Origin of the sequence: Congregibacter litoralis KT71, assembly GCF_000153125.2 — a bacterium.
Classification (GTDB): Bacteria; Pseudomonadota; Gammaproteobacteria; order Pseudomonadales; family Halieaceae; genus Congregibacter; species Congregibacter litoralis.
Genome location: NZ_CM002299.1, coordinates 1,098,296 through 1,213,638, shown reverse-complemented (window position 1 = coordinate 1,213,638; position 115,343 = coordinate 1,098,296). Strand labels below are relative to the sequence as shown.

Annotated in this window: 103 protein-coding genes and 1 other RNA gene (2 of these 104 running past the window's edge); 36 read left to right on the top strand and 68 right to left on the bottom strand. The window is 57.5% G+C overall.

Annotated features, from left to right (window positions below):
* The 12 genes from KT71_RS05645 to KT71_RS05590 form a co-directional block, all read right to left on the bottom strand.
* Positions 1-1,586, bottom strand: partial view of a long-chain-fatty-acid--CoA ligase gene (locus KT71_RS05645; RefSeq protein ID WP_008292391.1) — the 5' portion only. Its footprint begins 46 nt before the window's first position; 1,586 of the gene's 1,632 nt are visible here — the first part of the coding sequence; its start codon is at positions 1,584-1,586; the stop codon falls past the left edge of the window.
* Between the two features lie 121 nt (positions 1,587-1,707).
* Positions 1,708-2,532, bottom strand: coding sequence for an MBL fold metallo-hydrolase (locus tag KT71_RS05640; protein ID WP_008292392.1), 825 nt, complete (start codon positions 2,530-2,532; stop codon positions 1,708-1,710).
* Positions 2,533-2,534: 2 nt separating this feature from the next.
* The gene (gene fabV / locus KT71_RS05635; protein ID WP_008292393.1) at positions 2,535-3,725 is read right to left on the bottom strand and encodes an enoyl-ACP reductase FabV; all 1,191 of its coding nucleotides are present in this window, start codon (positions 3,723-3,725) and stop codon (positions 2,535-2,537) included.
* Between the two features lie 119 nt (positions 3,726-3,844).
* Positions 3,845-5,632 (bottom strand): sugar phosphorylase, encoded by a 1,788-nt coding sequence (locus KT71_RS05630; protein ID WP_008292394.1) that lies wholly within the window; start codon positions 5,630-5,632, stop codon positions 3,845-3,847.
* Entirely contained in the window at positions 5,619-6,845 is a 1,227-nt protein-coding gene (locus KT71_RS05625) for a glycosyltransferase family protein (RefSeq protein ID WP_008292395.1), read from the bottom strand. Before KT71_RS05625 ends, KT71_RS05630 begins: the two co-directional genes overlap by 14 nt.
* Before the next feature lie 2 nt (positions 6,846-6,847).
* A complete protein-coding gene (locus KT71_RS05620; protein ID WP_008292396.1) occupies positions 6,848-7,693 on the bottom strand; it encodes an HAD-IIB family hydrolase in 846 nt (281 codons plus the stop codon).
* Positions 7,690-8,583, bottom strand: a complete 894-nt coding sequence (locus KT71_RS05615; protein ID WP_008292397.1) for a hypothetical protein — start codon at positions 8,581-8,583, stop codon at positions 7,690-7,692. The genes KT71_RS05620 and KT71_RS05615 overlap by 4 nt, the downstream gene beginning before the upstream one ends.
* A 19-nt stretch (positions 8,584-8,602) precedes the next feature.
* Positions 8,603-10,357, bottom strand: a complete 1,755-nt coding sequence (gene aceF, locus KT71_RS05610) for a dihydrolipoyllysine-residue acetyltransferase (protein ID WP_023660016.1) — start codon at positions 10,355-10,357, stop codon at positions 8,603-8,605.
* 46 nt (positions 10,358-10,403) lie between these two features.
* Entirely contained in the window at positions 10,404-13,052 is a 2,649-nt protein-coding gene (gene aceE / locus KT71_RS05605) for a pyruvate dehydrogenase (acetyl-transferring), homodimeric type (protein WP_008292399.1), read from the bottom strand.
* A 363-nt stretch (positions 13,053-13,415) separates the two neighbouring features.
* Positions 13,416-16,310: an insulinase family protein gene (locus tag KT71_RS05600; protein WP_008292400.1), complete on the bottom strand. Its 2,895-nt coding sequence runs from the start codon at positions 16,308-16,310 to the stop codon at positions 13,416-13,418.
* A gap of 4 nt (positions 16,311-16,314) precedes the next feature.
* Complete coding sequence (locus tag KT71_RS05595; protein ID WP_008292401.1) at positions 16,315-17,403, bottom strand: AI-2E family transporter; 1,089 nt, start codon at positions 17,401-17,403, stop codon at positions 16,315-16,317.
* Between the two features lie 2 nt (positions 17,404-17,405).
* Positions 17,406-17,678 carry a sulfurtransferase TusA family protein gene (locus tag KT71_RS05590; protein WP_008292402.1) on the bottom strand — a complete coding sequence of 91 codons (273 nt, stop codon included), beginning with the start codon at positions 17,676-17,678 and terminating at the stop codon, positions 17,406-17,408.
* 180 nt (positions 17,679-17,858) lie between these two features.
* Between KT71_RS05590 and KT71_RS05585 the strand changes: the two genes are divergently transcribed.
* Positions 17,859-19,361: a M48 family metalloprotease gene (locus tag KT71_RS05585; protein WP_008292403.1), complete on the top strand. Its 1,503-nt coding sequence runs from the start codon at positions 17,859-17,861 to the stop codon at positions 19,359-19,361.
* A gap of 137 nt (positions 19,362-19,498) precedes the next feature.
* Here the strand turns inward: KT71_RS05585 and nadA are convergent, their stop codons facing one another.
* Positions 19,499-20,563 carry a quinolinate synthase NadA gene (gene nadA, locus KT71_RS05580; RefSeq protein ID WP_008292404.1) on the bottom strand — a complete coding sequence of 355 codons (1,065 nt, stop codon included), beginning with the start codon at positions 20,561-20,563 and terminating at the stop codon, positions 19,499-19,501.
* A gap of 158 nt (positions 20,564-20,721) precedes the next feature.
* On the opposite strand from nadA, the gene KT71_RS05575 reads away from it, so the two are divergent.
* From KT71_RS05575 to KT71_RS05560, 4 genes are all read left to right on the top strand, one after another.
* Positions 20,722-21,252, top strand: coding sequence for a GGDEF domain-containing response regulator (locus tag KT71_RS05575; protein ID WP_008292405.1), 531 nt, complete (start codon positions 20,722-20,724; stop codon positions 21,250-21,252).
* A 218-nt stretch (positions 21,253-21,470) separates the two neighbouring features.
* Entirely contained in the window at positions 21,471-22,532 is a 1,062-nt protein-coding gene (locus tag KT71_RS05570; RefSeq protein WP_008292406.1) for a putative bifunctional diguanylate cyclase/phosphodiesterase, read from the top strand.
* Between the two features lie 5 nt (positions 22,533-22,537).
* Positions 22,538-24,553, top strand: coding sequence for a S8 family peptidase (locus KT71_RS05565; protein WP_008292407.1), 2,016 nt, complete (start codon positions 22,538-22,540; stop codon positions 24,551-24,553).
* Between the two features lie 145 nt (positions 24,554-24,698).
* Positions 24,699-25,343: a hypothetical protein gene (locus KT71_RS05560; protein WP_008292408.1), complete on the top strand. Its 645-nt coding sequence runs from the start codon at positions 24,699-24,701 to the stop codon at positions 25,341-25,343.
* Positions 25,344-25,391: 48 nt separating this feature from the next.
* Here the strand turns inward: KT71_RS05560 and KT71_RS05555 are convergent.
* Positions 25,392-26,539, bottom strand: a protein-coding gene (locus KT71_RS05555) for an IS3-like element ISGpr2 family transposase (RefSeq protein ID WP_169729183.1) whose coding sequence is annotated in 2 segments (ribosomal slippage) — positions 25,392-26,302 and positions 26,302-26,539 — 1,149 coding nt in all. Because the reading frame shifts where the segments join, the coding sequence is not laid out codon by codon here.
* Between the two features lie 227 nt (positions 26,540-26,766).
* Between KT71_RS05555 and KT71_RS05545 the strand changes: the two genes are divergently transcribed.
* Together KT71_RS05545 and KT71_RS05540 are read left to right on the top strand one after the other, a co-directional pair.
* Complete coding sequence (locus tag KT71_RS05545; RefSeq protein ID WP_169729142.1) at positions 26,767-31,152, top strand: two-component regulator propeller domain-containing protein; 4,386 nt, start codon at positions 26,767-26,769, stop codon at positions 31,150-31,152.
* Positions 31,153-31,159: 7 nt separating this feature from the next.
* The gene (locus tag KT71_RS05540) at positions 31,160-34,225 is read left to right on the top strand and encodes a triple tyrosine motif-containing protein (protein ID WP_084566957.1); all 3,066 of its coding nucleotides are present in this window, start codon (positions 31,160-31,162) and stop codon (positions 34,223-34,225) included.
* Positions 34,226-34,228: 3 nt separating this feature from the next.
* Here KT71_RS05540 and KT71_RS05535 read toward each other — a convergent pair whose 3' ends face one another.
* Positions 34,229-34,987, bottom strand: coding sequence for an enoyl-CoA hydratase/isomerase family protein (locus tag KT71_RS05535; protein WP_008292413.1), 759 nt, complete (start codon positions 34,985-34,987; stop codon positions 34,229-34,231).
* Positions 34,988-35,065: 78 nt separating this feature from the next.
* Here KT71_RS05535 and KT71_RS05530 point away from each other — a divergent pair, with 78 nt between their 5' ends.
* The 3 genes from KT71_RS05530 to KT71_RS05520 all read left to right on the top strand — a co-directional run bounded on the left by KT71_RS05530 (position 35,066) and on the right by KT71_RS05520 (position 37,878).
* Positions 35,066-35,635 (top strand): DNA-3-methyladenine glycosylase I, encoded by a 570-nt coding sequence (locus tag KT71_RS05530; protein ID WP_008292414.1) that lies wholly within the window; start codon positions 35,066-35,068, stop codon positions 35,633-35,635.
* An 84-nt stretch (positions 35,636-35,719) separates the two neighbouring features.
* Complete coding sequence (locus tag KT71_RS05525; RefSeq protein ID WP_008292416.1) at positions 35,720-37,018, top strand: TetR/AcrR family transcriptional regulator; 1,299 nt, start codon at positions 35,720-35,722, stop codon at positions 37,016-37,018.
* Positions 37,018-37,878 (top strand): acyl-CoA thioesterase, encoded by an 861-nt coding sequence (locus KT71_RS05520; protein WP_008292417.1) that lies wholly within the window; start codon positions 37,018-37,020, stop codon positions 37,876-37,878. Before KT71_RS05525 ends, KT71_RS05520 begins: the two co-directional genes overlap by 1 nt.
* Before the next feature lie 79 nt (positions 37,879-37,957).
* Here KT71_RS05520 and KT71_RS05515 read toward each other — a convergent pair whose 3' ends face one another.
* The 12 genes from KT71_RS05515 to hrcA all read right to left on the bottom strand — a co-directional run bounded on the left by KT71_RS05515 (position 37,958) and on the right by hrcA (position 51,467).
* On the bottom strand, positions 37,958-38,554 hold the full coding sequence (locus KT71_RS05515) for a histidine phosphatase family protein (protein ID WP_008292419.1): 597 nt from the start codon (positions 38,552-38,554) through the stop codon (positions 37,958-37,960).
* Positions 38,551-39,258 carry a histidine phosphatase family protein gene (locus tag KT71_RS05510; RefSeq protein WP_008292421.1) on the bottom strand — a complete coding sequence of 236 codons (708 nt, stop codon included), beginning with the start codon at positions 39,256-39,258 and terminating at the stop codon, positions 38,551-38,553. Before KT71_RS05510 ends, KT71_RS05515 begins: the two co-directional genes overlap by 4 nt.
* Complete coding sequence (aceK, locus tag KT71_RS05505) at positions 39,258-41,009, bottom strand: bifunctional isocitrate dehydrogenase kinase/phosphatase (RefSeq protein WP_008292423.1); 1,752 nt, start codon at positions 41,007-41,009, stop codon at positions 39,258-39,260. The genes KT71_RS05510 and aceK overlap by 1 nt, the downstream gene beginning before the upstream one ends.
* 37 nt (positions 41,010-41,046) lie before the next feature.
* Positions 41,047-41,835 carry an SDR family oxidoreductase gene (locus tag KT71_RS05500; protein ID WP_008292424.1) on the bottom strand — a complete coding sequence of 263 codons (789 nt, stop codon included), beginning with the start codon at positions 41,833-41,835 and terminating at the stop codon, positions 41,047-41,049.
* A gap of 59 nt (positions 41,836-41,894) precedes the next feature.
* Entirely contained in the window at positions 41,895-43,073 is a 1,179-nt protein-coding gene (locus KT71_RS05495) for an acyl-CoA dehydrogenase family protein (RefSeq protein ID WP_023660011.1), read from the bottom strand.
* 39 nt (positions 43,074-43,112) lie between these two features.
* Complete coding sequence (locus tag KT71_RS05490) at positions 43,113-44,291, bottom strand: acyl-CoA dehydrogenase family protein (RefSeq protein WP_040362849.1); 1,179 nt, start codon at positions 44,289-44,291, stop codon at positions 43,113-43,115.
* A gap of 362 nt (positions 44,292-44,653) precedes the next feature.
* Positions 44,654-45,529 (bottom strand): thioredoxin, encoded by an 876-nt coding sequence (trxA, locus tag KT71_RS05485; protein WP_008292427.1) that lies wholly within the window; start codon positions 45,527-45,529, stop codon positions 44,654-44,656.
* A gap of 9 nt (positions 45,530-45,538) precedes the next feature.
* Entirely contained in the window at positions 45,539-46,327 is a 789-nt protein-coding gene (dapB, locus tag KT71_RS05480) for a 4-hydroxy-tetrahydrodipicolinate reductase (RefSeq protein WP_008292428.1), read from the bottom strand.
* The gene (dnaJ, locus tag KT71_RS05475; RefSeq protein WP_008292429.1) at positions 46,324-47,454 is read right to left on the bottom strand and encodes a molecular chaperone DnaJ; all 1,131 of its coding nucleotides are present in this window, start codon (positions 47,452-47,454) and stop codon (positions 46,324-46,326) included. Before dnaJ ends, dapB begins: the two co-directional genes overlap by 4 nt.
* Positions 47,455-47,580: 126 nt before the next feature.
* On the bottom strand, positions 47,581-49,515 hold the full coding sequence (gene dnaK / locus KT71_RS05470) for a molecular chaperone DnaK (protein WP_023660009.1): 1,935 nt from the start codon (positions 49,513-49,515) through the stop codon (positions 47,581-47,583).
* A 122-nt stretch (positions 49,516-49,637) separates the two neighbouring features.
* Positions 49,638-50,249: a nucleotide exchange factor GrpE gene (gene grpE, locus KT71_RS05465; RefSeq protein WP_008292431.1), complete on the bottom strand. Its 612-nt coding sequence runs from the start codon at positions 50,247-50,249 to the stop codon at positions 49,638-49,640.
* Positions 50,250-50,432: 183 nt separating this feature from the next.
* On the bottom strand, positions 50,433-51,467 hold the full coding sequence (gene hrcA, locus KT71_RS05460) for a heat-inducible transcriptional repressor HrcA (protein ID WP_008292432.1): 1,035 nt from the start codon (positions 51,465-51,467) through the stop codon (positions 50,433-50,435).
* A gap of 142 nt (positions 51,468-51,609) precedes the next feature.
* Here hrcA and recN point away from each other — a divergent pair, with 142 nt between their 5' ends.
* The gene (gene recN, locus KT71_RS05455) at positions 51,610-53,265 is read left to right on the top strand and encodes a DNA repair protein RecN (protein WP_008292433.1); all 1,656 of its coding nucleotides are present in this window, start codon (positions 51,610-51,612) and stop codon (positions 53,263-53,265) included.
* 20 nt (positions 53,266-53,285) lie between these two features.
* Here recN and fur read toward each other — a convergent pair whose 3' ends face one another.
* The gene (gene fur / locus KT71_RS05450; protein WP_008292434.1) at positions 53,286-53,705 is read right to left on the bottom strand and encodes a ferric iron uptake transcriptional regulator; all 420 of its coding nucleotides are present in this window, start codon (positions 53,703-53,705) and stop codon (positions 53,286-53,288) included.
* A 93-nt stretch (positions 53,706-53,798) separates the two neighbouring features.
* Between fur and KT71_RS20860 the strand changes: the two genes are divergently transcribed.
* A complete protein-coding gene (locus KT71_RS20860; protein ID WP_008292435.1) occupies positions 53,799-54,296 on the top strand; it encodes an outer membrane protein assembly factor BamE in 498 nt (165 codons plus the stop codon).
* Here the strand turns inward: KT71_RS20860 and KT71_RS05440 are convergent.
* The 3 genes from KT71_RS05440 to KT71_RS05430 form a co-directional block, all read right to left on the bottom strand.
* Positions 54,281-54,601 carry an RnfH family protein gene (locus tag KT71_RS05440; protein ID WP_008292436.1) on the bottom strand — a complete coding sequence of 107 codons (321 nt, stop codon included), beginning with the start codon at positions 54,599-54,601 and terminating at the stop codon, positions 54,281-54,283. The two genes, KT71_RS20860 and KT71_RS05440, sit on opposite strands and share 16 nt — an antisense overlap.
* Positions 54,598-55,032, bottom strand: coding sequence for a type II toxin-antitoxin system RatA family toxin (locus KT71_RS05435; RefSeq protein WP_023660007.1), 435 nt, complete (start codon positions 55,030-55,032; stop codon positions 54,598-54,600). Before KT71_RS05435 ends, KT71_RS05440 begins: the two co-directional genes overlap by 4 nt.
* 102 nt (positions 55,033-55,134) lie before the next feature.
* Positions 55,135-56,478 (bottom strand): sodium-dependent transporter, encoded by a 1,344-nt coding sequence (locus tag KT71_RS05430; protein WP_008292438.1) that lies wholly within the window; start codon positions 56,476-56,478, stop codon positions 55,135-55,137.
* Positions 56,479-56,582: 104 nt separating this feature from the next.
* Between KT71_RS05430 and smpB the strand changes: the two genes are divergently transcribed.
* On the top strand, positions 56,583-57,065 hold the full coding sequence (smpB, locus tag KT71_RS05425) for an SsrA-binding protein SmpB (protein WP_040362846.1): 483 nt from the start codon (positions 56,583-56,585) through the stop codon (positions 57,063-57,065).
* A 10-nt stretch (positions 57,066-57,075) separates the two neighbouring features.
* Here smpB and KT71_RS05420 read toward each other — a convergent pair whose 3' ends face one another.
* From KT71_RS05420 to KT71_RS05410, 3 genes are all read right to left on the bottom strand, one after another.
* Positions 57,076-57,843 carry a sulfite exporter TauE/SafE family protein gene (locus KT71_RS05420; protein ID WP_008292441.1) on the bottom strand — a complete coding sequence of 256 codons (768 nt, stop codon included), beginning with the start codon at positions 57,841-57,843 and terminating at the stop codon, positions 57,076-57,078.
* Between the two features lie 64 nt (positions 57,844-57,907).
* Complete coding sequence (locus tag KT71_RS05415) at positions 57,908-58,711, bottom strand: transporter substrate-binding domain-containing protein (RefSeq protein WP_008292442.1); 804 nt, start codon at positions 58,709-58,711, stop codon at positions 57,908-57,910.
* Between the two features lie 152 nt (positions 58,712-58,863).
* Positions 58,864-60,645, bottom strand: a complete 1,782-nt coding sequence (locus KT71_RS05410) for an N-acyl-D-amino-acid deacylase family protein (RefSeq protein ID WP_008292443.1) — start codon at positions 60,643-60,645, stop codon at positions 58,864-58,866.
* Positions 60,646-60,899: 254 nt separating this feature from the next.
* Between KT71_RS05410 and KT71_RS05405 the strand changes: the two genes are divergently transcribed.
* Together KT71_RS05405 and KT71_RS05400 are read left to right on the top strand one after the other, a co-directional pair.
* Positions 60,900-61,673, top strand: coding sequence for a ferredoxin--NADP reductase (locus tag KT71_RS05405; RefSeq protein ID WP_008292444.1), 774 nt, complete (start codon positions 60,900-60,902; stop codon positions 61,671-61,673).
* 34 nt (positions 61,674-61,707) lie between these two features.
* Positions 61,708-62,247 (top strand): DUF924 family protein, encoded by a 540-nt coding sequence (locus KT71_RS05400; protein WP_008292445.1) that lies wholly within the window; start codon positions 61,708-61,710, stop codon positions 62,245-62,247.
* A gap of 9 nt (positions 62,248-62,256) precedes the next feature.
* On the opposite strand, the gene KT71_RS05395 is transcribed toward KT71_RS05400, so the two are convergent.
* Positions 62,257-62,664, bottom strand: coding sequence for a DUF1761 domain-containing protein (locus tag KT71_RS05395; RefSeq protein ID WP_008292446.1), 408 nt, complete (start codon positions 62,662-62,664; stop codon positions 62,257-62,259).
* 130 nt (positions 62,665-62,794) lie between these two features.
* On the opposite strand from KT71_RS05395, the gene ssrA reads away from it, so the two are divergent.
* Positions 62,795-63,185: a transfer-messenger RNA gene (gene ssrA / locus KT71_RS20005) on the top strand.
* A gap of 143 nt (positions 63,186-63,328) precedes the next feature.
* Here ssrA and KT71_RS05390 read toward each other — a convergent pair.
* Complete coding sequence (locus tag KT71_RS05390; RefSeq protein WP_023660006.1) at positions 63,329-64,519, bottom strand: ISL3 family transposase; 1,191 nt, start codon at positions 64,517-64,519, stop codon at positions 63,329-63,331.
* A 147-nt stretch (positions 64,520-64,666) separates the two neighbouring features.
* Entirely contained in the window at positions 64,667-65,659 is a 993-nt protein-coding gene (locus KT71_RS05385; protein WP_008292449.1) for an integron integrase, read from the bottom strand.
* Between the two features lie 341 nt (positions 65,660-66,000).
* On the opposite strand from KT71_RS05385, the gene KT71_RS05380 reads away from it, so the two are divergent.
* The gene (locus tag KT71_RS05380) at positions 66,001-66,348 is read left to right on the top strand and encodes a DUF3024 domain-containing protein (RefSeq protein ID WP_008292450.1); all 348 of its coding nucleotides are present in this window, start codon (positions 66,001-66,003) and stop codon (positions 66,346-66,348) included.
* Between the two features lie 88 nt (positions 66,349-66,436).
* Positions 66,437-66,640, top strand: a complete 204-nt coding sequence (locus KT71_RS05375; protein WP_008292451.1) for a hypothetical protein — start codon at positions 66,437-66,439, stop codon at positions 66,638-66,640.
* Between the two features lie 83 nt (positions 66,641-66,723).
* On the opposite strand, the gene KT71_RS05370 is transcribed toward KT71_RS05375, so the two are convergent.
* Complete coding sequence (locus tag KT71_RS05370) at positions 66,724-67,428, bottom strand: anti-sigma factor (RefSeq protein ID WP_008292452.1); 705 nt, start codon at positions 67,426-67,428, stop codon at positions 66,724-66,726.
* Positions 67,425-67,970: a sigma-70 family RNA polymerase sigma factor gene (locus KT71_RS05365; RefSeq protein WP_008292453.1), complete on the bottom strand. Its 546-nt coding sequence runs from the start codon at positions 67,968-67,970 to the stop codon at positions 67,425-67,427. The genes KT71_RS05370 and KT71_RS05365 overlap by 4 nt, the downstream gene beginning before the upstream one ends.
* A gap of 142 nt (positions 67,971-68,112) precedes the next feature.
* Between KT71_RS05365 and KT71_RS05360 the strand changes: the two genes are divergently transcribed.
* The 3 genes from KT71_RS05360 to KT71_RS05350 are packed head-to-tail and all read left to right on the top strand — an operon-like array spanning position 68,113 to position 71,129.
* Positions 68,113-69,759 (top strand): DUF4331 domain-containing protein, encoded by a 1,647-nt coding sequence (locus KT71_RS05360; RefSeq protein WP_023660005.1) that lies wholly within the window; start codon positions 68,113-68,115, stop codon positions 69,757-69,759.
* Position 69,760: 1 nt separating this feature from the next.
* A complete protein-coding gene (locus KT71_RS05355) occupies positions 69,761-70,282 on the top strand; it encodes an Ig-like domain-containing protein (protein ID WP_008292455.1) in 522 nt (173 codons plus the stop codon).
* Positions 70,245-71,129, top strand: coding sequence for a tetratricopeptide repeat protein (locus KT71_RS05350; protein ID WP_023660004.1), 885 nt, complete (start codon positions 70,245-70,247; stop codon positions 71,127-71,129). Before KT71_RS05355 ends, KT71_RS05350 begins: the two co-directional genes overlap by 38 nt.
* A gap of 91 nt (positions 71,130-71,220) precedes the next feature.
* Here the strand turns inward: KT71_RS05350 and KT71_RS05345 are convergent, their stop codons facing one another.
* Both KT71_RS05345 and KT71_RS05340 read right to left on the bottom strand, forming a co-directional pair.
* On the bottom strand, positions 71,221-71,886 hold the full coding sequence (locus KT71_RS05345; protein WP_008292457.1) for a glutathione S-transferase family protein: 666 nt from the start codon (positions 71,884-71,886) through the stop codon (positions 71,221-71,223).
* Between the two features lie 86 nt (positions 71,887-71,972).
* On the bottom strand, positions 71,973-73,241 hold the full coding sequence (locus tag KT71_RS05340; RefSeq protein ID WP_008292458.1) for a Na/Pi symporter: 1,269 nt from the start codon (positions 73,239-73,241) through the stop codon (positions 71,973-71,975).
* Positions 73,242-73,370: 129 nt separating this feature from the next.
* Between KT71_RS05340 and KT71_RS05335 the strand changes: the two genes are divergently transcribed.
* A complete protein-coding gene (locus KT71_RS05335; protein WP_023660002.1) occupies positions 73,371-74,654 on the top strand; it encodes a metal-dependent hydrolase family protein in 1,284 nt (427 codons plus the stop codon).
* Positions 74,655-74,697: 43 nt separating this feature from the next.
* Positions 74,698-76,032 (top strand): serine hydrolase domain-containing protein, encoded by a 1,335-nt coding sequence (locus KT71_RS05330; RefSeq protein WP_023660001.1) that lies wholly within the window; start codon positions 74,698-74,700, stop codon positions 76,030-76,032.
* Positions 76,033-76,048: 16 nt separating this feature from the next.
* Here the strand turns inward: KT71_RS05330 and KT71_RS05325 are convergent, their stop codons facing one another.
* Entirely contained in the window at positions 76,049-77,863 is a 1,815-nt protein-coding gene (locus KT71_RS05325; protein ID WP_008292461.1) for a DEAD/DEAH box helicase, read from the bottom strand.
* A 99-nt stretch (positions 77,864-77,962) separates the two neighbouring features.
* Complete coding sequence (locus KT71_RS05320; RefSeq protein WP_008292462.1) at positions 77,963-78,862, bottom strand: PA4780 family RIO1-like protein kinase; 900 nt, start codon at positions 78,860-78,862, stop codon at positions 77,963-77,965.
* Positions 78,863-79,054: 192 nt separating this feature from the next.
* On the opposite strand from KT71_RS05320, the gene KT71_RS05315 reads away from it, so the two are divergent.
* From KT71_RS05315 to KT71_RS05295, 5 genes are read left to right on the top strand one after another with little or no spacing between them, the layout of a single operon-like run.
* Positions 79,055-80,071, top strand: a complete 1,017-nt coding sequence (locus KT71_RS05315; RefSeq protein WP_008292463.1) for an ABC transporter permease — start codon at positions 79,055-79,057, stop codon at positions 80,069-80,071.
* A 3-nt stretch (positions 80,072-80,074) separates the two neighbouring features.
* Positions 80,075-81,142 (top strand): ABC transporter permease, encoded by a 1,068-nt coding sequence (locus tag KT71_RS05310; protein WP_008292464.1) that lies wholly within the window; start codon positions 80,075-80,077, stop codon positions 81,140-81,142.
* Positions 81,143-81,163: 21 nt separating this feature from the next.
* Positions 81,164-83,128 carry an extracellular solute-binding protein gene (locus KT71_RS05305; protein ID WP_023660000.1) on the top strand — a complete coding sequence of 655 codons (1,965 nt, stop codon included), beginning with the start codon at positions 81,164-81,166 and terminating at the stop codon, positions 83,126-83,128.
* Positions 83,129-83,131: 3 nt separating this feature from the next.
* Positions 83,132-84,112 carry an ABC transporter ATP-binding protein gene (locus tag KT71_RS05300; RefSeq protein WP_023659999.1) on the top strand — a complete coding sequence of 327 codons (981 nt, stop codon included), beginning with the start codon at positions 83,132-83,134 and terminating at the stop codon, positions 84,110-84,112.
* Entirely contained in the window at positions 84,109-85,089 is a 981-nt protein-coding gene (locus tag KT71_RS05295; protein ID WP_008292467.1) for an ABC transporter ATP-binding protein, read from the top strand. Before KT71_RS05300 ends, KT71_RS05295 begins: the two co-directional genes overlap by 4 nt.
* A gap of 22 nt (positions 85,090-85,111) precedes the next feature.
* Here the strand turns inward: KT71_RS05295 and KT71_RS05290 are convergent, their stop codons facing one another.
* The 3 genes from KT71_RS05290 to KT71_RS05280 are packed head-to-tail and all read right to left on the bottom strand — an operon-like array spanning position 85,112 to position 88,033.
* Positions 85,112-86,650 carry an amidohydrolase family protein gene (locus KT71_RS05290; protein ID WP_008292468.1) on the bottom strand — a complete coding sequence of 513 codons (1,539 nt, stop codon included), beginning with the start codon at positions 86,648-86,650 and terminating at the stop codon, positions 85,112-85,114.
* Positions 86,651-86,655: 5 nt separating this feature from the next.
* Positions 86,656-87,258 (bottom strand): GNAT family N-acetyltransferase, encoded by a 603-nt coding sequence (locus KT71_RS05285; RefSeq protein WP_008292469.1) that lies wholly within the window; start codon positions 87,256-87,258, stop codon positions 86,656-86,658.
* Entirely contained in the window at positions 87,251-88,033 is a 783-nt protein-coding gene (locus KT71_RS05280; RefSeq protein WP_008292471.1) for an SDR family oxidoreductase, read from the bottom strand. The genes KT71_RS05285 and KT71_RS05280 overlap by 8 nt, the downstream gene beginning before the upstream one ends.
* 199 nt (positions 88,034-88,232) lie before the next feature.
* Between KT71_RS05280 and KT71_RS05275 the strand changes: the two genes are divergently transcribed.
* Positions 88,233-89,414, top strand: a complete 1,182-nt coding sequence (locus KT71_RS05275) for a class I SAM-dependent RNA methyltransferase (RefSeq protein ID WP_008292472.1) — start codon at positions 88,233-88,235, stop codon at positions 89,412-89,414.
* A gap of 41 nt (positions 89,415-89,455) precedes the next feature.
* Here KT71_RS05275 and KT71_RS05270 read toward each other — a convergent pair whose 3' ends face one another.
* From KT71_RS05270 to KT71_RS05250, 5 genes are all read right to left on the bottom strand, one after another.
* Entirely contained in the window at positions 89,456-89,767 is a 312-nt protein-coding gene (locus KT71_RS05270; RefSeq protein WP_008292473.1) for an AzlD domain-containing protein, read from the bottom strand.
* A complete protein-coding gene (locus KT71_RS05265; RefSeq protein ID WP_202962394.1) occupies positions 89,764-90,450 on the bottom strand; it encodes an AzlC family ABC transporter permease in 687 nt (228 codons plus the stop codon). Before KT71_RS05265 ends, KT71_RS05270 begins: the two co-directional genes overlap by 4 nt.
* Before the next feature lie 40 nt (positions 90,451-90,490).
* Positions 90,491-90,742 (bottom strand): YkoF family thiamine/hydroxymethylpyrimidine-binding protein, encoded by a 252-nt coding sequence (locus KT71_RS05260; RefSeq protein ID WP_008292475.1) that lies wholly within the window; start codon positions 90,740-90,742, stop codon positions 90,491-90,493.
* Between the two features lie 92 nt (positions 90,743-90,834).
* The gene (locus tag KT71_RS05255) at positions 90,835-91,410 is read right to left on the bottom strand and encodes an acyl carrier protein phosphodiesterase (RefSeq protein ID WP_008292476.1); all 576 of its coding nucleotides are present in this window, start codon (positions 91,408-91,410) and stop codon (positions 90,835-90,837) included.
* A 45-nt stretch (positions 91,411-91,455) separates the two neighbouring features.
* The gene (locus tag KT71_RS05250; protein WP_023659996.1) at positions 91,456-91,851 is read right to left on the bottom strand and encodes a hypothetical protein; all 396 of its coding nucleotides are present in this window, start codon (positions 91,849-91,851) and stop codon (positions 91,456-91,458) included.
* Positions 91,852-92,001: 150 nt separating this feature from the next.
* On the opposite strand from KT71_RS05250, the gene KT71_RS05245 reads away from it, so the two are divergent.
* Positions 92,002-92,544, top strand: coding sequence for a CIA30 family protein (locus tag KT71_RS05245; protein ID WP_008292478.1), 543 nt, complete (start codon positions 92,002-92,004; stop codon positions 92,542-92,544).
* A 25-nt stretch (positions 92,545-92,569) separates the two neighbouring features.
* Here the strand turns inward: KT71_RS05245 and KT71_RS05240 are convergent, their stop codons facing one another.
* The 4 genes from KT71_RS05240 to KT71_RS05225 form a co-directional block, all read right to left on the bottom strand.
* Entirely contained in the window at positions 92,570-93,607 is a 1,038-nt protein-coding gene (locus tag KT71_RS05240) for a DUF2955 domain-containing protein (RefSeq protein ID WP_008292479.1), read from the bottom strand.
* A gap of 72 nt (positions 93,608-93,679) precedes the next feature.
* On the bottom strand, positions 93,680-94,789 hold the full coding sequence (locus KT71_RS05235) for an HlyD family secretion protein (RefSeq protein WP_008292480.1): 1,110 nt from the start codon (positions 94,787-94,789) through the stop codon (positions 93,680-93,682).
* Entirely contained in the window at positions 94,786-96,327 is a 1,542-nt protein-coding gene (locus KT71_RS05230) for an efflux transporter outer membrane subunit (RefSeq protein ID WP_008292481.1), read from the bottom strand. The genes KT71_RS05235 and KT71_RS05230 overlap by 4 nt, the downstream gene beginning before the upstream one ends.
* 24 nt (positions 96,328-96,351) lie before the next feature.
* A complete protein-coding gene (locus KT71_RS05225) occupies positions 96,352-97,500 on the bottom strand; it encodes an AI-2E family transporter (protein ID WP_008292482.1) in 1,149 nt (382 codons plus the stop codon).
* Positions 97,501-97,671: 171 nt separating this feature from the next.
* Here KT71_RS05225 and KT71_RS05220 point away from each other — a divergent pair, with 171 nt between their 5' ends.
* The gene (locus tag KT71_RS05220; protein WP_008292483.1) at positions 97,672-98,874 is read left to right on the top strand and encodes an endonuclease/exonuclease/phosphatase family protein; all 1,203 of its coding nucleotides are present in this window, start codon (positions 97,672-97,674) and stop codon (positions 98,872-98,874) included.
* Positions 98,875-98,922: 48 nt separating this feature from the next.
* Here KT71_RS05220 and KT71_RS05215 read toward each other — a convergent pair whose 3' ends face one another.
* Positions 98,923-100,215, bottom strand: a complete 1,293-nt coding sequence (locus KT71_RS05215) for an NADH:flavin oxidoreductase/NADH oxidase family protein (protein ID WP_023659994.1) — start codon at positions 100,213-100,215, stop codon at positions 98,923-98,925.
* Between the two features lie 90 nt (positions 100,216-100,305).
* On the opposite strand from KT71_RS05215, the gene KT71_RS05210 reads away from it, so the two are divergent.
* Positions 100,306-100,776, top strand: a complete 471-nt coding sequence (locus KT71_RS05210; protein ID WP_008292485.1) for a Dps family protein — start codon at positions 100,306-100,308, stop codon at positions 100,774-100,776.
* 49 nt (positions 100,777-100,825) lie between these two features.
* Positions 100,826-101,251 (top strand): hypothetical protein, encoded by a 426-nt coding sequence (locus KT71_RS05205; RefSeq protein ID WP_008292487.1) that lies wholly within the window; start codon positions 100,826-100,828, stop codon positions 101,249-101,251.
* Between the two features lie 388 nt (positions 101,252-101,639).
* On the opposite strand, the gene KT71_RS05200 is transcribed toward KT71_RS05205, so the two are convergent.
* The 4 genes from KT71_RS05200 to KT71_RS05185 all read right to left on the bottom strand — a co-directional run bounded on the left by KT71_RS05200 (position 101,640) and on the right by KT71_RS05185 (position 106,065).
* Positions 101,640-102,983 (bottom strand): GGDEF domain-containing protein, encoded by a 1,344-nt coding sequence (locus KT71_RS05200; protein WP_008292488.1) that lies wholly within the window; start codon positions 102,981-102,983, stop codon positions 101,640-101,642.
* A gap of 35 nt (positions 102,984-103,018) precedes the next feature.
* Positions 103,019-104,530: a GGDEF domain-containing protein gene (locus tag KT71_RS05195; RefSeq protein WP_008292490.1), complete on the bottom strand. Its 1,512-nt coding sequence runs from the start codon at positions 104,528-104,530 to the stop codon at positions 103,019-103,021.
* Positions 104,531-104,608: 78 nt separating this feature from the next.
* Positions 104,609-104,911, bottom strand: a complete 303-nt coding sequence (locus KT71_RS05190) for an EscU/YscU/HrcU family type III secretion system export apparatus switch protein (RefSeq protein WP_008292491.1) — start codon at positions 104,909-104,911, stop codon at positions 104,609-104,611.
* Positions 104,908-106,065 carry a flagellar hook-length control protein FliK gene (locus KT71_RS05185; RefSeq protein ID WP_008292492.1) on the bottom strand — a complete coding sequence of 386 codons (1,158 nt, stop codon included), beginning with the start codon at positions 106,063-106,065 and terminating at the stop codon, positions 104,908-104,910. The genes KT71_RS05190 and KT71_RS05185 overlap by 4 nt, the downstream gene beginning before the upstream one ends.
* Positions 106,066-106,204: 139 nt before the next feature.
* Here KT71_RS05185 and pomA point away from each other — a divergent pair, with 139 nt between their 5' ends.
* Genes pomA through KT71_RS05170 form a run of 3 tightly spaced genes read left to right on the top strand, consistent with a single transcriptional unit; the run spans position 106,205 to position 108,496 of the window.
* Positions 106,205-106,963, top strand: coding sequence for a flagellar motor protein PomA (gene pomA, locus KT71_RS05180; protein ID WP_008292493.1), 759 nt, complete (start codon positions 106,205-106,207; stop codon positions 106,961-106,963).
* Between the two features lie 29 nt (positions 106,964-106,992).
* On the top strand, positions 106,993-107,892 hold the full coding sequence (locus tag KT71_RS05175) for a flagellar motor protein MotB (RefSeq protein ID WP_023659992.1): 900 nt from the start codon (positions 106,993-106,995) through the stop codon (positions 107,890-107,892).
* Between the two features lie 4 nt (positions 107,893-107,896).
* Positions 107,897-108,496 (top strand): PilZ domain-containing protein, encoded by a 600-nt coding sequence (locus KT71_RS05170; protein WP_008292495.1) that lies wholly within the window; start codon positions 107,897-107,899, stop codon positions 108,494-108,496.
* Here KT71_RS05170 and KT71_RS20415 read toward each other — a convergent pair.
* The 8 genes from KT71_RS20415 to flhB all read right to left on the bottom strand — a co-directional run.
* The gene (locus KT71_RS20415; protein WP_023659991.1) at positions 108,493-108,678 is read right to left on the bottom strand and encodes a hypothetical protein; all 186 of its coding nucleotides are present in this window, start codon (positions 108,676-108,678) and stop codon (positions 108,493-108,495) included. The two genes, KT71_RS05170 and KT71_RS20415, sit on opposite strands and share 4 nt — an antisense overlap.
* Positions 108,671-109,489, bottom strand: a complete 819-nt coding sequence (locus KT71_RS05165) for a flagellar motor protein MotB (protein ID WP_008292496.1) — start codon at positions 109,487-109,489, stop codon at positions 108,671-108,673. Before KT71_RS05165 ends, KT71_RS20415 begins: the two co-directional genes overlap by 8 nt.
* A gap of 2 nt (positions 109,490-109,491) precedes the next feature.
* Positions 109,492-110,295, bottom strand: a complete 804-nt coding sequence (locus KT71_RS05160; RefSeq protein ID WP_008292497.1) for a flagellar motor protein — start codon at positions 110,293-110,295, stop codon at positions 109,492-109,494.
* Between the two features lie 10 nt (positions 110,296-110,305).
* Positions 110,306-111,016, bottom strand: coding sequence for an RNA polymerase sigma factor FliA (locus KT71_RS05155; RefSeq protein WP_008292498.1), 711 nt, complete (start codon positions 111,014-111,016; stop codon positions 110,306-110,308).
* Between the two features lie 7 nt (positions 111,017-111,023).
* Positions 111,024-111,851, bottom strand: coding sequence for a MinD/ParA family protein (locus KT71_RS05150; protein WP_008292499.1), 828 nt, complete (start codon positions 111,849-111,851; stop codon positions 111,024-111,026).
* 86 nt (positions 111,852-111,937) lie between these two features.
* Complete coding sequence (gene flhF, locus KT71_RS05145) at positions 111,938-113,062, bottom strand: flagellar biosynthesis GTPase FlhF (RefSeq protein ID WP_023659990.1); 1,125 nt, start codon at positions 113,060-113,062, stop codon at positions 111,938-111,940.
* Between the two features lie 17 nt (positions 113,063-113,079).
* A complete protein-coding gene (flhA, locus tag KT71_RS05140) occupies positions 113,080-115,215 on the bottom strand; it encodes a flagellar biosynthesis protein FlhA (protein ID WP_023659989.1) in 2,136 nt (711 codons plus the stop codon).
* A protein-coding gene (flhB, locus tag KT71_RS05135) for a flagellar biosynthesis protein FlhB (RefSeq protein WP_008292503.1) crosses the window boundary here: on the bottom strand, positions 115,202-115,343 show its end. It continues 1,013 nt past the right edge of the window; 142 of the gene's 1,155 nt are visible here — the last part of the coding sequence; the start codon falls outside the window, past its right edge; it ends in the stop codon at positions 115,202-115,204. Before flhB ends, flhA begins: the two co-directional genes overlap by 14 nt.

Here is a 115,343-nt window from a genome sequence, read left to right as displayed (position 1 = left end):
TTGTGGATTTTTCCCGTAGCGCCGTGGGGCAACTCGTCCACAAACTCCACGGCATCGGGGGTCCACCACTTGGCGATCTTGCCATCGAACCAGGCCAGCATTTCCTCGGCGGTAAGATCCTGACCGTCCGTCGATTTGACGACAATCAGCAGGGGCCGTTCGGACCATTTCGGATGATAGCGACCAATCACCGCCGCTTCGGCAACCTTGGGGTGGTCCGTTGCAGCGTTTTCGACATCAATGGAGGATATCCACTCACCGCCGGACTTGATGACATCTTTGGTTCTATCGGTAATAGCCATGTATCCCGAGGGGTCGATGGTGGCAACGTCACCGGTCTCGAACCAGCCCTCCTCCGCATGGGCGCTGGAGTCCTCTCCCAACTCATAGTAATTGGAGCAAATCCACGGACCGCGAACCTTCAATGACCCGAAGGCCTCGCCGTCCCAGGGCAGCTCCTTGCCCTCGTCATCCACAATCTTCATTTCCACCCCAAAGATCGGTCGACCGGCTTTCAGACGTTGCTTGGCAAAGGCCTCTTCACTGTATTCATCCCGGGCAGCGGTGCACTCATTCACGGAGCCCAGGGGGCTCATCTCCGTCATACCCCAGCCCACGCGCGTCTCCACACCATAGCGGTCGAAGTCCTCCATCACCGACAGGGGGCAGGCGGCGCCGCCGACGATCACGCGGTCAAGGGTCTCAACCGTCTTGCCCGACTGCTTGAGATAAGCGAGGAGCCCGAGCCATACCGTGGGCACGCCCGCCGACATGGTCACACCCTCGTCATTGATCAGCGTTGCCAGGGTCTCACCATCGCCCATCTTGTTGCCGGGAAAGACGAGCTTGGCACCCACCATGGGACAGGCGTAAGGCGTGCCCCAGGCATTAACGTGAAACATGGGAACAATGGGCAGGATGGCATCGCGGGCCGATAAACCCATGGCATCGGGCATCAGCGTGGCATAGGCATGGAGCATGGTGGAGCGGTGGGAGTACAAAACGCCCTTGGGATTGCCCGTTGTACCGGAGGTATAGCACAGGGCGCAGGCTTCATTTTCCTCGAGGCTTGGCCAGTCAAAGGCGTCGGAATGGCTGTGCACCAGATCCTCGTAGCAGCTGACATTCTCAAGCTTACAGTCCGGCATATGCTCTTTGCTGGTCAGCACCACCCACTCACGCACCTTCGGACACTGTTCTGCGACCGCTTCCACCAGGGGAATAAAATCCGCGTCCACGAACACCACCTGATCTTCCGCGTGATTGATGATGTAGACGATCTGCTCGGGAAACAGCCGTGGATTGATGGTGTGACAGACGTAACCGCTGCAGGCGGCCGCATAGTAAGTCTCAAAATGGCGATAATCGTTCCATGCCAGGGTGGCGATGCGATCGCCCCGGGACAGACCCCAGGCCGCCATGCCGTTGGCGAGCTGGCGGGTGCGTTTAAAGGCATCTTTATAGGTGTAACGATGGCGGGGATTATCGCGGGTAACCGACACGATCTCCTGATTACCGTGGACCCGCTCGGCGTGGGCCATGATTGACGTAATCGTCAGTGAAGCATCCATCATCAAACCGTTCATTGAAAACTCCTTTCAAAAAGTCTGTTTTTAGGGTTATGGGGGTGTGGCTTATCGTGGCCTACGTGGCCTACGTGGCCTATGTGGTCTAGTTGGCTTAGGTGGCTCATTCGGCTTAGGCCGTTTAAGCGGCTTTCCACTGATCATCGCTCCGCAAGGCTCGTCCCTCGCGCTCAAGTTTAATCAAGTGTGCCTCCATGGAAAGCTTGGCCCAGGGGTGTAGCCCGGGATCAACGTCGTCGTATACGCGCTGCACAAGCACATCCAGATCGCAGGAACCGAGATCAACAAGGCCCTGCAAGACCTTTGCCTCGCGGGCCAGGCGATGTTTCACCAGGCCCTCAATCTCGGCACGGCTGTCTTGAATCACCTCACCGTGGCCGGGAGCGATGCATGCCACGGGGTACTCGAGGAGCATTTTCAGAGCCGCAATGTACGCCTGCATGTCGCCACCCGGCGGGATGATCACCACGGTGCTGCCGTTCATCACGTGGTCCCCGGCGAATAACATGCCCTCATCCTCGAGGAGAAAACAATAGTGATTGCTGACGTGCCCGGGGGTGTGCAGCGCCAGGAGCGATAGCTCAGGGGTTTTCAGACGATATTCGTGCTCGAGAGTAACATCGGGGGAGAAAGTCTCGTCCTGATGATCATCGCCTTCGGGAAGAGCACCGATCACCTGAGCACCGGTGGCTTCCGCCACCGCCTTCCATGCCGGGGAATGGTCGGGGTGGGTATGCGTACACACGATATAACGGATACGTCCATCACCGGCCGCCAGAATCGCGTCAATATGCGAATCGATGGCCGGACCGGGATCCAGGACAATCACGTCCTCGTCCCCCAGCAGATAAGTGTTGGTTCCCGGGCCGGTCATCGCGCCGGGATTGGGCGCCACGAGGCGGCGAACGCGGGGGCTGAGTCGCCAGGGTTTTCCATGCTCCAGCATTGTCAGACCAATTGCGCGATGGGAACCAGGGGATCAACATCGGCGTCATAATCAACACCGTCAACCTCGAAGCCAAAGAGCTGCAAAAACTCACGGCGGTAGCCCGCAAAGTCCGAGAGTTCGTGAAGGTTCTCCGTCGCCACCTGCTCCCAGAGCGCTCCCACCGCTGTCTGCACCGCCGGGTCGAGCTCCTTGCCGTCGGCACGCAAACGGCCTTCCTCATCAAGCTCGGGGCTTGCCCCATAGAGTGAATCGCGAAACAGCCCATCCACCTGCTCAATGCAGCCTTCATGGGTACCCTGCTCCTTCATCACCTTGAAAAGAATCGCCAGATAAATCGGCATGGCCGGAATCGCCGCGCTCGCCTGGGTGACGACGGCCTTGAGCACGGACACGCGAGCGTCACCGCCCTTTGCAGCAAGACGCTTCCGGATATCGATGACGCGACGATCGAGGTCTTTCTTGGCCGCACCGATGGTACCGTGCCAGTAAATGTCCCAGGTCAGTTTCTCGCCCACGTAGGTATAGGCCGTGGTCTTGGCGCCGTCGGCGAGAACCCCCGCCTCGTCGAGGGCCTCAATCCAGAACTGCCAGTCCTCGCCGCCCATGACCGCCACCGTGTTATCAATCTCATCCTGAGTGGCCGGCTCGAGGTGAAATTCCTGAATCTCGCCTTTGTCGGTGTTAATCCCCTTCTGCGTCGTCGCGCTGCCAATGGGCTTCAAGGTAGAGCTATGCACTTCCCCGGTGCGAGGATGGGTACGACGGGGAGAGGCAAGGCTGTAGACAACCAGATCCACCTGCCCCATGTGATTGCGAATCTCTTCTATGGTGCGCTGCTTTATTTCGTCGCTGAAGGCGTCACCGTTTATGCTCCTTGCATACAGACCAGCGTCTTCGGCCTCGGCATGGAAAGCGGCGGAGTTGTACCAGCCCGCCGTGCCGGGCTTCCGTTCCGTACCTTCTTTCTCAAAGAACACGCCAAGGGTTTCCGCTCCGCTACCGAAGGCGGCGACGATCCTGGAGGCAAGGCCGTAGCCCGTGGAGGACCCGATCACCAGCACTCTTTTAGGTCCGTCAGTAACGGAACCGTTGCTGCGCACGTAGGCAATCTGGCGGCGCACATTCTCCGCGCAACCGACGGGGTGTGTAGTAGTGCAAAGAAAGCCGCGTACGCGAGGCTTGATAACCATAAAGCGCTATCCCTGAAAATAGAGTTTCAACAGGGGCCCGCGACCGTGCCACCGGGGAACAACGTCGCAGCCCGAACGTCCTTGAAAGGGACAAAATTCTAGCACAGGGCGCTGCGCGTCTAGCGATGGTCCCGACGGTTGCTTATCCAGACCGTCTGGTAGGGCTCGAGGAGCATTTGCTGCTTGTTGCAGTCCTCCCCGGAAATAAGATCTGACCAATCCTGGGCTTCGATAAGATTGATATCACTGAGTTGCAGACTCTCGGCTTTATCACTCACGTTCGAAATACAGAAAATACTCTGCCGGCGATCCGAACTCTGGCGCCAGAAGCCGAACAGCGTCGATCCAAGGTGCAGCGTGAACTGCGTTGCGTTGGGATGAAATGCCGACTGGTTTTGCCGGATCGCCAGGAGTTCCTTGATCCCATGAAACACCTGAGCATGCTCTGAACCGGGATCCGCCAGTTGACGTTCCAACTCTTCGAGCTGCCACTGATGGCGATTAATGGCACGGTTCTGCCCCGTTGCCTCGAGACGCTCCAGGTCGTTTCGCGTACCGAGAAGACTGTGCACATAAATACCCGGAATTCCCTCCAGGCCCAGCATGATGGCATGGGCACAGATAAAGCGCTGCAGGCCGTACTCGTCGGGCCCCGCGACGGTGCCCTGGAGCGCATCCATCAACGCGATGTTGATCTCGTAGGGTTTGTTCTGCCCGTCCTCGAGGGCCCGGTAGGACACATGTCCGCCAAAACGACGCATGGTGCTGATGAGTGTCTGCAACTCCTCATCCGACAGAAGGCCCTCTGCAGGTCGTAAGCCGATGCCGTCGTGGGACGCAATAAAGTTGAAGTAGGCAGTGCCGTGCTGGGGCGGCGGCATACTCATCATCCACTGTTTCAGATAAAAGCAGTCGCCCGTCACCAGGGTGTTGAGGAGCAGGGGTGGCAGGGAGAAATTGTAGACGCAGTGCGCCTCGTTGCCGTTGCCGAAGTAGGACAGATTTTCCTGATTGGGAATATTGGTTTCCGTGATGATCATTGCATCACCCCGGGCATGCTCGATGAGGGTGCGCAGGAGGCGGACAATCTCGTGGGTTTTACGCAGATTGAGGGAACTGGTCCCCGGCTTCTTCCACAGGAACGCCACGGCATCGAGACGGAAGATGCGCACACCGTTATCGAGGTAGTGACGCACGATCTCCACCATGCGCTTGAGCACCTCGGGATTTCGGAAATTGAGATCCACCTGATCATGGCTGAAGGTGCACCACACATGGCGCGTGCCGTCGATGGCCTCCACTTCCCGAAGCAATGGCGACGTCCTCGGGCGCACCACCAGCGACAGGTCATCTTTGGGCGATGCGGTCGCAAAATAGTCCTTGCCCGGTTCTTCGTTGTTCAGAAAATTGGCGAACCACTGGCTTGCGCTGGAACAGTGGTTGATCACGAGGTCGCCCATGAGCGTGTATTTGGCGCCGATGGCCAGGATATCGTCCCAGTCACCGAGGGCTTCATTCACCTGCAGATAATCGATAACAGAAAAACCGTCATCGGAACTCCAGGGACAAAACGGCAGGATATGCACTCCGGTAATGCAACCATCCGCATGATGATCCAGCCAGTGCTTCAGGGTCTGAAGGGGAGCCTGACCTTCCTGCTGGATGCTGTCTCCATAGGTAATCATCAGGGCGTCACGCTGGTCCCAATGATTCAGGTAGGGGTTTGGCTGCGGCATATCGTCGTCAAGCCGCATGGCCTTGAGGAGATCCACCGCAAGGGCGTGCATCGCCGGCGTAAGCTCACCGCCGGCATAAATCACCGAGAGCTGCTGGGCAACCCGGTTCGCTAAACCATGGGGGGTTTCATCAAGGCCCTCGTTGGAGCCCGCATGCTCAACTGGGGGCATACTCCGCGGTGTCCTCTTCCACTGCCTGTAAAAGCCGGTCGCGTACCGTTGGCATGGCGCTGCTCACCCGAGACCAGCTCGGAATAAACGGCCGTTCCATAGGTCGGTCTAGGAACGCTTCACCCGCTTTCATAATGTTTTCAGCGAAAAGCTCCACCGCTCGCTCTTCACCATGGAGATCATATTCAAGACCGTTCATCACTGCATCATTGTGATAGGTCTCCACAAAATCCAGCGCCACCCGATAGTAGCTCGCCTTCAGGGTACGGAAGCTTTCGGAACTGAAGACCACCCCCCGCGTGGCAAGCTTTCGAAAAAGCGCCTTGCTGATATCGATGGACATTCGGGAAAGGCCCGCCGAGGCATCGTCCGCTGACAGTTTTTGATGTTTGTGATCGTAGTTATCAGCAATATCTACCTGACAGAGGCGGTTGTTGGCATAGTTCCTGTGCATCTCGGACAGAACGCCGATCTCCAGGCCCCAGTCACTGGGGATACGCAGGTCGTTGAGCACATCTCTGCGAAATGAGAATTCGCCGGCCAGGGGATAGCGAAAACTATCCATGTAATTGAGGTACTCCATGTCGCCCTGGGTCTTCTTCAGAGCACGCAGCAGCGGTGTCACCAGAAGGCGACTCACGCGACCATTGATTTTTCCATTGGCAACGCGCGCATAGAAACCCTTGCAGAACTCGTAATTGAAATTGGGGTTTGCCACGGGATAGATGAGTCGGGCCAGAAGCGAGCGATCGTAGGTAAGCACATCGCAATCATGGAGGGCGATGGATTCCACACGGTCCGCCGCCAACAGATAGCCCATGCAATACCAGACGTTGCGCCCCTTACCGAGCTCCCGGGGCGCCAGGTCCATCTGCCGAAGCTCTTCGTCTATCGCCTTGAGCCGCGGGCCGTCGTTCCACAGTACCCGATGAGGTTGAGGAAGACGGGAGAAAAATTTCAAGGCGTCCCGATACTGATCCTCCGTCGCCTGGTCCAGACCGATCACGATCTGCTCGAGATAGGGAACCTGGGTCAGGTGATCGAGGATACGGGGCATGGCCTCCCCCTCGAGCTCCGAATACAGGGAGGGCAGTAACAAGCCCATGGGACGAGCCTTGCTAAAGCCTACGAGCTCCGCTTCCAGATCCTCAACGGGTCTGTCGGCGAGATTATGTAGGGTGGTGATGATGCCGTTCTGATAAAAATCCGCCATGCCTAGCCTTCCTCCCGCGACTGATACAGGCCGCGCAACCACTCGCGAACCCCTCCTGACCAGGCCTGGGGGCCATAGCCCTTCCCGACAATCACGCCATCAACACGTTCAAGCTTCGGCAGCGCTCGGTCAGGCGCAGGAATCTGTAAAGCATGGCGGGCAACCTCGAGCATGGGGACATCGTTCTCACCATCCCCCACGGCTAGATCATAAACAGCCGCGGCCCCCGCCGCCAGAGCATATTCATTACGCAGCCACAGCAAGGCCTTTCCCTTATCGCAGTCGCCGGACACGCTATAAAAACGTCCCCCTTTGAGCACGGAAGCGCCCGCTGCACGCAAAGCCGATAAAAAGACAGCCAGCTGATCCTCGCTCCCGCGCCACTGCACAGGCTCACTGTACTCTCGCTCATTGGCGAGGGCCGCCTTCTTAGGGCTGAGCCCCGTCATCTCGACAATACCGTCGGTACCGGCGGTGGCAAAATCCATGAAACATCCGGGCATGGTGCTACGAAGCTCATTCAGAACACCACCCCACTGCTCCCGCGATGGCGCAAGCTCTCTCAGCCAGTAGCCGTCGCGAGACACCGTGCCCTCCGGCTGCTTCTGGAAATAACGCTCAGGAATACAGATCACGGCACCGTTCTCCGCAATAAACGGATGTTCGTTGTCGAGTTCCCTTCGCAGCTCGAGCATCTCCGCGCGGGTTTTACTGGAGGCTAGCACCACGGGAATCCGCATCTCCTCCAGCACCTGGAGCACCGGTTTTGCCGCCTCATAGTTGTAGTCATGATGATCCAGGAGGGAACCATCGAGATCCGTAACTACCAGATACACCGCTGCGCTCATTCCCCTGGCTCCAAACCGCGAACTGCCACGATACGACGGTCCTCATCCATTTTAAACAGCACATCGACCGAACCGGGGAGGTCGCGCAGGCACTGTCGTGTGCAACGCTCAAAGTGCTGAACAAAGCGCAGGAGCGCCCCATCGTCCATAAGCCCAGCCCCCTGCCCCCTCACGGCGTCACGAAGCTTCTGCTCCTGCTCGCTGCGCCATCGCAGCACCTGATCAAAGCCCGGCGCCTGCAACATCACCCAGAAATCCAGTTCGTCATAGAAGGGCTCATAAAAAATGCGGAGTTGCTCATTGGAGTAGTTACGCCAGAATCCCGAAGGATCCTCATCCCTCTCCAATGCATTCATGGGTTTTACGAGACGGGAAGACGCCTCACTGCGGGCGCCCAGACACCAGCCCTCCAGGATAATCACGTCTACCGGTGCCTGGCAGGTGGAATAGTCCTCGGGAAGCGCGCGATCGTCGGCAGACTTATCAAATCTGGGTATGCGCACGGGAAGCGCTGATGGCTGACCCAGGGTGTCCAGCGTGCGCCGCAGCAAATCCACATCGTGAGTTCCCGGCGCACCGCGGGTTTGCAACAAAGGATGGACGTTCTCGGCAAGGACAGCCCGCTCCGCACGGGTGAGATAGAAGTCATCAAGAGACAAGGCCACCGCAGACAGGCCGAAGTCTTCTTTGAGAATGGCGCAGAGATAATCGCCCAGGGTGCTCTTCCCCGACCCCTGACTGCCGTTTAAAGCGACTTTTAGTGAGGCGCCGCGCTGTGCCTGGCGATCGCCAAGCATCCTGGCCAGGGGATCAAAGTATCGCCGGGCCGTATCCAGATAGCTCGCCTGCAGACGGTGCGCCTCGAGGAACCTTTGCTGCCAGGACTTCACGCTCGCTACCTCGGGGCGCTTAGAGGAGAAGCTTACGGATATCCCCGAGGAGGCCGCAGAGCTCGGTCAGAAAGCGGCCGGCATCCCCGCCATTGACCACCCGGTGATCGTAAGAAAGCCCCAGGGGCAACTGCAGCCGGGGCTGAAAAGCCTGCCCATCCCAGACCGGCTGCGTCGCCGCCCGGCTCACGCCAAGAATTGCCACCTCCGGTGCGTTGACGATGGGTGTGAACCCGCGCCCCCCGATGGATCCCAGACTCGAAACGGTAAAACCGCCGCCCTGCATCTCCGCTGGTTTGAGCTTGCGATCCCGGGCCTTGCCAGCGAGCTCGATCACCTCGTCCGCAAGCTCCCAGAGGGTTTTCTGGTCCACATCCCGAATCACCGGCACGACGAGACCCGCCGGCGTATCCACGGCCATGCCGATATGGACATAGCGCTTGAGGGTCAGCGTGCTGCCCCCATCGCTGAGAGACGCATTAATCTTTTCATTATTCCTGAGTGCCACCGCGCAGGCTTTGAGAATAAACGGCAGGGGTGTCAGCCGCGTTCCGCGCTTTTCCGCCTCGCCCTTCAGGGATTTTCGAAACGCCTCCATCTCGGTGATATCGGCATCATCGAACTGCGTGACGTGGGGAACATTGAGCCAGCTGCGCTGCATATTGGCAGCCGTCACCTTGTCGATTTTGCTGCGCTCTACGACGTCTACGGGACCAAAAGATGCAAAATCCACGTCGGGAATGGGGGGTATCCCGGCGCCACCATTTTTGGATTCCGGTGCGGAAAGGGCTTGGCTCACGTACTGATGCAAGTCTTCCTTGAGGATACGCCCCCGGGGACCGCTGCTCTTGACCAACTCCAGGGGCACGCCGAACTCCCGCGCAAGGCGCCGGACCGCCGGTCCCGCATACACTTTTTTGCTATCGGAGCCAGCGCCGGGTTTACCCCCGGACGCATTGGCCATCGGCGCTTTTGGTTCTGCCGCAGCAGCTGCCTGTGCCGGCTTTTGCGCAGAGGCGTCTGCCGTCGCCTCACCGGACCCTTTGCTATCCGCCGCCGAATCTGACTGCGAGGGAGTATCTGAGCCCGAGCTCGAGGGCGAAGCAGTGGCCACCTCCAGGAGTAGCAGCACATCGCCCTGTTTCACTTGCTGCCCCTCATCAACGCGCAGCGCGGTGACCACACCCGCCGAAGGCGATGGAACCTCCATAGACGCCTTGTCCGTCTCCAACACAACCAGCGTGTCGCCTTCAGCGATACTGTCGCCGACGCTCACCGCTATTTCGATAAGATCGACGGCCTCATCGGTGCCAATATCCGGCACGGGAACCTCTTGCGATGCCTTGGCGTCGGCATTCTCCCCGGCACCCTCTTCCGATGCCCCCTGATCTTTGGACTCTGTGGGCTTTTCGGATTCGCCGGCGTTCGCCGGGGCAGCGCCATCGCCCGCCTCTTTTTCAGGATCAGCCGTGGTGACGCTGCTCTTTTCTCCATCTTCGGCGCTTTCGTCGGTACTTTCATCAGCGCTTTCATCGCCCGCGGTCTCAATCACCGCGACTTTGCCACCCTCCGCCAGCTCATCGCCTTCCCTGGTAAGCATTTCGACGACGGTGCCCGCAACGGTCGAGGGGATTTCCATGGACGCTTTATCGGACTCAAGCACGATGAGGCCCTGGTCGACTTCAATGCTATCGCCGACGCTCACCAACACCTCAACGACTTCAGCGGCATCTGAACCACCAATATCAGGGACTAGGACTGTTTCCTGTGCCACGGACTCTCTCCTTACTGCCTGCGACGGGCGCGGCATTGACTGCTTTTTATATCGTTGTGGGGTCTACTTTGTTCGGATCGATACCCAGGGCATCGCGTGCAGCGGCCACATCCTCGGCACTGAATTCACCCCGCGCAGCGAGGGCGCTCAGGGAAGCCAGTACAACAAACTCACGGCTCACTTCAAAGAAATGTCGCAGCCGGGCGCGGGTATCGCTGCGTCCGAAGCCATCGGTGCCCAGAACATACAGGGGCGCGGGACAGGCGGCGCGAAGCTGCTCGGCAAAACTCTTCATATAGTCCGTGGCAATCACCACGGGAGCGTCACTGCCCTGCAGCTGCTCGGTAAAGAACGCCGTTCGTGGCGCCTCACCGGGATGCAACATGTTCCAGCGGTCTACCTGCTTACTGTCGCGCTGCAGCTCGTTGATGCTCGGCAGGCTCCACACCTCCGCATCGACGCCATAGTCGCTGCGCAGTATCTCCGCGGCGGCTTCCACCTCTCTGAGAATACTTCCTGCGCCGCACAGCCGGAGACGGGGTGCATCACCGTCGGCGCTTTTGAGGCGATACATGCCTCGGACAATTCCCGCTTCAACACCGTCAGGCATCGCCGGCTGGGGATAGTTTTCGTTCATGGTGGTGATGTAATAAAAGCGGTTTTCACGCTCGGAATACATGCGTCGCATGCCATCCTGAATGATTACGGCGAGTTCATAGGCGTAGGTCGGGTCATAGCTCACGCAGTTGGGAATCGTTGCCGCCAGCAGGTGGCTGTGGCCATCCTGGTGCTGCAGACCCTCACCGTTGAGCGTAGTGCGACCGGATGTAGCACCGATGAGGAATCCCCGGGCCTGGCTATCGCCCGCGGCCCAGAGCAAATCGCCGATACGCTGAAATCCGAACATCGAGTAAAAAATATAGAAAGGCACCATGGGGTAATTACTGGTGCTGTAGGACGTTGCGGCGGCCAGCCAGGCTGAGCCCGCTCCCGCTTCGTTAATACCCTCCTCGAGAATCTGACCTTTGATGTCTTCCTTGTAAAACATGATCTGGTCGGCATCGTGGGGCGTGTAACGCTGGCCCACGGACGAGTAGATACCCAGCTGACGGAACATGCCCTCCATACCAAAGGTTCGCGCCTCATCGGGCACGATGGGGACAACGCGATGACCAATCGCCTTATCCTTGGCGAGGGTCGATAACATGCGCACAAAGGCCATGGTGGTAGATACCTGACGATCGCCGCTGCTTTTGGTCTGGGAAGAAAATGCATCCAGCCCCGGAACCGGCAGTACCTGGGCCTCGCTACGACGCGCGGGCACACAGCCACCGAGCTCCCGGCGACGCTCACGCATGTAGCGCATTTCCGGACTGTTCTCATCGGGCTTGTAGTAGGGAACCGATGCCAGATCGTCATCATCAATGGGAATAGCAAAGCGGTCGCGGAAGGATTTAAGCGCCTCCATATCCAGCTTTTTAAGAGAGTGTGTTTCGTTGCTCGCCTCCCCCGCCTCGCCGGTGCCGTAACCTTTTACCGTCATGGCGAGAATCACTGTGGGCCGCTCAAACTGCCCCGCCGCCTGGGCATAGGCCGCATACACTTTGTAAGGATCGTGACCACCCCGGTTCAGGTACATGATATCGTCATCAGAGAGATCCTTTACCAGCTCCAGGGACTCAGGGTATTTGCCAAAAAAGTGCTCCCGGGTGTAAGCCCCACCATTGTATTTGTAGTTTTGCAGCTCGCCGTCGCAGACCTCGTCCATGCGCTTTTGCAACATGCCGGACTCATCACGCTCCAGCAGGGGATCCCACTTACGCCCCCAGATGACCTTCAGACAATCCCAGCCGGCGCCCCGGAAAACGCCCTCAAGCTCCTGAATGATTTTGCCGTTACCCCGCACCGGGCCGTCGAGACGCTGGAGATTACAGTTCACAACAAAAATGAGGTTGCCGAGCCGCTCGCGACCCGCCAGCGAAATTGCCCCCAGGGATTCCGGCTCGTCACACTCTCCGTCGCCCATGAAGCACCAGACGTTTCGATCCTTTTGATCCAGAAGCCCCCGGTCACTCTGATACTTCATCACCCGGGCCTGATAAATCGCCTGAATAGGTCCCAGGCCCATGGATACCGTGGGGAACTGCCAGTAGTCGGGCATCAACCAGGGGTGGGGATAGGAGGACAGACCCTTGCCATCGACTTCGCGGCGGAAGTTGTCCAGTTGCTCCTCACTGAGACGCCCCTCGAGATAGGAGCGGGCATACATACCGGGTGCGCTATGCCCCTGATAGAACACCAGATCACCGGGATGGCCATCCTCGGTGCCGCGGAAAAAGTAGTTACAGCCGACGTCATAGAGAGTGGCTGAGGAGGAAAAACTGCTGATGTGACCGCCAAGGCCATCATCATTGTCATTAGCTCGCATGACCATCGCGAGCGCATTCCAGCGAACAAGGGAGCGAATGCGGCGCTCCATGAACAAATCACCCGGCATGGGCTTTTCGTCTTCAGGGCTGATGGTATTTCTAAACGGCGTGGTGATCGACGGAGGAAGCGGCACGCCGGTATCAACGGCGCGCTTGGCCAATTGCATCATCAGGTACCGGGCACGGCTATCGCCGCTCTCGCGCACTACGCTATCGAGGGAGTCCAGCCATTCCCGGGTTTCTGTGGGGTCGTTGTCGTCGATCATTGAAGAGTTCCCGTCCGCGCTGGCCAGAGACTGCTGATAAGCGCAGTCACATCAGAACGCCAGTTAGTTCTTTATTAGAATTTACTCGGGCGTAATGACAGCCCCGAGCCCGATGGGCGTCATCATACGGTGTCTAAATTTTGATCACAAGTGCACGAATCTCGCCACTTAGTTCTAATAAAGAACCCATTGTCTCGCGTTAGCGTTGTGAGGAAACCCCGATCTCTGGCTAAACCCGTGGACTTAAAAGCTCTCGCTTCATCCCATGGGTTGAGCCACTAGCGCACCGTCAGGCCTCACCTGCGGCTCGAACCCGGCGCACTGCTGTAGATGACTTATGCAGTCAGATTCCTGCAGCGGCGCCTACAGCGGAGACAAGTCGACGGTAATCCGGTCGCGGCCTTTTTTGAGGGCTTCCGGATTATCGAAGACCGCATTGCCCTCGATCTCTGGCGCCGCCTTTGCCCCGACGCTCAAAGCGAGTAAGGATCGTCGATTTTCCAGGAAGAGGTCGCGATAGGCTTCCTGCCATTCATCAAAGCTTAGAGACTCGACGGCGGCCGCCATCTGTTGAGGGGCGTCGAATGACCATTCCCGCGACGCAATAGACTGCCAGTAAAACTCAGCACGTTCGCCGAGATTCTCCTGGGGCTTCAGGGTCGCATTGATCAGTGCCTGCTTATGACGCTGAAACTGCTCCTCGGTGATATCCCTGAGCGTATCCGACAGAAACTGCTCCATGGCACCCACGACGTGGCCGGCGGAGTGCGAGGGAGATTGCACAAGGAGCATCAAGCCCGGCACGTCGTGCTGGGGCCAGTAAAAGCTCGAAACGATATAGCCCAACTGCTGTTCCGTGCGCAGCTGCTGAAAAAATCCGGACTCGGTAATCTGACCCGTGAGCGCAACGAGGGCCCGGTCGCGCCAGGCCTGACCGTCACCCTGGAGGTACCAGGCAACGACAGCGTCGTCATGCTCAATTGCTGCGTGCAATTCCAGCGGCTCGCCCTCGACCAACTGCAAGACCTCGGGCGCTAGCGCCGGTGCACCCTCACCCTCACCGAGCACGGCATCGAGAACCTCCGACATCTTCTGTACCTCAGGGGGCGCATAATTCCCGTAGAGCATTCCCTCCGCCTTCACCGACGCCCAGAACTCCTTGCGGTAGGCTTCCAGACCCTCCACGTCCATGGCCTCGAGGGCATCTATCAGCTCTTGCTCGTCATAGGCCCCATTGCCCAGGGCCCGGCGCAGATCATCCAATAACTGGGAAGTGGGCCGACGTGCGACGGTGTTCTGCAGTCCCAGCACCAGTTCGCGACGCAGACGCTCAAAGCGCGCAGGATCAAACGTCTGATCAGCGATTTTCGCCAGAAGATCTTCCAACAGGGCCAACTGCTTGTTGTTGTACCCACTCACACGCATGCTGATGCCTTGACCATGGGTATAAAAGTTAAAACCCAGTCCTGCCAGGAGCGCCGGATAGGTGTATTCGCGAACCGCGTCCTTCACCATGCGGGTATACAGGGCTGAAGCCGCTTTCTGCTCTGCGGTGGCCGCCACCAGGGGTGACCGGAAGCTGACGTACATCGCTCCCTTGGGCACCCGGAAATCTTCGCTTTGCTTGAACCAGAGACGCTTGCGCGGCTCCTCCACACGCAGGTCCGGGAGGCGCGGGTTGTCGTCTGTCAGGGCAACCAGCTCCACATTCTCGGCAATGAAGGGATTGGGCTCGGGAAGATGCAATCCCTCGATATCACTGCCCTCCCAGCGCGACAGCATGAGGGCCTCGGGTCCCAGCTTGCTGTAGGGAACCTCGTAAAAACGCGAGGTGCGGTCCGTGCTGACCTCCGGGGCGGTAAGCACCACCTGCGCCTTATCCGGCATCAACCACTGCAGGGCATCGCTGATCATCGCGGCATCAAAATCGCTCATGAGATAGGGCCCTTGAAGCACGTCAGGATCGTCGTAGTAATGCATGGCGTTGCTCAGGCGACTGACATAGCCCATGGGCGCCGAGGGCTCCCGAAAGCGAAACCCCAGGGCCGCCACCGCCGCTTGCTCCTGATACAGCCACTCCCTGGGCTCCTCCGAGCGCAGTAAGTCCAGATAGGCAAACACGTTTTGGAGGACACGTTCGTACTCCTCAACGCCCTTTTCCGTCAGGTTTATCGTCACGGACAAGAGCTCACCGCCGCGCCAACTCAGCCCCGTGCCTGAGGACAGGGCATCGGCAAGACCCTCGCGCTTGAGCAGCGACAACAAGCTGCCTTCGCCCTCATGCCCTATAAGGTTCGACACATAGGTCATGGGCTTGACGGTATAGTTTCCCCGGTAATCGGGGATCTGAAAATTGACTTCGAGTTGCCGCAGGGTGCCCTGGGGTTTGATTTTTACGAGCATGGGCAGCTGTGCATCAACGAACAGGGGCTCTTTGATGGTCTCCAGCTCTACGCCGCGGTTAGGCACGGCGGAGAACATCTTTGCGGCCATATCCTCAAGGGCATCCAGGGGCTCGCGACCGAGGATCACCAGGCGCATGATGTCGGCGGAGTAGTGATCGTCGTAAAACTGCAGCAGATCATCACGAACCTTCGCGTCCGGTCGGTCTGCAAGACTATCCAGGCTACCCACGGCAAACTGGCTGAGAGGGTGTGCGGGATTCATGGATGCCTGAAAAACATCAAGCCCCCGTCGGCCATCGCTTTTGAGCCCCATCTGATACTCGGCCTGGACGGCGTTTCGCTCACGATCCACGTAGGCGGTGTCAAAACTTGGCGAGATAAAGAACTGGGCAAAGCGATCCAGGGCCCCGGGCAGGTGATCGGCATCGATGTCAAAGAAGTAGTTGGTGTGCTCAAAGCTGGTGTAGGCATTTCGGCTGCCCCCGTGCTCCGTCACAAACTGCACGTACTCGGCCGCATCGGGGTACTTTTCCGTGCCCAAAAAGAGCATGTGCTCCAGAAAATGCGCCAACCCACCCCGACCATCGGGGTTGTCGCCGCTGCCCACCTGCACATCCAGGGAGGCCGCCGCTTTCGGGGTGTCGGGATTCGAAATGAGCAGGATCTTCAGCCCGTTATCCAGCGTTATCAAGCGGTAGGCAAAACGATCATTGGGACTTTGCACCGGTGCGTCGGGGGCCGGTTTTTTTGCCGATGGGGACGCCATGTCTGGATTTGCGCAAGCGACAAGAAGGCCAAACAGCGCATACAGACTTGCCTGCACCGCGCGTCGGGCGGTGATACGGATTTGCATAGTGTTACTCCGCGGAGTCAGATAGAGATTGAGTAGCGGTGACGGTTTCGCGCTTGGGCCAGGCGTTAATCACAGCCTTTATCAGGGTTGCGAGGGGGATCGCGAAGAACACACCCCACAAGCCCCAGATTCCACCAAAAAACAGTACCGCTACGATAATCGCGACGGGGTGAAGGTTAACGGCTTCAGAAAACAATAAGGGCACCAGGACGTTGCCGTCTAATATTTGTATAACAAGATAGACCGCCAACACCCAATAAAATTCCGGTGTCAGTCCCCACTGAAACAGCGCCACCGCTGCCACAGGGACCGTGATGAGAAATGCGCCGATGTAGGGAATGATGACCGATAAGCCCACGAGCAATCCCAAAAGCGCCGCATAGCGAAGCCCGAGTCCCGTAAAACTGACATAGCTGGCGGCACCCACAATGATGATTTCCACCATCTTGCCTCGGGCGTAATTCGAAAACTGCACGTTCATCTCCGCCCAGATCCGGCTGAGGAGTGGTCGGCGCTCGGGCAGAAAGGACGTCACCCACCGGGTAATCTGAGTCCTGTCCTTCAAAAGGAAAAACACGATGATGGGTACGAGAACGACGTAGACCAACAAAGTCATAAATCCGGGAATGCGCGCCAGGGTCACGGTCACGACTTTTTGACCCAGGCCAGCAATCTCGCCCTGCACCCCGGCCAGCAGCTGGTCGATCTGCGTCTGACTGAACACGTCGGGGTACCTTCCGGGAAGCACCTCCAAAAGATCCCGGCCCTGATCGATCATGCGCGGAATTTCAGTGATCAGCCCGATGGACTGGCGCCAGACCAGAGGTAGCAGTCCAAGGAGCACGGCAAAAAAAGCCCCCATAAAAGCCGTAAATGCGATAAAGAACCCCAGCCAGGGTGGTAACCCCAAACGGCAGAGAAGATTCACAACGCCCTGTACGAGGTAGGCGAGGACGATGGAAGCCAGAAGCGGTGCAAGAATGTCCCCGATGGTGGCCAACAGCACCAGAGACAGCAGTATAAGCACCAACAGGAGCACCGACTCCTCTTCAAAGAGGTAGCGCTCATACCATTTCTGTAAAATCTCAAGCATTTTTAGCTCTTGCGCAGTACAAAGTGAAACTCATCATCCACATCCAGGGTTTGGACTATCTCGTGACCACTTTGCCTGGCAAACACCTCAAAATCACGGCGGGAGCCGGCATCGGTGGATAGCAAATGTAGTGTTTGCCCGACTTCCAGTGCATTCAGACCCCGCTTCGCCATCAGTAAGGGCATGGGACAGCGAAGGCCCCGGGCGTCGACCCGGGCGTCCGCATCATGACCTATTCCCCCGTGAGATGCTTGCTCACTGCTCAACGTCGCCATCCTTATCGTAGAATTTGAAGTAAAACCTGTCGTGAAACTGCTGGCCCGTGGAAAGACATGTGTCGGCGCTTCTCTTTAACAACGGCGCGCTATCGGGAGAACTTCTACGCCCGATTGCCATCCAAAGGATTAATTCACCCGCGGCAAATCGATGACCACCCGACTCACGTAGAATACTGCATGCTGATGATCGCCACCAAACCAGTTCGCAGCCTCCTGGCGCCGCGCTTTTGGAACCGACTGCTTATCACCCTGATGTCGGTCCTGCTGCTGTGCGTCACGACGCCCTCCCAAGCCCAACGCACGGAAAAACTGAAGATTCCCAATCTGGGCGAATCAAGCACAAGCCTGTTTTCTGCGGAGTATGAGTACCAGTTGGGTCGCGCCTGGTTGCGGGTGTTCCGCAGTCAGGCGGCAACGGTCAACGACCCGCTGCTGTTCAGCTATCTCGAAGATCTGATTTTTAAACTCGCAGCAGAAAGTGAACTGGAAGATCGACGCCTTGAGCTGGTGGTGGTGGACAACCCCGCGATCAATGCTTTTGCAGTCCCCGGTGGCGTCATAGGGATTCACAACGGGCTGCTCCTCCATGCCCAAACGGAAGATGAGCTGGCCACGGTCATTGCCCACGAAATCGCCCACCTGAGTCAACGACACTTTTCCCGACGGGTGGAGTTTGCCAAAACCCAGCAGCCATTGACCCTGGCGGCGATGCTTGCGGGATTCGTGCTGATGGCCACGGCCGGGGGCGACGCGGGCATGGCGGCCCTGGCTGCGGCCCAGGCTGCGGCTCAGGACTCGGCACTGCGCTATTCCCGCAGCAACGAAGCAGAGGCAGACCGCGTTGCCATGCAGACCATCGTTAACGCAGGAATGGATCCCCACGCGGCGTCCTCAATGTTCGACCGCATGATGCAGGCCTCGCGCTATGCGACGGGCAGCCGAATCCCCGAATTCCTGCGTACCCATCCGTTGTCGGAGAACCGTATTGCCGATACCCGCAATCGCGCCCGCCAGTACCCCAAGCAGATCCGCCCGGCGAAGCTCGACTATCAGCTCATGCGCGCCCGCGTGCTCAACCAGCTCTCGGACACGCCGGAAGAGGCTGCCGCCAAGTTCCGAAAAGAGCTCGACGGCTCTCCCCGCTCCACCGCCGCCGCGCGTTATGGACTGGTACTTGCACTAACGGATGCTGGGCGCGGCGATGAGGCGGCCCTGGAGCTCGACTCCCTGTGGGCGGCGGAGCCGGACAGACTTGAATACGTGATCGCCGATGCGCGCATCGACATGGCGAAAAACGAGCCCCACCGCGCCGCGAAAAAGCTCGCCGACCGCCTGAAGTTAAATCCGCACAACCATGCGCTGACGATGACTTATGCGGAGGCGCTGATGCAGGACCAGCAGGCCCACGTGGCCGAAGAGGTGCTGCTGGAACAAAGCAAGCGCAAGGGCAATGACCCTTACCTCTGGTATCTTCTCGCGGAGGTTCAGGGCTTGTCTGGCAACATCATCGGCCTGCATCAGGCGCGGGCGGAATACTTTATCCTCAACGGCATTCTTGATCAGGCAGAAAAACAGCTTCGTTACGCCCTGGATCTTGTGCGCAACGATTACACCACGAGCGCCAAGATCAATCAGCGCATCAATGATGTGACCGAAATGAAAGCGATGCTGGAGTCCTGAAGGAAAGACTCGCCTCTACTTTCCAGCATGGCAGCGAGCAGTGAGAGCTGCGGTCACGGCTGAAAGCGCCGCTGCCGCCAGATCGACGAAACGACGAAACGACGAAACGACGAAACGACGAGAAGACCGGTAGCCTTTTAACGTCGCGACGCAGCCCGGCTGGCGGAGAACTCGAGCATGCGTCGCAGCGGGACCATCGCCCGCTCTCCCAGAGCGGCATCGACGAAGATCTCGTTATCCTGACGATCAAAAACGCTGGCAAGAGATTCTAGCTCATTCATGGCCATCCAGGGGCAGTTCGCGCAGCTGCGACAGGTTGCTCCGTTACCCGCAGTGGGCGCGATAATAAACTGCTTATCGGGCGCCTCCTGCTGAAGCTTGTAGAAAATCCCCTGATCGGTAGCCACGATGAATTGCTGATTATCCATCTCTTTTGCTGCATTGATGATCTGCGTCGTGGAGCCGACGCGGTCCGCAAGCTCCACGACGCTTTGGGGCGACTCCGGGTGCACCAATACCGCGGCATCGGGATAGACACGCTTGAGATCTACCAGGGCCCGAGCCTTGAACTCCTCATGCACTATGCAGGCGCCGTCCCACATCACGACGTCTGCGCCGGTCTCCCGACGCACGTAGCCTCCCAGGTGTTTATCGGGAGCCCAAAGGATCTTCTCGCCCTTCGCCGACAGATGCTCGGCTACATCCAGCGCTATGCTCGAGGTCACCACCCAGTCGGCTCGCGCCTTGACAGCCGCTGAGGTATTGGCATACACCACGACCTGGCGATCCGGATACTGGTCACAAAATGCCGAGAATTCGTCCGCAGGACAGCCAAGATCAAGGGAACAGGTAGCCTCCAGCGTAGGCATGAGCACCCGCTTGTCCGGAGTAAGAATCTTGGCAGTCTCCCCCATAAAACGGACACCCGCGACGATAAGCGTCTCTGCCGGGTGGTCATGGCCAAAACGCGCCATTTCCAGGGAGTCCGACACGCAGCCGCCGGTCTCTTCCGCCAGCGCCTGAATCTCGGGCGCCGTGTAATAGTGAGCCACTATCACGGCATTGTGTGCCGCAAGCTGCTCCTTGATTCTGGCAACGAGCACGCGCTGCTCATCGGGCGACAGTTGCTTAGCCGCATCTTTGTCGAGGTGATGTTGGACCTGCTCGCGAATCGCTTGCAGACGATCGGAGGCGATAGTCATGCTGAACCTATGGGGATACTAATCCAAAAAATGGTAGCACAGAGCCGAGTTAGCGCCGAGCCAATGCCAAGATAGCCATCGTGTCTTTGCGCAGGGAATGCTGGGCATTGGCACGGCACAATGATAGCCTTTCTTATCTTCTGTAACGACTCTAAGTTATGTCCAACGAGGTTTCCCAGCCGGGGCAACGTGCTACGATTCTTGTCGCTGACGACGACATGAACGTACGTTTGCTGAGCCGTCAATGCCTTGAGTCTGAGGGCATGATTGTGATTGAAGCCGCGGACGGTCACGAAGCACTGGAAGCTTTTGTCCGCGAGCGCCCGGACCTGGTGTTTCTCGATGTAGAAATGCCCGGCATGACGGGCCTGGAAGTGTGCCAGCGGATCCGCGCTATGCCCCAGGGGGAAAGCGTCCCCATCATGATTGTTACCGGCTCTGACGACCGGCAATCCATTGACGACGGCTTTGAAGCGGGCGCAACCCAGTACAAAACCAAGCCGGTAAACTGGTCCCTGCTGGGGCGCGATGTTCAGTACATGCTCCGCGCGAGCAACGCCTTTAACAGCCTCAAGCGCCAGGAGGATCGCCTCCGTTACCTCGCTTATTTTGATCCTCTCACCAGCCTACCCAATCGTCGCAGCTTTAACGAACAGCTCAATCGCATCCTCAGCGCTCCCAGCGTTTGAACACCTTCTCGGCCCTTCTGTTATCGATCTGGATACTTCAGCGCATTATGACTCCATCGGACACGTCGCGTGATCGCTGTTGGTGAATCTCCAAGCGGCTGATCAATGAGCTGAGAGAAGATGACGCCATCAGCTATTACACGGAATCCAGTGCCGAAGACGAGCAGGAGCACGACGGCAACACCGAAATAGCACGCCTGGGCGGCGATGAATTTACCGTGGTCCTTGCCGATGTGCAGCACACCGACGACGTTGAGCGTATTGCCCTGCGGATTATGAAGACGCTCTCCGAGCCCATTGCGCTGCAAACGCACAACCCCGTAGTCACGCCCAGTATCGGTATCGCCATGTATCCACAGGATGGCCTCGACGCCGACAGCCTGGTGCGCAACGCGGACACCGCCATGTACGCGGCAAAGGCCGATGGCCGGGCATGCTTCCGGTTCTACAACGAAGAAATGAACGCGCGCTCCGTGGAGCACCTCAAACTGGAGGAAGATCTCCGGGAGGCCATGCGCACGAATCAGCTCGAGCTGCGCTACCAGCCCCAGGTAGAAACTTTGACGGGAGCCGTAGTGAGCCTTGAGGCACTGGTCCGATGGAAACATCCTGAGCGCGGCATGATCTCGCCTGCGGACTTTATTCCCGTGGCTGAAAGCACGGGCCAGATTATCGAGCTCGGCGAGTGGGTACTCAAAGAGGTAGCGCGGCATTGCGTTTACTGGGACTCCATCGGATTGGCCAGCTTTCGCGTGTGCGTGAATATCTCACCCCTGCAGTTCAATCAGCCCGACCTCCTGCACTACGTTAAGGGTTTTCTGTCCCGCTCCGGGCTGGACCCTCAACGTCTGGAATTAGAGCTTACGGAGAGCGCCATCATGACCGATGGCGAGAGCAACATTCTGAAACTGTCGCAGTTGAAATCTCTCGGGCTGGATCTTGCGGTGGACGATTTTGGTACGGGTTACTCGTCCCTGAGCTACTTAAGACGATTTCCCATCAACACACTTAAAATAGATCAAAGCTTTGTCGCTGACATGAACAGCGCCGATGGCGCGGCCATCGTGGACGCAATCATTGCCCTGGCGAAAACGCTGAACATGCGCTCTATCGCTGAAGGCATCGAAACAGAAGAGCAGCTCGCCTATCTGGCGGAGCGCGGTGTTGATCTGATGCAGGGTTTTTACTTTGCCCGCCCCCTGTACCCCGAGGATGTGCCCAACGCCATTCGTCAGGATTATTCTGAGACGATTGCACGAGTGCGGAAGTCCAAGGAATAAGCCCCATGTGCCAAAGGTTTTATCAGAGCACCGCCCTGTTGTTCTGCACCGCGCTTATGGCCCTGCTGTTTCTTTCGCTGCTTGTTTCGCCTGGCGCTACAGGGATGGAGGCGCCAGACGAGCGAAGCGAAGACCTCCTCGTCATGATCCAGGGAACGGATCTTGACGCTATCGTGCAAAGCGCCGAACGCCACGGAGCGACGGTCACTCACCACTTACCTATTATCAATGCCGTGGGTGCACGGATGGATGCCGGCCAACTGTCCACCATCCTGGAAGAAACCCCGGGTATCACCCGCAGTATCGACGATCTGGCGTGGGAACCAGCGCCCGAGGCGCCCGATCTGGGCCAGTGCCCGCTTCGCGCGGCTATTGAACTGCGCTGGCAGGACCGCAGCGCATCCTGGCGACTGTTCAACAAATCGGATCGCCTCCTCACCGTAGGCCAGGGCAGCCTCTCATGGCCAGCGGAGCTGGGTTCGCTTCAATCAGCTTACTGGGATTCATCGAAGCTATCGATTAGAAAGAGTCCGGACAACGCACGGGATGTCGTTTGGCAGGGAGTGCACGAACTGACGCTAACAGCCGGCGAAATAGTGGAATTACGTTTTGAGTTTGAGAACCCGCCTGCGGCCAGCGATGCGCTGCAAAACCAGCTGACACTGCAGGCGCGAGTTGATGACGACTGTATCGCAGAGTTAGTACCGAGCTACTCACAGCCACTGCAGGACAGCTACTACCCCACTGTGAGCGGCGCGGCGCTGCTGCACAGTCACGGCATTACGGGACGTGATATTACCGTGGCAGTGCTCGACTCCGGGCTATGGGAAGCAAATGCTGAGCTGACCCTCGATACGCAGGGCAAAGAGCGGGTGCTGGCTCGCTACGACGCGATAGCCGGCGTCGAGATGGACGAGGCGTTTGACGCCAGCGGCCACGGAACTCATATGACAAGCGTTCTCGCCCGCAGCGGCGAGGTTACCCGCGACGGGACTGCCCGCCCCAGCTACCGGGGCATCGCGCCGGATGCGAAGCTAGTCGTGGTAAAGGCCTTTGATGAATCAGGCAAAGCGGGATTTCTGGACATCGTTCGGGGTGTACAGTGGGTTGTCGACAACCGGGAACGCTTGAATATTCGGGTGCTCAATCTTTCTTTCGCTGCAAGGCCCCGGTGGCCTTACTGGGAAGATCCGGTCAACCAGGCATTGATGCAAGCCTGGAAAGCTGGGATTTTTATCGCCGCCGCCGCAGGTAACGAAGGTCCCGAGCCGATGACCGTCGGGTCTCCGGGCAACCTCCCCTATTTACTGACCGTGGGCGCCGTCACGGACTCCTGGACAGAAGACATTCGCGACGACGACTACATACCGGACTTTTCGTCCCGGGGCCCCACACCTATGGGTCACATCAAGCCCGATCTTGTCGCCATGGGCGGGCACATCTCCGGCATCATCCGGCCCGGCTCAACGTTGAGTCAGCAACTGCCGGAGTATTTGCTCCAGAGCGGTGAGTTCGTGATGACCGGCACCTCCCAGGCCACGGCGCTGGTATCCGGGCTCGTGACGTTGATGCTGCAGATATCACCTGAACTCAATAACGATGAACTCAAATGCATGCTGCTCACAAGCGCCGAACCGGCGATTGAGGTAGATGGTCGCTACGCCTACTCTCCCTTCGCTCAGGGAAAGGGCATGATCAATATTCAGCGAGCACTAACGGTGGGCGCCGCACAATGCCAGCAGGCCTCCCTGGACCTCGACGCTGACATTGATGGCCGCCAGCACTTTCAGGGTCCCGCCGTCTTCTCCGATGGAGCCCCTCCGTCCCTGCCGGGACAATCCGATGTAATCAGCGAACGTGCCAGCGAAAAAGGACTCTCTGAGTCCCGACGCTGGGGGGTGGGCGCTCACCTCGAGCGGTTAAAGGAAAAGCCTCGTTCTGGTCCCATAGACTGGCTGGAGATTTATCGGACGGAACAGCAGCGCATCGAAGAGCTAGCGACAGACGAGCAGAAAAACTAAGTACCCCAAACGGGGTACGTACACACCTCCCGAAATAGAGCACGCACGCCTAAGTTAAGCACTGAGGACGTCGGAGACAGCTCCGACCTCACCGGAAACAGTTTCCGGGAATCAAATTCTTAACTACGAAGGCAGGCGTGGTGATATGAAAGCAACAATCAAAGCAGCTTTATCAATTGCGACATTCAGTCTCGCAACAGCGGTGGGAACAACAGCTGGTGCGGAAGAGTTTGTGAAGCATGGCGTAACCGTACAGCAAGTTGTTGCGAAACAGCTCGCGTCAACACAGGTCGTCAAGTCTGGATTCATATGGGATCAGGCTACTCCTTACACAAGCGCGAAAGTGGTGCGCGCATCAGAAGTAAACGCCCCTGGGTTTCGATGGGAAGCATCTCAAGCCGAATCGGCCATGGCATCGGTGGACTACTCGGGCTCTGCGGTGAGCGAGCCACAGGGCTACATTTGGGGCATCCGCAACGCCGCTGACCAGCAGGGCTACATTTGGGGCATCCGTAACGCCGCTGACCAGCAGGGCTACATTTGGGGCATCCGTAACGCAGCTGATCAGAAGGGCTACATCTGGGGCATCCGCAACGCCGCTGACCAGCAGGGCTACATCTGGGGGATCCGTAACGCCGCTGACCAGCAGGGCTACATTTGGGGCATCCGTAACGCAGCTGACCAGCAGGGCTACATCTGGGGGATCCGTAACGCCGCTGACCAGCAGGGCTACATTTGGGGCATCCGTAACGCAGCTGACCAAAAGGGTTACATCTGGGGCATTAGATAAACCTCTTAACTACTTTCGCGGCGGCCTGCCTGAATCGCCACCAGTTTGCTAGACACCTTTCAGCTGTTTTTCGTGATGCTGTTCGTAGTCTACAGGTGACAGCAGGCTGTTCGAGCCATGCCGGCGTCTGACGTTGTAGAACATCTCGATATAGTCAAAGATATCGGCCCGGGCATCCTGCCGGGTCGGATATATCTTGCGCTTCACGCGCTCGCGTTTCAGAAGCTGGAAGAAGCTTTCAGCGACTGCGTTGTCATGGCAGTTGCCGCGTCTGCTCATACTGCCCTCAAGGCCGTTTGCGCGTAGAAACGCGCTCCAGTCATAGCTTGTGTATTGACTGCCCTGGTCCGAATGAACAAGTACCTTGCTCACCGGCTTGCGACGCCACACCGACATCAACAAGGCATCTAGAACCAGATCGCTCGTGATCCGTGATTGCATCGACCAGCCAATCACCCGGCGCGAGAATAAGTCGATGACCACGGCCAGGTACAACCAGCCTTCGTGGGTCCGAATATGGGTGATGTCGGTCGCCCATCGCTCGTTCGGCGCAGCCGGATTAAACTGTCTCTGCAGTACGTTAGGCGTCACATCATGCGCTTTGCCAACCTTATGCCGTGGCTTGCGATATCCAACCTGCGCCCTGATTCCAGCGTCTTTCATGAGACGGTGGACACGGTTGGGGCCGCAACACTCGCCTATTTCATGCAAATCACGATGGATCTTCCGATAGCCATACACAGCACCGGACTCGAGCCAGAACTGCTTGATCAGGCCAGAGAGCCGCTTGTCCTCACAACCGCGAGCCGATAGCGGCTGTCGACGCCACGCATAGAAACCGCTGGGGTGAACGTTAAGCAAAGAACACAGATGCCGCACCGGCAACTGGTGGCGATGGGATTGAATAAAAGCGTACCTCACTCGGATTGGCTCGCGAAGTACGCCGCGGCTTTTTTTAGAATGTCACGCTCCTCCGTGACACGCTTAAGCTCTTTTTGTAGCCGACGAATCTCGGCCTGATCATCAGCCTCCACTCGATGTTGCTCAGCAGCCGGCCCGTACTTCTTCACCCAGGCATACAGACTGTGCGTCGTCACGCCCAGCCGACTGGCCACGTCCGCCACGCTGTAGCCGCGATCCGTGATCTGGCGAACGGCTTCTCTCTTGAATTCTTCGGGGTAACGCTTGTTGCTCATAAACACCTCTCTGATAGCCATTTTGTATGGCTGAAAGGTGTCTAGCAAACTGGTGGCGATTCAGCCAAAGCTCCGAAGCGTACGTAGACAAGGGCCAGCCTGTGCACAGCAGGCTGGCCCTTACTTTTTTTGCTTACTGATCACTGTAGAATGCGAGCGGAAGCATCAACAACAGTGTCTCAATGAAATCGATACTAACGGTCGTCACTTTGCTCACGTGTGTTTTGGTGAGCCTGAACGCTACGGCGTTTCGACAGGACGAGTACGCGATAGAGATTTCTCCAGCCTCTGAAAACCTCTCACAGAAGACAGTAGTCGACATATACCAAGATAGTAACGGTTTTATATGGCTGCTCACGCAAGAAGGTTTAAATAGATTCGATGGCCAAGAGGTCGTCGCATTCAAAACTGATCGCGCTGATCCGACCTCAATCAATAATCAGGCCACCACTACCATTGCCGAGGATGACCAGGGAAGGCTCTGGATAGGAACGCTCGGAGGCGGGCTCAGTAGGTTCAATGAAGCCGACCTTAGTTTTACTTCCTATGAGGCTTTACCGTCGATTAGCAGTGAAAACCCCGTCTCAAATATGGTCTCCAGCCTCTATAAAAGCGGAGACGGCTCTTTGTGGGTTGGTTATGCAAACGGTTCCGGGTTCAGCCGGTTTTATCCAAATGAAGAATCTTTCGTGCACTACTTTCTTCCAAATCAGATGCCTAGTGCTGGGATTGAGGGGTTTGTTGAAACAGAAAACGGCACCCTGTTTATTGCCGTTGATGGCAGTGGGGTGTACCGCATGGACACCGAAACGGGTGTTCTGGTAAGTCTGAACGGTGAAATTGTTGAAGGCGCGACTACTCTTCCCACTGACATCAGTGACATGGCGTTACTTGAATCTGGCGAACTCTTGGTCACATCAAAAACAAAAGGGGCATTTCTTTACGCGATCAAAAGAAAGAGTGTTTCAAGACATCCGCTTCATTTCGCAACACAAGCAGACACGGCAAACCAAATTCAGACCGTCATGGGAGATACTGACGGCAATCATTGGTTTGGTACTGAATCTGGGATAGTGGTTTATTCCAAAAGCGCAGGAGCGACATGGCTAACCTCAGTGAACACGCAATTGCCCAGTGCCGCTGTTTTATCTTTGATGCAGGGCAGATCAGGAATGCTGTGGATCGGGACTTTCAGTGGTTTAGCGCAAGGCACTCGATCTCTTTTTCAGAAGTTCACTGAAGAGGATGGACTCTCGTCGAGCCCTACATTCTCGATACTTACCGACGAAGAGAACAACTGGTGGATTGGGACGCAAAGGGGAATCAACTCATTGCAGGCCACAAAAAACTCGAGCGATGACTGGCAGTTGCAAAGACCCATCTTAAATCTGCTTGGGGACTATCAAATAATGAGCATCGAGAAACATGAATCGATGCTATACGCCGGAACGTATACCGCTGGCTTTTTTGAGATCGACCTTGCCTCAAAAACGATTACGCAATTCACCGCTGATGGCCATGACGGTTCATTGTCAGCAAACGGAGTCCCGGTGTTGGAAGCTTTGTCTGATGGTCGAATCCTAGTTGGCACCTATGGCGGCGGCTTAAACGTCTTCGATCAAAGTACAAAGACTTTTCAATCATTCACCACTCAAAGTGGGATTGACACAACTATAAGCGATGACCGGGTTATATCGATATTAATCGACTCGCGCGAGCAGATCTGGGTGGGCACGCAGGACGGGCTAAACCTATTTGACACAGAAACTGCCACTTTCCGGCGGTTCAAATCTGATCCCGACGACACTAGAACACTATCAAGTAACGTTGTCTTTTCCCTGGCAGAGGACAAGGAAAGCCGGCTCTGGATCGGAACTAGAGGCGACATAAACTACTTATCTTTGGACAGTGTTGAAGATGATTTTCCGCGATTTCAGCTACTTGCGCCGAGTGTTGGTGTGCCCACTTCCGACATTCTGGGTCTAGTTATCGACGAAGACGACAACCTTTGGGCCGCTCACAACTTAGGTCTTACAAAAATTGACAGCTCTCGACAGAAGTCAATTAGTTTCGACATCAGTGCAGGCCTGCAAGGTCGAGAGTTCAATCAAGGAAGTGCGCACGCTGGCGAAAACGGCACTCTGTTTTTTGGAGGTTTTGGAGGATTCAACGTTGTAGACTCAAACATCAACTACGAAGATAACTATGAACCGGAAATACAAATAACCAGCTTCAAATTACTCAACGAGCAAGTCTACTTCGAAACCCCATACTCTGATCTAAATGACATTTACCTCGACTATGACTATCAATTCGCATCAGTATCATTTTCAGCTCTGGACTATCGACAGCCCGGTACGATTGATTACCGGTATCGAATAGATGGCATACACAACGAGTGGATCAACCTAGGCCAAACACGCAGCGTATCAATATCTGGCTTAGGCTATGGCACATATAAGTTAAGACTTAGCTCGACAAACTCAAGTGGGATATGGAGTAACAACGACCGAGAACTCACGCTGCACATTGCGTCTCCATGGTGGCTAACCTGGTACGCGTTCGCCGCATATGCCGCGCTCATTGTCTACGTGATTCTATTTATATTTAGGCAGCAACAAGCCAAATCGAGGAGAGAACTTGCGAGACGACTAGAGCTTGAAGAAAGGGTAGAGGAGCGTACTCACGACTTGATGTTGGCTAGAAATGAAGCCGAAGCTGCCGCGAGAGCGAAGTCCGAATTCCTTGCGGCAATGAGCCACGAAATTCGTACTCCCATGCACGGCATGATCGGTATGACCGACCTGCTTATTCAGTCGGGACTTAGCGCGCAACAAAGGTCCTATGCAGAAACTGCACGAGATAGTGGCGAATCTTTACTCGCGATCATCAACTCGATTCTCGACTACTCCAAAATGGAGGCCAACAAGTTAGAACTTGATTTTTCCGAGTTTGACGTGATCTCTCTAATAGATAACGTTTGCACTCTCCTCATACAAAGTGCGTCCTCGCACGGTACTGAGGTATATATCGTCTGGGGTGATTGTCAACATAGAAAAGTCTATGGCGATGTAGGAAAAATTCGCCAAATACTGCTTAATTTGATTGGGAATGCGATTAAGTTTACGAAAGGCGGGAAGGTAGTAATACGGTGCTCAACTACTGCCGTTAGCGAAGACTCTAGTGAAAACACCGTGAGATATCAGGTCGCGGTCGAAGACAACGGGATTGGTATAGCGAAAGAAAAGTTGGACTCCGTTTTTGAGGTATTCACTCAAGCCGATACGAGCACCACTCGCCAATATGGAGGCACAGGTTTAGGGTTATCCATCTCCAAAGAACTCGCAGCATTGATGGATGGTTCGCTTTCAGTAACATCTGAGCTCAATGTCGGCTCGACTTTCACCTTCGAAACCAAGCTCCGTGCTATCGACGCGGAGCCCGAAAGACCTCAACGCGGTGAAGAGCAAACTATCTGCGTAACTGAAAACGAGCTAATTTTCAAATCAATAAGTTCTAAACTGTCTGCTATTGGGTATGCTGCAGAGCGGTTCGACTCTATTGAGAGCATTAGACACCAGCAACTAAAGCCCGAAAGGCTTTTAATAGATAGAAGACAATGGGAAAGTCTTACAAATTGTGATGGCCTTGCTGCACCAAAGCTTATCGTCCTTTGGTCCGACAATAAAACTCCCGAGCCAACGGGCAACACCTACTTCATCTCTCCACCGTTCACCGAGTCAGAACTACTCATAGCCACAGAGTCCTCGGGTGAGCGCACTATACAGATCGGAAACGATGAAGATAAAGCCAACGGCATTAAGACAAATATACTCGTTGTTGAAGACGTCGCGGTAAATCAGCAAATCGCAATGACAATGCTGCATTCCCTGGGGGCAAAAGTTCAGCTAGCAGGCAATGGCGAGGAGGCCGTTGATCTTTTTCAAAAAAGTAAATACGACCTAATCTTCATGGACTGCCAAATGCCAATACTTGATGGTTACGCGGCCACACAGAGAATTCGAAAAATTGAGCAAGAGAGAGGCTTGCCTAGAACAACCATCATTGCGTTAACAGCTGGAGGAGACCAAGGAGATAAGCAGCGAGCTCTTGATGCAGGGATGAATGGTTTGCTCACCAAACCATTCACAACACATGACCTCCGTAAAGCCCTTGAGAGCTTTGGAGTCCTGAGCGAAATGGAGGCTTCATCGACAACTTCAGCCCAAAAAAACATAGGTATCAACCAAGCACTTGTGACTCAAGATGAAGTTCTAGATACCGATGTTCTCACCAACTTTAAGCGCCTTTCTGTAGACTCAGAAGAACTCATACCAAAACTGATCGAAGGCTTTTCGTCTCAGTTCACTGAGAAACTCAAGGAGCTAGAAACCTGCATTCAAAACAAAGACAGGGAAAATCTACGAACAGTAGCGCACGCAATAAAATCGATGAGCGCAAACATGGGCGCCATAGAGATCCGCGCGGCAGCCGATGAATTGGAAAAGGGATACCTGCAATTCAGGTTTGAAGAAGACACCCAAGTCATACAAGACTTAAAGTCTCATTATTTGCGATACACCATAGAAGTGAACAGTTATCTGATGGGGTGAAAATTAATTGTTCGATTATCGCACCAGCCCGCTTAGTCTGTATCGTTGTTTGCTCCTCATGTGCGGTCTCATCACATGCAACCCATCTTTTTCTCTAGATTATGTTTTTGCTCCCACATCATTAGAAGCACTAGTTGAAGAAAACCCGGTTCGCTCATTTCTGAGCGACTCTAGTGGCCGCACTTGGATCGGGACGCAATCGGCTCTTTTTCTACTAGATGACTCGCTCGGAAAAAAACTGAACAGCGTTTCCAGCGGCATGCATCGAACGATCTCTGATGAAATAGTTAGTATGGTCGAGAACTCGGGAGGTACGTTGTTTGCTTTGTCAGACGGTGGAAAGATCTACATCCACTCTCAGAGCACGAATAAATTTGTAAGTATTTTAGCCAGCGGAAGACAAAGATCCGCAACTGGGCGTCAAATTCTTTTCACTCCAGATGGATCACTGGTGTTGCGGCTTGAAGATACTATTGAAGTGTATCGACACGCATCTCCGTCCAATGCGGGAACCGTAAAGCCACAAGTTGTAGATGTAGGGCTACGGACACAGATTGTAGCGACCAACAACACGGGCTTATGTGGAGGGACCAGTACAAGAATCCTCTGCAACCTTACCGAGGAGGCTGGCCAAAGAACATCAGTATTTTCGGCTCCGGAAGGAAAAACAATACTGGCGATCGCATACATTCAGTCGAAAGATCAGCTTTGTGTGTATCTGAGCGACAACCAACTTCGTGTGTTCAGTATTTCAGGTTTGGGGCAAACAAAATCGTTTTACTTCCCTAGGCTTCTTGGAAACAAACTCAGAACTTTAGAGTACGCTAATAACCACCTTTTTTTCGGAACAGACAGAGGGCTCTTTTTTTCTGATCTTCAAATGCCGACGGTAGAGCGCGTCGAAACAAACAAGTACTCTTCCGTGACCGGTCTCTCGATCACAACGCAAGGCCTGTGGGTTTTATCTGAAAGCGGCATGGGCTACCTGGCAGCCACCCAAGGGCGCACATGGCAAGGAATCAACTTATCTCAAGCCACCGAAGTGCTGGGCTTTGCGCAAGACGGACAACATGGGGTTTTTATTGCATCGTATGATGGAATTTTTTATTGGAATCGGGCCAAAGACTCGCACACTTTAGTTTGGCCAAAGCCTGACGTGTCCACACCAGACCCTCGCGTGACCGCGTTGGGTATCTTTGAAGACTCTTTGTTCGTCGGCACATTCTCGAGTGGAATGAAAGTCTTCCGGATTTCTGAAGACAGATCAATTACTGCAACAGCAACTGGACTATTGGCAAACGCTGGTGTGACCTCATTTTTGCCCCTAAGAGAGGGAATGCTGATTGGCACCTATAAGAGAGGATTGAAATACCTCAAGGATGGGGCCATTTTTGATGTAAAGATGCCTCTAGATTGGCGGCAGAACCCTTCTCCAGTTACTAGCATCACGAGTCTTGGCGGATTAGAAAAGGTCGTTTTTACGACTGAGGACCACGTGGTGCTTCTTTGTCTAGAGTCGCTGATCCCATACTCGTGCTCGTTACAACTGACTCGCTCAAGCTTTAAAAAACCGAGGATACTATCATCTGAGTTTGGAGAAGATGGGACCATTTGGTTGGGCACTTTAAACCATGGAATGATGAGGACCTCGGTTTCTGAGCTCACCGAAAGTCGGCCCTTATCCAATCAATCTGCTTTTGACACGAGCAACCTGTCGATTTACAGCTTAAATCAGGAGGATTCAGAAACACTCTGGGCTGCAACAAACAATGGCCTTTTATCGATCAATGTTCGTTCTGGCGCGAAAAAGAGGCTGGGTAAGATACATGGTCTTTCAAATCTCGATTTTAATCACGGGGCGAGCCTGAAAACCGAAATGGAAATCTTTTTTGGAGGGCATTTCGGTTACGACATGCTAGATCAAAGCCGATCAAAGGCCGCCGCTGAGAATTCCAATATCTGGCTGCGTGCAATAGCCATAGATGGTCAAATGTATCGATCAAATATCCTCCAGATTTCTAACACAAGGCTCTTTATCCAAGCCAACCAACACACCACAGATTTTCACCTAACAGTAAACGACTATAGGCGACCTCTCCTAAATCAATATGAACACAAACTCGAAGGCTTCGACAAAGAGTGGCAAAACACCGGCAGTGTTAACGTCGTCACTTATCAGAACCTTCCGCCTGGTGACTATGTGTTCAGAGCCAGGGGCGCTGATTCCGCCGGCGTTTGGAGTGACAACGAGATTTCACTGCCTATCAGCGTTCTCCCTCCCGTGTGGCGCACCTGGTGGGCCCTCGCTGCTTACCTCCTTTTGGCTGCCGTTCTTTTTAAATACCTCAAGGCCTGGAACGATCGAAACGTTGCACAAAGGGAACGGCTGAAGTTGGCGGAAGAAGGCAACGCAGCCTTTTCTCGATTGGAGGATGACTATCAGGCACAACGGGAGGCCAATGAAGTGCTGCTTTTACGGCGCACTTCATCAGCACAGCAGCTACTAGACGCCGTCGAGGCCGCGGTCAACGCAACCCTGCAAGATGCTGAGGAATATACGGCTACGGCCATCGCGAACAGGCTTTCGGTCCTGCGCAGCATTCAATTGTTTACAGACCGGACGACAACAACCGAACGCACAGATGTACACGCCCTCACCAACGAAATCACCGCGTCTCTGGCCCAGTCCAACGAAGTGGCAGCGCGAGCCATCATCACCAACGATGTATCTGAGAACCCCGTGCCCCTGGAGCATGCTTTGTACCTAGGCCTCGTTATCCAGGAAGCGCTGGAGCTTGCGATCATGGGTCGGCGTTACGATGGATCTCTCGACCCCCTAATCTACATCGCCATGGCTCCCCCCACTCGCGACGACAGGAGCGAGTTGCAGTATCAGCTGCGTGTTGAGGACAGTGGACTCAAGCACGACAGTGACGCAGAGCTTGAGCGTCACATGCCATTCACCCTGCATCTCATTGAATCGGGGGGCGGTAAAGTCGCTGACGATTATGACGCGGGTAACAGCCTGACGATCAGCCTAAGCTTTACTTTCAGCGACACCGCTCTTCAGTAAACCCTAGCTTCCGGAAAACTGCGGCATGCGCTTTTCTCTTTGCGCCGCAAACCCCTCCTGCAAATCATCAGACTCCTCGCACTGGCGCGCTAACTCCGTCGCTCGGGCGATGTCGATGGAACCCCGTCCCGCCTGGTCAACCAGCTCCTTCATAGCCTTTGTCGCGAGGGGTGCAAGCCCGGCAATATGCAAGGTCAACTCCTCAACACGTTCGTCAAGCTCATCTCTTGCAACCATGTAGTCGTAAAACCCAACGCGATGAGCCTCTCCTGCATCCATGGCTTCCGACGCCACGAGCATCCGTCGCGCGACGTTGACACCCAGTTTCTCAACAAACAGGGAGATACCCGCTGGCGGGTAACACAATCCAAATGCGGCTGCGGGAACACGAAGACGCGAACCTTTAACGCCAATTCTAAAATCGCAACTCAGAGCGAGTTCGGTACCTCCGCCAAACACATTACCGTTCACCCGCGCCAGGGTTGGGATAGACAGACTGGCAAGGCGATGCATGACACTTTGAAAAGCATCGGGTTTAAGTACACCGCTATTCAAGTCGTCCAGGGATGCCCCTGCGCAAAAAGTCTTGTCACCCGCTCCCGTTACGACCAGCACTCTGATCTCCGGATCCGTCTCAATGAGATCCAGTGCACTGGAAACACCTTCCAGCTCGGCCGCACCGAGGGAATTATGCTTCTCCGGCCGATTGATGCACAGCACTCCCACGCTGTCATTCACGGAGTATTGAATCGTCTGGCCCATGCTAAGCTCCTGTTTTTCTCATTCTTGCACAGCGTCTATTCGCCGTCATCGCCACGTAAGCAACAAAGGAGATTTCCCATGCAACGCTGTGATTGGTGTGGCGATGACCCCCTCTACGTGAGCTACCACGACAGCGAGTGGGGCACGCCTCTGAAAGATGAGCAGTTAATGTTCGAATTTCTAATACTCGAAGGCGCCCAGGCGGGATTGAGTTGGATCACCATCCTGAGAAAACGCGAGGGCTATCGTCAGTTGTTCGATAATTTTGATGTTCATAAGGTGGCGCGCTACAGCGATAAGGACCTCGACCAGAAACTTCTGGATGCTCGCATCATCCGCAACAAGCTCAAGGTTTACGGCGCGCGTAAAAACGCTGTAGCCACTTTGAAGCTTTATGAAGAAGGCACCACGCTTCTCGACTATTTTTGGAACTTTCTCGACGGCAAGCCCTTGCAAAACAGCTGGCGGAGTATGGCGGAGGTGCCTGCCTTTACACCCCTGTCAGAGACCATCAGCAAAGACATGAAGAAGCGAGGGTTCACCTTCGTGGGACCGACTATTGTCTACGCGCATATGCAGGCTACGGGGATGGTTAATGACCACCTGATCAGCTGCCCCCGCCACCGGGAGTGCGCCGAACTCGCCTGATAATCTCATAGACAGGGGCAGTAAAAATACTTAAAGTTGGAATTTCCAACCTTGTAGTATGCGACGAGAACAAGCGCCCCCTGAATGCCGCTAAACCGAAGCTCAAACAGCTCTTCTCCATTCAACCGAAAAGCGCAGCATGACGCCAAGCGTATAGCTATCCTCTCGGAGGCAGCCCGATTATTTAACGGCAAAGGCTCTCGCGCCACCACCCTTCAGGACGTAGCCCGAGGGCTCGGTCTCACAAAAACCAGTCTCTACTATTACGTTCGCACAAAGGAAGAGCTTATCTTCCAGTGTTACGAAGTCACGATGCAGCGACAGCATTCCATCATGGATGCTTTGGACAAGACCGCCCTCTCACCCCTCGAACGCGCCGGTGCATTCTTCAAAAGCCAGTTCGAGAGCTGGCTCAGCGCGCAAAAAGGGGATGATGTCCACATCGCCGCGCCCCTGGAGATCGCCTCCCTCAAACCGCATCACCGCAGCGCTATCGAGGCGGAGTACATACGCATGTTCAAGCGCCTCCGTGCCTATCTTCGCGAAGCGATGGATAGGGGAGAGGCTCGCAGGATTGAAAGCACTTCCGCGACGCGGGCCATCATTGGTGCCACGGATTGGGTTTTTCATTGGCTCCATCAACTGGAACGCGGAGAAGTTCTCGCTGCGGCGGACGCTGCCTGGGATATTTTGCTCCATGGTCTCTCCGCCGCTGAGGACGAGTATGTACCTGCCACACTGAGCATCAGCTTTGACAGCGATCGTCCTGCCCAGGGTTTCGATCGACAGGAGCAACATCGCCAGAAGCAAGAGGCCTTTTACAAAGCCGGGACCTGGTTTTTCAATCGCAAGGGCTTTAACGGCGCGTCCCTCGACCAAATCGCTGAACACCTCAACGTGTCCAAGGGCGCCTTCTACTATCACATACGCAACAAAGAAGACTTGCTCTTTGCCTGCTACCAACGGTCTATTGCCATCGTCCAGCGTATCGACGCGCTGGCAATGCGCACGGAGGGATCAGGTTTGCAAAAACTGGATGAAACAGCCCGCCGTGTTTTTCATGCTCAGAACTCCGACGCGGGCCCGCTCATTCGTTACAACACCATCACCGCGCTGCCGACGGATCGTCGAAAAGAAATTCTGTCGGCAACAGAAGAAGCCGACAGTCGCTTTGATACGCTCATTGCCGAGGGAAAACTCGATGGCAGTATTCGCGATGTAAACCCCCTCCTTGCCCGCCGATTGATGTCTGGCGCGATTAACGCCTCCATGGACATCAGCCTGTGGCGCGCCATTGATGACATCGATATAGCGGCCGTTGAGTATTTCGATATTTTCTATAACGGATTGTTACCCAGAGAACATTTACCGGAGAGCAACTGATGAATGCCCCTCTATCTGAGCTTCTGCGTCATCTGGAAGTGAAGCGCATCGACACCTATCTATTTACCGGAAGCAGCCCCGAGCGTCCCCGGCGTATTTTCGGGGGCCAGGTGCTTGCCCAGAGTCTCAATGCCGCGAACCGATCCATCGGCGATGGCCGGGTCGCTCACTCCATGCACGCGCACTTCCTTCGCCCGGGCAATCCTGCGAAACAGATTGTTTTCGAGGTAGACCCCACCCGGGATGGGCGCAGTTTTGCGACTCGTCGCGTTGTGGCCAAGCAGGATGGAAAGCCCATCTTCATCACCTCCGTGTCCTATCAGGAAATCGAGGACGGGCTGAATCACGAAGCACCCATGCCTGAGGTTGAGCCCCCCGAAGGTTTGCAAAACGACTTCGACTACTGGACAGAAATGGCGGCGAAACACCCTGACCGTTTCGATCCGCCGTTTTCCCAGGCGGTTGAGCGCAAGGTTATCAATCGCCGGGACTATGCATCTCCTCAGCCCGAGGAGCCCATTTCCCATACCTGGTTCCGAGTTCCCGGTGACATCGGTGACGATGCCAACCGTCACCAGACCCTCATCGCCTTCATTTCGGACTTTGCGCTCCTGGGCGCAGCCTTGCTACCGCACCCCTACACGGCTGCCAGCAAGAAAATTCAGGCGGCCAGTCTGGATCATGCTATTTGGTTTCATCGTCCCGGGCGCGCCGATGACTATCTGCTCTACAGCATGGATAGTCCTAACGCCGGGGGTGGTCGTGGATTCAGTCGCGGGCAGTTTTTCAGTCGTGACGGGCGGCTCATCGCCTCGACGGCGCAAGAATCACTGATACGTTTGCGGCCCAGCTCTCCTTAGATCAGACAACCCGGAAAAGGCGCGAATAGACTGTCCTGCTTTGCTGACGCTACGGACGCCGGTGGATAAAGGAAACTCCCTAGTTAACCACCGTGGACATCTGTTCCCCGAGAGACTGCACCGCAAGCGGTCCTGAGCTGTCATCAAGGAGCGTCACTGAGGCGTTATCGGGCCAGAAAACCAGCGTGTCCCTGTGTCCCCGATACCAGCCCACGAGCGCGTTGATCACGAGAAAATGCGTGAACACCACGGCGGTGCCGGACAATGCCTCCGTAGCCTCAACAATATTGTCACGCCACTGATGCAAGGCCGCATCCTGCTGAGGCCATTGCTGGCGCATAAAACTCCGCAGCCAATCCTGTCGTTGAGCCAGGGGTACCGGAGAAGGAATCTCGCGAAAGCGCTCCTCTAGCTGAACACTGAGACCGAAGGCGTCTGCAAGGGGCTCCGCGGTCTCCTGTGCCCGGAGCAGTGGACTGCTCAGCAAGGTAATCTCAGTCTTGGGTAACTCAGAAGCCGTGAGCTCCCCGTGCAACAGCTCTGCCGTTTGCTTGGCCTGCGCGTGTCCGAGCTCCGATAGGCCCGGATCCAGGCTTTCCTTCCAGCTCGCCGCTGCCTCGCCATGGCGGACCAGATACACGCGCTTCCTATCGCTCAGGTCGCTCAGGTCGCTCATCGATAGGTAACCAGCTTCTCGCCCCGAGACACCGAGAGCTCCCGCAAAAAGGAGCAGTCGTTAAAATAGGACAGTGATATACGATCGGCGCTGTAAAAGAGCTGCGTCACCGAGCAGTTAAATACCGGCTCGTAAAACTGGTAAGTCGCCGATCCGGGGAGTTTCAACACTGCCGCTGTAAGCGTTGCGATAGTGCCTCCCGAAGTGAATACCCCGACGGTTTTACCGCCGCCCTGATTGCGGACGATATCCTCAAGCATACTGTGTACGCCCTCGGAGTAGTCCTTCCAGCTCTGAATAGCAGGCTCATCGCAGTCCGGCGATACCCAATAGTTGAACACCGCCTCAATAACTTTTTGAAACCGTTTGCTTGAGTCCAGACCCTGATCAACGATGGCCTTGATGTCGGGCCGTGTTTCCAGGACTTTCGGAAGAAGATACTCCAGATGCTCGTCATTCCGCACTTCGTCCAAACGTGCATCTTCAATCACAGGTATCGGTGCCGCCTGCCCTTCCAGCGCCAGAGCTGCGGTATCTTTCTGTCGCTCCAGGGAGCCGCTATAGGCCGCATCAAAAACAACGCCCGTGCGCGCCAGATACTCCCCCGTCAGCTTGGCCTGAAGACGCCCCAGCGCGGATAACTCGTCGTAATTCTCTGCGCCAAAGGACGCCTGCCCATGACGAATAAGGTAAATGCTTGCCATTAAGTGTTTCCCAATAAAGAAGGTTCTTCCTCTCGGGGAAAACGCAGCTTTCTCCGATAAGGGTAAAAAGACTCTACGTAACCACTGCGAATCTGCTCCTGCAGGGACTGCCAGAACCGCGCCTCATAGATATCCGAGTGCTTTGCGTCAAAGGCTTTACGCGCTCGCTGGTTACCAGAGAAAAACAGCCGGAATTCCTCCGGAAAAATATCGTTGGGACCCACGGAGTACCAGGGCTGACTCGCCATTTCCTCCATTTCATTGCGCGGCTCGGGGATTATGCGAAAGTTACAGTCGGTGAGGGGCACAATTTCGTCGTAGTCGTAAAACACCACGCGCCCGTGGCGCGTCACGCCAAAATTTTTCAGCAGCATATCTCCGGGAAAGATATTCGCCGCGGCCAGCTGCTTGATGGAGTTTCCATACTCGTCCATCACCTCTTCCACTTCTAGATCCGTTGCATCCTGCAGATAAAGATTAAGCGGTGTCATGCGGCGCTCGACATAGAGATGACCGATGATCAGCGCTTTGCCATGTTCTTCAATTTGCGACGGCGCAACCTGCTTCAGCTCTTCGATGAGTTCATCGGAAAATCGATCCCGGGCAAAAGCGAGGTTGGTGAACTCCTGGGTATCCGCCATGCGTCCCGCCCGGTCCGCACGTTTAACAAGGCGATACTTGGCTTTTACCTCCTCGTGGGTAACTTCTTTGGGCGGAGTAAAACGATCCTTGATGATTTTGAACACAAACGGATAGGACGGCAGGGTAAACACGGTCATCACCATGCCCTTGATGCCCGGGGCAATCACAAACTTGTCCGTGGTGGATTCCATATGCCGCACCGCTGAGCGGTGGTAATAGGTTTTGCCGTGCTTGTTGTAGCCCATGGAGCTGTATATCTCGGAGATGGGCTTGGCAGGCATCAGCTTGGCTAAAAACAGCACGTACTGCGAGGGAATGGTGGCATCGACCATAAAATAGGTGCGGGTAAAGCTGAACACCACGCTCACCCGATTGGAACCAAACAGCACCGTGTCCACATACACACCGCCGTCCTCGTTGTGCAGCAGGGGCAGTACAAAGGGCATGCTGTCCTGCCCGGATAGGATCCGACCAACGATGTAGGCGCCCTTGTTGCGGTAGAAGTGATGGGACAGCACCTCCATACGCACGTCTTTTCGGTTGATGTCGAAGTCGCTCACCAGGACCAACTCCTCCTGAAAAGCCTCAAGGAGCCGGTCCACATCCCGAGACAGATCTTCGTAGGGAATGTTGAACCGATAATCGACGAGGAGCTTTTCGATGGTATCCCGGAGGGAGTTCTCCACAGCGTAGTAGCGCAGTACCGGGCTGCTGTCTGACAGGGGGATATCTCCCTGGGACGAAAAAACAAAGGCGTAGTCGTTGCGCACGTGCTCGTGCTCAAACACCGCGTTGTAGACGGAGTTATAGAAGGTTTCCGCAATCTCAAAGTTATTGTGGTTGCGGATCAGCCGCGCGTAAATCTTGCGGGTGTCGCGCCAGAAGGCGTAATTGCGCAGTTCTTCCCCCGCCACCAGTTCTACGGTGTCGAGAACAAAATTGACCTTGAGCTTATAGAGATCAATGCGCTGAATCGTCGCGGCATGGATCCCCAGCCAGTCGGCGTTTTCAAAACGGGACCGGGCTCCCAGGGTGATATTCTGAAAGTCTGCGAAATAGGACTCAAAGCCGTTGAGAATTATTCGCGCAAAGCGTTCCCGTCGTTCCACGCTACACCCTTCCTCCTACTCCCGAAATCCGCGGCGCCTAAACTTCCGGGTTGCCAAACTGACGACGCAGCTTCCGCATCCCGCCGATCCATCGATCGTAGTCCGCCGTTTTCCGTTCGCGGTACTTGGCTACCTCGGGGTGAGGAAGAATCAGAAACTGTTCCTCTTCCAGTCCACGCACGACGGCCTCTGCAACATCTGCCGGCGTCAGGATGCCGTCAACTCCTGCGGTCCCGCCCTCGGAATCGCCAATCATACGCGTAGCGACCGCCTGGGGGCAGAGACAGGATACCTTGATACCTGCATCACCGTGGGTGATTGCCAATGACTCGGCAAAGCCGACAGCGGCATGTTTGGTCGTTGAATAGGCCGCGTCACCCACCTGGCTCAAAAGCCCGGCTGCGGAGGCGGTGTTGAGAAAATATCCCTCGCCTCGTTCAATCATAGAAGGGAGACAGGCACGCGCTGCATAGACATGGCTCATCACGTGGATGTCCCACATGGCCTGCCAGGTCTCATTGGGCGCCGAAGTGGCATACCAGGGGGGGCCGTCCAAAGCGATAATGCCGGCGTTAGAGCAGAAGAGATCGATATGCCCAAACTTTGCGATGACGTCTTCCACCATCGTAGCGATTTGTGCCTCTTCCCGGACATTCACCTCATAGGCACTGCCACCGAGAGCGTCCGCCACGGCTTGAGCGGCATCCCGTTCAAGATCCACAACGACGACCTGTGCAGCACCGTCCGCAGAAAAACGCTCGCAAAGCGCTTTACCAATACCATTCCCACCGCCGGTAACAACGACCACCTTGCCTTCTACATTCATCCACTCATCTCCAGAAACAAAAAAGCCCCCAGTCGGGGGCCTGATAACAGCTTCAAACTTTAAGCCGCGTCGCTCATGCTGGCAAGATTGTCAGCGGTCTTCGAACCGTAGCTCAGGGCATTAAATTGCGTCTGGTGATGATCGCGATCCCCGAAGGTCGCGTTTATCATCATCAGCCGCTTGGCGTAATGTGCGATGTCCAACTCATCAGTCAGCCCCATTCCACCGTGGAGCTGAATGGCCTCTTCAAAGATGTGTTTGCCACACTTGTGCGTCATCACCTTCAGCGCATGCAATTCGCGACGCAAATCTTCATCGCCATTCTCCAGGGCGCAAACAGCCCGATAAAGCATGGACTTTGCCTGCTCGTAGGACATGAAGGTATCGACCATACGGTGCTGGAGCGCCTGGAAGTTGCTGATAGCGGTGCCGAACTGCTCGCGGGTCTTGGTGTACTCCAGCGTCTTGCTATTGAGTTGCCCCATGAGTCCCACGGCCTCGCTGCAAAGCGCAACGATGCCTTCCTGAATGACCTGGTCCATGGCACTGTAACCGCCATCAAGCTCTCCGAGAAGTGCGTCCGCACTCACGCTGACATCCTTGAAAGTGATATTGGCAACGTTCTGCCCATCCATGAGGCGGTAGCTCACACGCTCGACACCCGCGGCCTTCGCATCGACGATAAACAGGCTGATGCCCTGGCGATCAAACTGCTCGCCGGAGGTCCGCGCGGCGACGATCAGGGTATCCGCGTTCATGCCATTGCTGACAACCACCTTTTCACCGTTGAGCTTGTATCCATCATCGGCAGCGGTTGCCGTGGTGAGCATATCCGCAAGCTCATACCGGCTTTGACGCTCGAGGTAGGCGAAGGCGCCCAGGCGGCTGCCGTCGATGATGCCGGGAATGTATTCCCCTTTCTGACCATCGCTGCCGGCTGCGTTCAGCAAACCACCGAACAGTACGACGGTTGCAAAGTAAGGCTCAACGATGAGGCCCTTGCCAAACTCTTCCATCATCACCATGAGGTCCACGGGACCGCCGCCAAAGCCGCCATGCTCTTCGGCAAAGGGCACGCTCAGCCAGCCAAGCTCTGCAAAGGTCTGCCATACTTCACGGCTCATGCCCTCGTCGCTGGCAACGATGCCGCGCCGGGTGTCGAAATCGTAATCATCCTGAACAAAACGGGCGACACTGTCGCGCAGCATTGTCTGCTCTTCTGAAAAATCAAAATTCATAACTTATCTCCTGCCTTTTATCTGCGTGAGTCCGGCGCCTTACAGGCCCAGCACAGCCTTGGCAATAATGTTTTTCTGGATCTCGTTTGAGCCGCCATAAACCGTCGCCGCGCGACCGTACATATAGCTTTGACGCGCCGCACTGCCGAAATCATGTCCGATCACATTGCTGTCGAGTTCTGTGGGCAGCACGCCCTGGTAATGCGCTGCGACATCCATGCGCAGCTCCTGTACCTGCTGCTGGATCTCCGTACCCTTAATCTTCAGCAACGAAGACTCGGCACCGGGAGCGCCGCCCGCAGCCACGGACGCAAGGACGCGAAGGTCCGTGAACTCGAGGGCCATAAGCTCAATCTCGATATCCGACAAACGCTTCTGAAAGAGGGGATCGTCAATGAGCGCCTTGCCGCCATTTACCTCGGCCTCGGCCAGCTGACGTACCTCGCGCAGCGCACGCTTGGAATCAGCCACGCCCGCAATACCGGTGCGCTCATGGGCCAAAAGCGCCTTGGCGTACGTCCAGCCCTTGTCCTGCTCACCGATAAGATTCTCCACGGGAACGCGAACATTGTTGAATTCAACTTCATTCAGACTGTGATGATTGTCGATGGACTCAATGGGATTGACCTTGATGCCCTCGGACTTCATGTCGATGAGCAGGAAGCTGATGCCATGCTGCTTTTTGCCTTCGCTGCTTGTTCGAACGAGGCAGAAAATCCAGTCCGCATGCTGCGCGTAGGTCGTCCAGATCTTCGCGCCGTTTACTACGTAGTGATCGCCATCCAGCTCCGCCTTGGTTTTAAGCGACGCCAGATCAGATCCGGCGCCCGGCTCGGAGTAACCCTGGCACCACCAGTCGTCGCTGTTCAGGATACGTGGCAGAAAGCGCTGTTTTTGCTCTTCGTTACCAAAGGTGTAGATGACCGGAGCGACCATGCTCAAACCAAAGGGCACCACGTCGCGAATACCCCGCGCCGAGCGCTCGGACTCGTAGATGAACTTCTGTGTGGGCGTCCAGCCCGTACCGCCGTATTCCACGGGCCAACCCGGAGCAACCCAGCCCTTTTCATTCAGCTTCTTCTGCCACTCAACTATCGCTTCACGATACTGTTTGCTGTCACCCATGCGGGCACGCAAATCGTCGGTGTAAGCCTCATCAAAAAACGCCCGGACTTCATCGCGGAAGGCGAGTTCCTCGGCTGAAAAACTGGTATCCACAGTTTTGCTCTCCTGTTGCTTGGCCTTGCGGGGCCGGAATTGACTCACGGAAACCTGGGACATTCCCTGAATTTCCGTGGTTTTGAATTTGGAGTATGTTTTTCCTAGCGCCAGTACTCTAGCGTCCTTTAAGACGCGGTACAAGCTTGCAAAGTCATTTGATTAACGCCCCAAAAAACCGGCGCTCAGGGCTGCAAAATAAAACCAAGAGGGACTGAAGACGGGTGAGGAGGGGTAGAAGCGCGGAGCTTGCCGCGCCCGTGCCAGCGACTGGTGTCCAGGGGATCCCTGCTGACCAGGGCCCTTCGGCGCTGACGCAGTCGTTAAGATAGTCTTAAACGGCCGCTGAGACAGTCGCTGAATTAGTAAAGCAGACTGAACAACTTTCGCTGATACTCAGCCGCCAGGGGGTCACCCTTCCCTAGGGACGCAATGGTATCGAGGAGGGCTTTCTTGGTGGCGCCGTCCTTGTGATTGACGTCACTGCGAAGAATAAACAGCAGGCTCTCCAGCGCATCCCGAAACTGCCCCGCTGCGCTGTAGTGCACGGCGATCTGCTCCAATAAATCCAGATTTTCCGGGTCGGCATTGAGCTGCTCCTCCAAAGCCAACAGCTCCGGGGACCGTGAAGCTTCCCGGGCCAGATTCAGCTGAGCCAGTAATTGATCATAGAGGGGGTCCTGATCGACCATGGGAACGGCGTCAAGGAGCTCCTGGGCATCATCAAGACGCTTCGCCTCAATCAGAGCGTGCACCAGGCTCATGGCGATATCGTGGCGGCGTCCACTCTCGTCATAAACGCGGCGAAGCAGTGCTACGGCGCCGGGAGCATCGCCCGATTGAAGCAATGCGTTGGCCTCCTGAAGCGCCGCGTCATAGGGCGAGGGCAGATGCTTCTCCAGCATTTCTCGCACGGCCTGTTCGGATTGAGCGCCCGCAAAGCCGTCTACCGGCTGTCCGTCGCGCATCACCATCACCGTCGGGAGGCTGCGCACACCAAATTGCTGAGCGATCATCTGCTGATCATCGGCATTGACCTTGGCCAACAAAAACCCGCCGGCATACTCGGTTGCCAGCTTTTCCAGCAGGGGCATGAGCACTTTGCAGGGCTCACACCAATCGGCCCAGAAATCGATCACGACCGGTCGCTGACTGGACTCCTCAATGAGATAGCGTGCCGCGTTACTCTCATCGATATTGACAATGGTTTCCGGCGTATCAGGCATTGCCTCGATCATTAGCTTTTCCTATTCCCTCAGTTGCAGGACATCCTGCATATCGTAAAGTCCGGCACCTTTGCCAGCGAGCCAGACGGCCGCACGACAGGCACCGCGCGCAAAGGCCTGGCGGGTTCCGGCGCGATGAGTAATTTCCAGGCGCTCGCCCTCACTGGCAAACAGCGCCGTATGGTCGCCCACTATGTCACCGCCGCGAATAGTGGCAAAACCGATGGTGCCGTTAACACGCGCTCCGGTGATTCCTTCCCGACTCATCACCGCCTGCTCATCCAACTGCACATCGCGGCCCGCGGCCATCGCCTTGCCAATAGCAAGCGCGGTACCGGACGGCGCGTCGACCTTGTGACGATGGTGAGCCTCGATCACTTCCAGATCGGTATCGCTATCACTGGCCCGACTCGCGAGCTCTACCAGTCGCAGCATCAAATTGACGCCGGTACTGAAATTCGCTGACTGACAGATCGCAACCTTTTGCGCCGCCGCGGCGACAGCGGCCTGCTGAGCCTCATCGAGTCCCGTGGTCCCAAGGACCCAGCTGACGCCAGCAGAGGCACAGGCAGCGCCATGCTGGCCGGTGGTGGCCGGCGTCGTGAAGTCTACAAGCACATCCGCGGCCTCAAGGGCTGCATCGATATCATGGGTGTACAACGCCTCTGCGGCGGGTGAAGGTTGTGGCACGCTCTCTTCGGGAGCCAGGGTTACTGCCGTCAGAACAAGCTCATCGCTAGCCGCGATCAATTCGATCAGGGTGCGGCCCATGCGGCCATTCCCGCCCGCGATGGCAACGCGAATACTCACGGCTTGAGCTCATCAAAAAAGTTTTTCACCCCATCAAACCAGCTCTTTTGCCGGGGGCTGTGGGCGTGACCACCCTCTCCCATACTGGTCTGCAACTCCTCGAGAAGCTCTTTTTGACGCTTGTTCAAGTTAACCGGTGTTTCGATGACCGCCCGGCACAGCAGGTCGCCGACGCCGCCGCCGCGCACCGGTTGCACGCCCTTACCCCGGAGCCGGAAAAGCTTACCGGTTTGCGTCTCTGCCGGGATTTTCAGCTTGACCCGACCATCCAGAGTTGGCACCTCCAACTCCCCACCGAGGGCCGCATCCGCAAAGGTGATGGGAACCTCGCAGTAAAGATGCTTACCATCGCGTTCGAAGATGGGGTGCTGTTTCACGGACATCTGTACAAACAGGTCACCGGGAGGACCGCCCTCGGCACCCGCTTCGCCCTCGCCGCCGAGGCGAATACGATCACCCGTATCTACGCCCGGGGGGACTTTGACCGACAGTTTCTTGGTTTTCTCTACCCTGCCCTGTCCGCGGCAGGAGGTACAGGGGTCGGAAATTGTGCTCCCACGCCCGCGACAGGTGGGACAGGTTTGCTGTACCTGAAAAAAACCCTGCTGCATGCGCACCTGACCGGCACCCCCGCAGGTGCCACAGGTAGTGGGGCTGCTGCCCTTGCGGGCCCCGCTGCCATCACAGGTGGAACAGGCCGCGAGGGTCGGAACCCTGATTTGTACCGTCGTGCCCCGGACCGCATCTTCCAGAGAGATATCCAGGGTGTAGCGCAGATCGGAGCCGCGCTGAGCGCCACCGCGTCCGCGGCCGCCACCACCGCCAAAGATATCGCCGAAAACGTCGCCAAAAATATCAGAGAAATTACCGGCGCCCCCGCCAAAACCGCCGCCCATCTGGCCCTCGACGCCCGCGTGCCCATACTGATCATAAGCCGCTCGCTTCTGGCTATCGCTGAGAACTTCGTAAGCCTCTGAGGCTTCCTTGAACTTCTCATCGGCCTTGGGATCATCGGGATTACGATCCGGATGATATTTCATCGCGACCCGGCGATAGGCTTTCTTGATGTCCTTTTCGTCGTCGCTGCGGCTAACGCCGAGGACTTCATAGTAGTCGCGTTTTGACATAATACTCTGCGGTCAGGCCGCACCCCTTCCTAAATCGACAACGCGGGCTCTTACGTCCCGCGTCACATCTCAACAACAATCCGGCGCTACAAAAGATGACTCTTCTGCAGCGCCGGAGCGGCAAGTTTACTTCTTGTCGTCGCTGACTTCTTCAAATTCAGCGTCTACCGCGTCATCGGCACCGGAATCATTACCAGCGTCCGCAGCGCCATCAGCGCCACCCTCTGCCTGTGCTGCTTCCGCCTGCGCCGCGTACATCTTCTGTGCCACAGGGCCCGTTGCCTCGGTCAGCTTCGTCGCAGCAGCATCGATGGCGTCCTTATCGTCACCCTTGACCACTTCTTCCGCTTCGGAAATAGCCGCCTCGATGGCCGACTTCTCGTCGTCGCTGGCGTGCTCGCCCGCTTCCTCAAGCGTTTTCTTGGCCGCGTTTACCAGACCTTCGCAGGTGTTCCGCGCGGAGATCAGCTCCTCGAACTGCTTGTCAGCTTCGGCGTTAGCCTCGGCATCGGCCACCATAGCCTCGATCTCGTCATCCGACAGACCACCGGAGGCCGTAATGCGGATCGACTGCTCTTTGCCCGTGGCCTTGTCCTTCGCAGACACGTTGAGAATACCGTTCGCATCCAGATCAAAGGTCACTTCGATCTGCGGCATACCCCGCTGTGCCGGAGGAATGTCCGCAAGATCAAAACGTCCCAGAGACTTGTTCTGGGTCGCCTGCTTGCGCTCGCCCTGGACGACGTGAATGGTTACCGCAGTCTGGTTGTCTTCCGCCGTGGAGAAAATCTGCGATTTCTTCGTGGGAATCGTCGTGTTCTTCTCGATGAGCGGCGTCGCGACACCACCCATGGTCTCAATGCCCAGGGTCAGGGGCGTCACATCCAGGAGCAGCACGTCTTTCACATCACCGGCGAGAACGGCACCCTGGATAGAAGCGCCCATGGCTACGGCCTCGTCAGGGTTTACATCCCGACGGGGATCCTTGCCAAAGAACTCAGCGACTTTGCGCTGCACCAGCGGCATACGTGTCTGACCGCCCACGAGAATCACATCGTCGATTTCGCTGGGAGACAGGTCCGCATCCTTGAGCGCCATCTTCAGCGGCTCCATGGAGCGCGTAACCAGCTCTTCCACCAGAGACTCCAGCTTTGAACGGCTCAGCTTGACTACCAGGTGCTTGGGACCCGTTGCATCCGCTGTGATGTACGGCAGGTTAACTTCCGTCTGCTCGGAGTGCGACAGCTCGATCTTGGCTTTTTCCGCCGCTTCCTTCAGACGCTGGAGGGCGAGAGGATCGTTATGCAGATCAATGCCATTCTCGGACTTGAACTGGTCCGCGAGGTATTCGATGAGACGCATATCGAAGTCTTCACCGCCCAGGAAGGTGTCACCATTGGTGGACAGCACCTCAAACTGATGCTCACCGTCGACCTCGGCAATTTCGATAATGGAGATATCAAAGGTACCGCCGCCGAGGTCATAAACCGCAATGGTGTGATCGCCCTTTGCCTTGTCCATACCGTAAGCGAGGGCCGCCGCGGTGGGCTCATTGATGATGCGCTTAACATCCAGACCGGCGATCTTGCCCGCATCTTTTGTTGCCTGACGCTGGGAATCGTTGAAGTACGCCGGCACGGTAATCACCGCCTCGGTCACGGGCTCACCCAGGAACTCTTCGGCCGTCTTCTTCATCTTGCGCAGTACTTCGGCAGACACCTGCGGCGGTGCCATTTTCTCGCCCTTGGCCTCCACCCATGCGTCGCCGTTATCGGCGGCCACAATCTTGTAGGGGACCATGGAGATGTCTTTCTGGACGACATCATCAGTAAACTTGCGCCCGATGAGACGCTTCACGGCATACAGCGTGTTGTGTGGATTCGTGACGGCCTGGCGCTTCGCACTCTGGCCAACAAGAATTTCGCCATCGTCGGTGTAACTCACAATAGATGGCGTGGTGCGGTCGCCCTCAGCGTTTTCGATCACGCGAGGCTTACCGCCTTCAAGTACGGAAACGCACGAGTTCGTGGTTCCCAGGTCAATTCCGATTATCTTGCCCATGTCATTTCTCCTGGCTTGCCGGCATCTGCATGTCCGGATGCCGCCGTTGCAATAAATTCTGTTGTATATGTGGGTCCGCAGCGGTGTATTTCAAGAGCCCTGCGTGACATTTCCCGACCTGCCTATTCCGCTGCAGGCGCCTTGCTGACCATCACCATGGCCGGGCGCACCAGGCGCCCGTTGAGGGTGTAGCCTTTCTGCATCACGGTAAGAACCGTATTGGGCTCGGCGTCGGGGTTTTCGATCATGCTCATGGCCTGGTGAAGCTGGGGATCAAAGGGCTCTCCCGCGGGGTCCAGCTGCACGATCTGGAACTTGCCGAGGGCTCCCACGAAACTCTTGAGGGTCAGATCCACCCCTTCGGCGATGGAGCTCAGGGCCGGATCGTCACCGTTGATGGCGTCCAGCGCCCGCTCCAGGTTATCGACCACCGGTAAAAGCTCGCTGCAAAACCGCTCAAGGGCAAACTTACGCGCCTTCTCCACGTCCTGATCAGCACGACGCTGGGCGTTCTGTGCCTCGGCCTGGGCTCGCAGTGCCTGATCCCGGGCCAGGCCCACCTCCTCCTGAAGCTTTTCGAGCTGATCCTCCAAAGAGAGCTCGGCATCAGACCCACCGCCCTCGCTGACATCAGCAGCATCGTCGGTTTCTGTGGTTTCTGGCCCCTGATCGTCTGTCATCGACTCTTCCGCTGCATCCGCAAGCGGCTCCTCATCGCGTTTATCTTCCGCCACCGTGATCTCCTGGTGTTCTGATTGAAAAGGCGAGCATCCCCGCAAACTCGACGGCGATGGCTGTGTTTCAGCGGAGATGGGGGCAGAGCGCGAAATTACAAGGCGAGAGAGCCAAAAACTGCCTCGCGGATGCGGCCGGCGCAAATCGGGGGTCAGGTCGGGGGGGATTGCCCTCTGACCCGCCTATTGGCCCAGGGCGGCGCTCAACATCCTGGAGGTCACATCGACGATAGGAATCACCCGGTCATAGGCCATGCGTGTGGGCCCGATCACGCCCAGGACCCCCAGGGAACGCGCCCCATCGCCGTAGGGCGCGGTGATCAGGGAGTAATCACCGAAAATCTGCGAGCCCGCTTCCTCACCAATGAAGATTTTGACGCCATCGGCTTCCGAGCAGCGCTCCAGGAGATGGGACAGATCCCGTTTGCTCTCCAGGGTCGAAAACAGTTCCCGAAGACGCGCAAGCTCCTCGGGGCTTGCCCCCTCCAGCAGTCGGGATTCGCCCACGATCAGATAATCGGATGGGCGAGCCTCCTCCGCCAGCGCCTGCTGCGCCAGATCCAGGGTCGCTGAGAGATAATTGTCCAGCGAGTTTCGCGCCGACAGAAGCTCCTGCTCTACCCGTTCCTGCACATCTGCAAGAGCCTGGCCGGCATAGCGCTGATTGATTTGCGCCGCCGCGGCGCGAAGCTCCTCATCGGAAAACACACGCTGGGTGTGAATAATACGGTTCTGCACTTCCCGCTGATTGATTACCAGAATCACCAGCACGCGATCCCCCGACAGCGGTAAAAACTCCACCTGCCGCAGGGGTTGCTGTGTGGGCTTTGGCACGGTGACCACGCCGGCCTGGGAGGTGATTGAGGACAACATGGTAGATGCCGACTGCACCAGATCAGCGGTGTTGCGATCGGGATTGAGTTCTTTACGGATGGAATCAAAGGCGCTGGGATCCGGCTCATCCGTAACCTGCAGGAGGCTGTCCACAAAAAACCGGTAACCCTGGGCGGTGGGCACACGCCCGGCGGAGGTGTGGGGCGAGTGGAGGAAACCGCGCTCCTCAAGATCTGACATCACGTTGCGGACCGTGGCCGGGCTCACCGACAGACCGGCCTCTTCCCGCAGCGTCTGGGATCCCACGGGACTGCCATCGCGGATATGCATCGCAACCAGGGTTTTTAACAAGGTTTCTGATCGCTCTGTCAGCTCACGACCCAAACGCTCTCTCCTACGGTTTATCAGCCGAGGTTTTAGCACAGACCCGCGGGAACACAAAGCGCGGAGCCCGCTGGAGCAAATTTGCTGTTTATGCACTGTGGCGGATGGGTTATAACCCTCGGCTACACGGAATCGGACCGCCATGCTCAGCCAAATCACAATCAGCCAATTTACCGTCGTGGAGTACCTTGAGGTGGATTTTCGCGACGGGCTCACGGTAGTGACGGGCGAGACCGGCGCAGGGAAGTCGATCATGCTCGACGCCCTGGGTCTTTGCCTTGGCGACCGCGCAGATCCCAGCGCTATTCGCCCCGGTGAAGACCGGGCGGACATCAGCGCACGCTTTGAGATTGATAGCATGCCCGCCGCCCAGAAATGGCTCGAAGCCCATGATCTGGCCGCCGACGGCGACTGTCTTTTTCGACGGGTTATCACCCGGGAAGGACGATCCCGTGCCTACATCAACGGCCGCCCCAGCACGCTGCAGGATTGTGCCGCCCTCGGGGAATTACTGGTGGACATTCACGGTCAGCACGCCCATCAGTCACTGCTGCGCCGACCGCACCAACGCATGCTCCTCGATAGCTACGCAGGGCAGCTTTCCACCGCCCAGAAAGTGTCCAGTTCAGCCAGCGAGTGGCTGCGACTCCGCGACGAGCTGGATGCAGTGCGGAGCAATCAGCAGGAACAGGCGGATCGCGAGCAACTCCTGCGCTATCAGGTGGGAGAGCTCGACGAGCTTGCCCTGGGTGATACGGAACTACAGAGCCTGGAAGACGAGCAGCGCGTTTTGGAAAACGCCGACGCCATTCAACGTCAGGCAGCGGGCGCCATCGAGCTCTGTGACAGCAATGAAAGCGGTGTGCGTGCCGCGCTGGCTGCGCTGGACCAAGACCTGCACCAGGGCAAAACCATCACCAACGTACGCGAGATGCTCGATTCCGCCGCTATTCAATTGGCGGAAGCGCGGAGCGAGCTCCAGCAATATCTGGCGGGCACCGAAAACAATCCCCAGCGGCTTGCGGAGGTCGAAGCCCGCCTGGAGGCTATTTACGCGCTCGCGAGAAAACATCGCATCATGCCCGAGCAACTCAGCGCTCATCACCAGGCGCTGAGCGAAGAGCTTGCAACCCTGGACTCCAGTGATGAACGCATCGAGGCCATGGAAGCGGCCCTCGCTCAGCAGTTCGATGCTTACAAAAACCTGGCAGGCACACTCAGCGGCGCGCGGAAAAAAGCCGCGACAAAGCTCGAAAAAGAAGTGAGCAAGCTCCTGAAAAAGCTGTCCATGAGTAACTGCCAGTTCAAGATCGCCCTCGGCAAACGGGAGGGTCATGACCCTCATCTTCTGGGCGAAGAGGACATCGAGTTGCTCATCAGTACCAACCCGGGGGCAGCCCCCCAACCCCTGGGACGCATCGCATCCGGGGGTGAGCTGTCGCGCATCAGCCTGGCTATTCAGGTTGCGACCGCCGGGAACACCACGGTGCCGAGCATGGTTTTCGATGAGGTAGATGTGGGCATCGGTGGCGCTGTTGCCGAAGTGGTAGGTCGCCTTCTCGCTGACATGGGCAGGAATGCGCAGGTATTGTGCGTCACGCACCTGCCGCAGGTCGCGGCTCAGGGGCAACAGCACTTACAGGTCGAGAAGTCCGGCAAAGGCAAGCGACTGGCGTCGACCCTTCACGAACTCGACGAAAACGAGCGGGTGAACGAGATTGCACGGATGCTCGGTGGCCTGAAAATGACCGAGAACACCCTGGCCCACGCGCGGGAAATGCTGGAGAGCCGGGACTGAGTTCTTCAGTGAAAGCTGTACTAGCTGTCTGAGCGCTTGCGGACCTTGAGTACGAGGGAGTGGTCAACCAGCTCAAAACCGTGTTCCTCGGCGATTTTCTTTTGTCGCTCTTCAATCACCGGGTCCGTAAATTCGATCACCTGGCCCGTATCTTCACAGACCATGTGATCGTGGTGTTCGCCGTGATCCAGCTCGAAGACGGAGTGTCCCCCTTCAAAGTTGTGCCGGGTCACCAGCCCCGCGCCTTCAAACTGCGTGAGGACGCGATAAACCGTGGCCAGCCCGACGTCTTCCCCGGCATCGCGGAGAGCCTGATAAACATCCTCGGCGCTCATGTGCCGCTCGTGCTGCTCCGAGTCCTCCAGAATCTGCAGAATCTTGATGCGCGGAAGCGTGACTTTAAGGCCAACGCTGCGTAGATCTTGGTTACTAATTGGCATACGGGATGCACTTCTCTGAATGGACGCTCATCGGTATGATGCCACCCCTACCCCCCCAGTGGAAGTTAGTCCTTGAGCCCAACCCGGAACATTTTGCGAGTCACACTGCTCACCGCCGCCCTCCTGGGTCTCGGCGCCTGCGGATTTGTGGGCTTTCCCGGGGTCTACAAAATCGATATTGAACAGGGCAATCTCGTCACCCAGGACATGATCGAGCAGCTCCAGCCCGGCATGAGCCGACGCCAGGTTAGATTCATTATGGGCTCGCCCCTGGTCGAGGATACCTTTCAGCCGGACCGCTGGGACTATCCCTACGTCATCCGCAACGGTCAGGACATTATTCGCGAGGCGCAGGTGCGGATCTTTTTTGAGAGTGACAGGCTTGTGAACATCACCGGTGACTACCTGCCGGACTGGGCTAACCCTGACGCCGGTACTGACACGGACAGCGACACAGACACAGACACAGACACAGACACAGACACAGACACAGACACAGACACAGAGTCCAGTTTGGAAAGCGACCTGAAAGCAAGCGCTGAAGCAGACCCGACGATGGACGAAGCCGAGGGTGATCAGTCGGCGGACTGAGTCTCCCGCCGGGCTTTCGCACGCGCAGCGCGCTCTTTTCGCACTTCCTTAGGGTCCGCCAGCAAGGGTCTGTAGATTTCAACCCGATCCCCCTCGCGAAGCACCTGCGTATGGGCCACCCGATGGCCAAACACGCCGAGGTGCGTGTCTTCCCCAAGGCTCAGATCATCGAACTGTGCTTCTATACCGGATTGCTGCGCAGCCTCTATGGCCGTCGTACCCTCAGGCACCGACAGCCGCAATATAGACTGGCGATCCGGCAGTGCATAGACCACCTCTACCGCAATGCTGCTGTCATCACTCATACGCCGTAGACATCCTGAGCCCGGCGCACCACCGCATCCACGAGATTGCCCGTCACCCGATCAAACAGCTTCGCGGCCGCAGCACTCAGTAGCCCCCCTCGAAAACGGAATTCCAGATCCAGAGAGACCTTGCAGGCCTCCTCGGCCAGGGCATGAAAACGCCAGGCCCCGGAAAACTCCTCGAAGGGGCCATCCTTTAAGGTCAGACGGATTTCTTTGTAGGGCAGGAGCTCGTTCCGCGTGGTAAAGCTGTGAGAAATGCCGCCGCGAGCCAGATCGAGACGCGCCTCCATGTGCTCCGCGTCCGTGCGCAGGATCGATGCGCCCACGCAACCATCCATGTATTGAGGGTAGGCTTCCACATCATTGACCAGCGCGAACAACTGCTGATCCGACAAGGGCAACAAGGCGCTACGGTGGATAGATGTCATGGTGCTGAAGTCATCGTCTTTGGTTCATCTTTTGGGGTTCATCGTCTGGGGTTCATCGTCTGGGGTTCATCATTTTGGCCTCATAAAAGTTGCCATTTGCCGTCAGGGCACCAGCGATAACCAGAACCACGCGAAGGCGATCACGGGCACCGCGACAAAGCGGATGAGAAAATACCACAGGGAAAACAGGATGTCGGGCTCCCGCGCGAGCTCCTTGCGCAATAGGGCCCGGGGCATGCGCCACCCGACGAAGACCGCCAGGAGCAGCACCGCGGCGGGAATGAGCCACTCGGCGGTCACCCCGTCCAGCCACTGTAAAAAGTCCTCTCCACGGTCACCGGCACCAAGATCCACCAGTGCGTAGGCCGAGAGCATAAAGGCGATGGCGGTCATGGCGACCGCGGCGTGCACACGGCGGACACGAAACTGCTGCTCCAGCACGCTGACAATGGGCTCCAGAAGTGCGACCGCGGTGCCCAGCGCAGTGACGAACACCGCCAGAAAAAACAGTGCACCATACAGGTCACCAAAGGGCATATTGCCGAAGGCATAGGGCAGACTGATGAAGAGCAGGCCAAAACCCTGAGCGGGCTGGAGGTTGTTGGCAAACAGCAGGGGGAAGATCGCAACACCCGCAGCGATGGCGACCACCACATCAAACATGGCAACGGTTATCACGGAGCGGACAATGGGCAGCTTGTCGGGCGCATAGGCACCGTAACTCATGCCCACGGCAACACCGATGCACAGGGTATACAGGGCGTGACCAAGGGCGGCCATAAACGATCCCCGGTCAAAATCCAGGGGCTGCCAGGCAAAGAGAAACTCGCCGGCGGCGGCCAGATCACCAAATTCCACAGAAAATCGTATCAGCACCCCCAGAAGTGTTATTAACAGGGGAACGGCAATCCAGACAAGGACGCCAATGCCCCGCCGAATTCCAAACACCACCGTGATAGCCAGCACACAGGCCGCCAGAAACTGCCAGCGCAGAAAGCCCGCCGGTGCCGCAACACTCTCAGCAAAGGATTCCCCTGCGCCGCCAAGACTGATGGCGGCGAAGTCCCCCAACTGGATCTGATAGGCATAGGCGAGGCTCCACCCCGCTATGAGCAGGTAGGACACCAGCAACAGAAAGCCTGCCAGACAGGAGAGCAACGCGACGGTCAGCCAGAGACGGGAGCGACCCGACACTTCCGCCGCCCAGCTCATGGTCAAAAACGGTGATCCGCGGCCATGGCTGCCCAGGACGACCTCCGCAACAAGGAGCGGCACGGCGATAAAAAAGAGACACAGAAGATAGCTGAAGAAAAAGGGCGCACCGCCATGCTCGCCCATGAGCCATGCAAAACGCCACAGATTGCCCAGGCCCACCGCCGCAATCGCAAGAGCAAAGACGAAAGTTGTCCGTGATCGCCAGCGTTCCACAGGTAAGTAAAGCTTCATTGGTTTCCAGAAAGCCAAGTCAGCGTACAGCTTGCCCCAGCAACACCTCCTTGCAAAGTAGATTCATCACGCCCCCCTTGACGAGTCCCTGTACAATGGCGGCCATGGGAAAGAAGAAATCCAACACTGCAGACACAACGATTGTTCAAAACAAGCGTGCGCGTTTTGATTACCATCTGTTAGAGAGCTTTGAAGCAGGCGTCGCCCTCACGGGTTGGGAAGTCAAGGCCCTGCGCGCGGGTAAAGCCCAGCTCACGGACTCCTATGTGATGATGAAGGATGGCGAGGCGTTTTTGCTGGGCTCACAGATCACGCCCCTTGCCACCGCATCCACACATTACGTGACGGATCCCACGCGCACCCGCAAGTTACTGCTCAATCGCCGTGAGCTCGCCAGAATACTGGCCGCCGTTAGCGCCAAGGGCCAGACCTGTGTTTGCACCAAGCTCTACTGGAAGGGGCATCTGGTAAAAGCCGCAATAGCCCTCGCCCACGGCAAGCAAAGTCATGACAAGCGACAAACCCAGAAAGAGCGTGAATGGGGTGTACAGAAGCAGCGCATCATGCGGGATGCTGTGAAGCAGTAGGGCCAGCAGTTCAGGCCAGCAACGCCTTGATGGTTATGGCAAGACCCACGGCGCAGAGCACGCTAAGGGCGACACGGCGATAAAACAGGTTGCCGAAACGCGCAAATACGGCATGCCCCAGGCGATCGCCGATCATCATGGCGGGCATACCCAACAGAAACATCCACAGGGCCTTCGCCGTGAGATAGCCCGAGATGCCAAACATACACAGGGCAATCACCGAGGCCAGCATAAAATAGCTCAGGAGCATCGCCCTGCTATCGCGGGCATCCTCCTGAGTCGCCATCACAAAGATAATCACCGGCGGGCCCGGCACAGCGAACACGCCATTCATGAGTCCCGATAGGAGGCCCGTTGCCGTGGCCACGCCCCGCCAGACGGGTCTTTGCGCCGGGCGAAACAGGCTCAATACCCCGCAGGCCCCAAGCACCGCCAGACCGACGCCCAGCTGAAACTGCCGGGTAGATACCTGCGCCAGGAGTTGCGCACCGATCGCCGTGCCGACAACGGAGGCCAGCAGGATGGGCAGCAAGGGACGCTTTGGCGCGTCGGGCCAGAACCTGGGCAATGAAAGCACACTCGTGCCAAACGTCAGCAAGGCGGTGATAACCACTGCTTCTGTGGGCGCCACAAACAAGGCGAGTACGGGCATAGCCGCCAGCGCAAAACCAAAACCCGTAAATGCCCGCAAGAGCGCGGCAAACAGCAGGGCCGCCCAGATAGCCAGCATTTTGCCAGCGCCTATGGCAGTAAAGGTCTCGACCAGGGCTTCAATCATCGGGGGCGCAAAGAAAAACGCCCTGAGCCATCACGGATCAGGGCGCGAAAGAGTAAATCGGGATTCAGGGTAATGCAGCGACCCAGGAGCTGTTTTCCAACCACTTCTGACGGAGCTTGGTCAAAAGACCCGTGCCCTCGTAAGCGCGGAGATAGTTGCGCACCAGGTTGAGAAACTCGGGATCGTCAGAAGACACTGCGATACCGAAGGGCTCGATGGTCAAGGGCTTATCGAGAGTCACGAGACCGGCATCGGGATTTCGCAGCACCTGGAGCTGGCACACGGGGGCATCGGCAACCATACCGGCCACTTCACCGCTGGTTACCATGGCGATAGCTTCTTCATAATTGGCGACTTCCACCAAGGTCGCATTGGGCGCTGCCTCAAGGACAAAGCTCGCGCTGGTGGAGTTTTTAAGCGCGGCGAGTTTCACCTCCGTCACCGCAATGCCACCCGAAGCAATTTCCGCGAGGGCGGTACGCGTTGCGAGAATCGACTTTCCACTCATCATGTAGGGGCCGACAAACGACGCACTGCGAGAGCGCTCAGCGGTAATGGCCATCCCCGAGAGCACCATATCGACTTTGCCATCAGCGAGGGCCTTGGTGAGGTCACCAAAGGGCATGGGGCTCAGCTCAAGATCGGCGTGCATGGCATTGGCCAGCGCTTTTGCCAGATCGACATCAAAGCCCATGAGATCCCCCTGGCGGTTGCGCATATTCATGGGCGGCTGGTCACCCGACATACCTACCACCAGGGTTTTGTTTTTGACCACGCGATCAAGAGTGTCTCCCGCCAAGGCCCAGGGCGAAAGGGACAGGCTGAATGCCAGGAGAGCACCGGCTACCAGTTGTACAGGGTTTAACATAGTAAATTCCTCAGACTTGAATAAAACGCCGGTAAGCACCGGCGCGGTAGTAGCTGTGAAAGCTGTGATCGCTGTGTTGAGTCAGGCAGCAGCTTAACGGATTTCCTGCGACCGGGTTATGAAAGGGCAACAGCAAAAATCTGCGCCAGCACTCAGGCTGCGGACTCCATGGCCTGTTGACCCGCACGATAGAGCCTTCCGGGGTGCTTACCCGTCAGCTGGTCATTCTCAAGAACGGTTTCCCCATCCACGATCACAGCCCTATACCCCGACGCGTCCTGCAAGAGACGCTGCCCACCGGCGGGAAGATCCTGCACCATCCGCGGCGCATAAAGACGCAAGTTCTTAAAGTCAATAATGTTGATATTGGCCTTGAGGCCGACCTTGATGCGGCCGCGATCGGCCATGCCACAGTAGTCGGCGATATCAGATGTCAGACGACGAATAGCTTCGCTGAGCTCAAGCTTTCCGCCGCGATCACGATCCCGCGCCCAGTAGGTCAGCAGATAACTGGGAAAGCTGGAGTCACAAATCGTACCCACGTGGGCGCCACCGTCGGACAGCCCCATGATCGACTGGGGGTGCTTCATCATCTCGTAGACATTATCGAAGTTCATGTTCGTGTAGTTATAGATGGGGAAGTACAGCAGAGCCCTTCCCTCCTCCTCGAGGAGAAGATCGTAAATCATCTCAAGGGAGGACACGCCTTTTTCCTCGGCCATGTGCAATACGGAGGTTTCGGCGCCCTGTTCGTACTCGGGGTTCTCACCCAGTAAAAACGTCTTGCTCGCGACGTAGTCGATGGCCGCCATGAGCGCGTCAACGATGGGAGGAACCGGCGTTCCGTCACCCGCCAGCTTTTCCGACTCCTCCGTGAGAATCTGCGCCTTGAATTCGGGTTCGCGCATGCGCGCGACTCGCTGCTCCAGAGGCAGATCACAGATCGCCTTGTAACTGGGAAAACCAATGAACGGGTGGAAGGTGCACTGAAGACCGGTGATAACGCCGATGCCCCGGGGGGCGGTTTGCAGACGCATGGACACACCCTTTGCCTCGGCCTTTTCGGCACGCTCAATAATGCGTCGCCATTGATCCGGCGCAAAGTCCCGCTGCATCAGTGACAGGGAAAAGGGCCGACCCTCCCCTGCTTTTGCCATGCTTTCGAGGATGTCGAACTCCTTGTCGAAAGCGTCGCCCTCGCGCTCAAGATCGAAATCGTTAACAGCCTGGAGAATGCCGTGAGACAGTCCGGAAAACGCACTGGCGATCCCCGCCAGCTCTTCCGTGGTGGCCTCGGAGGACGGCGTCCATTCACCATCGGCGCTGCGATGCACGTCGGAGCGACCCGTAGAGAAACCGATAGCGCCCGCCTCCAGGGCCTCCCGGGTGATGCGTCGCATGGCCGCGATATCGGTCTCCGTGGCGGGCTCATTGCACACGGCACGGTCACCCATCACGTAAACCCGCAGGGGGTCGTGGGTCACCTGTACCGCAAAATCGATGCTATGGGGCTTGGCGTCCAGAGCATCCATGTATTCGGGTAGGGTCTCCCAATCCCAGGTAAGCCCCTCCGCTAGAGCAATACCGGGAATATCCTCAACCCCCTCCATCAAGCGTATGAGCTTTTCCCGATCGGCTTCTCGGACCGGTGCAAAGCCTACGCCGCAGCTCCCCATGACCACGGTACTGACGCCGTGGTTTACGCTGGGCTGCATACCGGCATCCCAGGACACCTGGCCGTCGTAATGGGTATGCAGATCAATAAACCCCGGCGTCACAATATGGCCCCGGGCGTCGATCGTCTCGCGGGCATCACCGGCACAGTCTCCCACGGCTACGATGGTGCCGTTGCGTACGGCAACATCCGCCTTGCGAGGCTCCCCACCATCCCCGTCGTACACCAGGCCACCGGTAATTTTGAGGTCGTAATCCATGTCTTTACCCTTATTCTTATCTAAGCATTGAGCATCTTTTAAAGCATCGCGGTCGTACGCGCCACGATCTTTTCCCGAGTCTAGGCAGGGCGAGGAGAGCTGTCCACCAGGCAAAAGTTCGACTCGCGCGGAATAAGGTTAGGAAAAACCGTTCTTGAAGACGGCGGCGGATTTCTTGCAGGTCGGGGCCGAGGTGATCAGAATTCGCCGCTCAATACGTACATACCGCTGGAACTGCATGTGAGGAACTATTTATGGCTGCCGTAGCCCCCGCCAAAGTCACTGAAGTTAAGCACTGGAACGATCGCCTGTTCAGCTTCAAAACAGAGCGGGCACCGGAGTTTCGCTTCGAAAATGGCCACTTCACCATGGTGGGCCTGGAAGTGGACGGTAAGCCGGCCCTGCGTGCCTACAGCATCGCCAGCGCCAATTACGAGGAAGAACTCGAGTTTTTAAGTATCAAGGTTGCCGATGGCTTGCTCACCTCGCGCTTGCAGCACATCAACGTGGGTGACGAGGTGTTGTTGGGCAAGAAGCCCGTGGGGTCGCTGGTGCTCACGGATCTTCGCCCGGGTCGGCATCTTTATCTGTTTGCCACGGGTACGGGGCTCGCGCCCTTCATGTCCATCATTCGCGACCCCGATGCCTATGAGCGTTACGAAAAAATCGTCCTCGTGCATGGCGTGCGCCAGGTGAGTGACCTCGCCTATCACGATTACCTGGTAGAGGAACTGCCACAGCATGAGTATCTGGGCGACGAGATCAGGGAAAAACTGCTCTACTATCCCACGGTCACGCGGGAGCCGTTCAGAAACAACGGGCGAATCACGGAGCTTCTCGAGAGCGGTAAGCTGGAGGCTGATCTGGGGATCCCGGCCATTGATCCCAAGGTGGACCGGGCGATGATCTGCGGCAGCATTGCGATGCTCGACGATGTGTCATCACTCCTGGATCGTCGCGGTTTTGAGGTATCGCCCAATCAGGGCACCGCGGGCGACTACGTGATTGAACGGGCGTTTGTCGGTTAGAAACCGCGTAGCGGAATACCCAGGCCCACCGACCGTGCAAAGTCCCGACGCTGTTCTCGATTTCTGGTTCCGTGAAGCCGGGGCCAAGCGTTGGTTCAAGCAATCGGACGCATTTGACGATCTCTGCCGGGAGCGCTTTCTTACCACCCTGCAAGGCGCCAGGCTCGGGGAGTGCTGGGAATGGCGTTCGAGCCCCGCAGGACGCTGCGCCGAGATCATCGTGCTTGATCAATTCTCCCGAAATCTGTTCAGAAGCGATTCGCGGGCCTATGCGCAGGACGGCATGGCCCTGGTCCTGGCTCAGGAATCCGTGGCGAGGGGCGATGATCTTCGCATGACAGGGGACCAGCGCTACTTCAGCTACATGCCCTACATGCACTCGGAGTCCCCTGCGGTCCACAAAGCGGGGATCGCGCTTTTTGAGGCCCTGGGCAACGAGGAAGCGCTTCGCTACGCGCGAGCGCACCAGAAGGTCATCGAAGAATTCGGTCGTTACCCGAGTCGAAACGCGGACCTGGGGAGGGTCAGTACAGCTGCCGAAAAGACCTATCTCGCCAATCGTCGCGGCTGGTAGATCCCGAAGCTACTTCCAAGCCCCCAATATCGCCCCCATCAGCGTCATGGTCACTACCCAGTAGCCGCCGTTAATCAAGATGTAGGACCAGGAGCGCAACTCGAACAAGGCCACCACGCCAATGGCGAAGAAGATCCAGCCAAAGCCTGTCAGAAACCCATACAGGGCGCCTTTTTGCAAAGTGATGTCCGGCGTCGCTAAAAACATCGCCAGACAGACACTCATAATCAACAGGAAAATCAGCGTAAAACCAAAGATCCTGGCCTTGTTGCCCTGAGCCACTTGCTCTTCGGACACGCCCGCAACGCGCATCCAGAGATTGCCGAAGAGTAGCGGTGAATACCACAAGCCACCCACGACAAAGCCTGCAAAAGCCGCCGCCAGCACTGCAAACCAATTGATCGATACACCGTCCATAGCGCGCTCCTTGGGAGTGAATGTCCGTCGATCTTTACAGCCTTGGGCAGATCTGCAGCGCTGTCAAATGTCGCATTTACACGCCGCACGGTGCGAGAAGGCGTTTTATGCTAAAATCGCGAGTTCACTTGGGGGCGTTACGGATTCGACGACGGTAACAAAACCTGCGGTGCATGCCGTGATGGTGGCCAATCACGTAAATCCAAAGCTGCAAACTATTAGTTGCCAATGACGACAACTACGAGGTAGCGCTGGCTGCGTAAGCAGTCATCAATACTTCATCTAGTGGCTTCGGCCCTAGCGGTCTTTAGCAAGGTTCCAGCCCCGCGTTACTGACTGTCATATAGAACTGGATCGCAGCAAAGCAGGCTCCGGGCCGCGCTGCTAAACATTTACGGAGATCGCCAATCACGTCCTGCCCGTTGGGCTGTGTGCGGCTAGACTAATCAACGGGATCTAAGCATGTAGAGCCAAAGGCAGAGTGCTGGCGGACGCGGGTTCAACTCCCGCCGCCTCCACCAAAAACCAAAAAAGGGTCGCTCGCAAGAGTGACCCTTTTTTGGTTTTTAGCGGCTGTGACAGCTGAAGCCGCGCCCAAAGGGCGCGGGTGGCCGAGCGTAGCGAGGTGGCTCTACCCACTTAACGGGGGATACACCGGTTTTCATTAAACTCGGTTGATAATGCCATCCCATCCACAGTGGGTTAAGACCCGCAGTCGATAGTTTTCAAAGTTTCTGAATCCATAGGCTCGCCTGGACATCATTTCCATCTTGTTATGGAAGCCCTCGGTGATGCCGTTCGTCTTGGTAAACCGCCACATGCTAACGATGGGTTCCAGCCAAGACTTCAGTGTTCTGGCCAATCGATGAAGGGGGCTCGCCGCCAAGTCTTCAATCAACGAGAGCAGTTGCGGCAGCAGCTGCTTGGCTTTTTTACGATTCAGAGATCTGAGTAGCAGCAGTCGATTGAGCTGCTGCTTGGCCGCATACAGCGCCTTGAGCACGGGATAGTCATCCAGATATCGGCCAAGGTTCTCTCTTTGCTCATCCGTAAGACGCCATTGGTGGCGTCGCATCAGGCTGACCAGCCCGCGATGCTTGCGCCCCTCGGGATCGTAGCCCTGCCAGGCTTTGAGCAGATGCTGATTAACCAGTCGAATGACGTGGAATCGATCGGCAACAATCGTGGCGTTAGGAAAGTACCGGCGCACAATGCTGCGGTAGGTTTCCGACAAGTCCATGACGACAACCTGGACGTTCTCTTTACCCGGTAATGCCCTTAAATAACGTCTCAAACTCAGTTCTGAGCGTCCCAGCACCACATCGAAGACCTTGTGGTTCTTTAGATCCACCATCGTGGTGGCGTAGCCGCGCTTGCGGCTAAAGAAGTGCTCGTCGATACCCAGCACACGGGGGCAGGGCCGATTAGACATCTCAGATAGTCGCAGTCGGCACTGACCTTGATACCAGCGCTCGACGGTTGCCGGGCTCATGTCGTGTGTTCTCGCGAGCTTACGCTGCGTCACGCCGCCGTCATGGGCCTCGAATACTTCAAGACGGAAGGCGTCCGACGATCGATAGCGGGGCCTGACGCCCTGAAACCGGTGACGAAAGTAGCGACCACATTGTGGGCAGTGATACTTGGGCGTCTTCAGGTGCAGCGTCATCACCTGGTTGCCCTGGCGTGTGTGTTTTAACGTGCGCTCGTGGGTCGCTTTAATCCTGACTTTGGGATGCTGGCAGTGGATGCACGATGGGCGGCGCTTTGGCCTGGCATAGACCTCGATCGAATCGTTGCGATCAACACGTTCGACCTCCAGCTCGGGAAGGCCTAATATATTTCCTGCGTGGGACATCGGGGGTTTCCTCATTAAACGGACTTCGCAAATTCAGTTTAATGATCCCCGGTGTCCCCCGTTAATGATGAAGAGCCAGCGAGGTCTGTCGAACTGGCGAAGCCAGTGAGATGCAACTCCCTAACCGGCACACCGTAAATACCTGACCTAAAGGCTATGCAAAGCATCCGTCGGACTCACAACACCCCTACCCCCACGATTAACCACGTGCGTATAGATTTCGGTAGTTGTTATATCGCTATGACCCAGCAACTCCTGGATCGTGCGAAGATCGTAGCCGTCTTCCAATAAATGCGTAGCAAAACTGTGGCGAAAGCTGTGTGATCGAGCAGGCTTATGAATTCCCGCATTTCGAACGGCCCGACGTATCTGGCGAGTAAGTGCCGTTGGGTGCAGGTGATGTCGCCGAAGAACGCCAGATCGCGGGTCCCTACCGATTCGCGATGCGGGAAAGAGAAATTGCCATGCCGTCTCTTCTGCTGCGTTAGGGTATTTACGCTCTAGTGCGTCGGGTAAATAAACCGCTCCAAAGCCATCTGCCAAGTCCTGTGCGTGCAGCAGCTCAACAGTGCAGATCTGCCGCTTGAGCGCAGGAACAAGACGCTGTGGCAGCATAGTTGACCGATCCTTATTTCCCTTACCAGACCTTACAATAATATTATTGCTGTCAAAATCTATGTCTTTGACACGTAGTGACAGTAGCTCAGCGCTGCGCATTCCACTGCCGTACATGAGTGCGACCATAAGGCGATGCACTCCCTTGAGCTTACTGAGAATAGCCGCGACCTCGCTTCTGCTGTACACGACTGGTAAGCGCCGGTTCGCTCGGGCGGGCTTGAATTCCAGATCTCCTACATCGACGGCCAAAAACTTTCTATACAGATAAACTAGCGCATTTAAAGCTACGCGCTGAGTACTTACCGAGCAGCTACGAACCGTTAGATGATTTAAAAATTGTTCAATGTGCTTCGCGCCTAAAGATCCGGGATGCTGTTTTTTGTGAAACAGAATGTAGCGCCTTACCCAATGAACATAGGTTTGCTCTGTACGATACGCCAGACCCGTGCTTCGGATGTGTTGCCGCAGTTGGTCAAGAAATCTGGTTGGGTACTCGGGAATTCCGTGTCGAACGTCATCCATAGTGTGCTCTCTACAGCGTCGTTCAAAAACAGTAGAAGCGCTGTAGGACAGGGTCAATCATCAAATGCAGCTGCTATCCGCATGCTTACCGCGTAAATCGATGTCCAACTAATTGATTTAGCAAGAGTCCGCACCGTGAACAGAGGGAGCAAACGTAAACCTGAAGATTGCACGTTGCTAGTTAATCAGCAGGTGTCCATTTGCTTGTATTGCCGTAAGCTGTTGCCTTAATGGGGATTTGCGGAGTGTGGATACCATGCGTTTTGTGAGACCAAGCTTTAATGCGTATATGGCTTCGTGCTTTCTAATTAGCTGTTATAGGGCCTATTCGGAGTTCGTACATGGCTCTGAGTGAGTTTGAATCGAAGCGTGTTGAGAAATTGGCATCTGAGTATATCGATGCTCATAGGCCTCCGGCTCATATTCGATCACAATTAGACATTGGTTTTCGTATATCTAACCAAAGTATCGAGTTTTTTGAAATTCGCCCTCGCTGGGATAATCCTAGCGAGATTTTGGAGCACGGTTTCGCGAAGACAACTTTCGTGAAAAAGACTCGATCTTGGAAGATCTACTGGCTTCGCCAAGACCTGAAGTGGCACCGCTATGATCCTGTGCCCGAGGTGGCCAGCCTCGAAGAATTTCTGTCTGTTGTTTCCGAGGATGCATTAGCATGCTTTCGCGGTTAGGCCCAATAACAAGTCAATGTTGTTCGCAGCCTTCGGCTGCCGGACTCGCTGATGCTCGCCGCAAATTGAAGCGTTAGGCGGCAGCCCCATGCGCCTACCTGGTTTCCTGAAAGCGTACTTCCTTTATGTGTCAGCTGTGATTCTGTTGGGTGTTGTCATGACCGCACCCGTCACTACGGAACAACTCAGTATTGCCTTTTGGCTGGGCTTAGCTCTGTGTATGCTCTGGGGATTTCGCTCCGGTCAGCACACCCCGGTGCCGGTGGAAGAGGCCACTGCTCTCACCCGCTAAGGCAGGCAGTTGAAACCGAAAGTACGCGTTCGTAGACTACTCCAGCGCACAGCTGGCTTTCTGTCATTGGCAATTTGACGCGTTCAAAGACCTATAACCGGCGCCGAATACAGCACGGGACCCGTGGGGACGCCTGTGGGTGATCCTCCCGTTGGCTCAAGGCTTACCGCCAGACCCTGGGCGCGACTCAGGAGCGCAATTAGTGCAGGAGAGAGCTCCGCCGTTCCCCTGCCCTGATCCGTCACCGGCAGCAAGCCAAAGGAGCGTGGTGGTCCCTGCTCCGGCAACATCCATAATTCGAACACACGATCAGCGTCTTTGGCCGGCGCATTCACGGCAATCGACGACAGCTGTCCGCTCTGCTCGTCTACCGTGATCACCCACAAAGGTTGCTGTTCGTCGTCCTGGATAAAGGCCAACCTCTCCGCTGCACTGTCCCGATTCAACACGGGCTCTTTCCAAAACGGCACCAAGAGCACAAACACCGCAATGGATAGGGCTGCGCTCAGCGCCGGCCAGTACCAACGGCTGTTCTGTTTTCCCGCCATCGGTGGAGGAACAAAACCAAGCCGTGCCTCAATACCCGCCCAGACAGACTTCGGCGGAACAAGCGTTGATGCTGACTCACTGAGGGGCAGCAGTTTTTTCTCCCAATACCAGATCGCCTGTTGCACTGAGTCCGACTCCGTGGCGAGCCGCTTAAAGCGTCGCCGCGCGGGGCCGCGCAGAGTCCCCAATACATAGGAGGCTGCCAGTTGATCGATCAATTCCGGATTGTCGTATTTCATTGGTCCAGACACTCCCGCAGTTTCTTCAGGCCCCTACGCACCCAGGCTTTTACCGTCCCCAAGGGGGTGGCGAGTTGGCTGGCCAGTTCGTCATGGGTGTATCCGCGAAAGAAGGCCAAGGATATGGATTGCTTCTGGTCGGCACTCAGGGTGTCCAGACACTGGTAAAGGCGCTGTTCATCCTGATCGCCTGCTATGTGATCCAGGGCCTGGGTGGCGCCATCCGGAATTGATTCCAGGGCGTCGTCGCTCCCCCGACGCACCTTGTTTGCACGGATGGCGTCTATGGCGCCGTAGCGGGCAATGCTGGCTATCCAGGTATTCACCTGACCTCGTCCCGGGTGGTAGTCGCCAGCGCGGTGCCACACTTTCACAAAAGTATCCTGCAGCACATCCTCGGCCAGTTCCCGCTGGGACAGCATGCTCTGAAGCAGTCCCATGATGTGGGGCGAGGTTTCTTCGTAGAGACTCTGAAACGCCCCCCGGTCGCCCAGGGAGACTCGTGACATGAGCCTCGCAAGGGCCGGATTACTCTCAGACATAGGACTCCCGTGAGTTTTTATTAGCAGTTACATCCATACATACGTTTCAAAAAAAACTTTAGACGCACTGCGTCTACCGCATGGCAAGGCCCGTACATGGCCCGAGTTCACCCTCCCACAGCGGGAAAAAAGGAGAAGAATCATGCGAATGAGCTACAAGAAAAACGGCAATAAGCCCCTGAAAACGCCCCAATTGAGCGTCCTGGCGCTGGCCCTGGGAATGGCCTTGCACCCCATGGCCGCAGATGCGTCCAGCCACCGGGAAGCGCCATTTATCGCCAAGTTCCCCCAGGTAGACGCCTCGGACTTTTACCTGTTCAACTCCTACGAGCCCAACCGTGACGGCTACGTCACCCTCCTGGCCAATTACATTCCGGTGCAGGCAGCCTACGGTGGACCGAATTACTTCCCTCTGGACAGCAACGCCGTCTATGAGATTCACATTGATAATGATGGCGACGTTGTCGAGGACATCAGCTTCCAATTCCGCTTTTCCGACGCGCTTACGCAGTCCGGTGAGCCCCTGAGCTTTGATGTCAACGGCGTGACCGTCACCTCCGTCTTGAAAAATGCCGGAGCAATCAGCGCAGGGAGTGAACCGGGCCTGAGCCACGCTGAATCCTACACCCTGGATGTCGTCACCGGTGGACGCCGCAGTGGCAACGCGACGGCGGTCACCAATCAGTTAGACGGCACAGCGAATTTTCGCAAACCTTTTGATAACGCGGGCAATAAGACCTTTGGTGAATCCGGATACGGCAGCTACGCAGATTCCTTTATCTATGACATCAACGTGCCTGGCTGCTCGATGCCGGGCCGCGTTTTTGCGGGGCAGCGTTACGAGGCCTTCAAGATCAGCCTCGGAGAAGTGTTTGATCTGGTCAACCTTGTTCCTATCGAGGGAGACAGCACACCGGGCGCTGGCGATAGCGGCGGCTTTCCCGGAGGCGTCACCCAGGATCCTGACCGCAATACACTGGCGGAAAACAATGTCACCACACTGGCCCTTGAGGTCCACAGCAGTTGCTTGACAGGCAGCGGCGATGTGATCGGCGCCTGGACGACGGCGAGTCTGCCCCAGGCCAGTATCCTCAACCCCGACGCTACCTTTGAGCGACCGGAGGTCGTCGGCGGCCCCCTTGTGCAGGTGTCGCGCTTATCCAACCCACTGGTCAACGAGTTAGTCATCGGTTACGACCGCAAGGATGCCTTTAACAGCAGCGAACCCGCCAATGACGGGCAGTTTCTGGATTTTGTCACAAACCCCGTACTGCCCTTGATACTGGATAGCTTGTTCCGCGACGCGGTAAACACCACCCTGGGCGCCAGCATTGAAAACCTCGCGCCTTCGAACTTTCCCCGGCAGGATCTTGTTACTGCATTCCTCACTGGCTTCAGCGGCGTCAATCAGTTCGCCGACGCTGTACCCGGCGAAATGCTGCGCCTCAACACGGCAATTCCCGCAACTCCCAAAATGCAGCAGCAGCCCCTGGGCCTCGCCGCGGGGGACCTTGCGGGTTTCCCCAACGGTCGGCGCCCCGGTGACGATGTGGTGGATATCGCGCTTCGTGTGGTCATGGGAGCCCTCTGCCATGATTTACCCCTGGGCGAAGGCGGCGATCCTGTGAATCTGGGCATTTGTGCCCCAGAAGACGCGCCCGTGGGCAACGTACCCTTCACCGACGGCGCTCCCCTCTCAGCGGCAGACCTGAACAATCGATTCCCGTACCTGCTCACGCCCTACGCCGGCTCTCCCGTCGACGCGGCGCTACCCACACCGGAGGCTTAAAATGAGACGCAGAAACACCATCGGCATCATCGCCCTGGCCATCGCTGCCTCGGGCTGCTCGGACAGCAGCAATTCTCCGGCGGTCGTCGACAACCAGGCGCCCACAGTTTCATCCATCGCTGACATTGCCGTGGAGGCCAACAGTGTCGCCGTAGCGTTTGACGTTACCGTGGAAGATGACATCACAGCTCCCGAAGACCTGGCGGTAACGATCAGCAACGATAACGCGGACCTTTTTGAAGGGGGCGAAATTATCCTCGACGGCAGCGGCGCGGATCGCAGGCTGTTGATTACTCCGGCCCCCGCCACCGTGGGATCCGCAACGCTCACCGTGACGGTCACGGACCAGGGCGGGCTCAGCACCGACGCAGCCTTCATGATCACCGTTACCCCCCAGGCAGCGGTGTTTGGCACCAGCGTACGCAACATCTTCGCCCGCGGTGAGAACGACAATCCCGAAACTGTGAATGACAAGGAGTACAACGATGAGACGTCCGACTTCAATGATCTTCTGGGCGGCTAGCGCCGCCACCTTTTTGGGCATCAGCACCGCGAGCGCGCACTCCGGTGGCCACAATCAGATGGAGCAGGCCCGGGAAGCTGAGCGAGTCCATCATTTTGAACAGGCGGAGCATCACTTGCGGGAAATTCTGGAGGACCGGCCGCAAGACGCCCAGGCCTGGCTGACTCTTGCGTCCCTTGAGACCGTTCGTGGTGACATGGATGATGCTCGCATCGCCTGCGGCGAAGCAGCACGACATTTCGACCTGCTGGTAGCCATGGCCTGTCGGGGGAGAATCGCCCTCGCCGGGGGTGAAGACCGTCTTGAGGCTCTACGCGGTTTGATGCTGGGACTGGAACACTCCACCATGGTCCATCGCCAGGATCCCCTGGCACAGTGGGCCTGGGGAGTGGCTGCGGAACTGGCAGTCGCAGAGGGATTGACGGCCTTGGGCGACAGGCTGTTTGAACGCGCCTTGATCGCCCATCCGGCCATACATCTACAGGCCGCCTATCTGGATCATCTCCTCGCTACGGATAGAGCTGACAGGGTTGTGGCCGAGACCAGCGCTGAGGAGCAGGAGTTGGCGATAAAATTGCGTCGGGTGCTGGCGTTGGTGGAACTAGAGGGGGAAGACGCGCCAAGCGCCCCCATCGAAGAACTGCATCATCAGTTTCAGCGGTGGATGGCCGAAGGCGACTTTACCCACGGGCGAGAGATGGCCATGTTCTATCTGGATGTCATGCCCCGCCCTGCCCTCGCCATAGTGGCTGCAACGCGCAACCTGAAGTTTCAACGGGAGGTCGAGGACCAGCGCCTGTTTGCCCGCGCCGGGGGAGAGGAATTACCGCAACGCCTCAGTGATTGAGGAATCAGCTCAGGGGTGGAGCCCCTGATCCGGCTTTAGAAAGAACGCAGACCTCCTCGCCGTGTCGATAAGCGAGGGGGTCTGCCTTCATTCAGATCCCGTATCGCTCCTTGATATAGGCGAAAAACGCGGGGCCATTTGCATCTCGGTCCGCATCGACTTTCCGCGCTATTTCCGTGTCTGCCATCATGGCCTGCCACGCTTCCACACCCTCGATTTCCGCGACAAAGTCTCGCTCCAACAGCGCGCCGGCCAACGCGACGACACCCAACACATAGCGCAGATAAATGTCAGCCAGCGTCAGCTTGTTTCCCATCACGTAGGGATCAAACTCCGCGAGACTGTTGAGCGCCGCAACCCCTTTTGTCAGCACATCGGTGACTTCCTGGGCCAGTGCGGGGGGTACGGGGGCCTTGGAGATAGAAAACGGTATCAGCCTTCGTGCTGCCAGCTCCAGATACAGCTCCGAGACTTTGATGACCTGGCGTACCTTCGCTCGATCGTAATCATCGGCGGGATACAGGGGCGAGTTAAAGGGGTACGCATCCTCGAGGTAGTCGCAGCATACCGTCGACTCGCTCATGCATTCGCCATGTTCCGTTGTCATCGCCGGCACTTTGCCCAGAGGACTGATCCTTAAATAAGCATCGTCAGCGCCAAACTGTTCGACCTCCTCAAAGGGCAGACCCTTGTGCAGCAGCACGTGTTTCACAATGTTGTAGTAGTTGCTGTAGGAGAAACCATACAGGGTAATCATGCGTTTGATGCACCTCTCAAAAATTAGAAGAATTAAAACCTGCGCGTTGCCGCCATTGTCACAGAGCAAAGACGAAAGCGCGACCGCTACTCGAGGCGCAGGTCCACCCTTTGTACTTCCTCGCGGGCACAAATCACCGACGTTTCATCACAAGCAGCGTCGATGGGCTGTTCGGACTCCGGGGAGAAATACATTTCACCTCCAAAAACGACGCTTGGCACGACAAAAAATACCGAACCGATATAGCCAAACGCCCAGCTGCGGTTGTGCTCAACCTTGGCACCCAACCATTCGCTGGAGCGCACCGGCAGATCACGAAGGAAAGGGACCGCCATAAACAGCGCCACCCCCAGGAGGTTGTAAAGAAGGTGCACCAGGGCAATTTGCAAGGCGAAGTATTCATAGGGACCCGTGATCGAAGTAGCCGCCAGAAGAGCGGTAATGCAGGTTCCTATATTGGCGCCGAGGGTAAAGGGGTATATCTGCCGCGTTGTCAGGACACCGGCCCCCGCCAGGGGCACCACCAGGCTCGTGGTTGTCGACGAGGACTGAACAAGGATGGTTACCACGGTACCCGACGCAATACCCGATAAAGCACCCCGACCAATAGCCGCATCGATGAGCACGCGAGCCTTGCCCGTCATCACCGCACGGAGCAGCTTCCCCAGATACAGCACCGAGATCATCACCATAGCAATACCCAGCGTAATGGTAATGAGCGCACCCATGGTCGTCGGGAGGGCATCGAGGCTACTGACGATCGCGTGGCTGAAAGGCTTGGTCATAGCGGCGACCGCATTGAATCCCCCAACAGAGGCGCCTGCGCCCCCGTGAAAAATGCCTGCGAGTGACGCCGCCATTCTTTCCAGAGGATGAAACATCACCTCCACCGGCAGAAATATCAGAATACTGAACAGATTAAAAAAGTCGTGAACCGTAGCCGCTGCAAAGGACTTCCTGAATGCACCACGGTCACGAAAATTACCCAGACTGACGATCGTGTTGGTGATCGTTGTCCCCATGTTTGCGCCCATGATCATGGGTACTGCGATGCTGACGGGAACGCCGCCCGCTACAAGCCCCACAATCACGGAGGTAACGGTACTGGAAGACTGCACCAGAGCGGTGGCAAGAACGCCCAGAATGACACCGACAATGGGATTGCCTGCAAAAGCGAAGATCGCCTGGGCACCGTCTGCACCACCGGAGATCCACTTAAAACCATCACCGATGGTGCCAACGCCGATAAGCAGCAGATAAACAAGGCCGACAACGCCGAGCCAGACCAGTGGAGAATGTGACTCCTGCCCGGCTGTGCTTCCATCACCGACTTGGGGAGGGGTAGAGCTCACCATTTTTTCCGGCCATCTAATGCAATTTTCTAGTGTGCTGAGCGCATGTGACAGCGGGATGTCAGTGCTGTGACAGCTCCTGTTATGCTGATCCCCGAAAAAAATACCGACAATGACAAAGGAGAAAGTACTTTGAAAAACGCCCTCACAGCCCTGGCAGGCCTGTCTCTGGCCCTGGCGGCCTCCTTCACGGCAGCAGACACCCAGGTGATTCACGCCGGCGAACTGCTTGCGGTACCCGGCAAGAATCCCCTGAAAGAACAAACCGTGGTGATTACCGACGGTCGCATCACGGAGGTGGTCGCCGGGTATCAATCGCCAGACGGCTACGACGCGGCGTCGCTGATTGATTTAAAAGACAGCTTTGTAATGCCTGGCCTCATGGACATGCATGTTCATCTTCAGGGTGAGCTGAGCCCGGACAACGACAGCCGCGCCCTTCGCTGGTCGGATGAACTCGTACAGATGTACGGCTATCACAACGCCATGACGACGCTCCGGGCGGGCTTTACGACGGTACGGGACGCCGGCTCCCGAAACCAGCAAACCTATGCGGTGCGGGATGCCATCAATAAAGGCTGGGTTGTGGGTCCACGCATCATCGCCGCCGGCGGTGTGGGCATCACCGGCGGCCACAATGATGTGAGCGGCACCAAACACGAGTTCATGGAGCTCATGACCGACGAATCAGTCTGCGACGGGCCCTATGACTGTCGCCGCGCCACGCGAAACGGCATCAAATACGGTGCAGACTTTATCAAGATCACCTCTACCGGTGGCGTTCTCACCGATCGCGCTACGGGCACGGGCAAGCAAATGGAAGATGATGAGTTGGTGGAGGTTGTGCGGGCCGCCCATCGCATGGGCCGTAAGGTAGCCAGCCATGCCCATCAGGAAGAGGGCATCATCGCCGCCCTCAAGGCGGGCGTGGACAGCATTGAGCATGGCACCTACGCCGGCCCGGCGGCCATCAAGGAGTTCAAGCGCACGGGGGCCTATCTCGTTCCAACCCTCCTTGCTGGCGCCACCGTTGGGGATATGGCGAAAATGGGCGGCGTACTCACCCCCGCTCAGGCAGAAAAAGCCATTGAGGTGAGCGCTGCCATGCAGGGCAACTTCGCAAAGGCCTACAAAGCGGGGGTCAAGATTGCCTTTGGCACGGACAGCGCCGTTTCCCGCCACGGTCTCAACGCCCGGGAGGCGGAGCTGATGAATGAGGCCGGCATGAGCGAGATGGATATCCTCGTCTCGGCAACGGTTAATGCCGCCGATCTCATCGATATGAGTGACAGCCTCGGCACCATCGAAGCCGGAAAACATGCAGACATCATTGCTACCCGGCGCTCACCCCTGGACGACATCAAGGCCCTGCAGGATGTGAGCTTTGTGATGAAAGGTGGCATGGTCGTAAAGTAGTCACGAAGGGGTAAACAGGGATAGGCCATTGAGGAGTGCCACGGTGGTGAGGACGGGACTTTCGGCAGTTTTCGGGTTTGCGGCGATGCTAAGCACCGCCGCCCTCGCTGAGCATGAGCCGACAGGGCTGGAAACACTGCTCAAGGGCACGGACCTTACCCCGGCACTCAGTGGCCTGCAGATCAGTCTTCTCAAAAACGGCAAGGCCACCAAAAGCTACGCCCTGGGCTTTGCACAAATCACAGCCGCGGGGAAAGAGCCGCTGCGGCGGGACCACAAAACGCGGATTGCCTCAATCTCAAAGCTTGTTGTCGCCCTGGGCATCATGCAGCTTGTCGAGGCTGGCAAACTCGACCTCGATGGCGATGTGTCAGATTATCTGGGCTGGGAGCTCCGTAACCCGGCCTTTCCTGAATTCCCCATCACGACGCGACAGCTACTGGCCCATACCTCTTCAATACGCGACGGCTCCGCCTACTTTATGGCCGCGGGCACCGGAGAGCTGCGTGACTTTTTTAAGGAGGAGTCACCGTATTGGGAAAAGGGCGATCACTTTGCTCGGAGTCCCGGTCAGGAGCCGGGGCGCTTTTTTACCTACGCGAATCTGAACTTCGGACTCCTGGGAGCAATCATCGAACTGCTGTCCGAGGAGCGATTTGATCAGTACATGGCAAAAAACGTGCTGGAGCCCATGGGTCTGAGCGCGGGTTTCGACCCCTGCAAGATACCCCCGGGGCAGCGCGCAGCCGCTTTTCGAAAAGGCGAAGAAGCGGGAAACTGGAGCGAAGGGAGCGACTGGCTGGCCCAGGTCGATGGTGCCGAGCCTAAGTGCTTTTATGGCGCAGGGGATGCCACCTTCAATGACGCCTTTCTGGCGGACTACGCCCTTGGCAGCAATGCGACGATCTACTCCCCCCAGGGGGGACTTCGCGCCAGCGCTGACGACCTGGTCGTGGTGCTTGAGATGCTGGTGAACGGCGGCGTGGTTAAGGGTCAGCGCATTTTGTCCCCCGAGTCCGTAGAGACCATGCTCGCCCCCCAATGGACACTCAATGCGGAAAAAAGCAATGGCCTGTCTGCTGGCGAGGCAGAGCCCGGAGGCCCCACGGACGGACTAATGACCAGTTATGGACTGTCGGTCCACCGAATCAACATGAGTGACTGGGGCTTTCCTGACGGCCCCGAACTGCTTGTGGGCCATCTTGGGGAAGCTTATGGCGTCCTCAGTCACGCCCTGATAAACCCGGAGACCGGAGACGGCATCGCCACGATTATCACGGGCACGGCCCGGGATCCCGCGGACTCACCTCCCGGCAGCAGCCCCCTGTATCGGGTCGAGGAAGAGATCCTCAGATGGTGGTTGGAGCAGAAAGACTAAAGCCTCACGCCGTGCCTTAGCTAAGCGGTGGCGCCTTACGCTTTCGCGGACCTTTTTTCTTTGCACCACTCTCTTCGACAGCTTTGACACCGTCGGCAGGCGCCGCAGCTTTTGCTGATTTTTTAGCCTTTGCTCCGGGGCGCGAAATGCGCAGCTTCTGACCGCTTACCCATACGGACTGCAGGTGCTTGAAGATTTCCTTGGGCATGCCCTCGGGCAGGTCTACAAAGCTGTGATCGTCTTCAATCTGGATCCGTCCGATGTACTCGGCGTCGACCTCCGCTTCGTTGGCAATGGCACCCACAATGTTCCCCGGCTTCACGCCATGCTGATGACCCACCTCCACGCGATAACGCTCCATACCCACATCGGCGCCCTTTCCCCCGCTGTCTTTATCACGACGGGGCTTGTGTCCTTTTTCTTCAGGGCGCTGTTTGGCGTTGTCTTTTCGGCGCTCCTGGGTCCGTCCCTCCCGCGGAGGACGCTCCTTAAACTGACGGCTTGGCTCAGGCGCAGGGGTCGCCGGCGCTTTGCCCTGATTCATTACCACCAAGGCCGCGGCGATATCGATGATCGGCACGCCAAACTCCTGCTGATAGGACTCCACCAGAGCCCGTGCGGACTCCCTGTCCTGGGTATCCAGGGTCTCGGTGATTCGCGCTTTAAAGCGCGCCGCACGTTTGTCGCTGACCTGCTCCGAGGTGGGCAGTTCCATGGATTCGATCTTCTGCCCCGTCACCCGCTCAATGGTGCGCAGCAAGCGACGCTCCCGGTTGGCGGCAAAAAGGATTGCCTCCCCCGTGCGACCTGCCCGCCCCGTGCGCCCGATGCGGTGGACATAGGCTTCGGGGTCATTGGGAATATCGTAATTGATCACGTGACTGATGCGCTCCACATCCAATCCACGCGCGGCGACATCCGTCGCTACAAGAATATCGAGAGCACCCTTTTTGAGGTTCTCGACGGTCTTCTCTCGCAGGTTCTGAGGAATATCGCCGTTCAGTGCCGCCGTGCCATAACCACGGGCCGCCAGCTTGTCCGCAAGCTCCTGCGTAGCAATACGCGTGCGCACAAAAATAATGATGCCGTCCGTATCCTCGGTTTCGAGAATGCGCGTGAGCGCATCCAGCTTGTGCATGCCCCCCATCATCCAAACCCGCTGACGGATAGACGCATTCGTCACGGTCTTGAGTTTGATGGTGATTTCTTCAGGCTTACTCAAATGCTGTTGGGCGATGCGCCGGATCGCGTCGGGCATGGTGGCCGAAAACAGGGCGATCTGACGCTCCGGGGGCGTTTGCTCGAGAATCCACTCGACATCGTCGATAAAACCCATGCGCAGCATTTCGTCCGCTTCGTCGAGCACCAGAGTCTTTAGCGCCGAAAGGTCCAGGGACCCCCGACGCATATGATCCATGACCCGGCCCGGTGTACCGACAATTACGTGAACACCGCGCTGCAACTGCCGCAGCTGCGTCCGGTAATCGGAGCCGCCGTAGATGGGGAGCACCTTGAAGCCCTTGCTGTGCCGGGCGTACTTCTGAAAAGCCTCGGCCACCTGAATGGCAAGTTCGCGCGTCGGCGCGAGCACCAGGGCCTGGGGCTTGGCAAGCTTGGCGTCGAGGCGGGCAAGAATGGGTAGTGCGAAGGCCGCGGTTTTCCCCGTTCCGGTCTGGGCCTGCCCCACGAGGTCCTTACCCTCCAGCAGTGGCGGAATCGTCATGGTCTGAATCGCGGAAGGTGTCTCGTAACCCACATCGCTGAGGGCTTTCATCAGGAATACGGGAAGTTGCAACTCATCAAAGCTGCCGGAGGTTGTAGAGTTGCTCATGGGAATTACCGAAAAAAGAGTGATACGCCCGGATTTGCGTTAGGAGGCACGGGCAAAGACCGATTATACAAGCTAAGGCTCTCCGAGAGTTGTGACTAATTAAGCCCCCTGATCGTAGCCCTCCCCGGGCTCTCTTTCCGGTTCTTCGTCGCTCTCGGCGGCTTTGAGTCGCCGCTGCCGCGCTTCCTCCTCGGCGAGCACGGCGCGAATCTCGGCCATCACCGAGTCCGTGTCCGCTTCGTGGGTGTCCAGCTCCGCCAGGCCCGTGAGCGTTTGCTCCGGGTTCAGATCGCCTTCTTCAAACAAGCCCCAGAGCTCTTCGGCATAGTGGGTATCGAGCAAATCCGGCGCAAACTGCGCGTAGTACTCGGTGACATTCCGTATATCACGGGTCAGCATGGACTGGGCGTTATTGTTGCCGGCGGCATCCACGGCCTGGGGCAGATCAATGATCACCGGGCCATCTTCGTCCACCAGAATATTGAACTCCGACAAGTCGCCGTGGATCAGACCCGCAGCGAGCATGCGCAGCACATATTGCATCATCAGCGCATGATCCTCCCGCGCCTGCTCCGCTGACATGGTCACGTCATTGAGGCGTGGCGCGACATCGCCGTCCTCATCGGTGACCAGTTCCATCAAAAGCACGCCATCAAAGCAGCCGTAGGGCTGGGGAACGCGCACCTCGGCCCGCGCGAGGCGATAGAGGGCGTCCACCTCAGCGTTCTGCCAGGTCTCCTCCTGCTGCTTGCGCCCGAATTTCGAGCCCTTTTCCATGGCGCGAGCGCGACGACTGTTCCGTACCTTGCGCCCCTCGGTGTACTGCACCGCTTTCTTGAAACTGCGCTTCACCGCATCCTTATAAATTTTGGCGCAGCGGAGCTCGCCGGCGCTCCGCACGATAAAGACGTCGGCCTCTTTGCCGCTCATCAGGGGGCTGATCACTTCGTCGATGATTCCCTCTTCCACAAGAGGTTGGAGGCGCTTGGGTGTTTTCATGAGCTAGGGTAGATCGGGTTCCTGTTGCAGCTGCTTTACCAGAGATGCGCACTCTGCCATATCACGTCCCGGACTACGATGGGGTGACTCCCAAAATCTAAAGGCTTTCGCGGGAGGACTCGTTCTTGCGCCAAGTCGAAGAGCGCTGTAACGTCGCCTTTCTTTCCTTAAACGCAAAGTTCGCTTCACCTGATGCGCGACTACTTTTTACGGCGTCTGCTGTTGATTCCGCCCACCCTGCTGGGCGTCACCATTATTGTTTTCGCGATCACGCGGCTGGTCCCGGGGGGACCTCTTGAACGCGCGATCATGGAGACCCAGCAGATGAGTCAGGCCGGCGGCGGCCAGATGGCCGGACAGGGTATGGCGATTTCTGACGAGCAGCTAGAGGCGCTCAAAGAGTATTACGGATTCGATAAACCCATCCTCCAGAGCTACGCCGAGTGGCTGGGCAAGGTCGTCACGGGAGACCTGGGATCCTCCTATCGGTACAACGAACCCGTATGGGACGTTATCAAGGAGCGGTTTCCCGTATCAGTTTATTACGGGGTGGTGACGCTGATTCTTACCTATGTGGTGTGTATCCCCCTTGGAATCCTCAAGGCCATTCGCCACCGCACCTTTGTCGACAACCTGTCCTCTCTTTTGATTTTTGTCGGCTATGCTATTCCCGGCTATGCCCTGGGTTCACTGCTCATTCTTTTCTTTGCCGTGCGTCTCGAGTGGTTTCCCATGGGGGGATTCGTCAGCTTTAACTACGGCGAACTGAGCACAATGGAAAAAGCGCTGGATTTGATTAACCACTCGCTCCTGCCCCTGATCTGTTACCTGGTGGGCAGTTTTGCCCTGGTCACCCTGCTCCTCAAAAATCATCTCATGGACAATCTCGCGGCGGACTACATCCGCACCGCCGTAGCCAAGGGCGTGTCGTTCCGAAAATCCGTTACCCGCCATGCCATGCGCAACTCCCTGATCCCCATCGCCACCACCTTCGGGCAGAACATTACGCTCCTGGTTGGCGGTTCCTTTCTTATCGAGACGATTTTTGACATCGACGGCTTTGGTCTTCTGGGCCTCAGTTCAATACTGGACAGGGACTACCCGGTGGTCATGGGGGTCGTTCTTCTCGCGAGTCTGCTTCTGCTCATCGGCAATATCATCTCCGATGTGCTCGTCGCTCTCGTCGACCCCCGGATACGTTTCAGCTGAATTATGCTGAACCTCAATCCCCAGACCCTCAAGAAGCTCCGCCGTTTTCGTCAGATAAAACGCGGGTACTACAGTTTTCTGATTCTTGCGGGCCTCATGGTTCTCCTTGCCTTTGGAGAGCTCCTGATCAACAGCCGTGCACTCGTGGTCAGTTACGAGGGCGAGCTGTACTTCCCTACCTATACGGCTTTTCATCCCGGCACCGACTTTGGTCTCGACTATGACTACGAGGTGAACTACCGCGACCTGAAGGAAAAGTTCGCGGCCGATGGCAGCGGGAACTGGCTCCTCATGCCCCTCGTGCCCTATAACGCCTTTGAAAACCATGCGCCCGGGGGCATTTTCACACCCCTGGCACCCAACGCGGCTCAGCAGCACTACCTCGGCACCGATACCACCAGCCGGGATATTCTGGCGCGTCTGTTTTACGGCACCCGGATCGCGCTGATTTTCTCCATCGGCTTCATGTTGTCGGTGTACCTCATCGGCATCGCTATCGGTTGCTCCATGGGCTACTTCGGCGGCGTCTTTGATCTCTTGTTTCAGAGACTTATCGAAATCTGGTCCAACGTTCCGTTTCTCTACATGGTGATCATCATCTTCTCCGTCATTCCCGCTGCGTTTTCGGTGCCCACGCGCATCGCAATCCTCCTGGCGGTGATGGTGCTGTTCTCCTGGACGGGTATGACCTACTACATGCGCACGGAAACCTATAAGGAAAAAGCCCGCGACTATGTTGCCGCCGCGCGGGTTATCGGCGCCTCGGACTCGCGCATCATTTTCAAACACATACTGCCCAACGTACTATCGACCCTGGTGACCTTTATGCCCTTTACCATCGTCGGCGCCGTGTCTGCGATAACCGCGCTGGATTTTTTGGGCTTTGGTCTGCCCCCGCCCACGCCGAGCCTGGGAGAACTGTTAAAGCAGGGCACGGCCAATTTACGCACGGCGCCCTGGATCGTGATTTCGGCCTTTGGCACCCTGGTGGCACTGCTGACTCTTGTCACCTTTGTGGGCGAGGCGGTGCGCGAATCCTTCGACCCTAAAACCTATTCCATCTATCGCTGAGCAACGCTAAGAGCACTGTCTATGAAACAACGACCCTCATCTAAATGGCTGCTAATGCTTGCAGCGCTTTTCCTGGCAGGCTGCGGCGGGGAAAGCGGTGGCGGTGGCGAGAGCGACGCCGCCTCCGCAACGATCGATAACACCGCAGAAGTTGAGGCAGACTACGCCGCCGAACCCGACTTCTACCGGTTTAAGACCCTCGACGATCTCCCCGCTGACCTGGTCTGGGAAAATGGTGCAGATCTGCCGGAAATTGGTTCGCCCGAGGCCAAAAAAGGTGGCACGCGATACATTGCCCTGCCGGATTTTCCGCGAACCCTGCGCACCGCCGGGCCGGATTCAAACGGCGCTTTTCGGCCCTATATTCTGGATAATGTCGTAACGCTCATCGCCCATTTGCACCCCGACGAGCGGGAGTTCTACCCGGCCCTGGCAGAGTCCTGGGCCCTGGATCCCGAGACATCGACGGTCTATGTGAAACTCGATCCAGCAGCAACCTGGTCTGACGGAGTCCCCGTCACCACGGACGACTTTTTCTTCATGTTCTGGTTCTATAAATCCGAATACATTCGTGCACCCTGGTACAACAATTGGTACGGCACGCAGTACACGAATATCACCCGCTACGACGATCGCACGTTTTCCATTACCTCGGCGTCCGCAAAGCCCGACTACGCCTCAAGGGTTCTCGAACTTCATCCGCGTCCCCGCCATCACTTCAAAGAACTCGGCGAGGACTATCTCGAGCGATATCAGTGGCGGTTTACGCCCACCACCGGCGCCTACGTCCTGCGCGACGGCGACCTCAAAAAAGGGCGATCTATCGTTCTGACCCGTAACAAGGACTGGTGGGCCAAGGACAAGAAGCACTTCCGATATCGCTACAATCCCGATCGCGTTCAGTTCAACATCATTCGGGACACCCCCAAGCGATTTGAAGCCTTCAAGCGCGGCGACATCGATCAGTTCGGCCTCGCCCTTTCGGAATACTGGTACGAAAAGCTGCCCGACTCCGATCCTGACGTGCAGGCTGGCTATATCGCAAAATCCGTGTTCTACAACGAATATCCACGTCCCCCTTACGGTCTCTGGATGAATACATCCCAGCCTCTTCTCGACGATCTCAATGTGCGCCTGGGTGTTCAGCACGCAAGCAACTGGCAACTTGTCATCGACCAGTACTTTCGGGGCGATGCCGCGCGCCTGAAAACGGCTAATGAGGGCTTTGCTGAGTTTAACGATCCCAGCATTGAGCCCCGGGAGTTCGATATCAGCAAAGCCCAGGCGTATTTCGCAGCCGCCGGTTTTACCGAGCGTGGGCCCGACGGGATTCTTGTAAACGCTGAAGGCCAGAAGCTCGCCTTTACCCTGTCCACGGGCTACGAAAACCTTGCCGACGTCATGACGATTCTCAAACAGGAGGCCCAGAAGGCAGGTCTCGAGCTTCGCATAGAAATTCTCGACAGCACCACGGGCTGGAAAAAGGTGCAGGAAAAACAGCACGAGATTCACCTCGTAGCCTTCGGCCGGTTTCTTGAGATGTACCCCCGATACTGGGAGCACTATCACTCCGACAATGCCTACGATGATGCATTCCTGGATGACGGCAGCATCAATCCGGATCGGGAATTAAAGACCCAAACCAACAACCTGGAAGCCTTCGCCGATTTTGAGATGGACGGCCTGATTGACCGCTATCGGGCCTCCCAGGACAAGGATGAGATGGTTGAGCTGTCCCACCAGATCCTGAACCTGCATCACGAGCATGCCTCGTTTTCTCCGGGGTGGTACCAGCCGTCGTTACGCCTGGGTCACTGGCGATGGATACGCTATCCCGACTATTTCAATCACAGGTACATCAGCACGATTGACGATCTGTGGGTGCACTGGATTGATACGGATCTGAAGAAAGAAGTGCTTGAGGCGCGCAAATCGGGCAAAACCTTCCCGCCTAAGATCCAAGTCTACGACCAGTGGAAGCCCTGACCGTTGGCTGATTCACCCCTATTGGAGATCGACGGGCTAATCACCGAGTTTGCCACGGACGAGGGGCTTGTCCGCGCCGTGGACGGCGTCAGCTTTTCCGTCGATCCCGGAAAGACCGTCGGCATCGTGGGAGAATCCGGCTGCGGTAAGAGCGTGACGGCCCTTTCCATTATGCGCCTCCTTCCCCAACCCATGGGGCGTATTGCCGGCGGCGAAATCCGTCTGAAAGGACAGGATCTGGCAAAACTCAGCTTTGAGGACATGGAAAAAGTCCGCGGCAATGACATTGGGATGGTGTTTCAGGAGCCCATGACCGCGCTCAATCCCGTGCATACCATCGGCCGGCAACTCACGGAGGGGATAAAACTTCATAAGGGGCTGAGCGGCCAGGACGCGCTTCAGGAAGCGATCAAGATTCTGGACAAGGTCGGCATCCCCTCGCCGGAAGTACGCATGGGGGAGTATCCCCATCAACTGTCCGGGGGCATGCGCCAGCGCGTCGTTATCGCCATCGCCCTGGCCTGCGGTCCTGCTCTGCTCATCGCCGATGAACCCACCACCGCCCTGGATGTCACCATTCAGGCCCAGATTCTTGAGTTGATAAAAGAACTGCAGGCGGATCTTGGCATGTCCGTCATGCTCATCACCCATGACCTGGGCGTTATCGCCGAAACCTGCGACGAGGTGGTGGTGATGTATGCGGGGAAGGTGGCGGAGAAAGGCACGGTGTACGATATCTTTGATCACCCCTCGCATCCCTACACCCAGGGACTCCTTCGCTCGATTCCCACCCTTGAGACCACGCCAAAATCTACCCTCAATGTCATTGAAGGCATGGTGCCGGCTCTTCGCGACCTACCACGAGGATGTCGCTTCGAGAATCGCTGCCCCAATTCAACGGAGGAGTGCCGTAAGGCTCCCCCTGTCGAGGAGACTGTAGACGGCATGCATAAAGTCAGCTGCCATCACTGGCAAGCCCTATGACAGCGCTCCTTGAAGTCGACAATCTGCATATGCATTTCCCGGTAAAGGAAGGGATTTTTATGCGCTCCCATCGCGCAAATCGCGCGGTGGACGGGGTATCCCTGCATATCAATCCCGGGGAAACCCTGGGACTGGTGGGTGAGTCGGGCTGTGGCAAATCCACCCTCGGACGCTGCCTCGTGCGCCTCTACGATCCCACCGCGGGGAGCATCCGTTTTGCGGGGCAGGACATCACCCACCTCAAGCCGCGCGCATTACGTCCCCTTCGCCAGAACATCCAGATGATTTTTCAGGATCCCATGGAGTCCCTGAACGCGCGGCACACCGTGGGCGAAATTCTTGAAGAGCCCATGATCATTCAGGGCGTCGGTGGCAACAGCAGCGAACGCAGGCAACGGGTCCGGGAGCTTCTCAATATTGTTGGCCTACCGGCACGGTCCGTGAGTCGTTACCCCTTCGAATTTTCCGGCGGGCAACGACAGCGTATCGGCATCGCCCGCGCGATCGCGCTGAATCCCCAGCTCATCATTTGCGATGAGCCCGTCTCGGCGCTGGACGTTTCTATTCAGAGTCAGATATTAAACCTGCTCATCGAGCTCCAGCGGGAATTCAATCTGGCCTACCTGTTTATTGCCCACGACCTGGCCGTGGTGAAGCACGTCTCGGATCGGGTGGCGATCATGTATCTGGGACGCATCGTAGAGACCGCCGCGTCGGAAACGCTGTACCAGAATGCCAGTCACCCCTATACAAAAAGTCTGATTTCCGCGATCCCGGTTCCGGACCCTCACCGGAGTCACGAACGCCAGGTGCTCACGGGCGATGTGCCCTCCCCCATCGCACCACCAGGCGGCTGTCATTTTCATCCGCGATGTCCCGTAGCCGAACCCCGCTGCGGGGAGCTCTACCCGGACATGCGCACGGTGGGTCAGGAACATGAGAGCGCCTGCCACCTCCTCGCCCGGGACAAGACTTAAGATGCGCGGCAGACTGCGGTAATCAGCGCGGCGTTGGGGTAAACCAGTCCTCCGCCTCGAGCTGGCGCCAGATCTTTTTGGCGACTTCACCGCCATCGCGGAGAATGTGCTGAGGGTCGTCAGCAACAAACATTCCGTCGTGCACCTGCACGCGCCCATCGGTCATGACCGTGCGCACCATACGGCCGTTGGCGTAGAGCAAATTGTTGAGGGGCTCCGGAGGTAAGGCCCCCGTGCCGTTAAGCATGCCCGACACCTCTATGGAGATGAGGTCTGCCCGGGCACCGGCTTTAATCACGCCGAGATCATCGCGGCCCAGACCTTTTGCGGGAATACGCGTCGCACCCTCCACGGCATTCCAGACCGTTGGCCGCTGGCTCTCTCGCCCGGAATCCCACTCCCCCAGCAGTTCGTGACGGGCCTGGCCGTAAAGCACCGCAAGCTTGAGATTCTCGATGTAGTCATTGGAGTGGGTATCTATGCCGATGTTCACCGCCATACCCGCGGCGAGCGCTTCGGGATAGGGCTGGGTGCCGTTCCCTGCGCCCCCACCGGAGGGGCAGTGGGCATAGACCACGCCATGCTTGTTCAAAATCGGTGGATCGATGTCCCAGTCAAGACCGCTCATATGGGCACCGAAAACCGGCCCGTCCGCGAGCATGCCAAAGCTCTCCATCCACTGGGTAGGTGTTACCCCCCAGAGCCGTTTAACCGTATCGGTCTCCCTTTGACCCTGGGACAGGTGAATATGCAGACCTGTGCCCAGCTCCCTCGCGGCCGATGCCAGCGCACGCATGGTTGCCGGCGTCTGGGTGTCGCAGGCATGAGGAGACATCATGGGAAGAATCCGACCCTCGCCCTTACCCATATGCTTTTTACAGAATGCGAGATTGGCCGCGATCTCATCTAGGGTGCCGGACTCCGCATCCATAAGCACCTGATCATTCTCACGAAACCAGATGGCAAAGAGCCGTTCTATGCCAGGGATCATTGCTCCTGGATAAGCGCGCACTCCCCAGGGCTCCGCCGAGCGCACATAACTCTCGGCCTGTCGGAGGCTCAGGCTCATTTCCAGATGCGTGGTACATCCTGAGCGCAACAGCTCCGCCAGGTTCAGCGCCGTGAGGGCGTCCATTTCGTCATCGGATAACTGTTCTACCAGTTCCAGGGGGCGGGCGTAGGAGCGGGGCCCCTCGATAATCCCCCGGGTGGGCGTAGCGCTGCAGCAGTGAGTGTGGCCGGAGATCAGCCCCGGTAAAAGCAGCTGATCGGGTAACTTGAGGCGAGGCAAGGCATCGGAGAAACGACCAGCGCGCACCTCTTCGATTACACCGCGCCGCACCAGCACCTGGCCGTCACGCAAAAGCTCCAGCTCGCCCCCCGCCTCCCGGAGGATCCAACCGGCCTCTACAACAAAGCTGTCGCCCAGTGCCTGATGATCCTGACCGCTTTTATTCGCCGTGGTGGCAGCGACACCGGGTGCTGCGCCCACCGCAAGGCTGCTCAGGGCAAGGCTTTGAATAAAGCCCCGACGGGAGAAGCCCGGGCTCGAGTCTCTCACGTCTCTCAAGCTCTGGCCTCACGGAGCATGGGTACAATCGCCGGCGACGAACCGCTCTGGATGCTGCCCATCTCTTCAAATCCGTGGCGTTTATACAAAGACATGTTCAGGGGATTTGAGGATTCAAGATAGGCGGTCATGCCCAGGGCATCGATCTTCGTCAGCGCGTGTTTCATCAGCTGAGCTCCGTAACCCCGCCCCTGGTAGGCGTGGTCCACGCCCAGCACGGCGAGATACCAATGGTCCTCCTCGGGGTGGTGCTTCTCCATACCTTCCATCAGCCCCAGGCAGTCTTCATGAATCTCCGGGCGCACCGTCGTCGCCATACTCGCCACAAGACGCTCCTCATCGGGACCCATGCCCGGCGGGTACCAGAGCGCAGCGCCCTCGAAACCCGCGGTGCGATAGGCCGTTGCTGCCCCCACGGCCCCGCCACCAAAGGCATCGTAGAACTCACCGGTGGCCGCATTGATAAAATCCGCCGCCTCGGGAAAAAACCAGCGCATCAATGGATCGGCGGAAAAGGCGCTCGCAAGGGATGCAAAGACGCGGCTGCGCTCAGCCTCGGCGACGGTGACCACGCCCTCGCGGCTCAGATCCTCAGACATCGATACTCTGCCCCAGGGCTGCATGCACGATGCCACCATCGATGGTGATGGTGTCTCCCACGACATAGTCACCGGCGCGACTGGCCAGATAGATCGCCGTGCCGGCGAGGTCCTCATCGGTACCTATGCGCCCCAGGGGAATACTCTTGCCAATCTCCTCACCGTGATCTCGCGCTGCTTTGTTCATGTCCGAAGCAAAGGCACCCGGAGCGATGGAGGTGACGATGATATTGTCCTTCACGAGACGGGCGGCCATGCGCTTGGTGAGGTAAATCAACCCGGACTTGGAGGCGTGATAGCTGTAGGTTTCCCAGGGGTTCAGACGCTGGCCATCGATGGAGGTAATGTTGATGACCTTGGCCGGAGAACCACTCGCGCCGCCGGCTTTCAACATCCCGTGAAGCGCCTGGGTCAGGAAAAAGGGTGATTTGAGATTGAGGTCCATCACCTTGTCCCAGCCTTTTTCGGGAAACTCCTCGAAGGGCTGCCCCCAGGCAGCGCCGGCATTGTTCACCAGAATATCCAGCTTCTCCTCGCGTTCACTCAGGGCCTTTGCCACAGTCTGGCAACCCTCGACGGTAGAAACATCCTGGGGCAAGGAATGACAATTGGGTCCGAGTTCCTCGGCGGTGGCGTCGCAGTCCGCAGCTTTCCGGGAACTGATGTAAACCCTCGCGCCCTGGGCGATGTAGGCCGCCGCAATGGTTTTTCCTAGGTTTCGTGACCCCCCGGTTACCAGGGCTACACGTCCTTCCAGGGAAAACAGTTTTTGCATATCCAAGTTACTTCTCCTTTATCAGCTCAGAACTTCAAGAGCTTGGCTATTGAATCGCTAGTTCAGCATTTGATGCAACATGTCGTCAATGAATGCTTCATCGGATACTCGCGAATAGCGTCGCAAGCCACTACGCCGATCACAAACCCGCGACGCGTACCGACCCGTGGTAACTTTGCGCACTAGAGAGGAGACAAGCGTGCTCAAACGCCCACAGCTCAAATCCAAAAAACGCGACACGCTCCAGCCGGGACATCGCTTCGAGGGCACCGTTCGCGATCTGAATAGTGACGGTCAGGGCGTGGTCCCTCACCCTCAGGGTCGGATTTTTTTTGTGCCGGGCGTCTGGCCGGGGGAGACCGGGGTTTTCGAGATCAGCTCGTTGAAGGGTCGCATGGGCTTTGCGCAGATAGCCACCCTCAGCGAGACCTCACAACAACGCCGGTCACCACCCTGCCCTCACCATGGCTTTGCCGGGGACAGCTGCGGCGGCTGCCCCTGGCTCTTTATGGACTATTCCGAACAGTTGATGCGCAAGGAACAGCTCGTCAAGAAAGTGCTCCAGCCCCTTGGCGAGAAGCATAGCGTGGCTGACATCTGGCCATCTCCGGCGGAGCTCGGTTACCGCAATCGGGGACAGTTCAAATCTGACGGACAGCGCCTGGGTTTTGTCGCAGGAAGCTCCAGGGAGATTGCTGAGATCCATGATTGTCTGGTGCTCAATGACAAAAACCGTCAGACCCTCAGGGACCTCCTTTCGCAGTTGCCGAACCCCGCCTGGAAACCGGACCGTGCGAGGCGCTGGACGACGCTGGATATCGACGATCACATTACCGCGTCGGAGGTCACCGTCAATCAACGCCGGCCTTTCCGCCAGGGAAACAGCGCCCAGAATCAGAGCATGCGCGCCTGGCTCAAAGCCAGAGTTCTTGAGGCGGGCCCGCCAGACCATGTCCTGGAGCTTTTCGCGGGATCGGGAAACTTCACGGAGGTTCTGGAAGAGGCCGGGTGCAAGCATATTGTCGCCGTTGACAGTTTCCTGCCCGCCATCGAGCGCCTCAAAGAACGTGACTTAACCGGTGTAACCAGCTTCGGCTGTAATCTGGATCGCGGCGATAGTGCAGCCAAACTCCAGGAACCCCTGGTCATCGCTTCGCTTCTGCTCCTGGACCCACCCCGGGACGGACTGAAAAACATTGGGGACTACCTGAAGGCCGCCCCGGCACTGCGTACGATCATTTACATCTCCTGCGATCCCGCCACCCTGGCACGCGATCTGAAGGTGGCCGTAGAACAGGGCTTCGAGCTTCAGGAGGTACAGCCCCTGGACCTGTTCCCCCAGACACCCCATGTAGAGACTCTCACCGTGCTTCGCCGATAAAGTCTCTGGGAGGCCAAGCACCAGGCGCTAGGCACTCGGCACTAAACAACGACCGCCGCAACGCTCCAGAAAACGGTCATACCCGCGAGTAGGGTCAATATGTGATTCCGCGTGCGCCAGGCGACGAGCGCCGCCGCGGACAGGCCCGCCAATTCCGGCGCTGCGATGAGCACCTCACCTTCGGCACTGGTGAGCATAGAGACAATCAGCGCCCCCATGACTGCTGGCGCCACGTACTCCAGGGCGCGCAGAGCAAGGGGCGGAAACCGTCGATCCGCCAGGGCAATGATAAAAATAGCGCGACTCAGATAGGTTCCCAGTCCAGCCAGCACAATGGCAATGAACTGTGTCATGAGCGTTGCCGCCGGCTTTCGAGAAGCAGGCCCAGGAGCACCCCGAGCATCGCTCCCAGCAATAACCCCGATCGGTTAGGTAGGTCGCTGAGAAACACCGTGCATCCGGCGGAGACCAGCGCGACGATGAGCTTCTCCGGACGGTCGACGGCCGTTACCAACAAGGCTGTAAAAAGAACCGGTGCGGCAAAAGCAATGTTCCAGCCACCGGGCACCAGGGGGCCCAGAAACAGGCCCGCGGCGGTACACAGCATCCACAAGGACCAGAAGGTGAAACCCGCGGCCAGAAAATAGGCCCTAAAAGCAGCAGGCTCCTCGTCTTTACGCAGCATAGACAGGGCAAAAACCTGATCGATGAGAACATAGGGGCCAATCCATCGAAACCACGCGGGCTGCCCCTGAAATCGCGGTGCAATGCTCACGGAGTAAAGAAGATGACGTGCCCCCACGATCAGGGCTGCGGTGACGGCCGAAGCCACGGAAGCGCCCTCACCGAGGAGACTGATCAGGGTAATCTGGGCGGCCCCGCCAAAAATCAGCGGCGATGAACTCCAGCCGAGCCACGGGGCAATACCAGACTCGCCCACCACCACGCCGAACACCAGGGCAAAGGGAATAGCGGGGATAAACAGGGGAACACTCTCAAGAGCGCCGCGCCTGACATATACAGATTGATCAGTCATGCGCGGCATCATAGACCATGTCTTTGCCGAGGTTTGTTTTTCAGGCGATATCCAACGCCATGGGAATAAACTTACAGACCAATACCTGCGCCGGTCCATAGCGCGCTGCACTGGCTTCCAGGGTCTCACTGACGGCCCTCATCACGACCTCATGACTCCCCTGAATCTGAGTACTCATGGCATTGGTGACAACTTTCAAACCTTCTCGCGCATTGAGCTCGTCTATGAGGGATTGAATAACCGGTATGTAATCGTCATTCAAAGGGTAAAGACTTAATTCTGCGGTCAGCATCGTGGATCGTTCCTTCGCCGGGGCCTGAGGTTCTTCATAAAACGGCTGTTAAAGAGTGAGCGGTTAGGTGGGTGCAAGAAAACACGCACCGCTCAGTGGGCATTGATGGCACGCTGCACGTCCGTATATACCTCCAGAAAGCCCTGATCAAATTCAGCGGCGTGCTCGTCGGCGATATCCAGTAGCTGCACCAGGTCCACGGGGCGCGTCAGGCGCCGGGCAAGGCGCCCCAATACCGCGGCCACCCCACTGCGGGTCTCATAAACACGCAGCCAGTCGGCATCGGTCCAGGCGTTTGCAACGCGGCCAAGAGCCGGTGGTAAAAGCAAGGGGTTTTCCCTGAGCACCCGATAGGTACCATCCAGAAAAGCACCCCGCGGCCAAGCGCTGAACCGCTCCCAATGGCCCACCAGATAATGGTCAAACAGCACGTCAAGGACGAGTCCCGCGTAGCGCCGCTGACCCTCGGGAAATCGCAGCTTCAGGGCACGGTAGGCCTCATGGCCGTCGGTAAGCACATCCACGCGTCGATGACGGCGAACACCATCGGCGACCCGGGGATGCAGACGGTGCCGCTCCAAGGGACCTTTTACAAGATCACCGGCAATGTTCCCAATGAGGCTATGGGCATAGGGCTCCGCAAGCAGCGCATGGGCAAGGTAATTCACGGGCGAGGCAACCCGGAATTTTGCAGGAAAGAAACTGCAAAGCTTCTAGTCAGCGCGAACTGCCCGGGCGGCTGTAAACACCACGGCAAAGGTCAGAAGCTCCACAATGACGGGCTCCACGGTGAGTGCTGCACCGTGCACCTGCCAGGCAAGGATACGCGCCGGTGCCACGAGGCCGATGAGCAGCGCGCCCGCCATGAGATAACTGGAATGACGACGGAACACGCCGTACAACATAAAACCGCCGGCGCATAAAAAAAACGCGGCACTGTCCCCCAGTTGGGTAGACAGACCCGTGCCCTGAAGGAGCGACGCGCCGAGAGCCCCGGCAATCACCGAGGGAGCGCCCAGCCAGGCCAGGCCGAAGCTCAGGTAAAGGAGGCCGAAAAGCGCGGCAATACCCAGAGCTATTTTGCCTGGTAGGGAAAGGGTCGTGGTCATGGGGGAGATCCTCATTGTTTTATAGTTCGCGGTCATGGCACCGGATGGCCTTGGTATTTAACGCAGCAAAAGCCACGACCAGGTGACGAGCGTATAGAGTACATACTCCGGTGACAACAGCACTGAAGCCATTGCAGAAGAGTCCTGTCCATGGAAACAAGCTTTAAAGAAATCGCACTCATCGATGATTTTTCCCGTGAGGAAAAGGCCAGCAATGGTCACAGCTGGCACTACGTCAGCGACACGGTCATGGGGGGCATCTCTCAAGGGAGCGCGCACCATGGGGAGAAACAGGGGACAGCCGCTCTCATGCTCAAGGGAACCGTGAGCCTTGAGAACAATGGTGGATTCATCCAGGCAGCCCTCGATCTGGCCAGCTCAGGATCGTTCCTTGATGCCACTGGCGCCACGGGCATCGCCGTGAGCCTTTGCGGTGACGGACAAGACTATGCCATCAACCTGCGAACGGCACATACCCATCGACCCTGGCAGAGTTATCGCTGCGCTCTTCAAAGTAGGGTGACCTGGAAGACCCATTATCTTCCCTTCGCCTGTTTCGAGGCCCATCGCATTGAGCAGCCCCTGGATATCAGTCATCTCAGGCGCATCGGAGTGATCGCCATCGGTCGTCCCGGCCCCGCGCGGGTGGCCCTGTCACGCCTTGCCCTCTATCGGGACGGGTCTTCAGGATAAGACGCGACCGGGTCCCGCGTCTGCCCTAGCGCAGGGTCGCTGCCGGCACGGCCTGGGATTTCGCCAGGCGTCGGCTACGCCAGTGTTCCAGTACCGCCATGGCCCCCCAGGCATAAAGCGTCACCGCCACAAAGGTCGCAAAGCGCTGAAGAAAGGCCGTCAGGGCATCCTTGCCGTTGGCGCTATCCTCCACTGCAGGCCCCAGGAGAATCAGCATGGTCACCAGGGCGTTAATCCAGAATGAGGGCGCAACACGCGTTTTAATAAAACCGTAGAGCTTTGCGGCCACATACAATGAGAAGGCCAGCATCCATAAAGAAAACATCCAGAGCGTTGGAGAGATTGAGAGCATCAGCCAGAACGCGACGGCCAATATTCCGCCAACAAAGGTTGAGCCGATAAGCTCCCTCCCGGCGTGGTGCATGTCCATGGCCGATGTCTGCTGCCCCAAAGATACAGACTTCATGATGGTCATCAGATACTGGGAAGGGTTGGTAAGCGCAAGGAGGTAGGCGGGCATCACAATCAAGGTCGCCCGCACCGCAAGCCAGTTCGATAGCGCCTCGCCCGTCGCTGCTTCGGGGGCTCCACCCGCGGCGGCCTCCTCGGGAAAGAAGGGGTAGACAATCCACTGACACATCACCGCCGCCGCGATTCCCAGGGCAAGGGCCTTGATCACCGTGGTGGCGAGAAGATAGTCCACGCTCCCTGCGACAGAGATCAGCGTAAAACCCACCGTAAGGAAGGTACCCAGGAGGCGTTTGCCATGAATCAGCGTCATGAACATGGAGAAGTACAGACCGACCGCCACAATCAACACAGCGCTCACGGGGTAGTAGCGGATCAAAGGAATCAGCAGTACGCCGACCGTCAGGGACAACACCATGATCAGCAGCAATACAAAAAGCCCCTTGAATCCCATGGGTGGCCCGGGCATGGCGCTTAAAAACACCACAAAGAGGGGAGCGAGGAACGGCAGGGGAAAGCCAAGCCCGTAGGCCAGGGCCAGCGCCAGGGTCGCGGCAAGGGCAAAGCGGATTGCGCGGCGCTCGGCGATCGTCACAATGCTGCGACCGCAGCGACGGCAGGGAAAGCGGCGAATACCAGAGAAGTCACGGGCAACGGGGCTGACAGATTAATAGGCGTAGGAGAGCCAGCTCATGAGCCGGATATAGATCCGACCCAGCACCTTCAATACACGGGCGTCGTCGCTGTAAACCATCACCGAGGCCTGCCCGCCGATGCGCAGCTGATTTCGCAACGCAGTGTCCGGCATAGAAAAGCCCACCTCCACGGGAAAGCGCTGCGCCTGACGAAGCCAGTCACGGCTATTGCTCACAGACGGCAGGGTACCCGGCGCAGGAGCCTGCCCCGCGCTGACCCCGAGTCCCACGTTGCGAACGGTGCCGTTAAAAACTTCTCCCGGCAGGGCATCAAACACGATCTCTGCGCTGCTACCCGCTTTCATGTGCCCGAGATTATTTTCCGTAAAGGACGCATTGATCCACAGGTCGTGAATGGCGATAAGCGTCATCACCGGCTTTCCTGTGCCCGCATACTGTCCCACGTCGGCGCGGAGATCGGTAATCAAACCGCGGGAAGAGGCACGGACGACGGTATTTTCCAGATCCAGTCGCGCTTTTTCTACGGCGCTTTGGGCCGAGAGCAATATCGCGTTGCTGCTTTCGTCATCGCCACCCTTTTGTTCGATGGCTCTTTGAATATCGGACTCCGCCGCCACGACCTTCGCCCGGGCCTGATCCAGGGAGGCCTTGGAGGACTCCAGACGCCTTACCGAGAGGGTTCCCGGATCACTCTCCCGTAGCCGCGTCAGCCGCTCATAATCCTGACTCGCGCGCAGTGCGTTGGCCTTGGCCGCTGTCAGGTTGGCGCGAGCACTGACCACCGTGGCGTTCCCCGCTTCTACCTGGCTTTTCGCGTTGGCAAGATCGGATTCTGCCCGGGACAGGGCTATCTGATACTGGGAGGTATCAATCTCAAAAAGCGCATCGCCCTCTTCCACTTCCTGATTATTTTTTACCAGCACCCGGGTGATCGTACCCGCCACCTCCGGCGCCACACCGATGACATAGCCCTGCACCCTCGCCTGGCTCGTATACGGTGCGTAGCGATCCGACAGGAGATACCAGCCCAGGCTTCCCAGGATCAGCGCCAGCACGATCCAGCTCGTACGCTTGATCGCTGCCGTAGACGCCTGATCCGTATCCGTATCGCTGTCACTCATTGAGAACTTCCTCCTGAACCGGCGTTATCCAGCACCACGGGCACCGGCGTCTCCCACTGCTCTCCCCAGTTCACCCGCTGACGCATGGTCTCGCGGATAGGCTCGGGGATCATGTCCTCCAGAGTCTGAGGCTGCCATCCTCCACCAAGGGCTTTATACAGCGCGATCACCGCAGAGATATGCGCGCCTTCGTTGACCAGTTCTTTTTCCGCCTGCGCGAACAGGGCACGCTGTGCATCCAGCACCCGCTGAAAATCCGCGTAGCCCTCTTTGTACCGCCGATTTGCAAGCTCAAGGGCACGCGCCGCGGCCGCACGGGACTCCCGGAGCACTGCCTGCGCCTCAGCGGTCTTTAGCACCGCAATCGCGGCGTCGTCGATTTCCTGGGCAGCCCGGTAAACCGTCGCGTCGAAAGCCACGAGGCTTTGCTGCAATCGCGCATCCTGAACGCGAACGTTTGCGCGGATGCGCCCGTAATCAAAAATATTCCAACGGATTGCAGGACCCGCAGCAAAGGTCAGGCCATCGCGGGTCACACCCAGGCTGTCGCCGTTCCAGCCAAAACTGCCGAGGAGTGAAAGCGCAGGATACAAATCACTTTCGGCGACGCCAATCTGCGCGGATTGCACGCCCGCCTGCCAGGCGCTGGTGCGGACATCGGGCCGCCGAAGGACCAACTGCGCCGGGATGCCCCGCAGGCTCACGGGCGCCAGGGCCGGCAGGCTGTCGTAGCTTCCCACCAATGCATCGATGGGGGCCGGTGGACGTCCCAGAAGTAAGTTCAGGGCATTACGAAGCTGCACCAGACTGCGCTCAAGATCGGGAATCGTGGCGAGGGTCGCAAGATACTGGGTCCGGGCCTGCTGCAAATCGAGCTCCGACTCCTGTCCGCTGTCAAACAACTGCCGGGTAATCTCGAAGCTGCGTTTCTGTATAGCCGCGTTATTGTTCGCGATGGCAACTCTCAGCTGAGTCGTGCGATAGGCAAAGTAAATGTCGGCTGTTTGGGCAATGAGCAGGACCTGAAGATCCCGCTGGTTCGCAACGGAGGCCATAAAAGCCGCATCCGCAGATTCGATGCTTCTTGCAAAACGCCCCCAGAAATCCAGCTCCCACCCCGCGGACAGTCCGACATCGTAGCTACCAAAATTGTCATCGGTGGCGGGAAGAAGACCATCACTGCGACGCTGACGGATATACGCGGCGGAAGCACCGAGCTGTTGCGACTGGGGAAACCGCAGGGCCTCGGCGCCGCCAAGGCGGGCCCTTGCTTCAAGAACGCTGAGTCCCGCTATCTGCAGCGTGGGGTTTTCGCGCAGCACGGTCTCAATAAGCGTATCGAGTGCAGGGTCCTCAAAACGGGCCCACCACGAAGAGAGCTGCTCAGCCGGAGCATCAGAATCGGACGCCAGCTGGCCATAGAGATCCGGTTGCCAATCCACCAGCCAGTCAAGCTCCGGCTCCTGATAGTCAGGACCCAGAGTCGTGCAGCCCACGAGCAGCGCGCCCGTGAGGAGGAGTAAACCGCGAGATATCAAAGTGATTCCCGGCACCCGATGAGGCTACTGTGCCGGGCCGTCGCTAACGGTCGCGGCCGCGTCGTTCTCTACCACGTCGCTCTCTGCCACAGCACTGACCGGGGCTTCATCGACCCAACTCATGAACAGCTCGTAGCCGACACTGAGAACCACGGCGCCGACAAAGAGCCCGACGATACCGGCACCCATCATCCCGCCGAGGGCGCCAATGAGCACCACGGGCATGGGAACACTCACACCACGACCCAGAAGCATGGGCTTGAGGACGTTATCGGCAAAGCCCGCCACAACGAAGTATACGGTGAGGAGAATATTGACCACCGTAGAGCCATCTCCCATACCCCAGACATAGGCAATGGCCGGTAAGGACACCAGCAGCGCGGGCAGCTGCAGAATACCAATGACGAGCACCACCAGAGCCAGGAGGCCTGCCGCGGGTATACCCGCCATCATGAAGCCGACGCCCAGCAGGAGAGCCTGAATAAACGCCACACCCACCACTCCCGTGGCCACGGAACGCACCGTCAGGGTCGTAATGCTATGCAGCCCCGGGCCACGCTGCTCGCCCACCATGCGGGAAAAGATGCGCGCCATAGCGGCGTTACCGGATTCACCATAGGCCATCATAATACCGGCAATAATCAGCGCGCCGAAAAAGAACAGCAGCGTTCCCGCCGTGCTGGCCGCAGAGCGAAGCGCCGCCTTACTGAAATTGCCCAGCTGGGGCTGCAAGCTTTCGAGATAGGCCGGCAAATCCTCGTGGGCCTGAGACCAGGCCTCATATACATGCTCTCCTATGATGGGCCACTCTTTGACGGAGGGATCGGGCAAGCGCACGGTCACGGCCTGAGCGTCAAAGTCTCCAATGACGTCAAAAATATGCGTTGCAAATGAGCTGCCCAGAAGCACCGTGGGCACACCCAGAAGCAGTATCCCCAGGATCACGATAAAAGAGGCGGTACTCCCGGCTCCCCATCCCGTACGTCCGCGGAGCGCCCCGAACACGGGATAGAGGGAGATGGCCAGAATCATGCCCCACAGCATAATCGGCATGAACGGTGCAAAGACTTCGACGCAGGCGACGACTCCAACAAAGACAAGTCCCAGTCGGATGCAAAAATCCATAAAGTCGCTGGAAAGAAATTTTCGTGCGGCGTCGGTATCGAAACTCATGGGACTCGTGCTCCGGCTGGGTACAGTATCGCGTGAAACAAAAATACGCCGGACAGTTTACGCGAAGAGAAGGATAAACGCTGGTAAAACAATGGGGGAAACCCCCTCCCCGTGCTAACGTATCGCGCGTCGTTTTCCGGTCACTCTCAGGTCCTGAATAATGGAGCTACTATGCGCCGCCTCCCATGTAAGCTGCTCCCCGCCATCTTCCTTATTCTCGGGGTGCTGCTGATGCCCGCCGGTGCCCATAGCGAGGCTCGGGTCCTTCGCGTAGCCACCTTTAACGTCAGCATGGAAGGGGGCAACTATGTCGGCAAAGGCGTTACTCCCAGCGGCCACGAACTGCCCGCCGCCCTGAGCAACAGCGAGCACCCGCAGATCAAAAACATCGCGGAGATCATTCAGCGGATACGACCCGACGTTCTTTTACTCAACGAGTTCGATTATCACGCTGATCCCGAGCGGGGGGTAAAACCTTTTATCGAACGCTACCTGCAGCAATCGCAGACGGATGTGGAGGCCATCGACTATCCCTACTACTACCAGGGGCCCGTCAACACGGGCGTGGACTCGGGCATGGATCTGGACCGGGACGGCGAAGCCTCGGGAACGGGCAATGATGCCTTTGGTTACGGACTCTACCCCGGCCAGTACGGCATGCTCCTCCTCAGTCGCTACCCCATCGACTTCGAGGCAATCCGCAGTTTCCAGCTGTTCAAGTGGAAGGACATGCCCGACAACCTCATGACGGACATGCGCACCGAGACCAATGAGCTCTGGTACCCCGAGGCCGTACAGAAAGTGCTGCGCCTGTCGTCCAAGTCCCATTGGGATGTTCCTGTCCGCATCAACGGTAACGTGCTGCATGTGCTGGCCAGCCACCCCACGCCACCGGTATTTGACGGCCCGGAAGACCGCAACGGCCGTCGCAATCATGATGAGATCCGCTTTTGGGTGGACTATATAGAAGGCGGTGAGCAGGCAGACTACATCTACGACGACCGGGATCAGCCCGGCGGCTTAAAGGATGAGCGCTTCGTCATTCTGGGTGATCTCAACGCATCCATGGAGGAAGGCGACGCCCGTCGCGAGGGCATTACGGCGCTGTTAGGGCACGACAAGGTTCGCCGTGGACTCCTGCCCACGAGCGATGGAGGACGTGCCAATAACGCCGACAGCAGATTCAGCCCGACGCACACCGCAAGCTGGGGCATACGCGCGGACTATGTGATTCCAAGCAAGAAGGGCTGGCGAGTCATTGATGCGGGTGTGTTCTGGCCCGCGCCGGGCGACCCTCTGCGGCGGCTGGTCAAAAACCGCCGGGCATCGTCCGATCACCGCCTGGTGTGGATGGATCTGGAGCTTGTTGATTAAGGTTGCGGGCCAGCTCGCAACGGAACGTCAATAAACATCAAGCACTGTTTACGTCTGGCTGCGCCTGGCTTTCAAAAACGATGACTGTTGCTTACTGACCTGCATAGCCGCCTTCAGCACCGATAGATTCTCCATGACCTTGCCATTGCGCCCCAGGGAATCCAGCTGCGCATAGAACCAATAAGTCGTCGCGAAGGTACTCAGGGTCTTTACCAGACTCAGCCCTTTCAAAAAATCAAGCCAGGGCGGAAGCAAAGCCAGATCATCCTCATAGCGGGGCAGAGTCTCGGCGCCCGCCAACAGGCGCGCAGGACCGTCGGTTTGCACGCACAGTGGGCGCCCCAGGCCAATGAGAGCGGCGCCACCCTCATCCAGGGCCTGCTCCATGGCGGCGCGAGACCGAAAACCACCGGTAACCATCAGGGGGATGGATACCTGCTTCTGCATCGCCAGGGCAAAGTCGACGAAATAAGCCTCACGGCGCAGCGTGGTTTCCGCCACGTGCTGCTTCTCCGTGGGCTCAATGCCCTCCTTGCCCAGGAGCTTGGGCTGCTCGTAGGTGCCGCCGGAAATTTCAATCACATCGACGCTGTGCTCCTCCAACCATTTCGCCACCTGCAGACTGTCTTCAAAGGCAAAACCACCTTTCTGAAAATCCGCGCTGTTGAGTTTCACCGCAACGGGGAAACCGGGTCCCACCGCCGCGCGTACCGCGTCTATGATTTCAAGGAGAAAGCGGGCTCGATGAGCCAGCTCGCCGCCGTAGGCGTCATCCCGCTGATTACTTCGCGGACTCAAAAACTGGGAGATCAGATAGCCGTGGGCACCATGAATCTGCACCCCGGTGAATCCGGCTTCCTGCATCGCCTTTGCTGCTACGGCAAAGCGCTGCACGAGGTCGGCGATCTCTTCCACGGTCAACGCCACGGGCTCACCAAACTGGCCGCCGGGGAGACCCAGTTTCACCGCCGACGGCGCCTTGGGATGAGGATTTACCGTCTTCAATGTCTGGCGCCCTGCGTGACTGATCTGCACCCAGGCATGATTCCCGGCGGACGTAGCCGCCCGGGCCCAGCTCGCAAGGGCCGCCTTCATGGCCTCATCGGGTTCACGGTCTACGACGACATTACCCGGTCGTTCCAGGTGATAAGCATCAACCACCACATTACCGGTGAGCAAAACGCCGGAGCCGCCCTCGGACCAGATACGGTACAGCTGCTCAAGCGCCGGAGTGGGTTCGCCGCCAACGTTGGCCAATCCTTCGGTCATCGCTGCTTTTACCAGACGGTTCGGGACCGTCGCACCGCAGGGAAGCGTGAGGTGCTCAGATAATTTTGTCACCGGGGAAACCTCATTTGCTTGTATTTGCGCAATTCGCCACCATATCAGGCCTATGGAAAGCAGAAAACAAGAAATCACGAGGGAGCAGTTATGAGCAGCATTGATATTGGCATTAACGAAGCGGATCGATTGAGTATTGCGGACGGCCTGAAGGTTCTCCTCGCAGATTCCTATACGCTATATCTTCAAACCCACAATTTTCACTGGAATGTGACCGGCCCCCAGTTCCGCGAACTACATCTCATGTTCGAGGAGCATTACAACGAGCTGGCGCTGGCGGTAGATGAGATTGCCGAACGCATTCGCACCCTTGACGTTGTAGCGCCGGGAACCTACAAGGCCTTTGCAGAGCTATCCAACATCAAGGAAGTCGATGGCGTGCCCCCCGCTTCGGAGATGATCCGCATCCTGACCCAGGGTCATGAGCAGATTGTTAAGACCTGTCGCGAAGTACTGGTCAAGGCTCAGAGTGCTGACGACGAGTCATCGGCGGCACTTGTGTCTGACCGCATGCGTGTGCACGAAAAGACCGCCTGGATGCTTCGCGCCTTGGCGGCCTGACACGGTCCCTTTATCCTTCGGGGTATTCTCGGAGAGCTGCAGGAACCCCATGGATAAATTTGCCAGAAACTACCTCATCGGCCTCATCACCGTTTTGGCAATGGGGTTCCTATGGTATTGGTCGTCCCAGGACAGCCGCGTAACGGAAATTAACGATCGCCTGGCTTTGGATAGCCAGCTGGCGAGCTATCCCTTTCCTTTCCGGGTGGAGAGTCTCGAAAACGGCATCGCTATCATGAACAGCCCGCGCTCGGCGGAGGTGCCGGCCATGCGTTTTCTGCGAACCGCCTTCCCCGAACTCAGCAAGACGGCGGTCGACCATCCGGAGATGATGAAAGCCCAGGACACCCTGGCGGAGACCCAGTCCCGCGCAGCGGAACTCGTCAGGAGCTTTCCCGATGTGAACAATGTCCGCTGGGTCATTGATGAACGCTGGTTCAACGAGCATGGTGTCTTTTTGAATCTCGAAAACTAAAAGGCCTGCAATGTCAGGCTGCCATTGCTCGATGCTCTCTTCACCGAACTAAGGGGCTGGGGCATCACGCCGGACTCCTATAGTGACTTACCGCATGCCCTTGATTGAGGGACGCCCCCCCCCTACTGGCGGGGCCGCTGCTTCTTGTGGGTGTAAAGCCGCCGTTTTTTTGCAGGTATAAAAAAGCCCCGTGATCAATGACCACGGGGCCAACCGTAAGACAAAGCTCACGGACCGAAGATGGCTTACAGCCAGCTGTTGAAACCCGTCAGCCCGCTGTTAATTAGATAATTATAATATACGAAGGCGCGCGGCGCCAGCCATTGCCGAAATCAATAACAGGGCAGGATTGACCCGAGGCGTATAAACCCGGGAGATCTTCGGAACGTTACTCCAGGGTAACCAGTCGGTTCCGACCAGCTTTCTTTGCCCGGTACATCGCGTCATCGGCGCGGGCGAACAGGGTTTCCGGCGTATCGTCATCGCGCACCGCCGTAAGACCCGCACTCAGGGTTATCGTCACCGGCTGATTCTCGTAGTGAAACCCGCTTTCACCCACGGCTACGCGAATAACTTCGACCAGGGGGGACGCCGCCGACACTTCGGTTCTTGGCAGGAGGAGCACAAACTCTTCTCCACCCACTCGGAACAGATAATCCGTCTCACGAATGCGGTCACCGACAATACTTGCTACGGATTGCAGGGCCTTATCACCGGCAGCGTGCCCAAAAGTATCGTTAACCCGCTTAAAAAAATCGATGTCGAGCATCACCAGACAGAAGGTCTCTTTATAGCGTCGAAAGCGGCTCATCTCCTGGGCCATCATCTCGTCGTAGGCGAGTCGGCTGTGTACTCCCGTGAGGGTATCGCGCATGAGCTTCTCGCGATTCCGGTTGAGTTTTTCCTGGAGCTGCTCGGTTTCCGCTTCCATTTTTTCGATGCGAGAGCGGAGTTCTTCGTTACGCGTCTCCGCAAGGGAGAAGCGCTCCGCGTCCCTTTCTATAAACTCGGAAATGCCCTTACGGATGCTTTCAAGCGACTGGCTGACATCTGCCTTTAAGCGGGTGATATCCGACTCTTCTGCAATGCGCGATTGAATCTGCTCTACACCCGCATCCATGGCGTCGTGAAGTGCCAGGGCCTGCTCCCGCCCCTCTTTTAGACCGCTATGCTCTTCTCCCAGTACCTGGGAAATACCCCCGAGCTCCTCACCGACCTCCTGCATCAATTGCTGGAGTTCCTGCTTGTCACTGCTGATTCGTTGAATAAGCCCTCGAATCTCCGCAATCACCCGTTCGAGCACCCGGTGCCAATTGGAGCCCTTGTCGCGCTCCAAAGTCTCACGAAGTGTCTCGAAGGCACCGCTGCCCGGCTGTGTGACGGCAAATTCATCAATGAGAGTGAGAAGCACTTCCCGCGCATCAGAATGCACAGGGGGCGAAGAGGTCTCCTCGGCTTTGGTCTCGATCGCTTCCGCAGGCTTCGGCGCGGACCGGCCCGAATCCAGGCCCTTGATCTGACGACTCAGGTCACCCAGATCCGCCTCGAGATCTCGGGAAGCACCGCTTCGAATATGGGTCTGAATGCGCTGAAGCACCGCGTCAAGATCCGGGGAATAGCCCTCGGCGGCGATGGCGAGACGTGTAGCCACCCTCCGCAGGAGTTTGTCTGCAGACTCCCAGTCCCGGGACTCCGTGAGATACCGCTGTTTCCAGTCTTCCTGATCCGACATCACCCGGATTCCTCTCAAGCCAATCGCCGACAGAATTACTTAACGACGCAGACCTTCATGCCATCCATTTTCTTGGCCTGGTACATCGCCTCATCGGCACGGCCAATGGCGCTTTCGAGAGTGTCACCAGTAATGAGCTCCGTGACGCCACAGGAGATGGAAACGTCCAATGGCTTGCCATTGTCATTGAATCCCGCATTGAGCACTTCATCACAGGCACTGCGTGCAAACACCTCGGCTCCCTGGACGTGGGTATCGGGCAGGAGGATCACGAACTCATCACCCCCATAGCGACAGACGATGTCACTGGCCCGCGCGCGCCCTTGAAGCACATCAGATACTTTGACAAGCACCAGGTCCCCCGCCGTGTGACCGTAGGTATCGTTGATCTCCTTGAACTTATTGCAGTCCACAAACACGATGGACAAAGCTGCCCCCGAACGCTGCCAGCGCGCATAGAGCTCCTTGGTCCTTTCATCGTAGCCGGCGCGGTTGTAGACACCGGTCAAGGCATCCTTCAGTGCAAGATCGTTTTTGTTTCTGATCTCACTGCGCAGAATGTCGGCTTCATCTTCAAGGTGTGCGAGGCGATCGTTTAACTCCGCAACGCGGGCTTTGGAGCTTTCGTGCTGCTCGCGCTCGGCGATCACATGCTCTGCAACGCGCTTTGTCAGGTTGTCGAGGCCCGTCGCGATAACGCTGCGTATTTCGTGAATATCATCAGACTTTACCGCCTCGCCGAGGTCTCGAGTGTCCTTACCGACGCCGCTTTGCAAATCTTCCGAACGCTGGAGGGAGTTCTCTCCATCGTCGGACAGTAAGTTGAGAACCTCTTCAAAACCGTCAAGGCGCTGGCGGAGATCGCCGAGAAAATCCGTCGTCTGATTCCTCTCGGCGCGGATGCGGGCGTCAATGGTTTCGATTTCGTCGGTTACCTGGGCAAGGAGTTTTTGCGCCTGCTCGGGGTGCACCGCCTGTTCCAGGGCGTCCTTGATAGCGTGGCTACGCACGGCGTTACCGTTGAGAACATCGATGTGCTCCACCAGACGCTGCAATAACTGCACAAAAAGTGCGACGTAGCGATCTTCACTGGCGTCGGAACCGGATTTTTTGCCGAGCCAGCCCAGCACTCCGCTGTCGGACTTATCCCGCGTCGCCACCTCCTGAAGCGCCTCCGCCGAAGCGGCCAGCAAATCCACCAGTGCTTTCTGTCGGGCCATGGACGTGGTGCCCGAGGCAACCTGCTTCACCAGCTCGCCCATGCGCTCCTGCTCATCACCGCGCACGGGCATAGACTTGATTAACTTGCGAAGGCCAGAGAGGTCATAGCCGCCTTCAATAGTTTTGACCTTATCGGCGTTGACGCCGGTATTCGCCAGCATGGTGCGAGCAAGCTGCCCGGAGAGGCTTTCAATCTTGCCCGCATCGCCGCCACTCTTTAGCAGCTTGCGAATGCTTACGAGTAATGCATCGACTTCCTCATCCACACCGTCAGCCATGTGGGAGAGGCGCATTGCCAACTGTTCCAGAGCCTTGACCTTATCCATGAGCGCTATCAAACATCCGCAAAATCCCGAGGAGGAGCATACAACAGCCCTGCCTGAGACGCGATATCAACAGCCAGGTTAAACGTGGCGGTCCAGTTGCTCGTTCAGGCGATACACGTAAGCCAGGACTTCTGCGACGGCAAGGTAAAGCTCGGGGGGCACTTCCTCTCCCAGGGGTATCTGACAAAGGAGTTCCGTGAGCTGCCCGTCCTGCACGATGGGCACGTCGTTCTGGGATGCGAGCTCCACTATGCGATCTGCAATGGCGTTCTCACCCTTGGCCACAAGAAGCGGTGCACCCTCGCCGCTGTAGGAAAGCGCTGCCGATTGCGTGGCCGGCCCCTTAGCCGAGGATTGCGAGCGCTTGTCATTGTCACTCATGCGCGAAGATCCACCGCGGGCCCCGCCATGGGTTCCTCTGCAACACGCTGCCTGGGTACCAGCGCAGCCGTCGGACTTGTACTGACCGTGATTCCTCGACTCTTCAGCGCATCGACAAGGGATGGCATTCCCCCATCGATGAGCTGTCGCACGGCACTGTTTGCAGCGGCAATGTTCAGCGTCAACTCATCTCCCTGAAGTCGCATGGCAATCTCCAGGGCGCCCATAGCCCCGGGGGCCAACTCAAGCTTTACCCGCCACTGTTCTTCATCGCCTTTTTCACCCGCCTCACCTTCGGCCGCCTCGCGCCCTCCATCCCGGTCAATTTCCATGCGCAGATTGTGGACGGCACCCGCTACCTGCACAGGGATTTCCAATTGCCAATGGCGGGCGGCGGAGGCATCGGCAGGTTGCGAATTCAGTTGATGCAGGGTGATACGGCCCAACCCCGACTCCAGCTCGCGCTTCATGTCCAGAAGCGCCTCGGCATCCGCTGCGGGCAGAGCCATGGCCTCGATACGGGCCAGCGCAGCATCCACCCGGGCAAGGGCACGAAACAAACCGGCCTTCAGGTCGCCGGAAGGTGCTGCGGGGCCAGGCGCTGAGGAGGATGCTCCCCGATCCAGGGCGGCACGGAGCCCGCTCTCAAAAAACACGCCGGAATCACGCACAGCCTGTGCCACTCCCGCGGGTTGCGACAAAAGAGCCGGACGGTTCACCTGCTTCAGGAGTTGGCCCACGGAATCCGCCACCAGGGGCGGCAGGGGACTGGCGAGGATACTCGCCTGCAGGGATTGCAGCACATTACCCAGGGGCGGGCTGGCGATCCCCGAGGCATTGCCCGGTAACAACTGTAATGTGCCTCCCACATTGGCCGCTGCGGGATTGACCGTGGGATTAAGCACCCGCAACGTGGGCACGGGCTGAAGCTGACTCACCTCCAGCTGCAATCTCGCCCCCTGCTGAATGGGAATATCGGCGGTAGCGGTAATCTGCTGCCCACCCACACGCAGGACCAACTCCCCCGAGGGCAACTGGTTTGTCACCAGCGCGTTGAGCGTTTGACCGATCTGCCAGTTATTGATCCACAAGCCAAAATTGCGCTGATCAACACGGGCGGTGGTGAGTGCCAGTTGCAGTTCTTCCAAAACCACCTCTTGAGGAATTCACTCGACGCTGCGCCGATAACCCCGAAGCCGTAGTACGGCGCCGGCTTTTATTGCTACATTTACCCGCAGCAGACTGTGTATACTTTAGCGGCTAATTTGACAATGATCTTTACCGGGGACTGAGATGGATCTGGCAACACTACTGGGAATGGTTGGGGCAATCGGCATTGTCCTGGCTGCCATCCTCACCGGGGGATCGGCGCTGGTATTCATCAATGTCCCCTCCATTCTCATCGTGCTGGGCGGCACGGTGATGGTGGTGATGATCAAGTTCTCCATGGGCCAGTTTTTTGGCGCGTTCAAAGTCGCGCTCACGGCCTTTATCAACAAGAGTTCCGACCCCGAAGAGCTTATCGAGAAAATCGTTGAGCTTGCGAACATCGCCCGCAAGGAAGGCATGCTGGCCCTGGAAAACCAGGAAATCGACAACGACTTTCTCGACGAAGGCGTCAAAATGCTCATCGACGGTAACAGTCGTGAGGTGGTTAGCACCGTTCTGAGCAAAGATATGCAGCAAACCATTGAGCGCCATAGCTGGGGCGCCAAGGTGTTCAGCGCCACGGCAGATGTAGCACCGGCCATGGGTATGATCGGTACCCTGATCGGTCTGGTGCAGATGCTCTCGAATATGTCGGACCCCAAATCCATCGGACCGGCAATGGCCGTCGCACTGCTCACCACCCTCTACGGCGCCATGCTCGCCAACATGGTTGCCATGCCCATTGCAGACAAGCTGACTCTGCGAAAAGCCGACGAGCTCCGGGTTCGCTCCATGTGCATTGACGGCGTCCTTGCCATTCAGGAAGGGCAGAATCCGCGGATCATTGAATCCATGTTGAAAGCCTATCTCGAACCCGATAAACGCGGCGGCGATGATGGCTAGGCTCCTGCAAACAACTGATAGAGAAGACCATGTCTGACGACGACGGCCCCGCAGGATCGCCCGCATGGATGGCCACCTTTGCCGACCTTATGTCCCTGCTCATGTGTTTCTTCGTGCTGCTTCTATCCTTTGCCGAGATGGATGTGCAAAAGTTCAAGCAGATCGCAGGCTCCATGAAAGTGGCCTTCGGCGTGCAGAACGAATTCGAACTTGAAGATATCCCCAAGGGAACGAGCGTCGTCGCCACAGAATTCAGCCCCGGCGAAACCAGTGACACTATCGTGGATACCATTCAGCAAGTCACGGACCAGACCACGGACCCATCCCTTCGCGTTGGCGAGGGTGAGCTGGAAGACAGCGAAGCCGAGGAACTACTCCAGCAGAAGATCACCGCCCTCCTTGCCGAGACCGAGGCCGACGCAGACAAGCTCAAGGACATGCTGGAAGACGAGGTTCAGACCGGCAAGGTGGATGTCGAATCCGATGGCCGCACCATTACCGTCCGGATCCGGGAGCAAGGCTCCTTTCCCTCAGGGTCCGCAACGCTCAATACGGATTTTGTCCCCGTGATGGCGCGTATTCGCGAGGCCCTCACGGAAATACCGGGCACCATATCCATCGAGGGACACACGGACAGCACGCCACTGCGCGGCGGGCGTTATGAGTCCAACTGGGGGCTTTCTTCCAGCCGGGCGCTGTCCGTAACCCATGAACTCCTTCGCGAGGGCTTGCTCAAGGATGATCGCATGATGGTTGTGGGCTTTGCCGACACCCGCCCTTTTACCTTTAACGACACGGTGGAGGGACGCGCCTCCAATCGCCGCGTGGAAATCGTTATTCGCCAGGGTATCGAAGACGCCGAAGAATCCGAACTCAAAAGTATTCGCGATATCAATCCAGACGCCCTGGACATTCTGGGAATCGAATAAGCCTATGAGCGAACCACAAGCCAAGATCATGGAACGACGAAAGTACTACCGCATCAACGATGTGGTGCTGCTGCGCTATGAGGTCATGCCGGAACCTCCCGAAGGGCAGCAGCCCAGCGAAGACACGGGGGGCCTTGAGATTAGCACCGGCTCTCTTTTGGCCGAGCTGGACCGCGAGCTGAATAAAAGCGTGAATGCCGTCTGGCGTGAGAGCCCCATGGTCGCCCAGGCCCTCGGCCTGCTTAACCGCAAAATCTCGGTCATTGCGGCCCAGGCGCTGGACTATGAGGAAGAGGGCGTCCACTCCTACGACAGCAGCATGGTGAATCTCAGCGGCTGCGGCATCGCCTTTGAGGGACGCCAGTCCCTGGAGCCGGGCACGCGCCTTCAACTGAGCATTATTCTGAAGCCTTCCCAGGTAACGCTTTCCATTGCGGGAACCGTGGTCAGCTCCGAGGAGCGCCTTGACTCCGCTGCCCTGCCCTTCTGGATCCGCGTCGATTTTGATGACGATCTTCAGGCTCAGGAGCAGCTGATCCAGCACGTGGTGCAAAAACAGGGAGCCTTACTCTCGGACAGCCCCGGCCAGGAAAGCGGCGACTAACAGCGCTCGTCCAGGAAGCGTCCTTTCCGCCCCCGGGGCTCCCTGGGAGTCTCCTGACCCGCATTTTCAGACTCACGCTGTCGGCGCCTGCGGGTTGTCCGTTCACCGCTGCGGCGAAGCCTGCGCAGGGGCGGAGTGCCCGCCACGCCATTGACAGGACCCGGACCCGAGGAATCAACCATCGCCCACCACCTGGCTCAGGAGCGCACTTCGGACAAGAATCACCACGCGCCGATTTTCTGCGCGGCTCTCCTCCGTGAGGTTATCGGTGATGGGCCGATTGGGCCCGAAACCCACGGCGCTCAAGCGTGAGGGGTCTATGCCCTCATCTTCGAACACCCGGGCAACAGCGGCGGCCCGCGCCGTAGACAACTCCCAGTTCGAGGGAAACTGCCCGTTGCGAATAGGCTGGTTGTCCGTGTGTCCCTGCACCACAACTTCGTTGGGCAGGCCACCCAGGGTCTCCGCCAGGCGCTGGAGCATGGGGATAGAGCTGGCGAGCAAAGATCGGGACCCCGAGGGAAAAAGCATCCGCGCCGGTATCTTTATCTCCAGCCATTTATCGTTACCCGTTATCGCCAGCCTGTCTGGCGCAACTAAATCCCCCACGGCACTTTGCAGTGCGGTCTCCACGCCGGCAATCTCTTCCTCCGCCTGAATATCACCCAGGGCGGCATTGGGATTGGTCGAAGCGCTATTTGCAGCGGCCTGAAGAGGCACCCTCACCGCATCCCGCTCGGCATCCAGCTGGGGAAGTCCGATACGCGAGGACTGGGTACCGTCCCCATCGGGCCGGCTCGGGTCGTAGGACACGCCCGGGAGGCCAAAGGCCCGCACGATGGAATCGGAAAGCACCCGGAAGTTACCCACGTTGACCGCCGAGGTGGAATACATCACCACAAAAAATGCAAAGAGCAGCGTTATGAAGTCCGCATAGGACACCAGCCACCGCTCGTGGTTGTCGACACTCTCGGGAGGCTTGCGTCGCGCCATGACTAGTCGAGGTAGCCTTCGAGCTTGTTCTGAATAGTCTGGGGGTTATCGCCATCGGCAATCATCGCTATCCCATCGACCACCATCTCGTGGTACTGCATCTGATCGCCGGATACCGCCCTTAACTTGTTGGCAATGGGCAGGTACAGCAGGTTTGCGAAGCCCACGCCATAAATCGTTGCCACAAAGGCGACGGCAATACCTGCGCCCAGTTGCGTCGGGTCTGAGAGATTGTTCATGACATCGATGAGACCCAGCACCGCGCCGATAATACCGATGGTCGGCGAATAGCCTCCCATGGCTTCATAGACCTTGGCGGCCCGGGCGTCTTTTGCCAGGGCGTTGTCGATCTCTACGTCCATTACCGTGCGGATTGCCTCGGGCTCCAGTCCGTCCACCAAAAGCTGCAGGCCCTTCTGGGTGAGGTTGTCCGGCTCCTTGCCCACCCGTTCCTCCAGGGCGAGCAAACCGTCACGACGGGCGATACGGCTCCACTCGATGGTTTTCCCTAGCACCGCTTCACGATCAAAGGCCGGGGGGAGGAGGACCCATCGCAAACGGCCCAGGGCCCCACGGAAATCTCTCAGAGGCGTCTGAATCAAGACCGCACCAAAGGTGCCACCGATAACAATGACGAAGGCGGTGAGTTGCAGGAGGGCAGAAATATGCCCGCCCTCGAGCCAGTTCCCCCCGAGGATCGCGCCCACGGCAAGCGTGACCCCGAGCAGCGTCAGAAAATCAAAGCTGACGCCCGTGGATCCGCCTTTCTTTTTGGCCTTTGCCGACTTTGCCGGTTTTTTTGCCACGTCCGGCCCCCTAGGCGCGCCAGTGTGCGAGGGTAACGCGCAGACGCGCCAGCGCCTGCCCGTGCAATTGGGATACCCGCGATTCCGACACGCCCAGTACTGCTCCTATTTCCTTCAAATTGAGATCCTCGGCGTAGTACAACGACATCATCAGTCGCTCTTTCTCCGGAAGCTGGGCTACGGACTCCGCCAGAGCCTCACGAAAACCCTCCTCCCCTACTTCGTCAAAGGGATTCACGGTATTCAATACCGCATTCTCGGCCTCCGCGCTATCCTCAATATGGGTCATTCGAGCGCAGGCGAGCTGTCCCGAAAGCTGCTGGTACTCCGCCAGGGGCATATCAAGTTCAGCGGCGATATCCGCATCCTGCGCGGGATGTCCAAGACGCGCGTCGGCGCGTTCAATAGCGACTGACACCTGCCTCAACTGGGTCTGCACCGAGCGGGGCAACCAGTCATGGGCGCGAATCTCATCGAGCATCGCGCCTTTGATACGGATACCGGCGTAGGTCGCGAAGCTGGCGCCCTGCGAGGCATCGTAACTTTCCCGTGCACGGAGGAGACCAATGAGGCCCACCTGCATCAGGTCATCCACTTCGATTTCCGCAGGGAGTTTGGCCGCAAGGCGCAGACCGATCTTTTTTACCAGGGGGAGAAATTCGCGCACCAGCGCATCGGCGCTGGACGCCACAGGCTCTGCATAGGCCGACACCCGGCTCATAAATGCCTCAGACGCTACCGCTGCGATATTCGATGAGACGCTCAACAAAGAAACCCAGACCGCCTTCGGCCTGGGAGCGCGGCAGTGCCATCACTCGATCGCTGATCGCGCGCAGGGCCTTCGCGGAATCGCTGCGAGGATACTCCGTGACCACCGGTTTCTGGGCGCGCACCGCGCGACGGAGATACTCATCCCGGGGAATCGCGCCCAGGTAACCGAGGTGCACATCGAGAAACCGATCCGTCACCTTGCACAGCTTTTCAAAAAGCTGACGACCCTGAAGATCGTTATCCACCATGTTGGCAAGCACTTGAAAACGCTTGAGGTTGCAGTGCTGGTTCAGCACCTTGACCAGCGCATAACCGTCCGTGAGCGACGTTGGCTCGTCACATATCACCACAATCAGTTCCTGACAGGCGGCAGTGAAGGTCAACACCGTTTTGTCGATGCCCGCCCCGGTGTCCACAATCAGCGTATCCACGGGCACCGCCAGCTCACTGAACGCCCGGACAAGACCTGCCTGCTCCGTGGGCGACAATGCCGCCATACGGGCAACACCGGAAGACGCCGGTATCACCCGAATGCCGGCGGGACCCGGTATGAGGATCTCTTCGAGGCTGCGCTCCCCGGAAATCACGTGCTGGATATCGTATTGGGGCTTGAGACCGAGAGCGATGTCGACATTGGCCAGACCAAGATCTGCATCAAAGAGCAACACATCCTGGCCGCTCTCAGCCAGGCTCACTGCCAGGTTGACGGCTACGTTGGTTTTGCCAACGCCGCCCTTACCGCTGGTAACCGCTATGACATTGACCGGGGCTGCGCTGACCGTCACTGTGTTTTTATCCCCACCATTGTCTGATCACCGCTGCTCTTTACGCCATCTTGTGGAAGGGCAAGCTTCCCGAAAATGGCGCGTCCTTAAACCGCCGCCCGCAATGATTGCCCGGCCGTTGGGCTGTTTCCCAACTCCGTCAGCTGCACCGCGCGGCGCACCAGATCCATACCATCGGTCCGACGGAGATCTTCTGGTATCCGTTGCCCGTCACTGTATCCCAATACGGGCAGCTGCGAGCTGATCAAAACGTCTAACACGCCGCCCAGACTCTGAGCTTCATCGACTTTGGAAATGATAGCACCGCTGAGGGTGTGGGGCGCAAAGTTCGCAGCCAGCGCCCGACACTGAGATGGCTGCGCCGAGGCCGCGAGAACCATGAGATGCCGCACGGGCTTGCGGAGTTCGCGAATAAGCGCATATTGCCCCTGAAGCCTCGCGTCATGCTGGCTCATGCCTGCCGTATCGATGTAAATCCGTCGGCCCTGCATTTTGCGCAGGGCGAGGGAGAGCGTATGGCGGTCGCTGGCGGAAAATAGCGGTATCCCCAGAGCATCTGCAAAGCTCGCCAACTGCTCCTGGGCACCTATGCGGTAATTGTCCAGGGTAATCAAACCAACCATCTCCGGACCCAGACGCTGAATATCCCGCCCTGCGAGCCGCGCCACGGTGCTGGTTTTACCCACGCCGGTGCCACCGTAAACGGCGGTGATGTTGCCGGGCAACTGCTCCAGGTCTGAGGCCTGTAAGCGCTCCGCGAGGGCGGCCAGCACCTGCCGCCATCCGGCCTCCACGCGCTTCCCACTGGCGTGGTGATCAAGAAGCGCCCCCGCGAGTTTTCGCGACAGGCCCATGCGCAGCAGACGCTGGCGGAGCACCGATTGAGGCGCGCGGGTGTTAGCCGCTTCCTGCCAGCTGCGTGTCCCCAACTCCTTGTCGAGGATGCCGCGCAGACGCTGAAGCTCTCGCTCCAGGGCTTTGAGCTGAATTTCGTTGGTTGGTGTTGAGACGGCCTCGCGCTCCCTGGCGGGGCGCTTAGAAGCCCGGGGAGTCGCCCCGTTTACCGCCTGCTCCACATCCACGGCAGCAGTAATTTCGATCAGCCCGGCGACGCGGCGATTCGCGAGAATCAGGGCATCGGCACCCAGCTCTGCGCGAACCTGCGCCATGGCGCTACGGCTATCTTTTGCAGTGTACTTTTCAATTCTCATTGTCTCTCACCTCTATCTCAGGCCGCTGCGGTTGCAGCCCCCGCGACATTGTCCGCGCCCCTGTTGGCATCACCCCCGGGGTTACTGCCCACCGTCGCTACGACACGTATCGATTTACTCGGCGGTATCTCCTCGTAGGCCAAGATGTAAAAGTTACTCATCCGCCCCTTGAGAAGCCGGGACAAAAACAGCCGGATATTACTGGCAACCAGCAGCACCGGATTGTGGCCATCCGCCTCAAGCTTGCCCGAGGCCTGAATCACCTGCTGAATAACCGCATCCATCAACGAGGGCTCCAAACCACCGGGACTTCCCTGTACGGAGGAAAGCAATATCTGTTCCAACTGCGAGTCGAGCACCATTACGGGCATTTCCCGCGACGTACCGTTGACGGTCTGGAAGATGGCGGGGCCGAGAGCGACCCGAACTTTGGCGGTGAGAGCGTCAGAATCATGACCCTTGCCCCCGTTATCGGCGAGGGCCTCGGCGATGGTGCGCATATCCCGAACGGGGATACCCTCTTCGAGGAGGTTGTGAACCACCCGCGTCACCTCGGACAGGGACATCAAGCCGGGCACGAGACTCTCCACCAGCTTCGGTGAACTCTTCGCCAGTTTGTCCAGCAACTGCTGCACCCCGTCCTGCCCGATGAGTTCGTGGGCCTGGTTCTTGAGAATCTGACTGAGGTGCGTCGCAATCACGGTGCTGCTGTCCACCACCGTATAGCCCATGGTCTGGGCTTCATCCCGCTGGGACGCATCAATCCACACCGCATCCAGCCCGAAGGTCGGGTCCTTGGTGGCAACGCCTTCCAACTCACCAAACACCTGTCCGGGGTTGATGGCCAGCTCCCTGCCGGGAAACACCTCACCTTCACCGGCAATCACGTCGTGAAGACTGATGCGATAGTTATTAGGGGACAGATCGAGGTTGTCACGGATGTGCACCGAGTGAACGAGAAAACCCAGCTCCTGGGAGAGCTTCTTGCGCACACCCTTGATACGACTGAGCAAATCCCCGCCCTGATTGCGATCCACAAGAGAGATCAATCGATAACCGACCTCCAGGCCTATCTCATCCACCTGAGCCACGTCATCCCAGCTCAGTTCCTTGGCCTCGGTCGGCTTGGGCGCTTCCACAACCTCGGGCTCCGCAAGCTCCGGGGTGGGTTGGGCCCGCAGATATCCCACCACAGCGAGCACCACGGCAATGCCCAGAAACACCGTATTTGGCATACCGGGAACCAAGCCGATGATGCCGACGATCGTGGCCGCCACAAAGAGAATCCTGGGATTATCCGTGAGCTGCGACACCACCTCGGCGCCCATATCGGCGGTGCCGGACATGCGCGTCACAATAATCGCCGCGGCCGTAGACAGCAGCATGGAAGGGATCTGCGCCACGAGCCCATCACCGATGGTAAGGAGCACATAGTTCTCCGCCGCCTGGCTGGCGCTGAGATCATGCTGGAGTGTGCCGATGGCGAAACCACCGAGAATATTGATAAACAGAATCAGAATACCGGCGACGGCATCACCGCGAACGAACTTGCTCGCACCGTCCATGGCGCCGTAAAAGTCCGCTTCCCGGCCCACCTCTTCCCGACGTCGCAGGGCGTCATCCTGGGTGATCAGTCCCGCATTCAGATCGGCATCAATAGCCATCTGCTTGCCGGGCATGGCATCCAGGGTAAAGCGCGCAGTGACCTCAGAGATACGCCCCGCACCTTTGGTGACCACCACAAAGTTGATCACCACGAGGATCGTAAAAAGCACAAGACCGACGGCATAGCTGCCGCCCACCACAAATTCACCAAAGGACTCGATCACGCTGCCCGCAGCGGCCGTACCCGTATGGCCCTCCAGCAGCACCACCCGCGTTGACGCCACATTCAGACCCAATCGCAGGAGCGTGGAAATGAGCAATACCGTGGGAAACACCGCAAATTCCAGGGGCCGCCCGGCGTAGACGGCAGCCAGCAAAACGATGATTGCCAGGGCTATATTGAAGGTGAAGAGCACGTCGAGGATCACCGGCGGCAGGGGCAGCACGATCATCGACAGCAGGAGCATCATGACCAGGGGCGTACCGATTCCCGTCAAAAACGCCATGGGGCCGGCATTCGCGCCGGGCAAAGCCTTAGTCGTCGCCATCGCCTGGCTCCTCATCCATCAGATGTTGGTAGTTTTCCGGCACATCCAGATCCGTGGGCCGGGGCACGTAGTCCGTCGGACGCGAGCGACGCAACTGAAACAGGTAGGCCAGGACCCGGGCCACGGCG

What these genes read in the sequence shown, in the direction of transcription:
- KT71_RS05640 (WP_008292392.1), bottom strand. Translation starts at nt 2,532, where the DNA reads ATGCTGGAGCATGGAAAACCCTGGCGACTCAGCCCCCGCGTTCGCCGC.
- fabV (WP_008292393.1), bottom strand. Translation starts at nt 3,725, where the DNA reads ATGGTTATCAAGCCTCGCGTACGCGGCTTTCTTTGCACTACTACACAC.
- KT71_RS05630 (WP_008292394.1), bottom strand. Translation starts at nt 5,632, where the DNA reads ATGCCCCCAGTTGAGCATGCGGGCTCCAACGAGGGCCTTGATGAAACC.
- KT71_RS05625 (WP_008292395.1), bottom strand. Translation starts at nt 6,845, where the DNA reads ATGGCGGATTTTTATCAGAACGGCATCATCACCACCCTACATAATCTC.
- KT71_RS05620 (WP_008292396.1), bottom strand. Translation starts at nt 7,693, where the DNA reads ATGAGCGCAGCGGTGTATCTGGTAGTTACGGATCTCGATGGTTCCCTC.
- aceE (WP_008292399.1), bottom strand. Translation starts at nt 13,052, where the DNA reads ATGATCGACGACAACGACCCCACAGAAACCCGGGAATGGCTGGACTCC.
- KT71_RS05600 (WP_008292400.1), bottom strand. Translation starts at nt 16,310, where the DNA reads ATGCAAATCCGTATCACCGCCCGACGCGCGGTGCAGGCAAGTCTGTAT.
- KT71_RS05595 (WP_008292401.1), bottom strand. Translation starts at nt 17,403, where the DNA reads ATGCTTGAGATTTTACAGAAATGGTATGAGCGCTACCTCTTTGAAGAG.
- KT71_RS05590 (WP_008292402.1), bottom strand. Translation starts at nt 17,678, where the DNA reads ATGGCGACGTTGAGCAGTGAGCAAGCATCTCACGGGGGAATAGGTCAT.
- KT71_RS05585 (WP_008292403.1), top strand. Translation starts at nt 17,859, where the DNA reads ATGCTGATGATCGCCACCAAACCAGTTCGCAGCCTCCTGGCGCCGCGC.
- nadA (WP_008292404.1), bottom strand. Translation starts at nt 20,563, where the DNA reads ATGACTATCGCCTCCGATCGTCTGCAAGCGATTCGCGAGCAGGTCCAA.
- KT71_RS05575 (WP_008292405.1), top strand. Translation starts at nt 20,722, where the DNA reads ATGTCCAACGAGGTTTCCCAGCCGGGGCAACGTGCTACGATTCTTGTC.
- KT71_RS05565 (WP_008292407.1), top strand. Translation starts at nt 22,538, where the DNA reads ATGTGCCAAAGGTTTTATCAGAGCACCGCCCTGTTGTTCTGCACCGCG.
- KT71_RS05560 (WP_008292408.1), top strand. Translation starts at nt 24,699, where the DNA reads ATGAAAGCAACAATCAAAGCAGCTTTATCAATTGCGACATTCAGTCTC.
- KT71_RS05535 (WP_008292413.1), bottom strand. Translation starts at nt 34,987, where the DNA reads ATGGGCCAGACGATTCAATACTCCGTGAATGACAGCGTGGGAGTGCTG.
- KT71_RS05530 (WP_008292414.1), top strand. Translation starts at nt 35,066, where the DNA reads ATGCAACGCTGTGATTGGTGTGGCGATGACCCCCTCTACGTGAGCTAC.
- KT71_RS05525 (WP_008292416.1), top strand. Translation starts at nt 35,720, where the DNA reads ATGCCGCTAAACCGAAGCTCAAACAGCTCTTCTCCATTCAACCGAAAA.
- KT71_RS05520 (WP_008292417.1), top strand. Translation starts at nt 37,018, where the DNA reads ATGAATGCCCCTCTATCTGAGCTTCTGCGTCATCTGGAAGTGAAGCGC.
- KT71_RS05515 (WP_008292419.1), bottom strand. Translation starts at nt 38,554, where the DNA reads ATGAGCGACCTGAGCGACCTGAGCGATAGGAAGCGCGTGTATCTGGTC.
- KT71_RS05510 (WP_008292421.1), bottom strand. Translation starts at nt 39,258, where the DNA reads ATGGCAAGCATTTACCTTATTCGTCATGGGCAGGCGTCCTTTGGCGCA.
- KT71_RS05500 (WP_008292424.1), bottom strand. Translation starts at nt 41,835, where the DNA reads ATGAATGTAGAAGGCAAGGTGGTCGTTGTTACCGGCGGTGGGAATGGT.
- KT71_RS05495 (WP_023660011.1), bottom strand. Translation starts at nt 43,073, where the DNA reads ATGAATTTTGATTTTTCAGAAGAGCAGACAATGCTGCGCGACAGTGTC.
- trxA (WP_008292427.1), bottom strand. Translation starts at nt 45,529, where the DNA reads ATGATCGAGGCAATGCCTGATACGCCGGAAACCATTGTCAATATCGAT.
- dnaJ (WP_008292429.1), bottom strand. Translation starts at nt 47,454, where the DNA reads ATGTCAAAACGCGACTACTATGAAGTCCTCGGCGTTAGCCGCAGCGAC.
- dnaK (WP_023660009.1), bottom strand. Translation starts at nt 49,515, where the DNA reads ATGGGCAAGATAATCGGAATTGACCTGGGAACCACGAACTCGTGCGTT.
- recN (WP_008292433.1), top strand. Translation starts at nt 51,610, where the DNA reads ATGCTCAGCCAAATCACAATCAGCCAATTTACCGTCGTGGAGTACCTT.
- fur (WP_008292434.1), bottom strand. Translation starts at nt 53,705, where the DNA reads ATGCCAATTAGTAACCAAGATCTACGCAGCGTTGGCCTTAAAGTCACG.
- KT71_RS05440 (WP_008292436.1), bottom strand. Translation starts at nt 54,601, where the DNA reads ATGAGTGATGACAGCAGCATTGCGGTAGAGGTGGTCTATGCACTGCCG.
- KT71_RS05435 (WP_023660007.1), bottom strand. Translation starts at nt 55,032, where the DNA reads ATGACATCTATCCACCGTAGCGCCTTGTTGCCCTTGTCGGATCAGCAG.
- KT71_RS05430 (WP_008292438.1), bottom strand. Translation starts at nt 56,478, where the DNA reads ATGAAGCTTTACTTACCTGTGGAACGCTGGCGATCACGGACAACTTTC.
- smpB (WP_040362846.1), top strand. Translation starts at nt 56,583, where the DNA reads ATGGGAAAGAAGAAATCCAACACTGCAGACACAACGATTGTTCAAAAC.
- KT71_RS05420 (WP_008292441.1), bottom strand. Translation starts at nt 57,843, where the DNA reads ATGATTGAAGCCCTGGTCGAGACCTTTACTGCCATAGGCGCTGGCAAA.
- KT71_RS05415 (WP_008292442.1), bottom strand. Translation starts at nt 58,711, where the DNA reads ATGTTAAACCCTGTACAACTGGTAGCCGGTGCTCTCCTGGCATTCAGC.
- KT71_RS05410 (WP_008292443.1), bottom strand. Translation starts at nt 60,645, where the DNA reads ATGGATTACGACCTCAAAATTACCGGTGGCCTGGTGTACGACGGGGAT.
- KT71_RS05405 (WP_008292444.1), top strand. Translation starts at nt 60,900, where the DNA reads ATGGCTGCCGTAGCCCCCGCCAAAGTCACTGAAGTTAAGCACTGGAAC.
- KT71_RS05395 (WP_008292446.1), bottom strand. Translation starts at nt 62,664, where the DNA reads ATGGACGGTGTATCGATCAATTGGTTTGCAGTGCTGGCGGCGGCTTTT.
- KT71_RS05390 (WP_023660006.1), bottom strand. Translation starts at nt 64,519, where the DNA reads ATGTCCCACGCAGGAAATATATTAGGCCTTCCCGAGCTGGAGGTCGAA.
- KT71_RS05385 (WP_008292449.1), bottom strand. Translation starts at nt 65,659, where the DNA reads ATGGATGACGTTCGACACGGAATTCCCGAGTACCCAACCAGATTTCTT.
- KT71_RS05380 (WP_008292450.1), top strand. Translation starts at nt 66,001, where the DNA reads ATGGCTCTGAGTGAGTTTGAATCGAAGCGTGTTGAGAAATTGGCATCT.
- KT71_RS05375 (WP_008292451.1), top strand. Translation starts at nt 66,437, where the DNA reads ATGCGCCTACCTGGTTTCCTGAAAGCGTACTTCCTTTATGTGTCAGCT.
- KT71_RS05370 (WP_008292452.1), bottom strand. Translation starts at nt 67,428, where the DNA reads ATGAAATACGACAATCCGGAATTGATCGATCAACTGGCAGCCTCCTAT.
- KT71_RS05365 (WP_008292453.1), bottom strand. Translation starts at nt 67,970, where the DNA reads ATGTCTGAGAGTAATCCGGCCCTTGCGAGGCTCATGTCACGAGTCTCC.
- KT71_RS05360 (WP_023660005.1), top strand. Translation starts at nt 68,113, where the DNA reads ATGCGAATGAGCTACAAGAAAAACGGCAATAAGCCCCTGAAAACGCCC.
- KT71_RS05355 (WP_008292455.1), top strand. Translation starts at nt 69,761, where the DNA reads ATGAGACGCAGAAACACCATCGGCATCATCGCCCTGGCCATCGCTGCC.
- KT71_RS05350 (WP_023660004.1), top strand. Translation starts at nt 70,245, where the DNA reads ATGAGACGTCCGACTTCAATGATCTTCTGGGCGGCTAGCGCCGCCACC.
- KT71_RS05345 (WP_008292457.1), bottom strand. Translation starts at nt 71,886, where the DNA reads ATGATTACCCTGTATGGTTTCTCCTACAGCAACTACTACAACATTGTG.
- KT71_RS05340 (WP_008292458.1), bottom strand. Translation starts at nt 73,241, where the DNA reads ATGGTGAGCTCTACCCCTCCCCAAGTCGGTGATGGAAGCACAGCCGGG.
- KT71_RS05325 (WP_008292461.1), bottom strand. Translation starts at nt 77,863, where the DNA reads ATGAGCAACTCTACAACCTCCGGCAGCTTTGATGAGTTGCAACTTCCC.
- KT71_RS05320 (WP_008292462.1), bottom strand. Translation starts at nt 78,862, where the DNA reads ATGAAAACACCCAAGCGCCTCCAACCTCTTGTGGAAGAGGGAATCATC.
- KT71_RS05315 (WP_008292463.1), top strand. Translation starts at nt 79,055, where the DNA reads ATGCGCGACTACTTTTTACGGCGTCTGCTGTTGATTCCGCCCACCCTG.
- KT71_RS05310 (WP_008292464.1), top strand. Translation starts at nt 80,075, where the DNA reads ATGCTGAACCTCAATCCCCAGACCCTCAAGAAGCTCCGCCGTTTTCGT.
- KT71_RS05305 (WP_023660000.1), top strand. Translation starts at nt 81,164, where the DNA reads ATGAAACAACGACCCTCATCTAAATGGCTGCTAATGCTTGCAGCGCTT.
- KT71_RS05295 (WP_008292467.1), top strand. Translation starts at nt 84,109, where the DNA reads ATGACAGCGCTCCTTGAAGTCGACAATCTGCATATGCATTTCCCGGTA.
- KT71_RS05285 (WP_008292469.1), bottom strand. Translation starts at nt 87,258, where the DNA reads ATGTCTGAGGATCTGAGCCGCGAGGGCGTGGTCACCGTCGCCGAGGCT.
- KT71_RS05280 (WP_008292471.1), bottom strand. Translation starts at nt 88,033, where the DNA reads ATGCAAAAACTGTTTTCCCTGGAAGGACGTGTAGCCCTGGTAACCGGG.
- KT71_RS05270 (WP_008292473.1), bottom strand. Translation starts at nt 89,767, where the DNA reads ATGACACAGTTCATTGCCATTGTGCTGGCTGGACTGGGAACCTATCTG.
- KT71_RS05265 (WP_202962394.1), bottom strand. Translation starts at nt 90,450, where the DNA reads ATGACTGATCAATCTGTATATGTCAGGCGCGGCGCTCTTGAGAGTGTT.
- KT71_RS05260 (WP_008292475.1), bottom strand. Translation starts at nt 90,742, where the DNA reads ATGCTGACCGCAGAATTAAGTCTTTACCCTTTGAATGACGATTACATA.
- KT71_RS05250 (WP_023659996.1), bottom strand. Translation starts at nt 91,851, where the DNA reads ATGACCACGACCCTTTCCCTACCAGGCAAAATAGCTCTGGGTATTGCC.
- KT71_RS05245 (WP_008292478.1), top strand. Translation starts at nt 92,002, where the DNA reads ATGGAAACAAGCTTTAAAGAAATCGCACTCATCGATGATTTTTCCCGT.
- KT71_RS05235 (WP_008292480.1), bottom strand. Translation starts at nt 94,789, where the DNA reads ATGAGTGACAGCGATACGGATACGGATCAGGCGTCTACGGCAGCGATC.
- KT71_RS05225 (WP_008292482.1), bottom strand. Translation starts at nt 97,500, where the DNA reads ATGAGTTTCGATACCGACGCCGCACGAAAATTTCTTTCCAGCGACTTT.
- KT71_RS05220 (WP_008292483.1), top strand. Translation starts at nt 97,672, where the DNA reads ATGCGCCGCCTCCCATGTAAGCTGCTCCCCGCCATCTTCCTTATTCTC.
- KT71_RS05210 (WP_008292485.1), top strand. Translation starts at nt 100,306, where the DNA reads ATGAGCAGCATTGATATTGGCATTAACGAAGCGGATCGATTGAGTATT.
- KT71_RS05205 (WP_008292487.1), top strand. Translation starts at nt 100,826, where the DNA reads ATGGATAAATTTGCCAGAAACTACCTCATCGGCCTCATCACCGTTTTG.
- KT71_RS05200 (WP_008292488.1), bottom strand. Translation starts at nt 102,983, where the DNA reads ATGTCGGATCAGGAAGACTGGAAACAGCGGTATCTCACGGAGTCCCGG.
- KT71_RS05195 (WP_008292490.1), bottom strand. Translation starts at nt 104,530, where the DNA reads ATGGATAAGGTCAAGGCTCTGGAACAGTTGGCAATGCGCCTCTCCCAC.
- KT71_RS05190 (WP_008292491.1), bottom strand. Translation starts at nt 104,911, where the DNA reads ATGAGTGACAATGACAAGCGCTCGCAATCCTCGGCTAAGGGGCCGGCC.
- pomA (WP_008292493.1), top strand. Translation starts at nt 106,205, where the DNA reads ATGGATCTGGCAACACTACTGGGAATGGTTGGGGCAATCGGCATTGTC.
- KT71_RS05175 (WP_023659992.1), top strand. Translation starts at nt 106,993, where the DNA reads ATGTCTGACGACGACGGCCCCGCAGGATCGCCCGCATGGATGGCCACC.
- KT71_RS05170 (WP_008292495.1), top strand. Translation starts at nt 107,897, where the DNA reads ATGAGCGAACCACAAGCCAAGATCATGGAACGACGAAAGTACTACCGC.
- KT71_RS20415 (WP_023659991.1), bottom strand. Translation starts at nt 108,678, where the DNA reads ATGGTTGATTCCTCGGGTCCGGGTCCTGTCAATGGCGTGGCGGGCACT.
- KT71_RS05165 (WP_008292496.1), bottom strand. Translation starts at nt 109,489, where the DNA reads ATGGCGCGACGCAAGCCTCCCGAGAGTGTCGACAACCACGAGCGGTGG.
- KT71_RS05155 (WP_008292498.1), bottom strand. Translation starts at nt 111,016, where the DNA reads ATGAGCCGGGTGTCGGCCTATGCAGAGCCTGTGGCGTCCAGCGCCGAT.
- flhF (WP_023659990.1), bottom strand. Translation starts at nt 113,062, where the DNA reads ATGAGAATTGAAAAGTACACTGCAAAAGATAGCCGTAGCGCCATGGCG.
- flhA (WP_023659989.1), bottom strand. Translation starts at nt 115,215, where the DNA reads ATGGCGACGACTAAGGCTTTGCCCGGCGCGAATGCCGGCCCCATGGCG.